The sequence below is a fragment of the Bradyrhizobium zhengyangense genome (genome assembly GCF_022012555.1).
GTDB classification, from domain to species: Bacteria; Pseudomonadota; Alphaproteobacteria; order Rhizobiales; family Xanthobacteraceae; genus Bradyrhizobium; species Bradyrhizobium zhengyangense.
In genome coordinates, this window is the sequence record NZ_JAKLTZ010000006.1 from 2501 (window position 1) to 114641 (window position 112141).

Genomic DNA, 112141 nt, shown 5'->3' on the forward strand with positions numbered 1-112141 from the left:
TTCCCTCTCCACGACGGACGTTAGCACCCGCCGTGTGACTCCCGGATAGTACTCTCAGGTATTCGGAGTTTGGTTGGGTTTGGTAAGACGGTAAGTCCCCCTAGCCCATCCAGTGCTCTACCCCCTGAGGTATTCATCCGAGGCGATACCTAAATATCTTTCGCGGAGAACCAGCTATTTCCCAGTTTGATTGGCCTTTCACCCCTAACCACAAGTCATCGGAGCCTTTTTCAACAGGCACCCGTTCGGTCCTCCAGTGAGTGTTACCTCACCTTCAACCTGCTCATGGCTAGATCACTAGGTTTCGGGTCTAATACAACGAACTTGGCGCCCTATTCAGACTCGCTTTCGCTACGCCTTCGCCTATCGGCTTAAGCTTGCTCGTTAAATTAAGTCGCTGGCCCATAATACAAAAGGTACGATGTCACCCAGAACGTATCTTGGGCTCCATCTGTTTGTAGGTGTCCGGTTTCAGGTCTATTTCACTCCCCTCGTCGGGGTGCTTTTCACCTTTCCCTCACGGTACTGGTTCACTATCGGTCGCTGAGGAGTACTTAGGCTTGGAGGGTGGTCCCCCCGTGTTCAGACAGGATTGCACGTGTCCCGCCTTACTCGTGGATACATCATCGCATTACTCGTACGGGGCTATCACCCTCTGAGGCCCAGCTTTCCTGACTGGTTCCGATTGTCTTTGATGTATCACTGGCCTGGTCCGCGTTCGCTCGCCACTACTAACGGAGTCTCTGTTGATGTCCTTTCCTCCAGGTACTTAGATGTTTCAGTTCCCTGGGTTTGCTTGAAACCTCCTATGTATTCAGAAGTCTCATACCTTCTCTTGATAACCGGAAATCCAAAACCTCGCGGTCATGGTCCCGATCATTTCTGGTCGAACACCAAGACACAAGGTCTTGGAGTTCCGGCTATCGAAGGTGGGTTTCCCCATTCGGAAATCCGTGGATCAAAGCTTCTTCGCAGCTCCCCACGGCTTATCGCAGCGTAGCACGTCCTTCATCGCCTCTCAGCGCCAAGGCATCCACCGAACACCCTTAAGGCACTTGATTGCTCTCATTATCAATGTCCACACACTCGGCAGAATGTTGTCTGCAGAATTGCCTTGCGGCACGCGCCCTCGATGAACGCTATCTGCAGCCGGACAATGATTAGAAAGACCAGCTTGCTTCGTAAGATCGTTCCGATAGCGAGGCGGTCAAGCTTCGCTAAAAGGATCATTTTACAACTCTCAGCCAACCTTGCGGTCAGCGTCGAGCGCCGAAAATGATCCGGAGATAATGGAGGATTCGCGCAACAATCTGCTGCACGACCCAACTCGGATCGATCTCCTCTTTACGATGTCAGAAAACACGCATCTTGCTGTCTATCCAGACTAGCAGGATGCGAAGTGATGTTTCGCGGACGACGGTGCACGATCAGTCGATGATCAAACCATCTGGTGGAGCCAGACGGGATCGAACCGACGACCTCATGCTTGCAAAGCACGCGCTCTCCCAGCTGAGCTATGGCCCCGTAACCAGAAGACGAATGCTCACTCGATGAGTGTGGTGGGCCTGGGAAGACTTGAACTTCCGACCTCACGCTTATCAAGCGCGCGCTCTAACCAACTGAGCTACAAGCCCCTAACGCATATCCAGTCAAGGACCAGGGATCTGCAAGGTTGCAGCCCCAGCGCGTGTTCGTCCGCGAAGAAAGAGAAACGTAGACGGCGAAATCCCGCCAATGGAGCTCAACGATCTGGCGATCTGTTGGCCCCTGATGTTTCTAAAACAGCTCGATAGAAGCAAGCTTCTGAAGAGCCATCCTTAGAAAGGAGGTGATCCAGCCGCAGGTTCCCCTACGGCTACCTTGTTACGACTTCACCCCAGTCGCTGACCCTACCGTGGCCGGCTGCCTCCTTGCGGTTAGCGCACCGTCTTCAGGTAAAACCAACTCCCATGGTGTGACGGGCGGTGTGTACAAGGCCCGGGAACGTATTCACCGTGGCGTGCTGATCCACGATTACTAGCGATTCCAACTTCATGGGCTCGAGTTGCAGAGCCCAATCCGAACTGAGACGGCTTTTTGAGATTTGCGAAGGGTCGCCCCTTAGCATCCCATTGTCACCGCCATTGTAGCACGTGTGTAGCCCAGCCCGTAAGGGCCATGAGGACTTGACGTCATCCCCACCTTCCTCGCGGCTTATCACCGGCAGTCTCCTTAGAGTGCTCAACTAAATGGTAGCAACTAAGGACGGGGGTTGCGCTCGTTGCGGGACTTAACCCAACATCTCACGACACGAGCTGACGACAGCCATGCAGCACCTGTGTTCCAGGCTCCGAAGAGAGGGTCACATCTCTGCGACCGGTCCTGGACATGTCAAGGGCTGGTAAGGTTCTGCGCGTTGCGTCGAATTAAACCACATGCTCCACCGCTTGTGCGGGCCCCCGTCAATTCCTTTGAGTTTTAATCTTGCGACCGTACTCCCCAGGCGGAATGCTTAAAGCGTTAGCTGCGCCACTAGTGAGTAAACCCACTAACGGCTGGCATTCATCGTTTACGGCGTGGACTACCAGGGTATCTAATCCTGTTTGCTCCCCACGCTTTCGTGCCTCAGCGTCAGTACCGGGCCAGTGAGCCGCCTTCGCCACTGGTGTTCTTGCGAATATCTACGAATTTCACCTCTACACTCGCAGTTCCACTCACCTCTCCCGGACTCAAGATCTTCAGTATCAAAGGCAGTTCTGGAGTTGAGCTCCAGGATTTCACCCCTGACTTAAAAACCCGCCTACGCACCCTTTACGCCCAGTGATTCCGAGCAACGCTAGCCCCCTTCGTATTACCGCGGCTGCTGGCACGAAGTTAGCCGGGGCTTATTCTTGCGGTACCGTCATTATCTTCCCGCACAAAAGAGCTTTACAACCCTAGGGCCTTCATCACTCACGCGGCATGGCTGGATCAGGGTTGCCCCCATTGTCCAATATTCCCCACTGCTGCCTCCCGTAGGAGTTTGGGCCGTGTCTCAGTCCCAATGTGGCTGATCATCCTCTCAGACCAGCTACTGATCGTCGCCTTGGTAGGCCATTACCCTACCAACTAGCTAATCAGACGCGGGCCGATCTTTCGGCGATAAATCTTTCCCCGTAAGGGCTTATCCGGTATTAGCACAAGTTTCCCTGTGTTGTTCCGAACCAAAAGGTACGTTCCCACGCGTTACTCACCCGTCTGCCGCTGACGTATTGCTACGCCCGCTCGACTTGCATGTGTTAAGCCTGCCGCCAGCGTTCGCTCTGAGCCAGGATCAAACTCTCAAGTTGGACTTGAACTTTGAACCGGCTGATCACAACGTTTGACGAGGTCCCACCATTGTCGACCGAGATCGACTTGCTGTCTGCGATTCACATCGCGGACAACGATGGTGTTTCCTTTGAAACGTGTACCGCCGAAGTCTTTCGTCCTCTCTCAGTACTCAAAAGCCGAAGCTCTTAAGTGGTCCGAGAGGCGCAAGGACTCCGCCGTCCACGTTTCTCTTTCTTCATCTTCACTTGTCAAACAGCCCGGGACCGTGGAGGCCCCAACCTTCCAGAGTGGAAGGGTTCCGACACCCTTACCGACGTCGAATGACTCCAACCGATTGTGTCGGCTGTTGTGTCACTCAACAAGGTGAGGAGCATCAGTGGCGCGTTCGCTCGCCTTGGTCAGTGACCCGGCGGCGCCGCGCTCAGTGGTTGGGGTTATAGGCCCCACCTTCCGGGCTGTCAACGCCAATCGTCAACAAATCGTCGCACAGTGGATTAGCGTAAAAAATCCAATGATCACAGCCAATTAGAGAGACGGAGAGCGAGCGGAGGCGCGCGGCTCGGTAAAAAATCTGAAAAAAAGTTTGGGCCCCGGCGGGCTCCTGAGGGGCCCTGAAGGGGGCGCCTGAGGGGGCGAAAGCGGCCTCGCCCCGTCCCCGGGTCCGGGGGGCCTGCGACGGGTCGTTGAGGAAACTTTTTCCATATTGGGCGCCGTACTAGAGCCACAATCCCGCGGCGTTCTGGTATGAGACAAGCTTGAATCGCGGAGTGCCAGTGGGGGCTGCCAGCGATTTTCATGGGGTTCAGAGAAGGCGATCTGACGATGACGCGGCCTTCTTCGGACATTCGAAAGACATCGAGAGACCTTCACCTGCCCAGCTGTTCGTAACTTCGGCCGGGCCTCATCCGAGGCCTTCTGAGCGCGAGCATTTGTGCGATAAGGCTTTTTCCGAGATGCCCCTGCAAGAGGGCGACCGGAATGAGGCGCTGAAAGCGAAGGTTTCGGGTCGTTGATTGGGGGACTTGGGTTGAACCAGAGGACGTCACGCGGCGCTTACGGGCGTGAGACCGGGATCATCGATCTCGGCCACGAGCCGCCGCTGTCCGTCGATGGTTCGGAAGCCGCCGTCATCGATCGCCGTCGCGTCTCGGTGCAATGGTTCAGCGGCACAATTCTAACCGGACTCTGCGGCGCAGCCCTGATCGGCGGCGCCGTTTTCGCATCTCTCGACGGCGAAATGACCTTCGCCAAGGTGCCGGAGCGGGTCGAGGGCGCGCTGCGCGGAGCCTTTGGCGCGGCCGATCGCACCGTGACGCTGCACAAGAGCGATCGCCTGCCGCCGCCCAGTGACTCGACCGCCTCGCGCAACATCGTCCGCGTCTCGACAGTCGCCCGCGTCGGCAACCGCGACGTGATGCGGGTGCGCCCCTTCATCCGGATCGCCGGCAACCTGTCGATGACGACGAGCGATTTGTCGGCGAAGATTCCGCCGTTCAACGCGCAGCGCATGCTCACCGACGTCGGCTCCGATCCGAAGACCGCGACCGACGATCCGAACAATCCCGAGGCCGTCGAGCCCGACGCGGAGGTCTCCTTCGTCACCAAGGATCTTTCGCCGGTGCTGCCGAAGGCCAAGATTTCCGCGGTGGTGGCGCTCGACGACATCCTGATGCGGGTGCGCGATGCCGCCAATTGGCGCGGCAATGGCGGGGTGCGCTACGCCTCGCTCGCCAATGCCACCGCCGACGTCTCCGGCGCGACCGGCGCATCCGACATGAAGATGGCCTACGCCACCGAAGCGTCGTCATCCGATCCCTATGCCGGTTTCGAGACCCGCGTGGTGCCGGAAAACGTGACGCTGCTGCCGAAGACAAAGGAGCAGATCACCGGCGGCAATCCCAACGGCGAGCGCGTCCATGTCGTCAAGAAGGGCGACAGCGTCGGCTCCGTGCTGCGCGATCTCGGCGCCACGGCCGAGGAGATCAAGGCGATTGCCGCAACGCTCGGCCCCCGCGGCCGCGACGGCGGCCTGAAGGAAGGCGAAAAGCTTCGCATCCTGATGGCGCCCGCAAGCCCCGGCGCAAGGCTGCAGCCCTATCGCGTCGTCGTCGCCAACGACACCGTGGTCGAGGCGATCGCGGCGCTGTCCGATCTCGGCAAATACGTCGCGGTCGACGTGTCCAGCATGAACACCGTCGCCGACGCTACGGCCAACGCCAGCAGCGAAGACGATGACGACGATGACGGCAGCGGCGTGCGGCTCTATCAGAGCATCTACGAAACCGCGATGCGCAACAAAGTGCCGATGCCCGTCATCGACGACATGATCAAGATCTACTCCTACGACGTCGATTTCCAGCGCAAGGTCGCGCCGGGCGACTCGTTCGATGTGTTCTACGCCGGCGAAGACGAGGGCTCGGCGGCGGTCGACAAGAGCGAAGTGCTGTTCGCCTCGCTCACGGTCGGCGGCGAAACCAAGAAATACTACCGCTACCAGAGCCCCGACGACGGCGTCGTCGACTACTACGACGAGACCGGCAAGAGCGCGAAGAAGTTCCTGGTCCGCAAGCCCGTCAACAGCGCCATCATGCGCTCCGGCTTCGGCGGCCGCCGCCATCCGATCCTCGGCTACGTGAAAATGCACACCGGCGTCGACTGGGCCACTGCCTATGGCACGCCGATCTTCGCCGCCGGCAACGGCGTGATCGAGAAGGCGCAGCTCGAAGGCGGCTACGGCAAATACGTCCGCATCAAGCACAACAACGGCTACGAGACGGCCTACGGCCACATGTCAGCCTTCGCCAAGGGCATGGAGCCAGGCAAGAAGGTGCGGCAGGGCCAGGTCATCGGCTTCGTCGGCTCGACGGGCCAGTCAACCGGCCCCCACGTCCACTACGAAATCCTCGTCAACGGCCGCTTCGTCGACCCGATGCGCGTGAAACTGCCGCGCGGCCGTTCGCTGGAAGGCCCGATGCTGTCAGGCTTCGAGAAGGAGCGCGACCGGCTCGATGCGATGATGAGCGGCCGCAACGGCGCCATCGCACGCATGTCGGATGCGACGGGTGGGCCGTTGCAGGTCACGAATCGGTAATTCTCCGGATCAGACGACGACGAAAAAATGCCCCGGAAAGGCGTCGCCTTCCGGGGCATTTTTCACGTCGCAGTGAGCGCTACCGTCAGTTCAGCTTCCGCTTCGACACCGGTGCCTCGAACTGGGCGATCTCCGCGGTCTGCGGCGCCTTGCCGTTGAAGGTCAGCACGTTGCCTTCGGACGAGATCGCGACGCTGTCGCCGTCCTTGACGTCGCCGGCCAGGATCATCTCCGCGAGCGGGTCCTGCAGGTAGCGCTGGATCACCCGCTTGAGCGGCCTTGCGCCATAGGCGGGATCCCAGCCCTTGGCGGCGAGCCAGTCGCGGGCCGCAGCATCGAGCGTCAGCACGATCTTGCGATCGGTCAGCAGCTTCTGGAGCCGGGTGAACTGGATCTCGACGATCCGGCCCATCTCGCTCTTCTGCAAGCGGTGGAACAGGATGATCTCGTCGACGCGGTTGAGGAACTCGGGGCGGAAATGTCCGCGCACCATTCCCATCACCTGATCACGCACGGCAGAGGTATCTTCGCCCTCGGGTTGATTCACCAGATACTCCGAACCGAGGTTCGAGGTCATGATGATCAGCGTATTGCGGAAATCGACCGTACGGCCCTGGCCATCGGTCAGACGGCCGTCGTCGAGCACCTGCAACAGGACGTTGAAGACGTCAGGATGCGCCTTCTCGATCTCGTCGAACAGCACCACCTGATAAGGCCGGCGCCGCACCGCTTCGGTGAGGGCGCCGCCCTCGTCATAACCGACATAGCCCGGAGGCGCGCCGATCAACCGCGAGACCGAGTGCTTCTCCATGTACTCGGACATGTCGAGGCGGACCATCGCGGTCTCGTCGTTGAAGAGATACTCGGCAAGCGCCTTGGTCAGCTCGGTCTTGCCGACGCCGGTGGGGCCCAAGAACATGAACGAGCCGGTCGGCCGGTGCGGGTCCTGCAGGCCTGCGCGCGAACGACGCACGGCGGTCGCGACCGCACGCACGGCCTCAGCCTGGCCGACGACGCGCTGCCCGAGCTGCTCCTCCATCTTCAGGAGCTTCTCCTTCTCGCCCTCCAGCATCTTGTCGACGGGCACGCCGGTCCAGCGCGAGACCACCTGCGCGACGTGGTTGGCGGTGACCGCCTCCTCCATCATCTCGCCGGAACCGTCGCGCGCCTCGATATCGGCGAGCTGCTTCTCGAGCTGCGGGATCCGGCCATAGGCCAGCTCGCCCGCCTTCTGGAATTCGCCGCGCCGCTGCGCATCGGCCAGATCGACGCGCAGGGCGTCGAGCTCCGACTTCAGCTTCTGGGCGTCGGAGAGCTTGTTCTTCTCCGCGCTCCAGCGCGCCGTCAGCGCCGCAGACTTTTCCTCGAGCTCGGCGAGCTCCTTCTGAAGCGACTCAAGACGCGACTTGGAGCCGAGATCGCTTTCCTTCTTGAGCGCTTCCTGCTCGATCTTGAGCCGGATGATTTCCCGATCCATCGAATCCAGCTCTTCCGGCTTGGAATCGACCTGCATCTTCAGCCGCGCCGCGGCCTCGTCCATGAGGTCGATCGCCTTGTCCGGCAGGAAGCGGTCGGTGATGTAGCGGTTGGACAGCGTCGTGGCGGCAACAAGCGCGGAATCCGTGATCCGCACGCCATGGTGCTGCTCGTACTTGTCCTTCAATCCGCGCAGGATCGAGATCGTATCCTCGACCGAGGGCTCGCTGACGAAGATCGGCTGGAAGCGACGCGCCAGCGCCGCATCCTTCTCGACGTGCTTCTGATACTCGTCGAGCGTGGTCGCACCGATACAGTGCAGCTCGCCGCGCGCGAGCGCCGGCTTGAGCAAATTGGAGGCGTCCATCGCGCCGTCGCCCTTGCCGGCGCCGATCAGCGTGTGCATCTCGTCGATGAACAGGATGAAGGTCCCCTCGCTGCCAGTAACCTCCTGGAGCACGGCCTTCAGCCGCTCCTCGAACTCGCCGCGATACTTTGCGCCGGCGATCAATGCGCCGAGGTCAAGCGACAGCAGCTTCTTGTCCTTGAGGCTCTCGGGCACATCGCCGTTGACGATGCGCAGCGCCAAGCCTTCGGCGATGGCGGTCTTGCCGACGCCGGGCTCACCGATCAGGACGGGATTGTTCTTGGTCCGGCGCGAGAGCACTTGAATCGTACGGCGGATCTCCTCGTCGCGGCCGATGACCGGGTCGAGCTTGCCGTCGCGCGCAGCCTGGGTCAGGTCGCGGGCATATTTCTTCAGCGCGTCATAGGCGTTCTCGGCCGTCGCGGAGTCAGCCGTGCGGCCCTTGCGCAGCGCCTCGATCGCGGCGTTGAGATTTTGCGGGGTAACGCCGCCCTTGTTCAGGATGGTGCCGGCTTCGCTGTTCTTTTCGAGCGTCAGCCCGAGCAGCAACCGCTCGACGGTGACAAAGCTGTCGCCCGCCTTCTCGCCGGCCTTTTCGGCCGCGTCGAAGGTGCGCGCGAGCTCGGGCGCCAAATAGATCTGCCCGGCGCCGCCGCCGCTGACCTTCGGCACCTTGCCCAGGGCGTCCTCGGTCGCCTTCAGGATTGCGCGGGAATTGCCGCCGGCGCGGTCGATGAGGCCGGCAGCCAGGCCTTCATTGTCATCCAGCAGCACCTTCAGCATGTGCAGAGTGGAAAACTGCTGATGCCCTTCGCGCACCGCAAGCGACTGCGCGGACTGGATGAAGCCCCTGGAGCGTTCGGTATATTTGTCGATATTCATGGTCTTTTCTGTCCCTCGGCCTGCCCTCGGGGCCCTCTAAGGCACCCCAAACGGCATCTTCATTGGGTTTCCGGTACCCGCGTTGACTTTCCTCAACCGGCAACGGTCGTTATCAGCCGGCGCTGGCGCCGGCCTGACCCAGATGTGGGAAGCGGGCCCGCAGACCGAAAGAGGCGACTTCACAATTTCGTGCGCAGATCGGCCGGCTTGGCGGGTGCGGGTCGAATCCCCTAAGTAGCGGCATGACAGCCAGCCAGACTGCCGAAATCAACGGCCTTTACCGCTACCCGATCAAGGGCCTGACGCCGGAATCCCTGCTCCGGGTCGTCGTGCGGTCGGGCCAGACCCTTCCCGCCGACCGCCGCTATGCCATCGAGAACGGCCCCAGCGGTTTCGACCCTGAAGCCCCCGAGTGGAGGCCGAAAATCCAGTTCCTGATGCTGGCGCGCAACGAGCGCCTGGCCTCTCTCGACAGCCGGTTCGAGGACGCGACCAATCGCCTGACCATCCGCAAGGACGGCCAGATCGTCGTCAGCGGCGATCTCGAGACCGCCGCCGGGCGTGCGGCGATCGAGGCCTACTTCACGGAGAACTTTCGGCCGGAGCTGAAGGGCCCGCCCAAGGTTCTGTCAGGTCGCGATCACAGTTTTTCGGACGTCGCCCGCAAGGTCGTCTCGATCATCAATCTCAACAGCGTCCGCGCCATAGAGACCATGCTTGGTGGCGTTGCCGTCAATCCCCTGCGCTTCCGCGCCAATCTTTACGTGGATGGCTGGCCGGCCTGGTCCGAGCTCGACCTCGTCGGCCAGACGCTCGCAATCGGACAGGCGCGGCTGAAGGTGATCAAGCGCATCGTCCGCTGCCCGGCCACGAACGTGGACCCGGTGACGGCGAAGCGCGATCTCGAGATACCACCGACGCTCTCGCGCCATCTCGGCCACATGGATTGCGGCATCTATGCCGAGGTGGTCGCCGACGGCGAGATTGGCGTGGGGGATGCGGTCGCGGTGGAGCAGCCGCAGCTCGTGTGAGCTTCGTAGGGTGGGTTAGCCCCGCGATTGCGCCCAGCGCAATTCGCACGGCGTAACCCACCACTTCTATCACCGCGGCGACCAAAGAGGTGGGTTACGCCAGCGGATCGCGCTTCGCGCGACCGTTAGCTAACCCACCCTACGGCACCGTCGTCAATTCGGCATCACATACGCATAGATCCGGCCGCGCGAAATCGGGGCTTCGCGAACGCGGTTGCCGTTGTTGCCGGAAATCATGATCGGATTGCCCTGCGCATCGATGCCGGTGATGATGCCGACATGACCGCCGCGGCGACCGCGCGACATCACTGCGATGGCGCCGACCTGCGGGCCGGAGACGCGCGTGCCGTAATGCGCAAACGAGTTCGCCATGTCCGATCCGGTGCCTTGGTGGCCGGTTTTCTCGAGCACCATGTTCATGAAACGCGCGCACCACAGGCTGCCGCGGCCCGTCGGGTTGCCGCCGAGATAGCGGCGTGCCTCGGACACGAGGCCCGAACCACCACCGAAGCCACTGCTCGCGCCGACACTGGCGCTCGGATCATAGCTGGCCTGCGTGTTGCCGAATCCACCCGCCTGCAACGCAGCCGCGCTGCGCTCGAAGCGCGAGCCGCGGGCCGAGTGCCTGACGTGATGATGTCTGCTGGCGTGATGCACGTAAGCGTGCCGCTCTGCGCTATGACGATGATGCGGCCGCGCCGAGGCCGGAGAAACGAACGCGGCAAGAGCCGCGAAGAACATCGCCAGCGCGACAACACGACGCGACAGGCGAGACGCAAACAACTCAAACATTCTTCATCCTTCGTTGACACCCCCACTTCCCAAAGTCGGCCCGTGCGATGGCCAACATCGATAGGGCCGTTAAGCCATCCGATGTGGCGAGAAAAAGACGCTGCGGCAGCGAATAGCTGCGATGATTTTGCGGCAATGCTCTGATGGAGCTGCCTTATTGCGGACATCTGCATTAACTGCGATCCTGAAGGTGCGGCTTGAAGAGAGGGAAACGGTTAATGCCCCACGCCACGACCAGGGACGACGTCCGCATCTATTTCGAAGAGGCAGGTCAGGGAACGCCGATCATTTTTCTGCACGAGTTCGCGGCCGACTACACCAATTGGGAGCCGCAGATGCGCTACTTCTCGCGCGGCCACCGCTGCATCACCTATTCCGCACGCGGCTACACGCCATCTGACGTGCCCAATGGCGAGGTCTACACCTACACTCACTTCTACACCGATGCGCTGGCTGTGCTCGATCATCTCGGAATCGAGCGCGCGCATCTCGTCGGCCTGTCGATGGGCGCGTACTCGTCGCTCCAGATCGGATTGAACGCGCCGCAGCGCGCGATGTCGATGACACTCGCAGGTGTCGGCTCAGGCTCGGAGCTCGAGACTCTCGACGCCTGGCGCAAGCAGTGCCGCGCCAATGCCGAGCAATTCGAGACGCTGGGCTCGGCTGAAGTCGCAAAGATCACGCGCGAGGCGCCGAGCCGTATTCCCTTCCTGGTGAAAGACCCGCGCGGTCATGCGGATTTCTATGCCGCACTGGCGCGGCACGATTCCAGGGGATCGGCCAACACGATGCGCGGCTTTCAGGGCGGGCGGCCGTCGATCTACACGCTGACGGATGCGATCAGGAAGATAGCAACGCCGGCATTGATCATCTGCGGCGATGAGGACGATCCCTGCATCGGGGCGAGCCTGTTCTTGAAGAAACATCTGCCGGCCGCGGGCCTCGCGATGTTTCCGAAGTCCGGTCATGTGCTCAATCTGGAAGAGCCGGCGTTGTTCAACGAGAGCGTGGCGCGGTTCGTGACATTGGTGGAAGCGGGACGGTGGCCCGCGCGCGATCCTCGGTCGCTGACCGCGCACTAGGGTGACGGCGCCGCCGCGCACTCCGTCATTGCGAGCGCAGCGAGGCAATCCAGAGACCCTCCGCAGAGACAGTCTGGATTGCTTCGTCGCAGCGGCGCAAAATTGCTACGCAATATTGTCGCGAGCTCCTCGCAATGACGAGAAGCTATTTCCCCTGGCCGCGGCTCAACAGAAACACGCCCTGCTCGCCGAACAGATTCCACACCCACCATGGCAATCGCAGCCGCAGCGGACGGCCGTAGAGATCGAGCGCTTCGGCGCGTTCCATCTTGACGTGGATCTCGTCGCAGAGCTCGACGAAGTCCTTGATGGTGCAGAAATGGATGTTGGCGGTGTCGTACCAGCTCGCCGGCAGATTCTCCGTGCGGGGCATGTGGCCGCCGACCAGGAGCTGGAGGCGCATCCGCCAGAAGCCGAAATTGGGGAACGAGACGATGGCGCGGCGGCCGATGCGCAGCAGGTTTTCCAGCACGACCTTGGGCTGACGCGTCGCTTGCAGCGTCTGCGACAGGATCACGTAGTCGAAGGCATCATCGGGATAGTTGACGAGGTCGGTGTCGGCATCGCCTTGCACCACGGCGAGGCCCTTTGCGACGCAGCGATTGACGCCCTCGCGCGATAATTCGATGCCGCGGCCGTCGATGCCGCGGGTCTCCAGCAGTTGAAGCAGATCGCCATCGCCGCAGCCGACGTCGAGCACCTTCGAGCCCGGCTTGACCATTTCGGCCACCAGCAGATGGTCGGCGCGAAATGGGCCGGACTGCTCGGAGGCAAGGCCGTTCAGCGGCAGCACTTGCTGTACAGACATCGCTAGCCGTCCTTGTTCGTGAGCCCGCGCGCCTTGCCCGCCGATTGCAGGAAGGCACGGGAGATATCGAAGAACTCGGGCACGTCGAGCAGGAAGGCGTCATGGCCGCGATCGGTCTCGATCTCGGCAAACGACACCCGCGCGCTCGACGCGTTCAGCGCGTGCACCAGCGCGCGCGATTCAGAGGTCGGGAACAGCCAGTCGCTGGTAAAGGAGACCACGCAGAACCGCGTCTCGATCCCCGCGAACGCCTTCGCCAGCGCTCCGCCATGATCGGCGGCGATGTCGAAATAATCCATCGCGCGCGTCAGATAGAGATAGGAGTTGGCGTCGAAGCGCTCGACGAAGGACGAGCCCTGGTAGCGCAGATAGGACTCCACCTGGAAATCGGCGTCGAACGAGAAGGTCGGCAGCTCGCGGTCCTGCATGCGGCGGCCGAACTTGCGATGCAGCGCCGCGTCCGAGAGATAGGTGATGTGCGCGGCCATGCGCGCGACCGCGAGGCCGCGATGCGGATGGATGCCCTGATCGGCATAGGCGCCGTTGTGCCAGTCGGGATCGGCCATCACGGCCTGGCGGCCGAGCTCGTGGAAGGCGATGTTCTGCGCCGAGTGCCGGGTCGAACAGGCGATCGCCAGCGCGGAGTAGACGCGGCTCGGATAGGCCGCGGTCCATTGCAACACCTGCATGCCGCCCATCGAGCCGCCGACGACGGCAAACAGCGTATCGATGCCGAGCCGGTCGATCAGCATAGCCTGCGCGCGCACCATGTCGGGGATGGTGATGACAGGGAAATCCAGGCCCCACACCTTGCCGGTGGCGGGATTGATCGAGGCGGGCCCGGTCGAGCCCATGCAGCCGCCGATCACATTGGAGCAGATGATGAAGTACTTGCCGGGATCGAGCGGCCGGCCGGGACCGACCAGCGTCTCCCACCAGCCGGGCTTGCCGGTGACCGGATGCACATTGGCGACGTGTTGATCGCCGGTCAGTGCATGGCAGATCAGCACCGCGTTGGAGCGATCGGCGTTGAGCTCGCCATAGGTCTTGTAGGCGATCTGGAACGGGGTGAGATCGATGCCGCAGTCGAGCCGCAACGGCTGCTCGGCGCCAAACAGCGCGACCTCCGAACTCGGATGATCGACCTCATGCGACCGATCGTCGGCACTGATCGTGGGACTTGGGACCGTAGGACTTGGGACAGACTTGACGCCAACCATCTCTGACCATCGACCTTGTTTGCGATCGGACTTCAGATCGCGACTGACATCAGGCCATGAAAAACCCGGCCTGAACGATAGGTTCGGCCGGGATCGGAAGCGTCCCCGGCCTGTTTAGCGAGTTTTTTAACGTGGCTGCAAGCCGGCCGGCTCAAATGACCACGGAACAGGGAAAAACCTACTGGCTTGGGCTGATTTCGTCAAGTCGCGGTCCGGATTGGGCAAAACAGCCTCTCACCTGGCAGCCTTACAGGCCGTCATTTCTCTTTGCTTTCGCCGCCCTGACTGCCTAATCAGGACATTGACCGCAGTGGATCCGAGCTACCCAACGGGCTTGGCCGATCCGCATTGGAACGCCTCTCAACAGCTTTAGTCAGATATGTCCCAACGTCCGCCCGCGCCACCATCGCTCCAGGAATTGCGCAAGGAGATCGACGCGATCGACGAGGCCATGCATCGCCTGTTGATGCAGCGCGGCGACATTATCGACCGCCTGATCCAGGTGAAGCAGACCCAGGAGGTCGGCTCGGCGTTCCGGCCCGCGCGCGAGGCCTCGATGATGCGCGAGATCGTGCAGCGCCATCGCGGCATCCTGCCGCTCGACACGGTCGAGAGCATCTGGCGCGTCATCATCTCGACCTTCACCTATGTCCAGGCGCCGTTCTCCGTGCATGCCGACATCTCGGCGAGCGAGCCCGCGATGCGCGATTCCGTGCGCTTCCATTTCGGCTTCACGGTGCCTTACGTCGCGCATTTCAGTGCGCAGGCCGCGGTCGAGGCGGTGGCGAAATCCAAGGGTGACCTGGCACTCGTCTCGGCGACGTCTAGCCGCACGCCGTGGTGGCTGGAGCTGGAAGCGGTGGGCGCACCGAAGATCATCGCGCGCATGCCCTTCGTCGAGCGCGCCGACCATCCGGCCTCACTGCCCGTGTTCGCGATCTCGCGCGTGGCCGACAGCGCCGTTGTGACGGAGGTCGAGACCTTCAGCGTGCGCGTGTCGGGGTGGAACGCCGAGGTCGCGCGGGCGCTGTCGCCGCTCGCCGACATCGTAGCGGTGCCGGATACCGCCTTCGACGGCGCGGCGCTGCTGGTCTCGGTCACATCAGACACCAACATCGACAAGATCAGGGCTGCCTTGATCGAAGCGGGGGCCTCGGTGCGCTCCACGGCCCTCGTCGGCAGCCACGCAACGCGCTATACGGTGCCCCCGACCGGGCCGAAATCGTAAATCGCGTACCGCCTGAAGCCTATCCGGAGTTGAAGATGTCCCGCCCCGTGCCGAATCCCGGCATTCTCGATATTGCCCCCTACACGCCCGGCAAGACTCCGGTCGCCGAGCCGGGCCGCAAGGTGTTCAAGCTCTCGGCCAACGAGACGCCGTTCGGACCCTCGCCCAAGGCAATCGAGGCCTTCAGGCACGTCGCGGATCATCTGGAGGACTACCCGGAAGGAACCTCGCGTGTGCTCCGGGAGGCGATCGGCCGCCACTACGGGCTCGATCCCAACCGCATCATCTGCGGCGCCGGCTCGGACGAGATCCTCAATCTGCTTGCTCACACCTATCTCAGCCACGGCGACGAGGCGATCTCGACCACGCACGGCTTCCTGGTCTACCCGATCGCCACCATGGCGGTCGGCGCCAAGAATGTCGTTGCGACCGAGAAAAACCTCACCTGCGACGTCGACGCGATCCTGAATGCCGTGACGCCGAAGACAAAGCTGGTCTGGCTCGCGAACCCCAATAACCCGACCGGCACCTATATCCCGTTCGACGAGGTCAAGCGCCTGCGCGCCGGCCTGCCCTCGCATGTGCTGCTGGTGCTTGACGCCGCCTATTGTGACTACGTCTCGCGCAACGATTACGAGATGGGGATCGAGCTGGTCGCCACCACCGAGAACACGGTGGTGACGCACACCTTCTCCAAGATCCACGGCCTTGCGGCGCTGCGCGTCGGCTGGATGTTCGGCCCCGAGCACATCATCGACGCCGTCAACCGCATCCGCGGCCCCTTCAACGTGTCGACGCCGGCAATGTATGCCGCGGTCGCCGCGATCGAGGACACCGCGCATCAGGCGATGTCGAAGCAGTTCACTGAGACCTGGCGCAACTGGCTTACGGAGGAGATCACCAAGCTCGGGCTGAAGGTGACGCCCGGCGTCGCCAATTTCGTGCTGATCCACTTCCCGCAAGAAGGCAAGACGTCGGATGCGGCAGACGCCTATCTCACCAAGCGTGGCCTCGTGCTGCGCGCGCTGAAGAACTATGGCCTGCACCATCAGCTGCGCATGACCATCGGTACCGAGGAGGCCAACCGCCTCGTCGTCGAAGCCTTGCGCGACTTCATGGCCGGCAAATGAGCGTGGACCCGCACTTCCAGCGCGTCGCCCTGATCGGCTTCGGCCTGATCGGCGGCTCGATCGCGCGCGCTGCGAAGCTTCAAGGCCTGGCCGGCGAGATCGTCACCACCGCGCGCTCGGAGAAGACGCGCGCGCGCGTGCTCGAGCTCGGCATCGTCGACAAAGTCGTGGCGACCAATGCGGAAGCGGTGAAGGATGCCGATCTCGTCATCCTCTGCATTCCCGTCGGCGCCTGCGGGCCGGTGGCGCAGGAGATTGCTGCGCATCTGAAGCCCGGCGCCGTCATCTCCGACGTCGGCTCGGTCAAGGGCGCTGTCGTCAAGGACATGGCGCCGCATCTGCCGAAGAACGTTCATTTCGTGCCGGCGCACCCCGTCGCCGGCACCGAGCATTCGGGTCCTGATTCCGGCTTTGCCGAGCTGTTCATCAATCGCTGGTGCATCCTGACACCGCCTGAAGGTACCGACGCCGAGGCGACCGCGCATCTGCGCGCATTCTGGGCGGCGATGGGCGCCAAGGTCGAGGTGATGACGCCGGATCATCATGATCTCGTGCTCGCGATCACCAGCCATCTGCCGCATCTGATCGCCTATACCATCGTCGGCACGGCCGACGAGCTGGCGCAGGTGACCGAGTCCGAAGTCATCAAATTCTCCGCGGGCGGCTTCCGCGACTTCACCCGCATCGCGGCGTCAGATCCGACGATGTGGCGCGACGTCTTCCTCGCCAACAAGGATGCGGTGCTGGAGATGCTCGGCACCTTCACCGAGGATCTGGCAAAACTCACCCGCGCGATCCGTCGCGGCGACGGCGAGGCGCTGTTCGACCATTTCACCCGCACCCGCGCCATCCGTCGCGGCATCGTCGAGATCGGCCAGGATTCGGCCGCAGCAGACTTCGGCCGCCAGCATGGGCAGCTCGACAAGAAGCAGAGCTAGCGGCGATCCCTCACCCGCGCGATGCGGCGCCGCCCGGCAAGACCGGCGCCAATCTGCAGGCACACGCCCAGCATCCAGGTGGCGCCGAACAACAGATTGTCCGCGGCATCGGACGTCTCGTCGAACACGAAGGCGTAAAGCGCGAGCAGGCCGGCTCCCGCCGCGAGGAACGTGCCGGTCGCGCTGGCAAGACCGATCAAGGGAGCGCGCGGAATGTCGATCCCGAGATATGCGCCGATCATCCCGAGCACGATCAGAAGAAGCGTGAACTCGACGGTGTCGAACCAGGGCAGCTCGGCCCGCATCAACAAGGCCGCGACAAAGGTCGCACCAACCGCGCCCGACATCGCCAGGCCAAGCCGGGCGACGATTTGCGCGAGCCGAAGGATCAGAAGACCGTCGGACAATTGCCACTCACGATGGTCTAGAACGGGTAGTAGCGGATCTGCGTCATGACGATGTTGTCGTCGGTCTTGGGTGCTCCGCCGACACCGGCGAAGGCGAAGCGCTGCGTGTAGGAATACTGCACGCCGGCTTTGAGCGTGCCGTAATTGCCCTGGTAGACGGTGTCGTAGATGCCCGCGGTGATTTGCCGGACCTCCCGGGTGTTGCCGTTACAGGTCGCGGCCAGCGTGTTCTCGGTGAAGCAGCCGGTGTTATTGTAGAGCGGATTGCCGTAACCGAACGGCACCGTTCCCACATTGGCGAAATTCGCCTTGGCCTTTTCGAGACCGGCGTAGCTGTAGACGTCGAGTTCAGGCGTTGCGTGCCAGATCAGGCCGACCGCGGCGGCGGTGATCGTCAGCGGCAGCACCGTGCCATCCTGCGCCACAGCCGCATCGGGGAACGGCGTCGCCGTGAAGCGGCCGAGCACGCCATGTGCACCATAGAGCTGGAGGTCGAGGGTCTTGGGAATCAGCTCCGCGAAGACGTGACCGCCGAAGCTGCCGGTGTCGTAGGTGTGGTTGGCGCCGTTGAAGCGATCGAACAATTGGCGATAGAGCGCCCAGGCTTCGACATGCAGCTTGTAGGGCCCGAGCCGCGGATCCCACGCCGCCTTGGCGGTGACGTCAGGCACCTGGTTCAAGCTGACATTGTTGAGGTTGTTGAAGAAGCTGCCGCCCGGTCCGGTCAGATTGACCTGGACGTTCGGGTTGATCACGCCCTGCGGGCCGACCGCGGGCGTACCAACCGTCGGCGTGTTGCCGCCAAAAAACGCGGTCTGCGCATTTTCGACTGAAGCCGCGATCTTGAACTCGGGCCCGATATCCCGCCAGACGCGCAAGCCCGGTTGCCGTGCTGCCAGGAATCCCGGAACGGATTCGAAATCGATCACGCCGGGCGCATCGACGCCGCGGGGATCGATGCCCGACTTTGTCGGCGCGTTCAGCGACCAGGACTGGCCGGCCAGGAAGTGCAGGCCGAGATCGGTGCGGTCGAGCTCGAGGCTGAGCTGCCGCATGCGCGGGTTGAAGGAGTTGGTCGCAACCGAGCTCGCCGTCTGCGCAGCGCCCTCGAAGTCGATTTCACCGTAGCCGGCGAGATGCGTATCGGGATTGGCGTTGCCTTCGGCGAGCACCGAGAACCTGCTCTGGCGCGCCGAGAAGCGCGTCTCCGGCACGAAGAAATTGTGGGCTTGCTGATAGGGAATGAAATTGTAGACCGAGCCGGTGTCGGAGGCGATGTTGCGGGAGCGGTAGATCCCGGTGAGATCGACCCAGCCGCCGAATGTCAGCGTGATGCCCTTGTAGCAGATCTTGCCGGACGCGCAGGGATCGGCGGGCAGCGCCTTGTAGGTTGCCGCCATCGGTGCGGCCTTCGACTGAGCCGCTTCGACCTGGCGCGTCTTACGTGCCTCCGAATCCACCTTCTGCTGCAGCTCTTTCAGCTTCGCCTTCAGCGCCTGGATTTCGGACGCGACATTGTCGTCGGCACGCGCCTGTCCCGAACAGGCAGCGAGTAGTCCCAGCATCAGTCCGCGTGTGATGATCCGCACGTAAGCCTCCCTCCGCTTGGGAAGCAGATTCTGGCCGTCGCGCCCCCGGCGCGTGCGTGCTTCCCTGGTGTGGAGTGATGGGATTGGGACTGCTGTTATTCGCTGGCTCGTGCATCTTCTGCATCACGTTTTCCTGACGATCATGTTCGGAATATTTTGGTGGCGTCCCCGATCCGCATGCGCGCGATGACTGCGGGACTCACGCAACGCGCATTGGGCCCGGCCGGGACATGGCCGGGCCCAACTCCACGACGCGCAAAATCTCAAGGGGGATGGCGGCTATTGGCCCTTGGTCGCGCGGATCACCGTGGGGCGCGGTGATGTCGAAGGCAAATTGGCCATGGTGTTGCGTGCTGCCCGACTCGCGACAGCGCGATCGAAGGCGGTTGGCCCGCGCGACTCCCACTGTGAAAACGCAGGCGTCGCAAGCGCGGCAGTGACGGCGATGGCGGTCACGAACAATCTGGACATCGTCATGGTGTTCTCTCCTGCCTGCTCGGCCCGCTGCATTCGGCGGGCGACATGGAGAGAGACCGGACTTTCCGGCTCCGCATTCCCGATGCGAGGCCGCCGCGTCATCACATCGGCGCGAAGGCGCCGTGACCGCGAATCAGTACAGCGGCGGAATCTGGCCGACCTTGAACGGGCCGAGCAGGACGGCGCCATCGACGAATTTCAGCGGGAAACTGCGCGCCTTCTTGCCCTCGAGCGTGCTCTCGGTGCCGATCGAGTTGATGCCTGCGGCAACGCCGGCATTGGCGTTCTGCTTGATGACCTTGCCGAGGCCGGGAACGGCACGATCGAGCGCACCGAAGAGATTGTTGAGGTCCTGCGACTTCACGCCGGGCGCAACACGATCGAGCGTGGCCTGGGGCACGCCCTCTTCCAGCATCTTCTCGATGCCGAGCGCCGGGATAACGCGCTCGAGGCCGGTCACCGTCATCTGCAATTCGCCGTCCAGTCGGCCATTGGCCGAGAGGCCGAGCGTGCCGGCTGCGACTGCGATCATCTCGCCCTGCTGGATGCGCGACTGCACGATCTCAATATGACCGCCGGCGGCCTGGATCTCGCGGAAGCGCTGCGGCCATGGCTTTGGCGTGAGATCGGAGAGGCCGCTGATCTTGGCGCGCGTGTCCGCTTCGAACGGCTCGGCGAGCAAGGGATGCACGCCCTGAATGCTGCCTTGCGAGACCTGAAGCACGGTCTCGATCACAGGATGAGCCGACGTCGATCCATCGGCGAGGCGACCATGCAGCTCGATCTGCTTGGCGCGCGCGAGCGGCACCTGCACCGAGCCATCGAGCCTGTTGATGCTGGGATCGTCGAACACGATGGAGGCGCGCTCCGGCACCGCCGGCAAGCCGATCACGCTGCTGCGGCCCTTGCTCCAGTTCACCACGAAAGTGTTTTGCGTCACGCCGTCGACCAGCGTGGCCGGCGCCGTGAATTCCGCAATGACGTGTTTGGGATCGTAGACCTGCCCGACGACCAGGATGTTGTCGAGCTTGGCCGTGAACGGCGTCTTGCTCGCATTCTGCGAGACCAGGGCGACGCTGGCGCCGGAGCACTGGACCTCGAAGCGGAACGGGAAGCCCGCGATCGAGCGCTTGGCGCAGTCATAGATGCGGCCGGCCTTGGCCTCCTGCACGCGCCAGGCATCTGCGGCGATCCCGGCCTGCGAGGCCGCATAGAACCAGAAACCGCTCCAGGCGACCGCGAGGATCAGGAGGATGACGGGAGCAATGAAGAGCCCCCAACGGGAGCGCCGGCCTGCGGCAACGGTCATATCGGACATGCGGCGACCCTTTGGCCCCAGATTTTGTCAAATGTAAGCGAGGCTGGCCTCCAACGAAAGACGGAGAATTCGCTTCGCTTGGGCCCCCGCTTCTGGTAGCCGTGCCCGAAATGTCGGAAATCACCCTCCCCACCGTCACATCAGCCAAGGGCGACCTCTGGGTGTTCGGCTATGGCTCGCTGATGTGGCGGCCGGGCTTCGAATTCGACGAGCGCGTCCCGGCGCGGCTGGTCGGCGAGCACCGCGCGCTTTGCGTCTATTCCTTCGTGCATCGCGGCACGCCGGAGCAGCCGGGTCTCGTGCTCGGGCTCGACCGCGGCGGCGCCTGCCGCGGCATCGCCTTCCGCGTCGCTGAAAAGAACCGCGCCGACGTCGTCGCCTATTTGCGCGCGCGCGAACAGGTGACCTCGGTCTATCGCGAGGTGATGCGCTCGGTATGGCTGGAGAATGAAGCGCGTGAGCGTGTCTCGGCGCTCGCCTATGTCGTCGACCGCGGCCATGTGCAATATGCCGGCCGGCTGTCGCTCGCCGATCAGCATCGCCATGTGCTCCAGGGCCACGGACAGTCCGGCGCCAACCGCGATTATGTGACGGCGACCGTGAAGGCGATCGAGGCCGAAGGTTTTCGCGACACGCAATTGCATCAGCTCGCCATGATGCTGCATGGCGAGGTGCATTCGTCGCACGCGCCGGCTCCCGACGAAACCCGGGACAGCCGCTAGCTGTCCGTCGGAGCATAGCTCGGCGCGCTGCCGATCAACTGCTCCTGCTCTTTCCGTCCTGCTTCGACAATGCGACCGGTCGCATCCTCGATCACGGCTTGCACGCGCGCGAGAAACTCATCCTTCGGCAGGCCCGGCGGCAGCGGATCGAGGAACTCCACGACCAGCGTGCCGGGATAGCGCATGAAGGTGCGGCGCGGCCAGAACAGGCCGGAATTGAGCGCGATCGGCAGGCACTGCACGCCGCAGGATGAATAGATCTGAGCAAAGCCGGTCTTGTAATCAGGCGGCGCCCCCGGCGCGCGGCGGGTGCCTTCCGGAAAGATGACGAGCTGACCGCCGCCGCGCACCGCCTCGCGTGCGCGCCGCGTCATGTCGAGCAGCGCCTTCACGCCGGCTTTGCGGTCGATGGCAATCATGCCGGTCTTGACCAGGAACTGACCGAACACCGGGATCTGCATGAGCTGGCGCTTGAGGATGAAGATCGGGCGATAGAAAAAGCCCGGCAGCACGAAGGTTTCCCAAAACGACTGGTGCTTCGCGACGATCACGAGCGGCCCTTCCGGAATCTTCTCGACGCCGCGGAATTCGACCTTGATGTTGCAGACCACGCGCATCAGGAACAGCGTCGCCTTCGCCCACCATTGGGCAACCGTCAGCATGGCGCGCGGCGGCAACGCGAAGGTCGGCAGCGCCACGATCGCAAGGCACACCAGCACTGTATAGAACAGAACGTTGAACAGCAGCGAGCGCAGGAAAATCAGGAACATCAACAATCCGATCAATTGGCCTGTGCGGTGGCGGGCCGCCTGGATTGCAGGCCAAAAGGCTGCTCCGACATCTCGGGCGAAAGGTCAATCCCGAAATCTTCCAGCCGCACCCTCACCTCGGCCGCGATGTACTTGACATATTCGGACATGAGCAGCCGCAGCGTCGAGGCCGAGGTCCACCACGGCTCCTCGCGCCATTTGTCACCGACCACCGCGAAAGGAACGAGTGTCGTCTCCGGCATCGCATGCGAGAATTCCACGAGCGCGCGGGGCATGTGGTAATTCGAAGTGACAACGATCAGCGATTTGAAGCCGCGCCCCTCGGCCCAGCGCCGCGCCTCCGCCGCGTTGCCGCGGGTCGTGAGCGCGGTGCGGTCGAGGTCGACACAGCAGGTCATGAAGGACTGGTTCTCCGGCAGCGTGCGCGAAATATCGTTCGCCGTCGAGGTCGGGTGCACGCCCGAGATCAGGAGCCTCTCGCCGTAGCCCGCCGCGAGCAGCTCCATCGCGTCCGAAACCCGCGAGGAGCCGCCGGTGAGGACCACGATGCCGTCAGCCTTGCGGCTGGGGGCGATCTCCACGCCGCGCAATTGCGACAGGAAGGCGATGAAGCCCGCCGCCGCGCCGACAAAGGTGAACGCGATCGTCGACACGACGGTCGCGCGGAGCCAGCCGCGCGGCATTTTCGGCGATCGATCGTCGGTCGGCGAGGTCATGTGATGTCGGTGATCCCTTCCCCGGATGATTTTAAGACGTTTTGAGGCGAAGTGGAGTCCGGTTTATCGCACTCAATCCACGTCATTCAGCGTCGCGAACAGGGTTTGGCGCGAGGCGACCGCGGTGATTGCGCCGATCAGGACGGCCTGCACCGCGAGCACGACGTAGCCTGATGGCCGCAGCGAGAAAGTGCCGAGCAAAGCTGCGAACTGGTCGCCGACAGGGGTGCCGGAAAACCAGCCGGCGATCGACTCGGAGAAACCAAACAGTAACATGGCGACGCCGCCGCCGATGACGCCGCCTTCGAGGCCGAGCCGGAGGAAATGCCGCAGGAAATGATTGGCGATGTAGCGATCGCCGGCACCGACGAAATGCAGCACTTCGACGATCGGGCGGTTCGCCGCCATCGCGCCGCGGGTTGCGAAGGAGACCGAGATGATGGTCGCGACGATGACGAGTGCGAGAATGCCGATGCCGGCGAACACGGTGGCGTTGGTCATCGAACGCATCCGTTCGATCCAGGCGCGGTGATCGTCGACGCTGGCGCTCGGCGCGACCTGCGTCACGCGGGCACGCAACGCGGCGAGGTCGAGTGCCGTGCCGGGCTGCACGCGCGCGATGATCATGCGCGGGACCGGCAGATCGTCCATCGAGAGGCCAGTGCCGAGCCAGGGCTCGAGCAGCTTGCCGCTCTCCTCTTTGGTAAAGGGCTTGACCTCGACAATGCCGGCTTGCGCGCGCATTGCTTCAGTGACGGCAACCGTGTCGCGCTCGATGTCGCGTCCGGATTGCGGGCGAACCTGGATGGTGATCTCGCTGGCGACATCCGATTGCCATTCCGCAGCCGAAGCGCTCACCAAGAGGACAGTGCCCGTCGTCATCGAGGCAAGGAACGTCATGATAGCAACGACGGCGACCAGTGCGCGGCCATGGATCGAGGCGCGCGGCACGATCGGGGACAAATTGCGCGCCCTGGCCGGCAGCGGCGGACGCTCCTGTCCGAGGTCGACCAACACGCCGCGCTCGTCGGTCCTACTCATAGACGTGCAGCCGTCCCTGATGCAGCACGAAGCGGCGCGCTTCGTACTGGTCCATCAGCGCGATATCGTGGGTGGCGATGATGACGGCGGTGCCTGATTTGTTGAGCTCGATGAACAGCCGCAGCAAGCGTCGCCCCAGCGTCGGATCGACGCTGCCGGTCGGCTCGTCCGCGAGCAGAAGTTGGGGCCGCGAGATGACCGCGCGCGCGATCGCCGCGCGCTGCTTCTCGCCGCCGGACAGGATCGGCGGCAGCGCATCCATGCGGTCACCGAGACCGACCCAGCGCAGCAGGTCGATGACCTCCTTGCGATAGCTGGATTCGCTGCGGCCCATGACGCGGAACGGCAGCGCCACGTTTTCATAGGTCGTCATGTGATCGAGCAGGCGGAAATCCTGCAGCACGATACCGATGCGCTTGCGCAAATCGGCGATCTCGTCCTTGCCGAGCTGCGAGATGTCATGGCCGAACAGATTGATGAGGCCTCGCGTCGGCCGGTGCGACAGGAACAACAGGCGCAGCAGCGACGTCTTGCCGGCGCCGGACGGGCCGGTGAGGAACTGGAAGGAATGCGCCGGAATCTGGAAACTGAGGTCGCGCAGGATCTCCGGCCCCAGACCGTAACGCAATCCGACATTTTCGAACCGAACCAAAGCTCAGCTCCGTTCGAGGGGGACTCAAGGCCGCATCGCCAGCGAGGCTTCGCCGCATGCGATCAAGGGGTTGTGCGACCGTTATGGTTTCCGGTTCGTTAACGGTCGCCCTGTAGCATCCCCGGCAGCATTCTTAGAAGTCCCTTCTCAGGAGAAGCTTGGCGCAGGAGAAGCTTGGCGCCAGGTTCCCTGCGACAAGGTCATCGTCGAGGCCGTCCATGCATATCGTCTGCCCCCATTGTATGACATCCTACGCCATCAAGCTTGCGAGCCTTGGGGCCAATGGGCGGACTGTCCGCTGCTCCCGCTGCAAGAAAACCTGGATCGCCCATCCCGAGGACGCCATCGAGGAGGCCGTCGTGCCGGCCATGGCCGCAGCCAGCCAGGCCGACGACCAGTCCGACCTCGCCGAGCAGTGGAACACCTACGCCAAGGACGATAACGCCACCGAGACGCCGGTGGTCGACAGTCCCTCGATCGCCAGCGACTGGCCGACCGAAGATGCCGCGGAGGCTGAGGACGAGTGGTCGGCGGCGGCCCGGGCCGCGGAAGAAGAAGTCGTCGGGATCCAGCACCAATCCTGGTTCAGCGGCCTGTTCAGCCGTCGCGGGGCCAAGGTGAGCCGGCCGACACCCGCCGTCGCCCCGCGCAGAACCTATTACGGCCTGCCGATCGCCTGCGCCGCCATGGGCGCGCTGGTGCTGGCGCTGGTGATCTGGCGCGGCGACATGGTCCGCCTGCTGCCGCAGACCGCGGCCTTCTACAAGCTGGTCGGGCTGGAGGTGAACCTGCGCGGGCTGGCCTTCAAGGACGTCAAGCTCTCGACCGAGACGGTGGACGGTAAGCAGGTGCTGGTGATCGAGGGCGTGATCGTCGGCCAGGGCAAGAAGCCGCTCGATATTCCGCGCCTGCGTTTTGCGGTGCGCGACGCGCAGGGTGCCGAGATCTACGCCTGGAATTCGGTGCTGGAGCAGACCGTGCTGCAACCCGGCGAACGCGCCTTCTTCCGCTCGCGCCTGGCCTCGCCGCCGCCGGAAGGCCGCAATATCGACGTCCGCTTCTTTAACCGGCGCGACATCGCCGGTGGCAGCGTATAATCAGCTTGCAAACGTCCCGCGCGGGAAGGTTCGTCCCAAGGATCGCCCCAAGGATCGTCTCATGCCAAAAGTGTTGATCGCCGACGACGAGGATTCGATGCGCCAGCTGGTGGCGCGCGCCATCGCCATGGACGGCCACGAGACCGTCACCGCGCAGGACGGCGCCGAGGCGCTGGAGATACTGACCCGCGAGGACGGCGCGTTCGATCTGTTGCTCACCGACATCCAGATGCCCGTCATGGACGGCATCGCTCTGGCGCTCTCCGCCGCGCGCGACTTTCCCGATTTGACTATTCTCTTGATGACGGGTTTTGCCGACCAGCGCGAGCGCGCGTCGAATTTGAATGCGCTGGTGCATGACGTCGTGACCAAACCGTTCTCGGTTGCGGATATCCGCACGGCGGTGGCCGATGCGCTCGCGGCGAAAAAGGGCTAGCAGCGATAGTGTCGCCACACATTCCGCCGTCATGCCCCGCGAAGGCGGGGCATCCGGTACGCCGCAGCCTCTCGATTGAATCACAACCGTCTCTGGAATACTGGATCGCCCGCCTTCGCGGGCGATGACAGCCGGTTTGTGGTGGCTTCGCCCCTCAAAAATCCTTCAGCAGCCGCTCGATATAATCGAGCTCGATCTGCGGACGCGAGGGGTCGCCGAGGCGGCGGCGGAGTTCTTCGAGAATGCGGCGGACGCGCTGGACGTCGATCTCGCCGGGGATCCTGACCGTGTAATCGTCGCCGAATTCGTGGCCGCGCAACGGACGGCCGAGCGGGTCGGTCTGGTTGCCGCCGCTCTGCTGGCGACCGGCACGATTGCCGGGACCGTCGCCCTGGCCGTCGCCGTCGCCCTGCTGCATCGCCTCGGCCATCTTCTGCGCACCCTTGCGCATCGCCTCCAGCGCCTTGCCCTGGGAATCCACCGCACCGTCAGCATTGCCTTCGCCGAGCTTCGAGCCCGCATCGCCCATGGCGTTGTCGGCGGAATCGAGCCCGCCATCATCATCACCCTGATCGGCATCCTGATCGCCGTCCTGGCCGGACTGCGCCTGGTCGCCTTGCTGACCTTCCTGGCCCTTCTGTCCCTGTTGGCCTTTCTGGCCCTTCTGCGAGAGGCCGCGCTTGGCCATTTCGTCCTGGAGCTTCTTCAGGCGATCGCGCAGCGCCTGCTGGTCCTGCTGCAGGTCCGACATCGACTGGTCGCCCTGCTGCTGCTTGCCGCGCATCCGATCGCGCCGGGAATCCTGGCCCTGCTTGTAGGTCTTGTCCCGCAATTGCTGCTGCTTGCGGATCATGTCGCCAAGCTCGTTGAGCGCCTGCTCCATGTCGCTCTCGCCGGACTGTCCCGGCTGGGCCATCTGGAGGCCCTCCAGCATCTGCTGAAGCTGGTCGAGCAGCTGCTTGGCCGCATCCTTGTCGCCCGAGCGTGACAGGCGCTCCATGCGGTCGATCATGTTCTGCAGGTCCTGCTGACGCAGGATCTTGGTATTGGGATCGAGCGGACGCGCGAGATTTTGCGCATCCTTGTTGTTGCGGAACTGCTCGGCAAGCTGGCGCATGAAATTGTCCAGCGCCGCCCGCAGATCCTGGGTGAGCTTCTTGATCTCCTCGTCGCTGGCGCCGCGGTCCAGCGCCTGCTTCAGCGCGTCCTGTGCCGCTCGGAGCGCCTTCTCGACATCGGAGATGTTGCCGTCCTCGATCGTCACTGCGAGCGCCCACAGGCTCGCCACCACCTCGCGCAGTGCATCATCGGTGCGCGCCGCCTCGAGCTGGCGGGTGACGCTGTAGAGGCCGAGATATTGCCCGGTCTCCTGCGTGAACAGTTCGGGCGCGATCATCAGCGCGTCGAGCGCGGTGTAGACGTCGGAATTCTTGTTGGCGTCGAGCGCGAGGATGCGGCGCTGCTCGATCAAGGCGCGTGCGAGCGGCTTGGTGAACAGCCGCTCGGGCAAGCGCATGTTGAACGGATCGCTTCGCGCCTCGTTGCCGGCCTCGTCCTTGGCGGTGAGTGTCAGCGTGACATCGGCACCGGCATAAGGATCCTCGCTGAGATCCTTCACCGTCTGGCCGACGCCGTTGCGGGTGCGCGCGTTCGGCAGCACCAGCGGAAACTGCGGCGGCTGGAATAGCGGGCGCGCCGCGGTCTTGTTGTCGCCTTCCTTGCCGGCATCGGCGGTCCGTGGCGCGACCTGGGCTTCAGCGCCGGTGACGCCGTAATCATCCTCGATCTTGTAGACGAGCTGGAGCGCGCCGCGCGCCTGACGCTCCGGATCCTTGGCGAGCGCGATCGTCGGCGGACGGTCCGGCGTCGCAGCAAAGGCCCATTGCGGCTGCCCCGAGGGCGCGCGGACATGCGCGGTGCCATCACTCGTGATGGTGAAATGCTTTTCGTTGGTGCCCTTGGGCGCGGCTTCCTTAGGCTCGGCTTCCTTGAGGCCGCCGGAGACCACGACATCCAGGCTGCCGCCGGAAGAGCGCACGATCAGGGTCGAACCGGCGGGAACGGCGAGCGGGCCGGAGGCCGGAAGCGCTGCAGCCTCCTTGTTGGCGGCCGACAGGATCACCGGCGGCTTGCCGGTGTAGAGCGGTGGCGTGACCCAGGCGTCGACGCGGATATTGGTCGGCGCCAGCACGCCGTTCCAGTCGAAGGCTGCGCCGAGCCGCATCGCACGCTCGTCGCCAGCCGCAAAGAAGGTCGCGACCAGCATCACCATCACCAACGCGCGCAGCGCCCAGGGATCGTGGATAGCGAGGCGCGGGTGCGGCAAGCCGGCGCGGATGCGCTTGAGCGAAGCCAGCGTGCGCTCGCGCTGCGCCTGCCAGAGTGCCAGTGCAACCGGATCTTGCGAGGTCAGCGTGTCCGTGAGCGTCGTGGCGGGGCGATGGCGAATGCCCGAACCGCGGTCGAGCCGGGCGAGCGCCTCTTCGCGGCTCGGCCAGCGAAACCGAATCAGCGGGAACAGGGCGGCAACCGCCAACCCTGCAAAAATCACGAGGCCGATGGCGCGGGCGACGGAGGGCAGCGCCAGCCAAAGACCGGCCCAGGACACCACCAGAAACAGGCCGACAACGGTGAGAACACGCGCCAAACCCGGCCAGGCACGCTCCCACGCGATGGCATAGGTGGACCGCACAAGGGCCTGCGCCAGCTTCAGCCGCGACAGAGCATCACCATCACGGTTCGGGGCTGACGGGTCGGGGGTGACGCCGTTCAATCAACTCTCCAAGTTACCCGGCGGAGTGGAGCGTACCACAACGGCAGCACTGAGGCATCCGTTCCTGTACGGGAGACACCCCTTTTCCCGCATAACACGAGGACGTGACTGGCCCGGCGCAACCCCGTAATTTCCGCGGCGCCATCCCAAGAGGAATACCCAAGGGGAATAAAGGAAACACCATGGACAAGAAGATGCATGACAAGGGCCTGGAAGTCCGCAAAGCGGTGCTGGGCGAGGCCTATGTCAACAACGCGCTCAAGAACGTCGACGACTTCAACCGTCCGTTCCAGGAGATGCTCAACGAATATTGCTGGGGCACGGTGTGGGGCCGCGAGGAGCTGCCGCGCAAGACCCGCAGCATGCTCAACATCGCGATGATCGCGATTCTCAACCGCCAGCACGAATTCCGCGCGCACTTGAAAGGCGCGCTCACCAACGGCGTCACCCGCGACGAGATCCGCGAGATCCTGATGCAGGTCGCGATCTATGGCGGCATGCCGGCCGCCGTCGACAGCTTCCGCATCGCGCGCGAGGTGTTCGCGGAGATCGATGGGAAGGCGTGAGGGGGTACGCCGATCTCCGCTGTCGTCCCGGACAAGCGAAGCCTCGGCAACGCGTAGCGTTGTCTGGGGCGTAGCGCCGATCCGGGACGACACCGAGGATGAAATGGGCACTCTCACAACAACGAAAAGAAACAAAGGAAACACCATGGACATCGGATTCATCGGCCTCGGCAACATGGGCTTCCCGATGGCGCGGCGGCTGATCGAGGCCGGGCACAAGCTCGTCGTGTTCGACACCCGCAGAGAAGCCGTCGACCAGCTTGTCGCACGCGGCGCGACTGCTGCGACGTCGCCGAAGGATGTCGCCGACAAGGTCGAGACCGTGATGGCGAGCCTGCCATCGCTCAAGGCTTCGCTCGAGGTCGCCACCGGCGCGAACGGCGTGATCGAAGGGAGCCGTGCCAAACGCTTCATCGACCTCTCGACGGTCGGCTCGCAAATGGCTGTGAAGATTCACGGCCTGCTCGCACAACGCAACATCGTGCAGATCGACTGCCCGGTGTCGGGCGGCGTCGGCGGCGCCGAGAAGGGCACGCTGGCGGTGATGGTGTCGGGGCCAAAGGCTGAGTTCGAGCTGCTCAGGCCGGCACTCGACGTGATCGGAAAGGTGTTCTTCATCGGCGAGAAGCCGGGCGCGGCGCAGACCATGAAGCTCGCCAACAATTTCCTCTCGGCCACCGCCATCGTGGCGACGTCGGAAGCCGTGGTGATGGGCGTGAAGGCCGGACTCGATCCCGCCGTGATGATCGACGTCATCAATGCGGGCTCAGGCATGAACACTGCGAGCCGCGACAAGTTTCCGCGCTCGGTGCTGCCGCGCAGCTTCGACTTCGGCTTCGCGACCGGGCTGATGGTGAAGGACGTGCGGCTGGCGCTGGAGGAGATGAAGCAGCTGGGCCTGTCGATGGAGGTCGCGGACGCGGTCGGACGCCTCTGGGAGACCGTGATATCAGCGGAAGGTGCCGAGTCCGATTTCACCGCGGCGATCAAGCCGATCGAGAAGAAGGCGGGCGTGGTGGTCGGTGGGAAGGGCGGCGGCCTGGCTGGGAAATAACTCACTCCCAGCCTGCATCTCCGCAACCGGTACGCGAGAGCGTCGATCAACTCGCGACACGATGCTTCATCCTTGAGTTGCAATCTTTGTGCGCTATCCTGTCCTCACTAGAAGCCTGCAAAAAATCAGGGAGGACGGAATGAAGCGTCATCGACACTTACTTGTCGGTGCGACCACGGCCCTGTTTGCCTGTGTCGCACTCGGCACCTCGCCCGCCATGGCGACGGCGTGCACCAATCTTCGATCCCTACAATTCCAGCACACGGTGATCAATTCGGCTGACGACAACGCGACGGGCACCTTTGTCCCCCCGGGCGGGAGCCCGATCACCGGCCTTCCCGCGTTCTGCCGCGTCACCGCAACCTTGATCCCCAGCTCGGACTCCGCGATCAAGATCGAGGTCTGGCTGCCCGAGACCAATTGGAACGGCAGGTTCCTTGGCACCGGCGGCGGCGGTTTCCAGGGCGTGATCACCTACAACGAGCTCGCCATCGGCATCCAGGCCGGATTTGCATCGACCAACAGCGATCTCGGCACGGGATCGTCAGGTTGCAATCCGCTGTTCTGCGGCTCGGCCGGCAACATGGGCAACCAGCTTGCCACGGAGTTCGGCGATCCAGCGGTGCCGTCGACGGGTCTGTTCGGGCATCCCGAGCGGATCAAGGATTTCGGCTACCGTGCGATCCATTTAATGACCGAGCGCGGCAAGGAGATCGCCAGCGCGTTCTACGGCCATCGATCGCAGCGGGCTTATTTCGCCGGCTGCTCCACCGGCGGCCAGAACGCCTTGATGGAGGCGCAGCGCTTCCCCAACGATTATGACGGCATCCTTGCCGGCGCTCCCGCCTTCAATCGCACGCATCTGCACATGGCAGGCCTCTATGGCTGGCAGAACGCGCATGCGAGCCCCGGCCGGCTCATCCAGCCCGGCCAGATGACGCTGGTCAACCAGGCCGTGCTGAAGCAATGCGTCGGGCAGGACGGCGGCGCCAAGACCGATCAGTTCCTGACCGATCCGCGCGATTGTCACTTCGATCCGAAGGTCCTGCTCTGCACGGGCGGCAACGCGCCGCCGGCCTGCCTGACCTCGGATCAGGTCACGACTATGCAGCGCTATTACGCCGGCACGATCGATCCGGTGAACGGACAGCTCGTCAATCCTGGCTCCGAGCGCGGCAACGAGACCGACGACATCCTCGCGCTTGGCCTTGCGTTCCAGGAGCAACTGCCCGAGCCAGCCTTCGACGGCCTGTTCTACTGGGTGTTCGGCCCGAGCTTCGGCTATCCGGGAAGCGCGACCAACTTTGCCAATTTCGATTTCCACCGCGACATCGACAAGGTCGACGATCAGCTCGCCGCGGTACTGAACGCGACCAGCACCGATCTCGGCGACTTCCGTGCACATGGCGGCAAGCTCTTGATGTACCACGGCTGGGCCGACCCCCTGATCCCGTCACAGAGTAGCATCAACTACTTCCTGACCCTGGTCGGAAATGAGGGTCAGGGGGCGCAGCCGGTCGGCTTTTTCGGTGGCAATCCGGCGCTGCAGCGGACGCAGAGCTATGCGCGTCTGTTCATGGTGCCCGGCATGTATCACTGCTCCGGCGGCCCCGGTCCCAACTCGTTCGATGCGCTGTTGCCGCTGGTCAAATGGGTCGAGGGTGGCACGGCGCCGGATACGATCCTCGCCACGAAATACGTGGCCGATACGCCGCCGACGGTGCAAATGACCCGGCCGCTTTGCGTCTTCCCGAAGGTCGCGAAGTACAACGGCAGCGGCGACACCAACAACGCTGCGAACTTCACCTGTGTCGCCGACGAGAACGACTTCAATCAGAAGCCGGCTCCGAAATACGGGCCGTGACGCATACGCGACGTCGGCGAGCTTGAGCTCGCCGGCGTCCTCACAGCCACGGCGCTGGCGTGTCCATCGCAATCAGCTGCTCGACCTCGATGCGCGGGCGCACGACCGCGTATTGATCGCCCTTGACCAGCACCTCCGGTACCAGCGGCCGCGTGTTGTAGGTGCCCGCCTGCACGGCGCCATAGGCGCCTGCGGTCATGATGGCGATGAGGTCGCCGGGCTTCGGCGTCGGCAGCGTGCGATCGAGCGCGAGATAGTCACCGGTCTCGCAGACCGGACCGACGACGTCGGCCATGATGGTCGCCGCGCCCTTGGCCGGCTGCATCACCGGCAGGATGTCGTGATACGCCTCGTACAGCGTCGGGCGGATGAGGTCGTTCATGGCGGCGTCGATGATGACGAAATTCTTGCCGTCGCCGTGCTTCACATAGATCACCTTGGCGACGAGGATGCCGGCATTGCCGACGATCATGCGGCCCGGCTCGAACATCAGCGTGCAGCCGAGATTGTGGCTGACGCGCTTGACCATGGCGGCATAGGCATCGGGCGCCGGCGGCGCTTCGCGGTCCATGTAGTAGGGAATGCCGAGCCCGCCGCCGAAATCGACGTGGCTGATATTGTGGCCGTCGGCGCGCAATGTCTGCACGAATTCGGAGAGAATGCGGAACGCGGTCTCCATCTTGGAAAGGTCGGTGATCTGGCTGCCGATATGCACGTCGGTGCCCGCGACCGCGATGCCGGGCAGCTTGGCGGCGCGCGCGTAGACCTCGCGGGCGTGAACGATCGGAATGCCGAACTTGTTCTCGGACTTGCCGGTCGAGATCTTGGCATGCGTGCCGGCATCGACATCGGGATTGACGCGCACGGAGATGCGCGCGGTCTTGCCCATCTCGGTTGCGAGGCGCGAGAGCAATTCGAGCTCGGGCTCGGATTCAACGTTGAGGCAGAGGATGTCCGCGGCGAGCGCTGCGCGCAGCTCGGTCTCCGTCTTGCCGACGCCGGAAAACACGATCTTGTTGGCGGGGATACCGGCCGCGAGCGCGCGCTTCAGCTCGCCGCCGGAGACGACGTCGGCGCCGGCGCCAAGCTTGGCCAGCGTGCGCAGCACCGACTGGTTGGAGTTCGCCTTCATGGCGTAGCAGACCAGCACCTTCTCGCCAGCAAAGGCTTCAGTGAAGACGCGGTAGTGCCGCTCCAGCGTCGCGGTCGAATAGCAATAGAACGGCGTGCCGACGGTCGCGGCCAGCTCGGACAGGTTCACGGCCTCGGCGTGCAGCACGCCGTTGCGGTAGTCGAAATGGTTCATGGCGTTGGCTCAGTTGCCCCAGCCTATCGGCTGGGCTTTTCGTCCAGGAGCGGGTCGAGGATAAACGGTTTCTTCCTGCCCTTGGTCGCCACCGGCGGCGCGTCCGCGCCATAGGTCGGATTGAACACGCTCGGCGTCTTCTGGGCTTCGGTCTCGGTGTCACCAGGCGCGGCGACGTTGGCCGTGGACGCGCTGGAGGCGGTGGGCGGCAGGTCGAGCGGGCCTCTGCGGCCACAGCCGGCGAGCGCAAGCGCCGTCAGGCTAAGGACAATGATGGCCCACCCCGAGCCGGCCGGGCGAAACTTTGACGTCACGACGAAATCCCCACGATGCGGCCGCACCATACAGAGGTTGGCCCCCGCTGGCGAGTGCCGGAAGGCCACGGAAGATCGGCGAAATTTCGGCCCTCAGCCCAATTTTCGCTCTTTTTCCAGCCGCTTGGCCCAGGCCTTGGCCTGCGCCGTCACGTTCTTCGGCGCGGTGCCACCGTAGCTGGTGCGGCTCTTGACCGACGATTCGACCGAGAGCACGCCGAGCACGTCCTTGGTGATCCTGGGCTCGATCGCCTGCATCTCCTTCAGCGGCAGCTCATGCAGCGCCGCGCCGCCCTCGGCCGCCTTGGCGACGATGCGGCCGGTGACGTGATGGGCCTCGCGGAACGGCATTTTCAGCGTTCGCACCAGCCAGTCGGCGAGATCGGTGGCCGTGGCATAGCCCTCCCCTGCAGCAAGCCTCATCTTGGCCTCGTCAGGCACGAGGTCGCGGACCATGCCGGTCATGGCGCGGATCGCCAGCGACAGCGCGGCAAAGCCTTCCATGGCGCCCTGTTTGTCCTCCTGCATGTCCTTTTGATAGGCGAGCGGCAGGCCCTTCATCACAATCAGGAGGCCGTTGAGCGCCCCGATGACGCGGCCGGTCTTGGCCCGCACGAGTTCCGCGGCATCAGGGTTGCGCTTCTGCGGCATGATCGAGGAGCCGGTGGTGAACTTGTCGCTGAGGCGGATCATGCCGACCAGCGGCGAAGTCCAGATCACGATTTCCTCGGCAAAGCGCGACATGTGCACGGCGCAGATCGAGGCCGCCGACAAGGTCTCCAGCACGAAGTCGCGGTCGGAGACAGCGTCGAGCGAGTTCGCCATCGGACGATCGAAGGCCAGCGCCTTTGCGGTGGCGTGCCGGTCGATCGGGAACGAAGTGCCGGCGAGCGCCGCCGCACCGAGCGGGGATTCATTGAGCCGCTTGCGCGCATCCTGGAAACGGCCGCGATCACGCGCGGCCATCTCGACATAAGCAAGCAGGTGATGGCCGAAAGTGACGGGCTGCGCGGTCTGCAGATGGGTGAAGCCGGGCATCACGGTTCCGGCGTGCTCCAGCGCGCGCTCCACCAGCGCCTGCTGGAACGCGGCAAGCGCCGCATCGGTCTCGTCGACGATGTCGCGGACATAGAGACGGAAGTCGGTCGCGACCTGGTCGTTGCGGGAGCGCGCGGTGTGCAGTCGGCCGGCGGCGGGCCCGATCAGCTCCGACAGACGGCTCTCGACATTCATATGAATGTCCTCGAGCGCGCGCTTGAACTCGAAGCCGCCTTTGCCGATCTCTGACAAAATCGTGTCTAGACCCTTGCCGATATTTTTCGCATCAGAGGCCGTGATGATGCCGTTCGCGGCCAACATCGCGGCGTGGGCCTTGGACGCGGCAATGTCCTGGGCGTAGAGGTGACGATCGACGTCGATGGAGACGTTGATCTCTTCCATGATCTCATCGGGACGCTCCGAGAACCGGCCGCCCCACATCTTGTTGCTCATGATCCCCTGCTCACGCCTTGCTTTGCCGCATGTTTGCTGGCCGAGGCCAGCCGTATTAAGAGGCCCCTGATAGCCATATCTGCGACCGGATGACAAACGATATGCTCGACCAGAAGCCCTCCGCCACGCGCCGGATCCCCATCGTCATCGCCACCGTGGTGGTCGGTGGGCTTGCCGGCTTCGCCGCGCTGTATGGGCTCGGCCTGAACCGGGCTCCGTCAGGCGATCCGGCCTGCAGGGCCGCTGTCGCCACAGCCCAGAAGATCGCCCCGCTCGCCCATGGCGAGGTGGCCGCGCTGACCATGGCGAGCGCCCCCCTGAAGCTGCCGGACCTCACCTTCGAGGACGCCGACGGCAAGCCGAGGAAGCTATCGGATTTCCGCGGCAAGACCCTGCTGGTGAACCTCTGGGCTACCTGGTGCGTGCCCTGCCGGAAAGAGATGCCAGCACTGGACCAGCTCCAGGCCAAGCTGTCGGGCCCTGACTTTGAGGTGGTGGCGATCAATATCGACACCCGCGACCCCGAGAAGCCGAAGAATTTCCTGAAAGACGCCAATCTGACCAGGCTCGGCTATTTCACCGACCAGAAAGCCAAGGTTTTCCAAGATCTTAAGGCGATAGGCCGGGCCTTGGGCATGCCGACCTCGGTGCTGGTCGATCCGCAAGGCTGCGAGATCGCGACGATCGCGGGTCCGGCGGAATGGGCGAGCGACGACGCGCTCAAGCTGCTTCGGGCCGCGTTAGGTCCGGCTGCCGCGTCGCTTTAGGCGCTGACGTTGAGGTTGCCGCCGACGCCGGGGCCGACATTGGCAAGGGATGGCTGACCGGCACCCAGCAGCGTCAGGACGGTGGATTTCTCCATGTCCATGTTCTGCTTCGTCAGCGTCGCCGCGATATTCGACTGCAGCGCGCCCTGCTGAGAGGCCAGCATGGTGCTGACCATCGCCATCATGTCCATTACGCGAACCCTTGTACCGGCCGCAGCCTAGGCGCGAGGGGTTAACGCAACATGAATTGTCACAAGATGGATTAGCGGGTCGGAACCGGCTTGGCCCCGCGGTAGTCGTAGAAGCCGCGCTGGGTCTTGCGACCGAGCCAGCCGGCTTCGACGTATTTCACCAGCAGCGGGCACGGCCGGTACTTCGAGTCGGCGAGGCCCTCGTGCAGCACCTGCATGATCGAAAGGCAGGTATCGAGACCGATGAAATCGGCGAGCTCGAGCGGGCCCATTGGATGGTGGGCGCCGAGTTTCATCGCCGCGTCGATCGCCTCGACATTGCCGACGCCTTCATACAGCGTGTAGATCGCCTCGTTGATCATCGGCAGCAGGATGCGGTTGACGATGAAGGCCGGGAAATCCTCGGAGACCGCGACCTGCTTGCCGAGCTTGGCGACGAATTCCTTGGAGGCCTCGAAGGTGGAATCATCGGTGGCGATGCCGCGGATCAGCTCCACCAGCTCCATCAGCGGCACCGGATTCATGAAGTGAATGCCGATGAAGCGCTCGGGCCGGTCGGTCGCGGCGGCAAGGCGGGTGATCGAGATCGAGGACGTGTCGGAGGCGACGATCGCCTCCGGCTTCAGAATCGCGCAAAGTTCGTGGAAGATCTTGCGCTTGACCTCTTCCTTCTCGACCGCGGTCTCGATCACAAGATCGCAGTCGGCGAGGTCGTCCAGCTTCTCGGCCAGCGAGATGCGCGCCATCGCCTTGGTCTTGTCGTCCTCGGTGACCCCCTTCTTGGAGACCTGGCGCGCCAGATTGCCATTGATGGTGGCCATGCCTGATTTCAGGCGGTCGGCCGAGACATCGTTGAGCACCACATCGAAACCGGCCAGGGCCGCGACATGCGCGATGCCGTTGCCCATCTGACCCGCGCCGATCACGCCGACCTTCTTGATCACTGCCGCCATAATGTCATCCACCGGAACGGCGCGCATATCGCGCCCTGCCTAATCCCCTGAGCCGGGAGGATCGATTTAATCAGAACCTTGGCCCGAAACCTAGATTGGATCGCTTCGAAGGCGTGCCCCACGCCAAAGAAAACGGCTCAGAAATGAAACACCGGCCGGAGTTTATACCTCCGGCCGGTGTTTTTATCGCGTTTTACTTGCCGAGCTTGCCGAGTTCGTCGGTCAGCTCCGGAACCGCTTGGTAGAGGTCGGCGACCAGACCGTAATCGGCCACCTGGAAGATCGGCGCGTCCTCGTCCTTGTTGATCGCGACGATCACCTTGGAGTCCTTCATGCCGGCCAGATGCTGGATGGCACCGGAAATGCCCACCGCGACGTAGAGCTCGGGGGCCACGACCTTGCCGGTCTGGCCGACCTGCCAGTCGTTCGGCGCATAGCCGGCATCGACCGCCGCACGGGAGGCACCGACACCGGCCCCTAACTTGTCGGCGAGCGGCTCGATGTACTTGGCGAAGTTCTCGCGGCTCTGCATGGCCCGACCGCCGGAAACGATGATCTTGGCCGAGGTCAGCTCCGGACGGTCGCTCTTGGCGACTTCCTCGCCGACAAAGGTCGACAGGCCCGGATCCGCCGCCGCCGCAACGCTCTCGACCGGCGCGCTGCCGCCGCTGGCTGCCGCCGCGAAGGTCGAGGTACGGACCGTGATGACCTTCTTGGCGTCCTTCGACTTCACCGTCTGGATGGCGTTGCCGGCATAGATCGGACGCTCATAGGTATCGGGGGCGACCACCTTGGTGATCTCCGAGACCTGCATGACGTCGAGCAGGGCTGCGACGCGCGGCATCACGTTCTTGAATCGCGAGGTCGCGGGCGCGACGATCGCGTCATAGGACGGGGCCAGCGAGACGATCAGTGCCGCCAGCGGCTCGGCGAGATCGTGCGCGTAGGCTTCGCCTTCGGCGACCAGCACCTTGGCGACACCAGCGAGCTTCGAGGCGGCCTCGGCCGCAGCCTTGGTGCCCTGCCCGCCACCGGCGACCAGCACGTGGACGTCGCCGCCGAGTTGGGAAGCCGCGGTCAGCGCCTTGTTGGTGGAGTCCTTGAGGACCTCGTGTTCGTGTTCAGCAATCAACAGCGCAGTCATCAGAGCACCCCGGCTTCGTTCTTGAGCTTCGACACCAGCTCGGCGACGTCCTTCACCTTGACGCCGGCCTTGCGGCCCGCGGGCTCGGCCGTCTTCAGAACTTCGAGGCGCGCAGTGACGTCGACGCCGTAATCGGCGACGGTCTTCTCCGCGATCGGCTTCTTCTTGGCCTTCATGATGTTGGGCAGCGAAGCGTAACGCGGCTCGTTGAGACGCAGATCGGTGGTGACGATCGCCGGCCCCTTGAGCTTGACGGTCTGCAAGCCGCCGTCGACCTCGCGGGTGACCTTGAAGTCGGAGCCTTCGACCTCGAGCTTCGAGGCGAAGGTTGCCTGCGACCAGCCCAGCAGCGCGGCCAGCATCTGACCGGTCTGGTTGCTGTCGTCGTCGATCGCCTGCTTGCCGAGGATGATCAGGCCGGGCTGCTCTTCGTCAGCAACCTTCTTGAGGATCTTTGCGACAGCGAGCGGCTCAACGATGCCTTCGGCCTTCACCAGGATGCCGCGGTCGGCGCCCATGGCGAGGCCCGTGCGGATCGTCTCCGACGCCTGCGCAGGTCCTATGGAGACCACCACGACTTCGGTCGCCTTGCCGGCTTCCTTCAGGCGCAGCGCTTCCTCGACCGCGATTTCGTCGAAGGGGTTCATCGACATCTTGACGTTGGCGAGTTCAACGCCCGATCCATCGCCCTTGACGCGGACCTTGACGTTGTAATCGACCACCCGCTTTACCGGCACTAAGACCTTCATCGATCCTCTTTCACTCAATTTGGGAGGGGGATTATTCAACTGGCGCGGAACCTAAAGGCCTGATCCGGCCCGGTCAACGCGCGAAGGGGCCTAATTTTAGCCCCCTGAAATGCTGATCTCAATGGGTCAGCGATTCTGGCCCGGAACCCAGAGCACGTCGCCGGCACCATCATGGTTAGCGGCGCGGCTGGCCACGAACAAGAAGTCCGACAGGCGATTCATATACTGGATGCCAGCCGTGCCGACGGGTTCGCCGGGCTGGGCGGCCAGTTCCACCATCACGCGTTCCGCCCTGCGGCAAATCGTGCGCGCGACATGGAGGTAGGCGGCGGCCGGCGTGCCGCCCGGGAGCACGAAAGAAGTGAGCGGCGCAAGCTTGTCGTTGATCGCGTCGATGTCATGCTCGAGCCGCTCGACCTGGCTCGCCACTACCCGCAGTCGCTCCGCCTTGCCTTCACGCTCGGGTACCGCGAGATCGGCGCCGAGATCGAACAAATCATTCTGGATGCGGCCGAGCATGGCATCGAGCTCCGGCGCATCCCTGGTGTGAAGGCGTACCACGCCGATCGCGGCATTGGTCTCATCGACCGTGCCATAGGCTGCGATGCGCAGATCATATTTCGGACGGCGCTCGCCGGTTCCGAGCGCTGTCGTGCCGTCGTCACCAGTCTTCGTATAGATGCGGTTGAGCACGACCATGAAAGTGTCCTTGTTCTTAGGGCAAGATCCAGCCGGAAAACCGCTTCACACTTTTCGCAAACGCGGCCCTTCGGGTCCGGATCATGCCCTATCGCCCCATCGCCCAGACCGCGACCATGGCGATAACGATCGCGATGAACTGCAGCAGCACGCGCCAACGCATCAATTTCTGCGAGGTGTTGGGCGAGCCGCCACGCATCATGTTGACGAGGCCGAGCAGCAGCACCACCGCCACGGCGGCCACGGCGATCGGCAGAATGAAAGTACTCAGGAGAGATGCCATTTGGGGGTGATAACACCGTGTGCGGCGCTCCGCCATGGCGTTCCAAATCTGGCTTTTGATCCCATAATGTCAGAAGCTGGCCGAATGATTTCCGATTTGCTCGCATGGTCCGTCCTCCTCGCGTCTCCCCGCTTGCGGGGAGAGGCGCGAATCCGGGCCGCTCGCGAAGTGAGAGCAAACTTGCTCTGGGGCACACCGTGAAAGTCATCCGCACGATCTATGTCATCGTGGAAGACGCCTTCTACACGTTCCTGGCCGACGACGGCTGGGCGATCTCGAGCCATATCGCACTGTCGACGCTGATGGCGCTATTCCCGTTCCTGATCGTGCTGACTTCGCTCGCCGGCTTCTTCGGCTCCAAGGAGCTTGCCGACCAGGCAGCCGGGCTGATGCTCGAAGTCTGGCCGAAGCAAGTGGCCGATTCCCTGTCGGGAGAGATCCACGACGTGCTGACCACGACCCGCACGGGGGTGCTGACCATCGGCGCGGTGCTGTCGGTCTATTTCGCCTCCAACGGCGTCGAGGCGCTCAGGGTCGCGCTCAACCGCGCCTATGCGGTGGTGGAGATGCGGCGCTGGTATTGGCTGCGGCTGGAATCGATCGGCTACACGCTGGTTGCGGCCTTCACGGCGCTCGCGATGGCGTTCCTGATCGTGCTTGGCCCGCTCTTCATCGAGGCGGCGCGGCGACACATTCCACTGTTCGTCGAGTCAAACGAAAGTATTCTCACCTGGCTGCGTTACGGCATCACCATAGGCGCGCTGGTGGTGGCACTGGTCATCCTGCATGCCTGGCTGCCGGCGGGCCGACGCAGCTTTTTCCAGATCCTGCCCGGCATCGTCTTCACCATCGTTGCCTCGCTGATCTCGGGCATCGTGTTCGGCCAATATCTGGCGCGCTTCGCCAATAATTACGTCACGATGTATGCGGGGCTCGCCTCGGTAATCATCGCGCTGGTGTTTCTGTATTTCATTGCCGCGATCTTCGTCTTCGGCGGCGAGCTCAACGCCGCGATCATCAAGTCGCGACTTCCTCACGGCGTGTCGCTTCAAGCAGCGCAGTCGCTAAAGCCCGCGGGGACACAGGCTTGACCAGGAAGGCGTCGGCGCCGGCCTCGCGCGAGGCCGCCTCGTCCTCGCCACGACCGGACACGCCGATGATCGGGATCCGAGCCAGCGGCGCCTGCATTGTGCGGATACGCCTGATGGCCTCGACGCCGTCGATGCCCGGCAACACCATGTCCATCAGCACCGCATCGAAGCCACCCTGCGCGAGCCGGCTCACTGCATCCTCACCGCGCCCGATGAACTCGGCATGATGGCCGAGCTCGGTCAGGATCGTGTTGAGCACGACGCGGCCGAATGGATTGTCCTCGACGCTGAGCACGCGCAGCGCCGCCAGCGGCTCCGCTTCGCCGCCTTCCGTCTTGCGTGCCTTGGCCGGCCCCGCCGCATCGAGCGTGACGGTCAGGGTGAAGGTGGCGCCGCCGCTGCGCCGCGGTGCCACCGTGATGTCGCCGCCCATCGCACGCGCCAGCTGCTTGACCGAAGACAGACCGAGCCCGGCGCCGCCGAAGCGGGAGGCGATGGTGACATTGGCCTGGGTGAACGGGCGGAACAGCCGTTTGATCTCGGCCATGGTCAGGCCGATGCCGCTGTCGGAGACCGAGAAGGCGACGCCGACCCGGCGCTTGTCCTTGGCTTTGCCGCTCGCTTTGCCCTTGACGGGCCGCCAAGGCGCGGCCGAGATGGCCACAGCGCCCTGCTCGGTGAATTTGACTGCATTGTCGATCAGGTTCTCGAGTGCGGCGCGGAGGCGAACGGAATCGCCGACCACGAGGCCCGGGAGCTTGTCCGAGATGTCGACCTCGGCCTGAAGACCCTTGGCGGCGGCGCGACCAGCGAGCGAATCGCCGGTGCTGCGCGCGAGCGCGCGCAAATCAAACAGATCCTGCCGTAGCGTGCCGCTCTTGCCGGCGCCCTTGCCGGTCTTGGCGGCATCGACGAACAGCGTAGCGAGGTTAGCCAGATGCTCGGCACCGGCCTTGATGGTGTCGGCCCAACGCCGCTCCCGCTCGCCAAGATCGGAGGTCGAAAGCAAATCGCTGATCGCCAGAATGCCGGTCAGGGGCGTGCGGACCTCGTGGGCAAAGGCTGCAAGCGCCGCCTGAATCACGTCGGGCGCAACGGTGCTGCGCTCGCGCACTTTGCCGACCGCCCCGGCCCGCTTCCGAGGCGGCTGCCTGGACTTTCGCGTGGTGCGCGCTGCGCGCGTTTTCGCCGCCATAAATCCCCTTCGAAGTATCCTCTTCGAACCCCCGGGCTCAAGAGCGACCATGGCACGGCGGCCACCCCGGAGTCACGGCGCTGCTGTGCTAACCCCCAGAGAAACTTAGCCTAATCCCACGGTCGTGCGGATGGCGGCGGGCGAGATACCGGCCGCACGCAACTCCCGGAGGCCGGTCGAGCGGTCCGATTTCGACAGCTTCCGGCCATCCGTGCCGCGAATCAGGCCGTGATGCCGATAGATGGGTTCGGTCAGGCCGAGCAGAGCCTGAAGCAGTCGGTGAACCGAGGTGGCGTGAAACAGGTCCTGGCCACGCACGATCTCGGTCACGTCCTGGAGCGCGTCGTCGACCACCACAGACAGATGATAGCTGGTCGGCGTCTCCTTACGGGCCAGGATGACGTCGCCCCATGCCTCAGGTCGCGCGGCGACCAGGCCACGCTCGCCGTCGGGCCCCTCACCCAACTCGTTCCAGGTCAGACCGGAGACCTGCCGGCAGGCCGCCGCCATGTCGAGGCGCAAGGCGTAAGGCGCGCCAGAGGCAATCAGGCGCGATCGCTCGCTGGCCGGCAGCGAATTCGCCTCGCCAGGATAGAGCGGCGCGCCGTCGGGATCGCGCGGCCACGGCCCATCCGCCTCACGGGCGGCGACCAGCTTTGCGATCTCGGCGCGGCTCTCAAAAGCTGGATAGACGAGACCGAGTGCGGAGAGTTTTTCCAGCGCGGCGCGATAGTCGGCGAGACGCTCCGATTGCCGCCGCACCGGCGTTTCCCATGCGATCCCGAGCCAGGCGAGGTCTTCGTAGATCGCAGCCTCGAATTCCGGCCGGCAGCGCGTCGCGTCGATGTCTTCGATCCGCAGCAACAGCCGCCCGCCGGTTTCGCGCACGCGGTCGAAATTGAGCAGCGCAGAATAAGCGTGGCCGAGATGCAAGAGGCCGTTCGGGCTGGGGGCAAATCGGAAAACGGGTGGCGGCATCTGGCAAGATCTCGTCATGGCCAAGACTCTGTTACGATAGGAGATGGATGCGCGGGTCAAGCCCGTGCGTGACAAGTAGAGCGCCAATGACCATCCACCTCGAAACCCAGTCCGACCTCGAAGAAGCCGTTCACACGCTGGTCAAGCGCGATCCACGCCTCAAGCCTGTGCTAGAAATCGCAGGCATGCCGGCGTTGCGGCGGCGCGAGCCGGGCTTTGCGGGGCTTGCGCATATCGTTTGCGGGCAGCAGCTCTCGACCGCGAGCGCCGCCGCGATCTGGGGACGGCTGTCTGCGGCCTTCGATCCGTTCGACCATGAGGCGGTGCGCCGCGCCCGCACCGACCGGCTGGGACGGCTCGGACTATCAGCGGCCAAGATCAAGACGCTGAAACATCTGGCGCGCGAGATCGTCGCCGAGCGGCTGAACCTCGACGTGCTCACCGAGGAAGACGCCGATGCCGCGCATCACACGCTGGTCTCGCTGCCGGGCATCGGACCGTGGACTGCCGACGTCTATCTCTTGTTTTGCCTCGGCCATGGCGATGCCTGGCCCGCCGGCGACCTCGCCGTGCAGGAGGGAATCAGGATCGGCCTCGGCCTGAAGGCGCGGCCGACGGAAAAGCAGATGGCGCCGCTCGCCGAACCCTGGCGTCCGCTGCGTGGCGCCGCCGCACATCTGTGGTGGAGCTACTACCGCGCGATGAAGAACCGCGAGGGCGTCATCGCCGGCGGAGCGAACGCCGTTTCAAACAATGTTGCTGTTGCAAAGCGCGCAGCCGTAAAGGAGAAGATGCCGGCACGGAAAAAGCCGGGACCTTCACCATGACATCGACCGACTTCGTCGTCGCACGCAACGATCTCGCGCAATACAAGCTGATCGAGACCACCCTTCCCGATGCAGCACTCCTGCCCGCAGATGCGCTCCTGGTGAAGGTCGAGCGCTTCGCGTTCACCGCCAACAACATCACCTATGCCGTGATGGGCGACGAGCTGAAATATTGGCAGATCTTTCCGGCGCCGCAGGGATTTGGCAACATCCCGGTGTGGGGGTTCGGCGAGGTTATCGGCTCGCGACATCCGGATGTCGCCGTGGGCGAACGGCTGTTCGGCTATTTCCCGATGGCGACGCATCTCGTTATCGAAGCCGCAGATGTCAGCAAGCGCGCACTTCGTGACGGCACCGCGCACCGCAGCCAAGTCGCGCCGGTCTATAATCTCTATTCCCGTGTCACCGGCGATCCCGCTTTCGCCGGACATCAGGGTGATCTTCAGGCACTGCTGCGGCCGCTGTTCATGCTGTCGTTCCTGGTCGACGACTTCCTCGCCGAGAACGACGATTTCGGTGCACGCAGCGTGCTGCTGTCGAGCGCGTCGAGCAAGACCGCGTTTGGGCTCGCTCATCTCCTGCACAGCCGTGGCCGCAACGTGATCGGGCTGACCTCAGCGAACAATGTCGGTTTCGTCCGCTCGCTGCCCTGCTACGACGCGGTGGTGACCTACGATCGAATCCATTCGTTGCCACCGGAAAATCCGGTCGCTTTCGTCGACATGGCCGGCAGCAGTGCGTTGCGGGCCGGACTGCACAGGCATTTCGGCCATCAGATGGCTTGCTCGGTGCGTGTCGGTCTGACGCATCGCGCGACCGACGCCGACGAAGGCGTCTTGCCCGGCGCAAAGCCGCGCTGGTTCTTCGCGCCCGACCACATCCGCAAGCGCGCTAAGGATTGGGGTCCTGGCGGAATCGAGCAACGGTTTGGCGTGGCGTGGTCGGGGTTCACCCCGATGTTGGAGAGCAGCCTCCGCGTGGTCGAGAGCCGCGGCCCCGAAGCAGTGCAGCGCATTTATCTCGACACGCTCAAGGGGAGCATTCCGCCTGAGCAGGGGCATATGCTTTCCCTGCTCGGGTAAAGCGCTTTTGACACCGGTCGAACCAGTATAGCGTCCACCTCAGAGGAAACGCCGCGAAGACGGCCACGAGGTCGCGCATGCTGGATCGCACGAAGGATATGGCCGTGTCCGCGCAAGCCTGGCTCGATGAATTCGAGCGCGCGCTGGGCCAGCCCGATCGCGCCGCGCTCGACCGTCTCTTCCTCGCTGACTGCTTTTGGCGCGACGCGCTGGCGCTAAGCTGGAACCTGCAAACGCTCGCCGGTCGCGATGGGATCGTACGGGCGCTGGCCGCACTTTCACTCAACGCGGCGCCGCGCAGTTTCAAGATCGCGCCAAACCGCGCAGCGCCGCGCTGGGTGACGCGCGCCGGCACCAACACTATCGAGACCATCTTCAGTTTCGAGACCGCGCTCGGCCGCGGCAGCGGCATCCTGCGGCTCGTGCCCGATATCGCCGACGGCGACCGGCTGAAGGCGTGGACACTGCTCACCGCGCTCGAGGAGCTCAAAGGATTCGAGGAACAGCTCGGCACCTCGCGGCCGCGAGGACAAGCCTATTCGCGCGATTTCCGCGGACCGAACTGGCTCGATCAGCGCAACGCCTCGCGCGACTATGCCGATCGCGAGCCAGTCGCGCTGGTGGTCGGCGGCGGCCAGGCCGGGCTTGCGATCGCCGCGCGGCTGAAGCAGTTGCAGATCGACACGCTGATCGTCGATCGCGGGGCGCGGATCGGCGATACCTGGAGGAAGCGCTATCACGCGCTGACCCTGCACAATCAGGTGCAGGTCAATCACATGCCCTATATGCCGTTTCCGCCGAGCTGGCCGACCTACATCCCCAAGGACAAGCTCGCGAACTGGTTCGAGGCTTATGTCGATGCCATGGAGCTCAACTTCTGGACCGGCGCTGAGTTCGAGGGCGGCGCCTATGATGAGGCCGGGGATCACTGGACGGTGACGCTGCGCCGCGCCGACGGCAGCGAGCGCACCATGCACCCGCGCCACGTGATCATGGCGACCGGCGTCAGCGGCATCGCCAACATCCCTGACATTCCGACGCTCGATCGTTTCAAGGGCACGCTACTGCATTCGAGCCGCTATGAAGACGGCGAGAACTGGACAGGCAAGCGCGCCATCGTCATCGGCACCGGCAACAGCGGCCATGACATCGCGCAGGATCTCTATTCCAGCGGCGCTGAGGTGACGCTGGTGCAGCGATCGCCGACGCTGGTCACCAATATCGAGCCGTCGGCGCAACTGGCCTACGCGACCTACAATGACGGCACGCTGGAGGACAACGATCTGATCGCCGCGTCAATGCCGACGCCGCTGGCGAAAAAGACCCATGTGATGCTGACCGAGCAGTCGAAGGAGCTCGACAAGGACCTGCTCGACGGCCTTCGCCGCGTCGGCTTCAAGCTCGACTTCGGCGAGGGCGGCACCGGCTGGCAGTTCAAGTACCTGACCCGCGGCGGCGGCTATTATTTCAACGTCGGCTGCTCCAACCTGATCGTCGAAGGCGCGATCAAGCTGAAGCAGTTCGAGGACATCGAGAGCTTCACGGAAGGCGGCGCGCAGATGAAGGACGGCTCGGCCGTCGCAGCCGATCTGATCGTGCTCTCCACCGGCTACAAGCCGCAGGAATACCTGGTGCGAAAGCTGTTCGGCGATGGCGTCGCCGACCGCATCGGCCCGGTCTGGGGCTTTGGCGACGGCTTTGAGCTGCGCAACATGTATGCGCGCACGAAGCAGCCCGGCCTGTGGTTCATCGCCGGTAGCCTGGCGCAATGCCGGATCAACTCGAAATTCCTCGCGCTCCAGATCAAGGCGATCGAGGAAGGGATTTTGGGACGTGAGGTGGGGACAGCTTAAGCCCATTCGTCATTGCGAGCGCAGCGAGGCGATCCAGCATCTTTCCGCGGAGACAGTCTGGATCTCTTCGCTGCGCTCGCAATGACGATGTGGATACAGACAAGCGCAACAGAGACAACTGAAGGAAGGGCCACCCATGCCAGCCATTCTCGGCACCGGCGAGCACCGCTACCGCGTCGTCGAAAACTTTGCGAAACTTCCCGATGGCTGGCAGCTGAGTGACGTCGCTTCGGTCGCGGTCGACAGCAAGGACCACGTCTACGTCTTCAACCGCGGCGAACATCCGATGGTGGTGCTCGACCGCGAAGGCAATTTCTTGCGCAGCTTTGGCGAAGGCCTGTTCTCGCGCGCGCATGGCCTGCATATCGATGCCGACGACAATCTCTACTGCACCGACGACGGCGACCACACCGTGCGCAAATGCACCACCGACGGCAAGGTGCTGCTGACGATCGGTATCCCCAAAAAGCCGGCGCCCTTCATGAGCGGCGAGCCGTTCCACCGCTGCACCCACACCGCGCTGTCGCCGAAGGGCGAGATCTACGTCTCCGACGGCTACGGCAATGCGCGGGTGCACAAATATACGCCGGACGGCAAGCTGATGAAGAGCTGGGGTGAGCCCGGCACCGACCCCGGCCAGTTCAACATCGTGCACAATATTGCGACCGACGCCGACGGCTGGGTCTATGTCGCCGACCGCGAGAACCATCGCGTGCAGGTGTTCGATGGCGAGGGCAAATACGAGACGCAATGGAACAATCTGCATCGACCCTGTGCGCTGTGCTGTTGCGGCGGGCGCAAGAGCCCGACCTTCGTGATCGGCGAGCTCGGCCCCGGCCTCGACGTCAACCGCCATGTTCCCAATCTCGGCCCGCGGCTCTCGATCGTCGACGCCAAGGGAAGGCGCATCGCGCGGCTCGGCGGCGAGAAAGGCCCGGGCGTTTCCAGCGGGAAGTTCTTGGCGCCGCACGGCCTCGCACTTGATTCGAGAGGCGACATCTACCTCGGCGAAGTCGGCGTCACCAATTGGAAGGCCAGCTTTGGAGACCAAGACATGCCCGCAGAGGTGCGCGCGACGCGGTGCTTGCAGAAGCTGGAAAGGGTGTCGGAGTAACTGCTGCCGCAAAGCCCAACAGAAGGCCTGTTCCGCGCCGGCTCCCTGCCGCCCCCCGTGCCAAAATCGCGGCGTTTCTGGGCGTTTGCCACCCTGCCGCCGCATTGCATGCGCCTGAATAAGTCGCTCAACGGGCTTCACAATCCCGTCACGCTGCATGTAGTATGTCAGTACATGCTGCTTCGCAGCGTATATTGGAGGCCGGGAGCGTTACTTGAACGCACATGTCTCGCAAGGCAGTTGGCCGGTGCTGGTCCTGAACGCGGACTTCCGGCCGCTGAGTTACTACCCACTGTCTCTGTGGTCGTGGCAGGACGCGATCAAGGCGGTGTTCCTCGACCGCGTCAATATCGTAGCGCATTACGACCAGGCGGTTCACAGTCCCACGCTGCAAATGCAGCTGCCGAGCGTGGTTTCGCTCAAATCCTTCGTCAAGCCGACCACGCATCCCGCCTTCACCCGGTTCAACGTCTTCTTGCGCGATCGTTTCGCCTGCCAATATTGCGGTTCGCCGGAAGACCTCACCTTCGATCACATCATCCCGCGCAGCAAAGGCGGCCAGACCACCTGGGAGAACGTGGTCGCGGCGTGCTCGCCCTGTAATTTGCGCAAGGGCAATCTCACGCCGGCTCAGGCAAAGATGTTTCCGCGCCAGAACGCGTTCGCACCGACCGTGCACCAGCTCCACCGCAACGGTCGCCTGTTCCCGCCGAACTATCTGCACGACAGCTGGCTGGACTACCTCTACTGGGATACGGAGCTGGATCCGTAGGGCTTGCGCCGCCTCACGCCCCGATCGCGTTGCTCGCCACCACGTCCCGATAGAAGGCCGCGCTCAGCTTCGGCACCCTCGCCTGCGTCTCGAAGTCGACCCGGTAAAGGCCGAAGCGCTTGCCGTAGCCGAAAATCCACTCGAAATTGTCCATCAGGCTCCACAGGAAATAGCCGCGGATCGGAACGCCTTCGGCGATGGCGCGCTGCATCTGGGTCAGATAGTTGCGCAGGAACATGATGCGGTCGAGGTCGTAGATCTGGCCGTCGGCGGAAATCCTGTCCTCGGACGAGGTACCGTTCTCGCTGATGTAGATGTTCTCGATGTTCCAAATCTTCGCGGCGAGGCGCGGGGCCCAGTAGATTACTTCGGGGCCGACCCGCAGCCATTCCGAATTCATGTGGGGGAACGAGGTCGGGAACGGCAGCACATGGAAGCCCGGCGCGCGATCGGAGGCGGTGACGTAGAATTGCGGCGCGTAGATATTGAGTCCGACGAAATCATTCGGCGTTCCGATGATCTTCAATTCCTCCGCCGTGAACTTCGGCGCGTCGGCACCGGCATAAGCGAGGAAACCGTCAGTGTACTTGCCCTCCAGCACCACGCCGAGGAAGCCGGCGTTGAGCTCGCGTGTTGCGATCTCGGCGGCGCGGATGTTTTCCGGTGTCGCGATCGCCGGCACGCATGCCGCGATGTTCTCGGCTGCGCCCACGCGGGTGCCGGCGCGTCCGGAGGCGCGGATCGCCTGCACGGCAAGCCCATGCGCCAGCGCGACGTGATGGCGCGCCTGGTTGAGCTGCGCGGTCGGCAGCTTGAGGCCGGGCGCGTCGATGCCCCAGCCATAGCCGAAGTTCACGAAGCGTCCGACCTCGTTTACAGTAAAAATGTTCTTGACGCGATCGGTCAGGCGCGCAGCGACGTAGCCGGCGAAATCGGCAAACGCTTTTGACGTATCACGCGACGACCATCCGCCGACACGATCCTGCAGCGCTTGTGGCAGGTCCCAGTGGTAAAGCGTCGCATAGGGCTCGATGCCACTTGCAAGCAGCTCGTCGACGAGACGGTTGTAGAAGTCGAGTCCTTTTGGATTGGGCTGCCCCGATCCATCGGGAAACACGCGCGACCATGCAATCGAGAAGCGGTAAGCCTTGACACCTAGCGCCTTGATCAGCGCGACGTCTTCCTTGTAGCGGCGATAGTGCTCATTGGCGCGGTCACCGGTGGAACCATCCTCGATCTTGCCCGGCGTGTGGCTGAAAGTGTCCCAGATCGACTTGCCGCGGCCATCTTCGTCGACCGCACCTTCGATCTGGTAGGACGAGGTCGCCGTGCCCCACAAGAAGCCCTTCGGGAAAGGCCCGCCGCGCTCAACCGAAGCGGATGTTTCATTCCCTGCAGCCTTTTCCTGCTCCGCAGTTCTGGCGCCCGTCGCTGTGCCAAGCGCGGCCAGGCCCGCAAGTTTTGCAAAATCGCGCCGTGAGACGTCGATCGGCATCGCTATCTCCGCGCCTGCTCCACATCGATCTGATAGGCGGAAATCCGGTCGATCTCGAACGCGACGCTCTCGGGCGATTCCGCATCGACCGGGCTGACCCCGGGAAAGAATTTTGATCCGATCGCGAGATTGACAATCATGTACATGGGATCGTCGAAGCCGATCGGCACCTTGATATCGGAGACCGGCCTGCGGTCTATGAAATAGACCAGGCGATCCTCCTCCCACAGTACACCGTAATTGTGGAATGCGCGCGAAGCATCGCCGACCGCAAAATCGAAGCCGCAAGACTGGATCTTCTGGGTCGACGGAATCCGCCAATGCGTGGTCATGACGAGATCGCCAGGCCTCTCGCCACGGCCTTCCAGCACGTCGACCTCCGGCGGCCAGCCGCCGTCATCCGCCAGCATCCAGAACGCCGGCCACACCGCGTGGCCGACCGGCACCTTGGCACGGATTTCGAAATAGCCGTGCTTCTGCGCGAACGTGCCCTGCGTCGTCAGGACTCCCGAGATGTACTCGTTGTTGAAAAGAACTGGCTTCAGTTCCGGTGGCGTGCGGCTGGCGACGATCGACAGCACGCCGTTCGTGACCTTGAACGGATCGAGCCCGAGCGGCACCCCCGCACGCCCGGCGTAGCGCGGATCGACATAGATCTGCTGTTCGCCATTGGCGCTGGTCTTGCGCTTGAAGTCGGAGCCATCGCCGCCCCAATAGCGGGCGTCCGGCCAAGCGGCGCCGCCAGCATAATGCGGCACCCAGCGTCCGTGCGAGAGCGGATGCTCATCGAAATCGTCGTTGAAGGTCCGATGCAGCGGCAGGAACTCGAGCGAAGAGGTATTGACTGCTTCCAGCTTGCGGCACTCGATCGTGGAAGGATCGGTGGTGACCTGCAGCGACAGGCCGCGCGGCGCGTCACCAAGCTCGTCCTGCGCGGCACTCAACGCCGGCAAGGTCAACAAACCGATCGCAGCCAGAGCGCCTTTCGTCCCACGGTCGATCATCGCCGTACATCGAATATATGAGGAACTTCGCAGAAATTAGCTCGCCACTAACTGAACCGGCAAGCGCACCCATCCGACGCGCGCGGGCGATTTCGAAAAGACATCGCGCCCCCTCACAGAAACCGGCCGAAAATCGTTTCACCTCGGCACAAAATCAGCGAACGAGCGGCCTCGATCCTCGCGCCTCCATTCCGCCATTTGGGCGCCCCCCGCCAAAATCCTTCCCTATTCGTTACTGTCCCTTAAGCCTCCAATGGCAGTTTGGCAGAAATCTGCGGACCCCGCCCACGCCGCCACCAATCCGACAGGTTCGAGGTCGCCGCCACCATGCTCGCCGAAACACTGGAACAGGTTCGGTTCTCGCCGTCGAAGCGGACGACTTATGTGCGCTTCGTGCTGGCCGCACTGGCGGCGATCGTGGCGTTCAAGACGTTCTGGTTCGCGCGCTGGGGCGGCTGGGCGGATCGCGAGCTCGCCGATTTCGACGCCTTCCACATTGTCGCGCAGCGCGTCTGGCGTGGCGATCTCGATCAGGCCTATCATTTCGACGCGCTGCTGAAGATGCAGATGGAAGCCGCCGGCGGCGTGACCGGCTTCATGCCCTGGACCTATCCGCCGCAATACGGTCTCCTGCTCGCGCCGTTCGCGTTCCTTCCGGTCGGCGTCGGCTATCTCCTGTTCACGACCGCGACACTGGCGCTCTATCTTCTGGCGCTGCGCGCGATCTCGGGCACGAATTTCGCGCTAGCGCTGGTGATCCTGTTTCCAGCACTCGCGATCACCATCGGCTGCGGACAGAACGGCTTTCTCACCGGCGCGCTGATCGCGCTGGTCTGCCTCAACGTCGACCGGCGGCAATGGCTCGCCGGCCTCGCACTCGGCGCCATGGTCATCAAGCCGCACCTTGCCATTGCGCTAGGCGTCTACCTGCTGGCGACGCGGCGATGGCTCGCGCTCGCGACCGCTGCAGTCGTGGTGGTGACGAGCTCGCTTATCTGCACGTTACTGTTCGGCTGGCAGATCTGGATCGCGTGGCTAGGGGCGATCAGGGAATCGGCGAGCTTTCTCGAGCAGGGATTCTACCCGTTGTTTCGCATGATCTCGACCTATGCTGCACTCTACAAGGCCGGCCTTCCGGCGAGCGCCGCCTTCTGGGGACAGGTCGTCGTCGGGGGCCTGGCCTTGCTCGCCGTCCTCGTCGGCGCGGCCCGCGGCCTATCGTTGAAATTCGCACTCGGCATCACCGTGATGGTGTCGGTGATGATCAGCCCCTATGCCTATGATTACGACCTGCCGATCCTCGGGATCGGGCTGGCGCTGGCGCTGCCCGATCTCGCGGGGATGGCGAGTTCGCGCGAGCGCGATGTGGCGTACGGGCTGATCCTGTTCGCAGGCGCCTATGGGCTGTTGCAGTCGGGACGGCTCGCCGTTCAGTTCGGACAAAAGGCCGACCCCAGCCAGCATTTCGCACCCGCCCTCGGCGGCTTCGCGTTGATGGCGCTGCTGGTTCTGCTGTTGCGGGTGCTGTGGCGCGGGACACAGCCTGCATCGGTCCTGCCGCAGGCCGCACCCGTCGCAAAATAATTCTTCTCGATCCGACACGCGGATCATCGAACCTGACGGAACCGGAAAGGGTGGTCCCCGTTCAATTGGGAGCGATGCGGCGGCGCGCGCAGGCACGCGCCTGCGCCCGCCGCACCGCAACCAAGGGAGGCGCACCCATGCCCACAGCCGAGAAGGATCATGTCTACAAGATCCTGGAGCTGGTCGGATCGTCCGAGTCCTCGATCGAGGACGCCATCAAGAACGCAGTCAGCCGCGCGTCCAAGACCATCCGCGAGATGAAATGGTTCGAGGTGGTGCAGACCCGCGGCCACATCGAGAACGGTGCGGTGCGTCACTACCAGGTGACGCTGCGCGTCGGGTTTACGCTGGAAGGCTAACCCCGCTCCTCCTTCGCCGGATGCGGTGGCAATAGGACCTTCGCGTCTGCGTCCATCCGATGACGACGGACTTGCGCTCGGTGGCGTGTTGGATATCACTCTGCTCGCGGCCGGATGTACCGGCCGGGTCCAGAGTGTCGCCGTGACTGATCAAATCAAGCTCGTCCTCTTCGACATGGACAATGTCCTCTGCGACTATGACAGGGGAAAGCGCATCGCGCGCCTGGCGGAGCTTGCGGGATCGACAGACGAATATGTTCATCGAGCCATATGGGACAGTGGCTTCGAGCTGCTCGGCGATTCCGGCACGCTCGATGGCGCTGCCTATCTGCGCGGCTTCGGCGAGCGTATCGGCTATCCGCTGTCGCTCGACGAATGGGTGGAGGCGCGACGCCGCTCGATGCAGGCCGATTGCGCCATGCTGGAGATTGTCGAAGACTCGCGCCGAACCGTCGATATCGCCATCCTGACCAACAATACCACGCTGGTTGCCGATCACATCGATACGCTGCTGCCGGAATTGCGGCCGCTGTTCGGCTCCAGGATCTACACCTCGGCGCAGTTCAAGACGGCGAAGCCCGATCCGCTCTGCTACCGCCTCTGCGTTTCAGAGCTCGAGGTCGAACCGGAGAATGTGCTCTTTGTCGACGACCTTGCGGCCAATGTCGCGGGAGCGCGGCAGGCGGGTCTCCTCGCGCATCACTACACGTCCGTGGAGACGTTCAAGCAAACTCTTTCGGCTCACGGCCTGCTTCGCAGGCAGTGAACGACGTCAGGCGAGATCGACGCCGCGCCGCTCCGGGATCAGCACGAGCAACGCCACGATGTCGATGAGATATAGCAGCGCAAGACCTGCGATCGCGGTTGGAAAGCCGTAGGCGGCACTGACGATGCCGACCACCAGCGGGCCGAAGCCGGCGACCGCTCGACCGATGTTGAAGAACACGTTCTGCGCAGTGGCGCGCGCCGCGGTCGGATAAAGCTCGCTCATCAGCGCACCGTAGCCACCGAGCATGCCGTTGACGAAGAAGCCCATCACCGCTCCGCCGATCAGCAGCGCACCGGCGGATGTCAACTGCGAATAGACCACCACCATGATGGCCGCGCCCAGCATGTAGGTCAGGAACGCGGGACGACGGCCGAAACGGTCGGCCGCATGACCGAACAGGAAGATGCCGAGCGCCATCCCGGCAATCGTCACCGCGGTCCAGAGCGCCGATTGCGTCAGGCCATAGCCGAACCGCGTCGAGAGATAGTTCGGCAGCCAGATCATGATGCCGTAATAGCCGAAATTCTGCACGGAGCAGAGGATGATCATGCCGATGCCGATCCGGGTCGTCTCCGCATCGACCACGAGCGCACGAAGTGACGAACCGGCATCTGCAGCCTTTGCCTGATGCGCGATGAAGACGTCAGGCTCGTGCAGCTTGCGCCGGATCACGTATGCGATCACCGCCGGAAACACGCCGAGCGCGAACATCCCGCGCCAGCCGATGACCGGTAACAGGACCGGCGTCACCAGCGCCGCCATGAGCACGCCGAACTGCCAGCCAAGCCCCACGTAAGACGTTGCCCGCGCGCGCTTGCTCGCAGGCCAGGCCTCCGCCACCAGCGCCATGCCGATGCCGAACTCGCCGCCGAGGCCGATGCCGGCGACGGCCCGATAAGCCAGGAGGTCCCAATAGCCCTGCGCCAGCGCGCAGAGGCCGGTGAAGATCGCGAACAGGACGATACTCCAGGTCAGAACCCGAACGCGGCCAAGCCGGTCCGACAGCATGCCGAAGCCGACGCCGCCGACGACCGCGCCGACCAGCGTTCCTGTCACCAGCGAGGCCGCTTGCGGCTGCGTGAGATGAAGGTCCTTCGAAATCGCCGTCAGCATGAAGCCGAGGATGAGGAGGTCGAACCCATCCATGGCGTAGCCGAGCGCCGATCCCCACAGCGCCCGGCGCGCTTCCGCATCGCGATCGGTCGGGGCCGTATCAATCGCGCCGAGAGTGACGTCCTGTACCTGGCTCATACGTCCCCCTACGCCAGTCCATCCCTCGCGATCAAGGCCTCCAAGGACCTATGCACCGCGCAACTTCAGGCCAGATGACATGCCACGAAATGCCCACCTGTGCCTTCCTTCAGCTCCGGCGCGGCTTCGGCGCAGCGGGGCTGGGCAATCGGGCAGCGGGTGTGGAAGTGGCAGCCCGACGGCGGTTTCATCGGGCTCGGCACGTCTCCCTTGAGGCGGATGCGGTTGCGCTTGAGCTTGGGATCCGGCACCGGCACGGCAGAGAGCAGCGCCTTGGTATAGGGATGCTGCGGATTGCGATAGAGATCGCTGGCCTTCGCCAGCTCGACGATACGGCCGAGATACATCACCGCGACGCGGTCGGAGATGTGCTCGACCACCGACAGGTCGTGCGCCACGAAGAGATAAGTGAGGTTCAGCTCGGCCTGGAGATCTTCCAGCAGATTGATGACTTGCGCCTGGATCGAGACGTCGAGCGCGGATACCGGCTCGTCGCAGACGATCAGCTTCGGCTCGACCGCGAGCGCCCGCGCGATCACGATGCGCTGACGCTGGCCGCCGGAGAATTCGTGAGGATAACGTCGCATGTGCTCGGCCTTGAGGCCGACCTTGACCAGCAAGCCCGCGACGCGTTCCTCCCGCTCCCTGGCATTGGCTGCCAGATTGTGGATGGTGAAGGCCTCGCCGAGGATGGAGCCGACCGTCATGCGCGGATTGAGCGAGGCGAACGGATCCTGGAACACCAGCTGCATGTTTCGCCGCATCGCGCGCAAATCGTTGCCGCCGAGTTGGCGCACGTCCTGGCCGTCGAAGGTGACTTCGCCGTCAGTCGGCTCGATCAGGCGCAGCACGCAGCGCCCCGTCGTCGACTTGCCGCAGCCGGATTCGCCGACGAGACCAAGAGTCTCGCCGCGATTGACGGAGAACGACACGCCATCGACCGCATAGACAGTGCCGACCTGGCGCGACAACAGGCCGCCGAGCACGGGGAAATATTTCTTCAGGCCGCTGACGCGGAGCAAGGGCTCGCTCATGCCGCGCCTCCCGATTGCGGATCGCCGAGATGACAGGCCATGCGGTGGCCCGGCGCAATCACGCGCAGCAGCGGCTCCTTCTCGGTGCAGACGTTCATGGCGAACTTGCAGCGCGGCGCAAAGCGGCAGCCGACCGGCGGATTGATCAGGATCGGCACCGAACCGCCGATTGCCTCGAGCCGCGTCTTGTGCTCGCTATCGAGATCGATGCGCGGGATCGACCGGATCAGGCCTTGCGTATAGGGATGGCGCGGATCGGCGAAAAGAGCGTCGACGCCGGCCTCCTCCACCACCTTGCCGGCATACATCACGACGACGCGCTGAGCCGTTTCGGCGACGACGCCCATGGCATGGGTGATCAGCATCACCGCCATGCCGAAGCGCTCCTTCATGTCCTGGAGCAGGTCGAGGATCTGCGCCTGGATGGTGACGTCGAGCGCGGTGGTCGGCTCGTCGGCGATGATCAGCTTGGGCTTGCAGGCCAGCGCCATCGCGATCATCACGCGCTGGCGCATGCCGCCGGAGAACTGGTGCGGATAGTTGTGCACACGGCCTTCGGCGTTCGGAATCTGCACCAGCTTCAGCATCTCGATGGTGCGCTCGAGCGCCTGCCTCCGGGTGACGTTCTCGTGGCGGCGCAGGCTCTCGGCGATCTGTTCGCCGACCGTGAGCACCGGATTGAGCGAGGTCATCGGCTCCTGGAAAATGAAGCCGATCTCCTTGGCTCTGATGTCATCGAGCTGTTTGCTCGTCAACGGCACCAGATCACGGCCCTCAAAGATGATCTCGCCGGCCGCGATGCGGCCCGGCGGCATGGCGATCAGCTTCAGGATCGACATTGCAGTCACGGTCTTGCCGCAGCCGGACTCGCCGACGACGCAGAGCGTCTCGCCCTTGTTGATGGTGATGTCGACACCGTCGACGGCCTGGAGGATGCCATCGTCGGTGGAGAAGTGGGTCTTGAGACCTTTGATCTCGAGCAACGGCACCATCAGATCACCCGTCGCGCATCGAGTGCATCGCGCAGACCGTCGCCGATGAAGTTGATGGCGACCACCGCGATGAAGATCGCGCCGCCCGGAAACAGGGCCCAGTGCGGGCCGATGTCGAGGAAGTCCTTGGCGTCGAACAGCAGCCGGCCCCAGGTCGGGGTATCGGGCGGGAAGCCGAGACCAAGAAAGGACAGCGTCGATTCCGCGATGATCGCGGCGGCAACGTCGATGGTGCCGGCGATGATGACCGGGCCGAGCGCATTGGGCAGGATGTGCTTCACCACCTGCCGCACCGGGCTCGCGCCGAGCGCACGCGCGGCCTCGACAAACTCCTTCTCACGGATCGACAGGAACTGTGCACGGACGAGGCGCGCCACCGGCATCCAGCGCAGGCCGCCGATCACGAGCACGATCAGGATGAAGATGCCACCCTCGGGACCGAACATCGCTTTCAGCCCGTCGCGAAACAGATAGATCAGCATCAGCAGCAGCGGCAGCTGCGGCAGCGACAGAAAGAGGTCGGTGAGCCACATCAGACCGTGCCCGAGCGCGCCGCGCGACATGCCGGCCAGCGCGCCAACCAGCGTGCCGATGACCACCGACACCAGCATCGCGGCAAGCCCGACGGCAAGCGAGATGCGGCCGCCATAGATCATGCGCGCCAGGATGTCCTGGCCGAGATCGTCGGTGCCGAAGGGATGGGCGAGCGACGGCCCCTGCAGGCCGGCGACGATGTCGATGTCGTTGATCTTGACGCGCCAGATCAAAGGGCCGACGACGACGGCCAAAATCAGAACGAGAAGCAGGAAGGCGCTGACCACGGCGAGCTTGTGGCGGCTATAGCGCCGCCACGTCTCGCGCCAGGGCGAGTAGACGCCCCGCTTAGCGGAGGGAGATGCGAGGATCAAGCCAGCCATACAGGACGTCCGCGATGAGATTGAACAGCACGACAAGGCAGGCGAAGACGAAAGTGACGGCCATCACCACCGGCGTGTCGTTGGAAAGGATGGAGGAGATCAGCAGCGATCCGATGCCAGGAATACGGAAGATCTGCTCGGTGACGATGGCGCCGCCGAACACGGCGGGCATCTGCAGCGCAATCAGCGTGACGACCGGGATCATGGCGTTGCGCATCACGTGCTTGACGATGACCTTGGCCTGGCCGAGACCCTTGGCGCGCGCCGTGGTGACGTAGTCAAGCCTGATGACGTCGAGCATCGCCGAACGGACGAAGCGCGTCATCGATGCCGCCTGGAACAGGCCGAGCACCGCCACGGGCATGATGGCCTGACGGATCATCTCCAGCACCCAGCGGATGCCGGTGGCCTTGATGTCGGTGGTGTAGACAAAGGGCAGCCAGTCCAGCGTCACCGAGAAGATTAGGATGAACAGGAGACCGGTGAAGAAGGTCGGCAGCGAGAAGCCGATGAAGGCGAGCGTATTCGCGATCTGGTCGAACAGCGAATAGGGCTTTGTGGCGGCGTAGACCCCGACGGGGATTGCGATCAGGAGCGCCAGGACCTGCGCGGAGCCGATCACGTAGAGCGTGGCCGGCAGGCGCTGGAGGATCAGCCTGTCGACGTCCATCCTGCTGACGAAGGAGAAGCCCCAATCCCCATGCGCCATGGCAGAGAGCCAGTGCAGGTAGCGGAGATAGATCGGATCGTCGAGGCCGAACCTGGCCCGAAGTGCAGCCTGCACTTCGGGTGGCACGTTCGGATTGGTCGCCAACTCCGAAAACGGATCGCCGGGCGCAAGAGCCAGCACGAAGAACAGGACCGCCGAAATGCCGAGCAGGCTCGGAATAGCGATCAGAAGGCGGCGCAGGACATACTGGCTCATGGGGAAGAATCCCGTCTATGCCCGCGCGATCATGCTCCCCTGTACCAGTCCTGGATGTTGTCGGTCCGGTTGGCCCAGCCCGAGACGACCGGCTGCAGCGTGGTGGCGCAGGCATCCACCGTCAGGCGGTGCATCACCGGGATGAATACGGTTTCCTGCCACAGCATGTCATTGCACTTGATGTAGAGCGCGGCCCGCTTGACCGGGTCGGTCTCGGTCTCCGCAGCCTCAATCGCGGCGTCGTAATCCTTGTTGACCCAGCGCGGGAAGTTCTGCCCTTGCCATTTGTTGTCTTTGCTGGCGATCTGGCTCGAGGTGTAGCGCTTCATGTGCAGCGCAGGATCCGGCTGCGTCATCGGGATCTGGAACTCCTCGATGTCGGTGTAGAACTTCGAGTAGGTGTCGGGATTGGCGACGTCGGAGGAGAAGAACACCGAGGCGACGACCGATTTCAGCTCGACGTCGATGCCCGCCTTCTGGCAGGCCTGCTTGACGATCGCCTGAGTCTTCTGGCGCGGACCGTTGATCGAGGTCTGGTAGACGAACTTCAGCTTCTTGCCGTCCTTCTCCCGGATGCCGTCGGCACCGGCCTTCCATCCGGCCTTCTCCAGCAGCGCGATCGCCTTGTCGACGCTGAACTCCCATTTGGTGTTCTTGGACACGAAGTCGTCGGGACCATTGAGGTAGTTCGCGGTGGTGCGACCGGCGCGGCCGTAAATCGCCTTCTTGACGGACTCGCGGTCGACCAGCAACGCGAGCGCCTGACGGACCGCGAGGTCCGACAGAATCGGGTGCTTGGTCTTCATCGAGGACCGCTCACCATCGACCTCGGTATTCGGATCGGTGAAGTTGATCGCAATGAACTCGATGTCGCCGCCCACGGCATAGGTGGTCTTGCCCTTGCCACCCTTCTCGAGACGCAGCAGCACTTCGTCCTCGACCTGCATGTTCCAGGCGAAATCGAACTCGCCGGTCTGGATCACCGCTCGCGCCGCGGAGACGGCATCGCCGCCCCCCTTCATCTCAATGGTGTCGAAATGTGGACGGTTGGGCATGTGGTAGTCGGGATTGAGCTCACCGCGGATCAGGTCGCCCGGCTTGAACTCGACGAACTTGTAGGGGCCGGTGCCGACCGGAGCCAGGTTGGCCGGCGCTTCGCGGGACTTCGATCCCTTGTAGTCCGCAAACAGATGTTTCGGGATAACGCATCCATAGGCGCCGACGAACGCATTCGCCCAGAACGGAGTCGGATTCTTGAACAGGATACGGATGGTCAAGTCATCCACCTTTTCGACCGTCATGTCGGCATAGGTGCTGATGGAGACGGCCGCCGTGGCAGGGTCGCTGACATAAGCCCAGGTAAAGACGAAATCGTCGGCCGTCAGGGGTTTGCCGTCGTGCCATTTGACACCGGGCTTGATCTTCCAGGTCACCGACTTGCCGTCAGCGGTAAGGCCGCCATTCTTGATTGACGGGATCTCGGCGGCGAGGATCGGATTGAGGTGGCCGTCGACATCCCAGCTGGCGAGCGGCTCATAGAACAGACGCGAGCCATCCTGATCCTTGGTGCCGGTGGCGAAATGCGGATTGAGCAAGGTCGGTCCTTGCCACCACAACAGCTTGAGCGGGCCACCGCCGCCGCGCTTGGTCGGGGGATATGGCGACGGGCTCTGGGCCATGGCGACGCCGCCGATGGCGAGAATCTGATTCGCCAGGGGGGCGGTGAGGCCGACCGCGGCCAAGCGCTGAATGAAGGCGCGGCGATCCATCCGCCCGTCCTTCACCTTACCGATCATCGAACGCAGTTCTTTGTCCAGCATGGTTGTCCCCCGTCTGGTTCCCATATGCTTGTAGGCGGCCGCGCGGAACGGCCACCGGGTTTTGGCTGGCGGTAGATGGCACACCGAATAGGCCGCACGTCAACTGCAGCCGTGTGTGTGCAAACGATGTTCTGGCTGTCTGTTGGGCAAAACTTCATTCCGCAGCCCAACGGTTCGGCATACCAGCGCCAAAATCCGCTGGAAACCTAGTTGCACTGCGAAAAATTTGTTCGCGAGATCAGACGAAGTATCGAGATGGAATTCTACGCTACGGACATATTGAGCGGCGGCGCGACGTGGTCCGGCAGCGGGCAGACATAAGGCGTCTTGGCCGTCCGCTTCGTCAAATCGGCCTTCGCAGCCTTGATCAGTTCCGGTTCAGTCAACGCCTTGATGCCGAGGCCGGCCATAGCCTTGGCCGCCTGCACCATCGCCTTGTGGGCGTGAGCGCTCTTGCCCTGCGCCACCACCTGCCAAGTGTGGAACGGCGTGCCGATTGCAACCGTCGGTGCGTGTACCTGCACGGTCGGCACGACCCAGCTGACATCACCCACATCGGTCGAACCGACTAACGGGTTGCGCTTGGCATCCAGCGGCACCAGGAAGTCAGCCAGCGGCCGCTCCGTCGGCTCCATGCCGATCGCGTAATAGACCGACGCGATGTCCTTGTCGGTCAGCGTCGCGCGGATCTCGCTGGCAAAGCCCTTGTCGGTGTCGTCGAAATGCGGCGGTCCGAGTTCTTCCATGACCCGATGCAGCGCCTGCTCCAGCGGCGTGTTCGGCAGGATGTTGGAAACCGCGGAGATGATCTTCATCTCGACCTTGGTCTCGGTCATCAAGGCCGCGCCCTCCGCGATCTTGCTGACGCGCCCGACGAGCTCGTTCATGCCGGGAAGGTCCCGGGCGCGAATGGAATAGCGCACGCGGGCATGGGCCTGCACCACGTTGGGCGCAATGCCGCCGGTGTCCAGCAGCGCGTAATGCACGCGCGCATCGCTCGGCATGTGCTCGCGCATGTAGTTCACGCCGACATTCATCAGCTCGACCGCGTCGAGCGCGGAGCGGCCGAGATGGGGCGAAGCCGCCGCATGCGAAGTGCGGCCGGTGAAGGTGAAGTCGGCGCGGGTATTGGCGAGCGACGGCGTCACCGCGACTTCCCAGAAACTGTGCGGATGCCAGGTAATGGCGATATCGGCGTCCTCGAACGCGCCCGAGCGCACCATGAAGGCTTTGGCCGCGCCGCCTTCTTCCGCCGGGCAGCCGTAATAGCGCACGCGGCCGGGCACCTTGTTTTCGGCGAGCCAGTCCTTGACCGCGGTCGCAGCGAGCAGCGCCGCCGAGCCGAGCAGATTGTGACCGCAACCATGACCGTGACCGCCGGTCTCGACCGGACGGTGTTCGGCAACACCCGCCTCCTGGCTGAGGCCTGGCAGCGCATCGTATTCGCCCATGAAGGCGATGACCGGGCCGCCCTCGCCCCATTCGCCCATCACCGCCGTCGGAATACCCGCCACCTTCTCGGTGATGCGGAAACCCTGGTGGCGCAGCTCAGCGAGATGCTCGGCGGACGAGCGCGCTTCGGTGTAGCAGACCTCGGGCATGCCCCAGACCTTGTCGCTGAGGTCGATGAAACGCCCCTTGATCGTGTCGATGCCACGCCAGATGTCGCTGCGATTGTCCATGGTTGCCGTCCGTGATCTCTTGGTCAAGCGAAGCGGCAACCGTTAGCAGCTTCATTGAAGCCCGCCTAGCACCTCGCGGGACAGCAGCCATGCGGTTCGTGCCGAATGGCCAACCGCCACCGACTTTGGGCGAACAATTTGTGTCATCTTCGGAAATTCGCGTCACGACATCTGGAATAGTTGCGGTCAAGTCTTTCAAGATGGCCTCCTCCGGCCTAAATTATGCTTGCTTCGCGCGTTGTTCCGCAGCCACAGCGGAGCGATGCTCTCAGCCAGGAGAACTCCATGACCGTTCTGACCGAATGGAGAGTGCCGCCGGCAAATCAGCCGCGAGCGAGCGACTACGGTTTCGACCTCGACCGTGCGCTCGCTTCCATCGTCGGCCTCCACGCTATCATCCCTCCGGACGCCTTCAGTGCGGAAACGCTCGGCACCGAGCGCGCCGGCAACGGCGTCGTGATCGATGACGGGCTGGTGCTCACGATCGGCTATCTCATCACCGAGGCGGAATCCGTCTGGCTTCATCGCGGCGACGGACACGTCGTGGAGGGACATGTGCTCGGCTTCGATGCCGTCACCGGCTTCGGCCTGGTGCAGGCGCTCGGACGGCTCGACGTCGAGCCGCTGCCGCTCGGCTCCTCGGCGGGCGTCAGGCTCGGCGACCGCGTCGTGGTCGGCGGCGCCGGTGGTCGGACGCGTTCGGTCGCAAGCCAGATCGTCGCCAAGCAGGAATTCGCCGGATACTGGGAGTATCTGCTCGACGAGGCCTTGTTCACTTATCCCGCCCATCCGAATTGGGGCGGCACGGGACTGATCAACGAGCGCGGCGAATTGATCGGCATCGGCTCGCTCCAACTCGATCGTGAACGCGACGGCAAGGCCGAACACGTCAACATGGTCGTGCCGATCGACCTGTTGAAGCCAATCCTCGACGACCTGCGCAAATTCGGTCGCGTCAACAAGCCGGCGCGGCCATGGCTCGGGCTCTATTCGACCGAAATCGACAACCGCGTGGTGGTGATCGGCATCTCCGCCAACGGTCCGGCTGCCCGCGCCGAGCTCAAGACCGGCGACGTGATCCTTGCCGTTGACGGCGAGAAGGTCACGAGCCAGACGAGCTTTTACAAGAAGATGTGGTCGCTCGGCGCTGCCGGCGTCGACGTGCCTCTCACCGTGCATCATCAGGGCAGCGCGCATCATGAAGGCGTCACCTTCGACGTCACGGTGACGTCGACCGATCGCTTCAAGCTTCTGAAGGCGCCGAAGCTGCATTGATCCAGCCAAAGGAAGCAGCCATGACCGAGGCCGTCGTTGACGACATCGTGGCCGTGCTGCCGCCATTGCTCAATGCGCTGGAAGCGCTCGGCTACTTCGCCCGGCACTTGCATCCGCCGGCCTTCGGCTCGGTGATGAACGCAATCGGCGCGCCTGACGATGCGTTGCAAAGTGCGCACGCGGCGATCGGAGAATGGCCGGAGCAGTTCACCGGGCTTCGCGAGCGGCTCGATCTCGCCTGCAAAGAGACGCTTACTGCATTTGCCGGCATCCGCGATGTCGAGCGCGGCAATGGCGATCTCGTCTCTGTCTTCCGCGCGATGCGCCATCTGCCGCGCGCGCAAGAGGCGCTTTATCCGCTGTCGGTGCAATTCCCGCCAGTGAGCAATTTCTTCCTCAACATCTCCAATCGCGGGAATGAGGAGCTGCTATCACGACTAGAGGCCGGGGCCAGCGAGCACACCGGCATCTTCCACGATCACAATGAGCCCAGCAGCCGTGGCGGCTTCTCGGTCTACGTGCCCGAATACTACACGCCGGATCGCGCCTGGCCGCTGGTGATGGCGCTGCATGGCGGCAGCGGCAATGGCCGCGGCTTCCTGTGGAGCTGGCTGCGCGATGCCCGCAGCGTAGGCGCAATCCTGGTGGCGCCGACGGCGACGGGGCAGACCTGGGCGCTGATGGGTGATGACACCGACACGCCCAATTTGATGCGCATCCTCGAAGCCGTCCGCGGTCGCTGGACCGTCGACGCCTCACGCATGCTGCTATCAGGCATGAGCGACGGCGGCACCTTCTGCTATGTCAGCGGACTCGATGGCGCCTCGCCCTTCACCCATCTCGCGCCGGTGTCGGCGACATTCCATCCGTTGATGGCGGAGATGGCCGATGCTACGCGGCTTCAGAGCCTGCCTGTTTTCATCACCCACGGCAAGCTCGACTGGATGTTTCCGGTGCAGACCGCGCGACAAACGCAGGCGGCACTCACTGCCGCGGGCGCCGATGTCTTCTATCGCGAAATCGACGATCTCAGTCACACCTATCCGCGCGAGATCAACGCGGAGCTGTTGGAGTGGCTGAACGGGGCGTGAACGAAGTGTCCTTACCCGCGCCGCACTGTCGCGGAACCATCACTCCGGGCCGACGTTATCCGCCCGACACACCGGAGGGTTCGCTATGCAGACTTTTCTCGGAATGATCCTGGGCGCGCTGCTGCTTGCTTGCGGCGTCTATGTCTATGATTCCATGCAGACGTCGTCAGTCGCCAATGGCGAGGTCGCGATCACCAATCGCACCATCGTGAACTGGGACGTTGCGAAGGCCGATTGGGACCTGCTGCGCGATCGCGCGCACAAGGACTGGGTCCGCATTTCATCGAAGTGATTCGATCGACCGGACATGAACAAGGCGCCGTCGCGGATCCGCGGCGGCGCCTTTGTCTCGGCCGCGATCAGCGCGGCAACAGATCAGTTCATCTTGGCCTTGCGGGCGTCGGCGATGACCTGCTCGAACTCGTTCATGCTGAGCACGCCGGGGACGCGGTACTTGCCGACGATAAAGGACGGCGTGCCGTTGAAGCCGAAAGCTTCGGCCTGCTCGTTGTTGCGCTTGAGGATCGCGTCGATGTCCTTGGCGTGCGCGGTGAGGTCGCCCTTGAGGCGGTCCATGTCGACGCCGACGGAGGCGAGCAACTCGCTGATGCGCGATTCGGTCAGGCGAGAGCTGACGCCCATCATGGCGTCATGGGCCTTGTGATACTTGTCCTGGTATTTCGCGGCGAGCGCGATACGGGCGGCCGTCACCGAGACCGGCCCGAGGATCGGCCAGTCCTTCAAGACGAGCCTGACCTTGCCGTCGTCCTGGATGACCTGGCGCAGCTCCGGCTCGAGCTTGCGGCAATAGGGGCAATTGTAGTCGGACCATTCGATGATGCTGATGTTGCCATCGGGATTGCCGGCAACGGGAACGTCGGGATCGCGCAGCACCTTGGCTTCGGTCAGCACCTCGTCACCACCGGTGGCCGCGCGCGCCAACGTCATCCTGCCGGCCGCAAGGGCGCCCGCGCCCATCAACGTCAGCGCCGTTCGGCGCGTCGGCGAAAGTCCCTTATTCCTGTATCCAGCCATATCTTGTCCCCTTTCGGTCCCATCTTTCGCAAATACGCGTCGGGACCGGGAGTTGCTACAGACCATATAGAGTGTCACGGGGACGATGTCATCGCACCGGTAGGGTCACCACCAGGGGGACTAGGAACGCGGTCACCAAAGCGTTCAGACTCATGGCGATGCTGGTGAGCATGGCGCATCAAGGGATGCGCCGCGGGGCTTGTCAATTGCCGCTAGGCGCGGTCTGCGCGCGGTTCATGCGAAGCGGTTGCACGAGGCAACATCGCCATCAGCGTGCCGGTCATCGTGGCGATCAGCGTGGTCTTGCCCTCGTGTTCGGCAAAAGCTCTGGCTTCGCAGAAGGTCAGCGTACGGCCGGGCTTGATCACCTCGGCTTTGAAGACAAAGCGTTCGCCACGGGCGGGCGCAAGCAGCGTGGTCTTGAACTCGACCGTGAGGATATCAGCCTCTGACGGCATCAGCGTGAAGGCGGCGACGCCGCAGGCGTTGTCGAGCCCCGCGGTGATGATGCCGGCATGGACAAAACCGTTCTGCTGCGTGAGGGCGGCCGAATGTAGCATGGCGAGCTCGACCTCGCCTGGCGCGAGGCGGACGATCACGATGCCGAGCGTGTGCATCGCCGACTGTCCCTCGAACATCGCGATGGCCGCTGCACGATAGCCTGGGTTCTTCGGCTCGAACGCAGCCATGGCTCAGGCCTCGACCGGTTCGACAAGATATCGCAGCGCTGTCTCGCGGACGGTTTCCGCGAACGGTGCGGATTTGCGCAGGCTGCGGTCCATATGCACGGCCGTGATCTCGCAGAGCGCGGCGATCTCGCTTGTTTCGGCGTTCGTCATCTCGTGCCGGAAGCGGATCGACTTTTCGCGCAGCTCGAGCAGGTGACTGCGGACCTGAATGATGTCGCCGGCGAGCAGCTCGCGCTTGTAGGTGATGTTCTGCTGCACCGCGGCCATGCCACGGCCGGAGATGCGCAGATAGCTGGGCGTCAGCCCAAGCCGGGCGAACAGATTCCAATTGGCTTCGTCGAATTTGCCGACATACCACATGATGTTCATGTGGCCGACATGATCGCACTGCCAGGGATAGACCGTGCCGCGATAGGTCGCCTCCTGCTCCACCATCATTCCCCGCCCTGCCCGTGTCTAGATTTTTGATACGGTAGCGTATCAAGCGTGGGACGCGTTAGCAATACGGCAGCGTATCAAGAACCGGTGAGGCTTCTTTCATGAACGACGGCAAAGGCGACGTCTGGGTCGAGGCAGGGTTCAAGGAGCTTGCCCGTGCAGGTGTCGAGGGTGTCAGGGTCGAGGTGCTCGCCAAGAATCTCGGCGTCACCAAAGGCGGCTTCTACCGCCGCTTCGCCGACCGCGCTGCGCTGCTCGAGGCCATGCTGGTGCACTGGCGCGAGGGCCGTTCGGCCTCGATCGCGCAACAGACCAGCCTCGACGGCGAAGCCCCCCGCGAGCGGCTGAAGGCGGTGATCCAGCTCTACTCCGAGCGACTCAATCCGGAAGGCATGGCGATCGAGCTCGCGATCAGGCAGTGGGCGCGTTCAGACGATAGCGCTGCGGCGGCGGTCGCCAGTGTCGATGCGGCGCGGCTCAAGCACGTCGCCGAACTCTATCGCGCGACCGGCCTAGAAGCCGAGGAGGCCGAGGCGCAGGCCTTCCTGTTCTACTGCTTTATCTTCGGCCAGAGCCTGTTGTTCGTCGAGCGCGGCCCACGCAAGCGGTCACAGCTCGTGGCGAAATCGGCCGAGAAACTGCTGAACTAGAGCATGATCCGGAAAAGTGTGCAGCGGCTTTCCGAAAAGATCATGCTCAAACAATAATCTGCAAGAGGCCGGAGCCTGGCTCCGGCCTCGACGTCATCGTGAAGCCTCAGGCCGCGCCCTTCAGCTTCTTGTTGCATTCGCTGTAATAGCCGCCGCCCTTTTCGATCCACTTCATGCCGCCATTGCCGTTGGTGGTCTTGTTGGCATTGTACTGGTCGACACAGGTGTGCAGGCGGGCCTTGCCGGCGGTCTCCTTGGCGTATTTCGGGTCGACGGCGTTCGGGAAGATCGCGGGACCGGCCGGCATGGTCGGCGCCGGAGCAGCAGCGGGCGCGGCCTCCTTCTTCGCCGTCGTGGTCGGCGCTGGGGCAGGCGGAGGTGCGGCGGGGGCAGCTGCGGTCGGCGCAGCAGCAGGCATGGCGTCGGCGCCGCACTGGGCCTTGCGGAAATCATTCCACTTCATGGTGCCGAGCGAGCCGTCCTTCTTGGCGGCCTGATATTTCGCGCTGCACTCCTGCGAGGTCAACGCCTGGGCCGGTGCGCTCGCCACCAGCGCGGCAACGCCCGTTACCGCAATTGCACACAACAATTTCGCTTGAATGGTCATCCTTGGTCTCCCTCAGGGAAGCAAAACGAGGATTGCTATCCTAGCGTGTCGGCGACCTCGGACAAGAAAGCGATGGTGGTCGGGGCCAAAATATAGTGGCCGCTGCGTTCGGGTTATTCATGTGGCGTTCAGCAAAGCGGGCCGACGTTCGCGGCCCTCCGCAACTCTCGCAAGAAGAGCCACATCATGACCCTCGCCTCCCGCCTTGCCGTCGTCGCGATCGCCTCCCTGTTCGCCACCGGCACCGCCTTCGCCCAGACAGCGGCGCCGGCTGCCAAGACCGATGCTGCTACCACCGCTGACAAGAAGGCGCCGAAGGAGCACTCGGCCGAGTCGCTGGAATGCTCCAAGCAGGCGGATGCCAAGGGCCTGCATGGCAAGGAGCGCAAGAAATTCCGCTCCGAATGCATCAAGTCCGCGAAGGCCGGCGGCGCTGCCGCGCCTGCGCCCGCCGCCGACAAGAAGTAGATCCGTCACAATCCTCTCCTCGCGTTTGTCGAGAGGCACACGCATTGCGGCATGACGAGCCTGCAATTGTGTGCCTCTCGCCGATTTGCGATAAGGCGGCGTGAAGCAAATCACCGCCTCCCTTCCGTTCGAATGGCCGAGCCGTGCCAAGGTTTTAGGCACCGCGGAGACGCTCATCATCGGCGCCGCCGGCGGCCTGGTCTTCCTGGTCGCGGGACTTCCAGGCGGGTTGATCTCGGGATCGATGATCGCGGTCGGGATCGCCGCGATTGCCGGACGTCAGCTCTCGGTACCACCGCTCCTGACCCAGACCGTGCTGGTGCTGCTCGGAATTTCGCTAGGCTCGGTCGTATCGCGCCACCTAATACAGCAGGTCAGCGCCTATCCGCTGACCATCGGGCTGTTGGCACTCGCCACCTTCTGCTCGACCTTCGGCTCCAGCTATTACCTCCAGCGCGTCCATGGCTGGGACCGAACCTCGGCCTTCCTGGCCGGCAGCCCCGGCGCGCTCTCGCAGATCACCATCCTGGCGGTTGAGCGCGGCGCCGATTTGCCGGGAATCGCGGTGGTCCAGACCATGCGCGTGATCATCCTGACCGCGGCGCTGCCGATGGTGCTGGCGATCGCAGGCGTCGCGCCATCCGTCTCGCCGTCTCTGACGACCACGATCGCCTCGCCGCTCGATCTTCTGGAGCTGGTTGCCGCCTCGCTGGCAGCGTCGCTCATCCTGCGGCTGATCAAGTTTCCGGCGAGCTGGATGTTCGGGGCAATGATCGCCTCCAGCGTTCTACACGGCGCCGGCTGGGTCGACGGCGGCCTGCCGAATTGGGTGCGCGGCGTGTCGCTGGTCGGCATCGGCGCCCTGATCGGCAGCCGCTTTGCCCGGATGCGGATCAAGACGCTGGCCGGCCACATCAATGCCGCGCTCGGCTCGTTTGCCGTAGCCATCGCCGTCTCCGCCGTCTTCGTCGGCATCGTCGCGCTCACCACGCAGGTGAAGTTCTCGGACGTCGTCGTTGCCTTCGCGCCTGGCGCGATGGACGCGATGCTGGCACTGGCGCTGACACTACACATCGATCCGATCTTCGTCGGCGCCCACCATCTGTCGCGCTTCGTGTTCGTGACGATTGCGACGCCCGGCATCGTGCACCTGTTCGGCCGCACGCAGGACGACGTGGACGACTAGCCGCCCTCTGCGGCCGCTTGTCCCTTCAGCGCGGCAATTTGCGCCTCGAGCTCCGCAATCCGCTGATCTCTTGCGGCTAGCGCCGCCGCCACATCCGGAGCATCGAACTTTTGCGGAATGTGCTGCGGGCAGTTGGTGTCCCAGGCCGTGATCTTGAACAGGATGACCTGCTCGGGCCGGGCGCGATAGCCCTTCGGCATCAGCGCCTCCGTCAGCGCATTGTCATCCTCGACAACGCGCGCCTCGCCCCAGATCTTCACCCGGCGCCGATGAGCATAGTCCATCACGAAAATGTAGGCCTTGGGGTTCTCGGAGAGATTTCCCTGAGTCAGATATTGCTGATTGCCGGCATAGTCAGTGAAGGCGAGGGTCTGCTTGTCCAGCACATTCAGAAATCCCTTCGGGCCGCCGCGATGCTGGATGTAGGGCTGTCCGTCCGCCGAAGCCGTGGCGAAATAGAAGCTGTTGGCCTCACTGAGGAAGGCTTCGAGGTTCTCGTCGACCTCGGTGCGCCAGCCGCGCTGCTCGACACGCCCATAGGCCTCGCGCGAGCCCTTGCGCGCCTGGATCGCCTTCACCGCGGGTGTGAAGGCGACGTCGCTGGCATAGGTGAGAACTGCGGTCATCGGAACATCTCCTGAAAATTCCGGCGCATGTCTGCGTCTTTTCGAACGATAAAATGGATCTTCCGGTGCTCAAAACAATCAGTTCACTTGACACTTCATCGTTGCGATATATGCAATAATGCTCATGGACCGCCTCGAGGCCATGCATGTCTTCGTCACCGTCGCTGATCTGCGCGGCTTCGCGCCGGCGGCGCGTAAGCTGCGGCTGTCGCCCTCGGCGGTGACGCGGCTGATCGCGGCGCTGGAGGAGCATCTGGGCGCGCGACTTCTGCAACGGACCACCCGGCAGGTGCGATTGACTGACGTTGGCACACGCTATTTGGAGCGCGCCCGGCGGATTCTTGCTGACGTCGAGGAAGCCGACGGCTCGGCGCAGGAGGAGCGCAACCGGCCGAGCGGGCGCCTGGTGGTCTCGGCCCCGGTCGGCTTCGGCCGGCTCCATGTCGGGCCTGTCATGACCGACTATCTCAAGCGCTATCCCGAGGTGGCCTGCGAACTCAGGCTCTCAGACAACCTCGTCAACCTCGTGGAAGACGCCGTCGATGCCGCGGTGCGGATCGGTCATCTCGCCGATTCCTCGCTGGTCGCGCGCCAGGTCGGCGAGATGCGACGGATTACGGTGGCAACGCCGGGCTATCTCAAGCGTCATGGCGAGCCGAGGACGCCGGAGGCGCTGGCCGAGCACCAGACCATTCTGTTCGGCCCCGCAACGGCGTGGCGCTTCACGCAGGACGGACACGACATCGAGGTAACGCCATCACCGCGCTTTACCAGCAACAGCGCCGACGCTGCCTTGCAATATGCCGAGGCCGGCGGCGGTATCACGCGCGTGCTGGCCTATCAGGCCGCCGAGGGCCTGAAGCGCGGACGGCTGAAAATCCTGCTGGCAAAATACGAGCAGCCGGCGCTGCCGATCCACATCGTCTACCCGACCTCGCGCCTGCTCTCCGCCAAGGTGCGTGCCTTCATCGATCTCGTGGTGGAGACGACGCAGTGGAGGTTTGGCTAGGCTCAGCTTTTCTTGGGCACCACGCGGAACGTGCCACTGGCCCGCGCGATCACGGCGTCATCGGCCTTCGCCAAGCACTGTGCGAAGCAGATCGTCTTGCCTGTCTTGATCACGTCGCTCTCGATGGAAAGCCACTGGCCGATCCCCGCTTGGCCGACGAAATCAACCGTGAGCGTGACCGTCACGAACGAGGTGGTCCAGCCCGTCGCCTGCGCGCAGCTGTAGCCCATCGCATTATCCGCAAGTGCTGCGATGAGGCCCCCGTGGATCATGCCACGACCGTTGGTGTGCGGCCGGGCCAGCCGTAGACCGAGGATGAAAGCATTCTCGGTCTTCTTTGCGTAGATCGGCTTCCAGGGCTCCGTGAGCGGACCGCTGCGCAGATGCGGTTCGAAGCCTGCTGGGATGTCGATGCTGGTCATGCGTGTCTCACGTCCGTTGCAATGTTTGCCGGCATTGAACGCGATGGACATGACGGACGCATCAATTACAAAGTTTTAAACGGGAATTGCGCGGGTGTTTGAAACGCGCGGTGACGCAATGACGGACCCGTAGGGTGGGTTACGCTGCGCTAACCCAACCTACGGCACCTCCCTAGAACGGCAGCCCCACATAATTCTCAGACAACGACGTCATCGCGGCCTGCGACTGCGTGACGTAGTCGAGCTCGGCGACCTGGATGCGCGCGCCAATGCTGCCATTGTCAGGGAATTTGTGCAGCATCGAAGTCATCCACCAGGAGAAGCGCACCGCCTTCCAGACGCGCGCCAACGCCTTGGCGGAATAGGCATCGATGCCGGCGTTCGATTTCTCGTCGTAAAACTCGCGGAGCGCGCCCGACAGATAATGCGCATCGCTTGCGGCAAGGTTCAACCCCTTGGCGCCGGTCGGCGGCACGATGTGGGCGGCGTCGCCGCACAGGAACATCTTGCCGAAACGCATCGGCTCGGCGACGAAGCTGCGCAAGGGCGCAATGCTCTTCTCGATCGAGGGGCCGGTGATGAGACTGTCGGCCGCCTCCTGGTCGAGCCGGCGCTTCAGCTCGTCCCAGAAGCGATCGTCCGGCCACCGATCGACATCGTCGTCGAGCGAGCACTGCACGTAATGCCGGCTGCGCTTCATCGAGCGCATGGTGCAGAGCGCAAAGCCGCGGGCATGGTTGGAATAGATCAGCTCGTGGCTGACCGGCGGCGTCTCGGAGAGGATACCGAGCCAGCCGAACGGATAGATCCGCTCAAACTCCTCGATCGCCGAAGCCGGCACGCTGGCGCGGCTGACGCCGTGGAAGCCGTCGCAACCGGCAATGAAATCGCAATCGAGCGTGTGGGTGACGCCGTCCTTGACCCAGGTTACGCGCGGGTGACTGCCGTCGAAATCCTGCGGCTGCACATCCTTGGCCTCATAGACGGTGGTGAGACCGGCGGCCTTGCGCGTATTCATGAGGTCGAGCGTAACCTCGGTCTGGCCGTAGATCATCACTGTCTTGCCGGTGGCGGCCTTCATGTCGATGCGGTGACGACGGCCGGCGAAGGCGAGCTCGATGCCTTCATGCAACAGGCCTTCCGCATGCGCTCGTGCGCCGGCACCGACCTGGTCCAGCAGTGCGACAGTACCCTCCTCGAGAAGGCCCGCGCGAATGCGCCCAAGCACGTAATCCGGGCTCTGCCGCTCGAGAATGACGTTGTCGATGCCGTGACGGTGCAGCAGTTGCCCAAGCAACAATCCCGCCGGCCCGGCCCCGATGATTGCGACTTTTGTCCGCAATACTTGCTACTCCCGATCCTGTAGGCTTTCGTCGCGGTCGCTTGTCGCAATGATCCGCGCAGGATAATTATAACATATAACGGTTGGGCAAAAGGGGAGGCTGGTCGCCCGGGCGGCGACAAATCCATGCAACATCGCTGACGTAGATGACGCAGCAGTTCCGGCTTGAACGTGCCGGCCAATTAGATAACATGTTAACTAACGAGACCGGGCCATCGAAGCCCGCCGTCACAAAAAGGGAGAGACACGAGATGAGGAAGGCCTGTCTGGCTTTGCTGCTGGCAGCAAGCGTGACGCCTGCGTTCGCGCAGGACAAAACTGTTGACCTGAAGGTCTCGCACTGGGTGCCGGCGTCGCATCCGCTGCAAAAGTCTCTCGAGGACTGGGTGGCCGCAGTGAACAAGGATTCCGGCGGCACCATCACCGGCAAGGTGTTCCCGGCTCAGCAGCTCGGCAAGGCGTTCGATCATTACGACATGGCGCGCGACGGCATTGCCGACGTCACTTACGTCAATCCCGGCTACCAGCCCGGCCGCTTCCCGATCATCGGCGCCGGCGAATTGCCGTTCCTGATCTCGGACGCAAAGGGTGGTTCGGAAGGTCTGGACGCCTGGTACCGCAAATATGCCGAGAAGGAGATGAAGGACGTCAAATATTGCCTCGCCTTCGTCCATTCGCCGTCGTCCTTCCACTCCCGCACCAAGAAGATCGTGATGCCTGAGGACGTGAAGGGCATGAAGATCCGCCCTGCGCACGCCACCATGGCGAACTTCGTCACTGCGCTTGGTGGCACCAATGTGCAGTCCTCCGCCCCCGAAGTGCGCGACATCATCGAGCGCGGGGTCGCCGACGCGGTGACCTTCCCCTGGGGCTCGCTGGTGCTGTTCGGCATCGACAAGGTAACCAAGTACGACATGGACGCGCCGCTCTACACCACGACCTTCGTGTTCGTGATCAACAAGGACAAGTACAATGCGATGTCCGACAAGCAGAAGGCCGCGATCGACAAAAACTGCTCGACCGAGATGGCCGGCGTGGTCGGCGAGTACTGGGGCAAATTCGAGGACGGCGGCATCGACAAGGTGAAGGCGGAAGAAGGTCACGAGGTCTACAAGCTGACTCCGGACCAGACCGCCGCCTGGAAGAAGGCCGCCGAGCCGCTGGTCAAGACCTGGAGTGAGGGCGCCAAGAAGGCCGGCATCGATCCCGACGCGGCGCTTAGCGAGCTGAAGGCCTCGCTGAAGAAGTACAACGCGCTGGCAGAATAGTTCCCATCGAAACAGAGGCGGCGGCGGGAATTGTTCCGCCGCCGTTTTCCTGCAAACTTGAGGACCCTTCACCCATGAAGCGCTCCTGGATGGACCGCGTGATCGATTCGATCGAATGGATCGCCGCCGCGTTCGTCGGCATCGTCGCGCTCGACATCTTTCTATCGGTGCTGCTGCGCAACACGCTGAACTATTCGATCCCCGACAGTTTCGACATCGGTCGCATGCTGCTCGGCATCCTGATCTTCTGGGGCATCGCGGCAACCTCCTATCGCGGCACGCACATCACGGTCGACCTCGTCTGGGGCAATGTCGGGCCGCGCTACCAGCGCTGGATCGACGTGTTCGCGACGCTGGTGTTGCTGTTCGTGGTCACGGTGCAGACCTGGACGTTGTTCGACAAGGTGCGCGGCACCTACAACGACAACGTTCAGACGTTCGACATGCACATGCCGACCTGGCCGTTCTTCGCGATCGCCTGGATCGGAGATGTCTCGGCCGTTCTGCTGATCGCGATCCGCACGTACCGACTGATCTTCCATCCTGAAGAGATGCACGACCCCAAGCTGAAGGCGACGGAATAGTCATGAGCACAGATGCCGTCGCCGTAATCGGCTTCATCTCTTTGTTCGCCCTGATGCTGCTGCGCGTGCCCGTCGGCATGGCCATGGGTCTCGTCGGCGTCTCCGGCTTCTCCTATCTGGTCGGCGCAACGCCGGCGCTGAAACTGGTCGGCCAGACCTCGATGCGCACGGTCACCGACTACACGTTCGGCGTCATCCCGATGTTCCTGCTGATGGGTTCGTTCGTCAGCAATTCCGGCATGAGCCGGGAGTTGTTCCGCGCCGCCAACGGTTTTGTCGGACATTTGCGCGGCGGGCTCGGCATCGCGACCGTCGGCGCCTGCGGCGGCTTTGCCGCGATCTGCGGTTCGTCGGTTGCGACTGCAGCGACCTTCTCCGCCGTCGCATACCCAGAGATGCGCCGCTTCGGCTATCCGCAATCCTTTGCCACCGGCGTGATCGCGGCCGGCGGCACACTGGGTGCGATGCTGCCGCCCTCCACCGTGCTCGCCGTCTACGGCATCATCACCGAGCAGGACATTGGCAAGCTCTTCATCGCCGGTATTATCCCGGGCCTCTTGGCGATGACCATGTACATGATCACGATCTTTCTGATCGGCTATTTCCGCCCCGACTTCCTGCCCAAGGGCAAGGTGCTGCCCTGGCGCGAGCGTTTCGCCGGACTGAAAGACATCTGGGCGCCTGTGCTGCTGTTCGTATTCGTGATTGGCGGCCTCTACGGCCTGCCCTTCCTGCCGCGTTTCACCCCGACCGAGGCGGGCGGCGTCGGCGCGACCGGCGCGTTCATCATCGGCGTCGTTACGGGCCGGCTCGATCGCGAGAAGATCCTGGCATCGCTGCTCCAGGCGACGCGCACCGCGGCCGCTGTCTTCACCGTGCTGATCGGCGCACTGATCTTCGGCTACTTCCTGACCGTGACGCAGACCCCGCAGAAGGTGACCGAATTCCTCACTGGCCTTGGCCTTGGCCCCTACGGCGTGCTGGCGCTGATCATGGTGATGTATCTCGTGCTCGGCTGCCTGATGGACGCCATGGCAATGATCATCCTGACCGTGCCGATCATCTTCCCCGTCGTCACGCATCTCGGCTTCGACCCGATCTGGTTCGGTGTCATCATCGTCATGACCGTCGAGCTCGGCCTGATCCATCCGCCCGTCGGCATGAACGTCTTTGTCATCAAAAGCGTGGTGAAGGATGTCTCCTTCTCCACTATCTTCAAGGGCGTGATCCCGTTCGTGGCAACGGATCTCGTACGCCTCGTGATCCTGATCGCCTTCCCGCTGCTGGCGACATGGCTACCGATGCGGATGATGGCGCACTAGCGAGGCGAAGTGATGATCACACCGACGCTCGAGACAAGATACGTCTTCACCATCACCGCTAAAATCGGTGACGTCATCACCGTCGGCGAGACCGGCATCGGCGTCCGCCGCATCATCCCGATCATCGGCGGCGAGGTGAAGGGCGCGATATCAGGCAAGGTGCTTCCCTTTGGCGCCGACTTCCAGACCATCCGACCCAACGAGCTGATCGATCTCGAGGCCAAATACGCCTTTGAGACCGACGACGGCGCCACCGTCTATGTCGAGAACAAGGGCATGCGCTTTGGCCCGGTCGAGCTGCTGCAAAAGCTCAAACGCGGCGAGCCGGTCGATCCCAAGCTGATCTATTTCCGCACGGTGCCGAAGTTCGAGACCGGGCACCAAGACTATCGCTGGCTGATGGAGCACATCTTTGTTGGCTCAGCAGCGCGGCACGCAGATCGCGTGGTAATCGACGTGCATCAGGTGGTGTGAGCACACAGTTCGCTGTCGTCCCTGCCAAAGCAGGGACCATACCGCGCGATCTGTCGATTTTGTACGGTCTGAGTGCCGGACCGCGAGTCTTCGCCAAATCACTCCCTAGGGCTCTGGGTCCCTGCTTTCGCAGGGACGACACCGAATTTGAGGACGGATTTTGCCCTCCTGACCAGCGGTTTCCGGAACGACGAAGGCGCCTCCGCCTTGACTCCTCCCAAATTCGTTATACAACATAACTATTCTGACAAGGACGCAAATGACACAGGGAAACGCCGAGACCGCTGGCGCGGGCGCCTCCGGGCTGCTTCAAATCGGGAGGGTGGACCGGGTTCTGACCGTGGGTCTGAACCGGCCGGCCAAGCGCAATGCGCTCAATGACGGCATCATCCTCGAAATCGGCGAATGCTTTGCGTCCCTGCCCGAGGATATCGGCGCGGTGGTCATTCACGGCATCGGCGATCATTTTTCCAGCGGCCTCGACCTCTCCGAACTTCAGGACCACGACGCCACCGGCGGCCTTCTCCATTCCCAAATGTGGCACCGGGTGTTCGATCGTATCCAGTATAGCCGCGTCCCCGTCATCGCCGCGCTGAAGGGCGCCGTGATCGGCGGCGGGCTGGAGCTTGCCTGCGCGGCGCACATCCGTGTCGCCGAACCCTCGACCTATTTCGCCCTGCCCGAGGGGCAACGCGGCATCTTCGTTGGCGGTGGCGGCTCAGTGCGTCTGCCGCGGCTGATCGGCGTTGCCAGGATGATGGACATGATGCTGACCGGGCGCGTCTATAGCGCGACCGAGGGCGCGTCCTACGGCTTTGCGCAATATGTCACCGAGGCTGGCAACGGGCTTTCCAAGGCGTTGGAGCTTGCGACCAAGATCGCGTCCAACGCGCCGCTGACGAATTTCGCCGTGCTCCAGGCGCTGCCGATGATCGCGGAAGCCAATCCGCAGACGGGCCTTCTGATGGAATCGTTGATGGCCACCGTTGCGCAGAGCGACAAGGAAGCAAAACGCAGGATCCGTGAATTCCTCGAGCACAAGACCGCCAAGGTAAAGCCGAAGTCATGAGCGCACAGCCGTCCTCTTCCAGCACAGAGCGCGGCGTGAGCCATTCTCCGCTGCGGCCGATCTCGTTCGGAGACCCCGTCGTCGACGTCGAGCGTCGCGCCGATGGCACGATCTATCTGCGGCCGAAGCAACCGCTCGGCGACTATCCCGTCCGCATCACCGATCGTCTGCATCATTGGGCGACGACGACGCCGGACCGCATCTTCATGGCCGAGCGCGAAGGCGGCCGCGGCTGGCGAAAGATCACCTATGCCGAGCTGCTCATCGCGAGCCAACATATCGCTTCAGGCCTGATCCAGCGCGGCTTGTCGGCGGAGCGGCCGGTCGTCATCCTCTCCGGCAATTCGATCGACCACGCCTTGCTCGCCTTCGGTGCCTTCTATGCCGGCATTCCGTTCTGCCCGGTGTCGCCGGCCTATTCGCTGGTGTCGAAGGATTACGGCAAGCTGTCCTATCTGATGAAGCTGCTGACGCCCGGCCTCGTTTTCGCTGAGGATGCCGACAAGTTCGCGGATGCGCTCGCCGCCAATGTTTCGCTCGGCACCGAGATCGCCGCGTCCTATGGCCATGTGCCGGGTCGCGACGTCACCCTGCTCGCCGACCTCATGGCGACGCCGATCCGTAGCGATCTTGACGAGGTCCATGAGAAGATCGGTGCCGACACGATCGCAAAATTCCTGCTGACCTCGGGCTCAACAGGCAATCCCAAGGCCGTCATCAACACCCAGCGCATGATCTGCGCCAACCAGGTGATGTTGCGCGAGACGCTTGCCTTCCTCAAGGATGAGCCGCCCGTCATTATCGACTGGCTGCCCTGGAATCACACCTTTGGCGGCAACCACAATATCGGGCTGACGCTGTATAATGGCGGCTCTATGTATCTCGATGCCGGCAAGCCGGTGCCCGGCGGCATCGAGGAGACCGTGCGCAATCTCCAGGAGATTTCGCCGACGGTCTATTTCAACGTGCCCAAGGGCTATGAATCGCTGCTGCCGTACTTGCGCGACGACCAGGGCCTGCGCGCGAAATTCTTCGACCGGCTACATGCGATGTTCTTCTCCGGCGCCGCCCTGTCGCCGTTCGTCTGGAACAGTCTCGACGAGCTCGCGGTGAAGGAAAAAGGCTACCGCGTGCCGATGCTCACGGGCCTTGGCGCGACCGAGACGGCGCCGTTCTTCATGTCGGTCAATCCGCGCACCAGCCGCTCCGGCCATGTCGGCCTCCCGGTCTCGGGCAATGACGCCAAGCTCGTGCCCAACAACGGCAAGATGGAAGTGCGCGCCAAGGGACCGAACGTGATGCCCGGCTACTGGCGCCAGCCCGACATCACCGCAAAATCCTTCGACGAGGAAGGATTTTACAAGATGGGCGATGCGCTGAAGCCGTCCGACCCTGACGATCTCAACGCCGGCTTCGATTTCGACGGCCGCGTCAGCGAGGATTTCAAGCTCGCGAGCGGCACCTGGGTCAGCGTCGGGCCTTTGCGTGCGCGCCTCACCGCGGCCTGCGCGCCGCTGGTGCGCGACGTCGTCATCGCCGGCATCAACCGCGACGAGATCTCCGCCCTCGTCGTCCTCGACCTCGACGGCTGCCGCCTTGTCAACCCGACGCTGCCGGCTGACGATCTCACCGTCACTGCGCGCGACCGCCTGGTACGGGAGGCTTTTCGCGAGCGGCTGACGCGCTTCCTCGGCCAGGCCACCGGCTCCTCGACACGGGTCACGCGCGCGATCCTGATGGACACCCCGCTCTCGATCGACAAGGGCGAAGTCACAGACAAGGGCTCGATCAACCAGCGCGCCGTGCTCGAGCAGCGCACCGCGTTGATCGAAGAGCTCTACGCTGCCAATCCGTCCGACCGTGTGATATCGGTCGGCTAAAGAAGCTCATCGAAGGAGAACGCCATGTTGTTGAAGGATCAGGCAGCCATCGTCACCGGCGGCGCATCGGGACTGGGCGCTGCCACCGCACGAAAACTGGCCGCGCAGGGCGCCAAGGTCGCGGTGTTCGATCTCAATGCCAAGCTCGCGGAAACCGTTGCCGCCGAGATCAAGGGCGTCGCTGTCACCTGCGACGTCTCCGACGCGGCCTCTGCTGAAGCTGCGATCGCACAGGCTACCAAGGCCCACGGCCCGGCCCGCGTGCTGGTCAATTGCGCCGGCATCGGCGTTGCCAAGCGTGTCGTCGGCCGCGACGGCCCGATGGCGCTCGCCGATTTCGACAAGGTGATCAAGGTCAATTTGATCGGCACCTTCAACATGCTGCGCCTTGCCGCGACCGAGATGTCCAAGCTCGAGCCGCAGGCGAGCGGCGAGCGCGGCGTCATCATCAACACGGCCTCTGTCGCCGCCTATGACGGCCAGATCGGCCAGTCGGCCTACTCAGCCTCGAAGGGCGGCATCGTCGGCATGACCTTGCCGATCGCGCGCGAACTCGCCCAGTTCGGCGTCCGCGTGCTGACGATTGCGCCCGGCCTGTTCCTGACGCCTCTGCTCGCCAATCTGCCGCAGGAAGCGCAGGACTCGCTCGCTGCCGCGATCCCGTTCCCGCGCCGCCTCGGCAACGCCGACGAGTTCGCTGCGCTCGCGCTGCACATGGTCGAGAACTCCTACCTCAACGGCGAAGTGGTGCGCCTCGACGGCTCGCTGCGCATGGCGCCGAAATAAGGCGCTCAACGCATGTTCGTGAACCGGCGTGACGTTCAGATCCAGTGGGGCGACTGCGACCCCGCTAACATCGTCTACTATCCGCGCTATTTCGCGATGTTCGACGATTCGACGTCGACCCTGTTCGAGGTCGCCGGCTTCTCCAAGCAGGACCTGGTCCGCAAATACGGCCTGGTGGGTATCCCCATGGTCGATACGCGGTCCAAGTTCTACATCCCCTCGACCTATGGCGACTGGATCACCATCGAAACGAAGATCGAGAGCATCAAGCGCTCGAGCTTCGAGGTGAAGCACAACGTCTACAAGGGCGAGGCGCTCGCCATCGAAGGTTTTGAGACGCGCGTTCTGGTCGGCCGCGACCCCGTTAACCCCGACAAACTGAAATCGGCACCATTCCCTCCGGAAATGGTAGCCAAATTCACAGGGAGATAATCCGGAGCTAAATCGCCGCATCGCCAAAAGACGGGGCTGAATTCATCCCCGATTTCTGCTTTCAAAGAAAAACGTCAAGGGAGGAATTGATGAAACGCTTTTACCTGACTGCCGCCATCGCGGCTGCAACGCTGGCGTTGCCGGCCTTGCCCGCGCTCGCTCAGACCGCCGAAATCACCATCGGCATCACCACCACCACGACCGGCCCGGGCGCCGCCCTCGGAATCCCCGAGCGCAACGCGCTGGAATTCGTGCCGAAGGAAATCGCTGGCGTTCCGCTGAAAGTGATCGTGCTCGACGACGGCGGCGATCCCACCACCGCGACCACCAATGCCCGCCGCTTTGTGACGGAATCCAAGGCCGACATCATCATGGGCTCGGCGCTGACGCCGCCGACGATCGCGGTCTCCAACGTCGCCAATGAAGCCGGCATTCCGCACTTTGGTCTGGCCCCCTTCCCGATCACGCCCGAACGCATGAAGTGGTCGGTGGCGATGCCGCAGCCGATCCCGATCGTCGGCAAGGTGCTGTACGAGCACATGAAGTCGAAGGGCATCAAGACCCTCGGCTATATCGGCTATTCCGACTCCTATGGCGACCTCTGGTTCAACGACCTGAAGGCGCAGGCCGTGCCGATGGGCATGACCATCGTCGACGAGGAGCGCTTCGCCCGTCCGGATACCTCGGTGACTGGCCAGGTGCTGAAGCTCGTGGCCGCCAATCCCGATGCGATCCTGGTTGGCGCCTCCGGCACCGCGGCCGCACTGCCACAGACCGAACTGCGCGAGCGCGGCTATCAGGGCCTGATCTACCAGACCCACGGCGCAGCCAGCATGGACTTCATCCGCATCGCCGGCAAGGCGGCCGAAGGCGTGCTGATGGCGTCGGGCCCGGTCATGGACCCCGAGGACCAGCCGGACGAAGCCGCCACCAAGAAGCCGGGCCTCGCGCTGAACTCGGCCTATGAAGCCAAGTACGGCCCGAACAGCCGCAGCCAGTTCGCCGGTCATTCCTACGATGCCTTCGAGATCCTCAAGCGCATCATCCCGACGGCGCTGAAGACCGCAAAACCCGGCACGCCGGAATTCCGCGAAGCGATCCGCCAGGCCCTGTTGTCCGAGAAGGAGCTGGCCGCGAGCCAGGGCGTCTACAACTTCACCGAAAAGGATCGCTATGGCCTCGACGAGCGCTCGCGCATCTTGCTGACGGTGAAGAATGGCAAGTACGCGCTGGTGAGGTAAGGCGGCTACGGTTTCCAAAATGACGAGAGCCGGCCCATCAGGCCGGCTCTTTTCTTTTGTGCGTTCCGCGCGCTTACGTCAGGCCGCTTGCCGCAGCGGCGTCCAGGCGAACTCGGGATAGTAGGTATCCATCATCCGGTCGACATAGGCGGTGAGGTTCGGAAATCCCTCGGCGCGGTCGCGCAGGCTGGACTCGAAGAATGGCGTCAAAATGCCGGCGAGCGCGCCGAACGCGGTCGCATCGACACCGCTGGGCTTGTTGCCCATCAGATAGGATTTGTCGCCAAGCTGCACCGACAGTGCGAACAGCGAGCGGACCGCGAGATCGACATCATCGTCTGGTCCATGGCGGCCAAGACCGGAGAGCAGATAGTTCTCGGCGACGCGGAACTGCGCATCCTCGCGCAGCTTCTCGCGATTGTGCTCCGGCGCTCCGTCGAAGAAATGCGCAGGCCCTTTGGCAAAATTGACCGGATCGACCCAGCGGGCGCCGACCAGTGCCCAATAGACGTGATGCTCGATCATGCGCTCGAACGCCCAGGCCTGCGCACGCTCCGCCAATGACAGGCCGGCATCGAAGTCGAATCCATAGCGGCGCTCGATATGGGCGCGGATGAAGGTCGAATCGGCCACCGCCTCGCCGCCATCGTCGATGAATGGCAGCTGCCCCTTGGGTGACGCCGGCGGCATGGCCCGCTCCTTCCGGTAGGGCAGTCCCGCCATCTTGAGCTGCACCTCGGTCTTGGTGACGAAGGGGCTGATTTCCGGCAGGCCGAAGCCGGTGCCAAAGCCGTAAAGCGTGATCATGCGAGCTCTCCTGAACCTGCCGAAAGAGTTGACGGAACCTAGTGCCGCGCTGCTGCCACCATGGTGGCAGCAGCCGTGATATCTTCTGCGAAACGGGCCCCCCGCCAGGCGCGGCCCATCACGTGGCGGACCAGCGCGTCCGCAGCCTGGATCAGCGAACGTGCCAATACGGTCGCGAGCGCGAGGCGGAGGTCGACGGCAGTGAGTTCGAGAAACGTGAAGCGGCCGTAGACCCTGGCATGCAACGAGGCCTGCGCTCGCCACAGCGGACCAACCAGGCCAAGATGGATTGGAGTGATCATGGACAAACCCTCTTCAGTCGATGTGTTGTCCCGGTATAGAACTCCCCTGCTGCCAACATCCTGTCAGCAGCCGCGCGCCGATTTCTGATCCGCCGTTTGATGAGAGAATTGTCATGAGACGCGCCGACCGGCTGTTTCAGATCATCCAGGTGCTGAGGCGCACCCGTAAGCCGCTGACGGCGGACGCGATTGCGGCCGAGCTCGAGACCTCGAAGCGCACCATCTATCGCGACATCGCAACGTTGATGGGCCAGCGCGTGCCGATCCGTGGCGAAGCCGGCATGGGCTACATCCTTGAAAAAGGATTCGACCTGCCGCCCTTGATGCTGACACCCGACGAGATCGAGGCGGCGGTGCTGGGCGCGCAATGGGTCGCGGGCCACGCCGATTCCACGCTGGCGCGCGCGGCCGAAGATTTGATGGCCAAGATCGCCGACACCGTGCCTGAGCGGCTGCGACCCTTCGTGCTGGAGCCGGCGAGCCGCGCGCGGCCAAGCTGGAACAGGGAGCCTGACCGCCTGGACATGGCGCGCACGCGAACGCAGATCCATGAAGGCAAGAAGATCATGCTGCGCTATCGCGACGAACAAGGGCGCCCCAGCGAGCGCATGATCTGGCCGATCTCGGTCGGTTATCTCGAAGCCGTGCGCCTGCTCGCAGCCTGGTGCGAGCTACGCAGCGATTTCCGAAGCTTCCGCACCGACCGCGTCGTCGAGGCGACCTATCTCGACGAAAGATATCCGGAAAGGCGCGACGTGCTGCGCGCGAAATGGCGGCAGAGCCTGGTCTGGGGCCCGCCGAAAGACACATGATGCCAACGGAGGAGATTGATCAGTCGAGCTACTGCCAGAGCTGCGGCGCCTGCTGCGGTTATTCGCAGAATTGGCCGCGCTTCTCGATCGAGAGCGACGAGGAGCTTGCGTTGATCCCGGAAGGGCTCGTCAACGCGCGCCAGTCCGGCATGCGCTGCGAGGGCGATCGCTGTTCCGCGTTGCAGGGAGAAATCGGCAAGTCGACCAAGTGCGGCATCTATGCTGTGCGGCCGGAGGTGTGCCGCACCTGCATGCCCGGCGACGCCGAATGCGCGATGGCGCGGCGGAAGTTCGGGCTACCTGTTATCGAGAGCGCTTAAGCGGGAATGGCTTCGCTGATCTCGTCGTCGATTTCGTCGTCCAGCGGTGCGAGCACCGAGAGCGGCTTGGTCGACAGTGTGATCGGCTTGCGGCCCCCCGACAGCGACGGCGACGATTTGGCCGAGCCTTCGCGCGAGAGCGCGTAGAGCGTCGAGCCGACACGACCACCGTGCTCGATCAGGTCGCGCTCGCTGCAGCTGCTCGCGATCGCGACGGCCAATGAGTGCAGATGGCTACGGCGATAGCAAAACAGCGCCAGCCTGGCGCGGACGTCAGGGGAAACACTCTCAACCAGCCTCGGCAGGCCGCCTTCATTGGCGCGGTACATCTCGCCAAGAAGCTCGTCACGAACCGGGCAGAAATCGCTTTCAAAAGCGTCGCGGCTTGAAAACATTGCAGTTCTCCCTCGTGTCAGGAAGATGCCGCGCAATTCTCTAATGAAAGGTTAACCACCCTGGGCGGTAGTCACCCGGTGTCCTTGCCCTTATGCCGCGAATCGGAGCGCAGCCCTACCGGGTTGAATACGGGGGTGGGGGCGTCCTTGCGGCCGTCCTTCACGATCCCCGCCACTGGCGGGCGCCTCAGGATAGAGGCCTGAGCCTCAGTTCGCCGCCATGAAGATGGAGAGGCCGAAGCCAGTCAGGTGATGCAGCGCCTGGTCCACGCCGATCAGCGTCCAGAACCAGGGGTGCTCCTGGTTGACGCCGAAATTGGCCGACACAAATCCTTTGGCGCGGTCGATCGTGATGTGGATGACGAAATCGATCAGCGCCACGAACCAGAACTTTGGCGCCACGATCAGGATCAGCGGCAACGCAACCGCAAAGTGAATCAGGCAATGCACGAGGAGCGGCAAAGCCCAGCCGTGCTTCTGGTCCTTGCCGTGCGCCATCCAGGCCGTTTGCAGGACGAAGTCGGCGATGATGTGCTTGAAGGTAAGCAGCAGCATCCAGCCAATGAGCGCTTCGACCGGAACCGCCGATGACAGGGGTGGAAACGACAAAGCTGACGCCCTCGTTGACTCGAAAAGAAAAAAATGGAGCGTTCAGCGCAACTTCTTCTTGGACCCGTCAAAACCGTCGGGACCGACGATTTATGACATTTCCCGCGCCGGAATGCAGCCGGGGGAACCGGAAAATCGCCAAGTGTGGCTAAACGGTGATAGGATCGACAACGCCCGGCTTCGCCCCGAGTAAGGTTACCTCCGGCGCGGAATTTGCTTTCCGGAACTGGAGCGCTATCATCCTAGGGTAGAGGATTATCGTTCTTTTTTAAACGCTTACCGAAATTTTCGCGTGGGCCGCCGGCAATGGTCGCCTCGCCCGCCATTCAAGGAATAAGGCCAGGTGCCGCCATGAGTGCTGAAGGCCCGACCTCGTCGACCGAACCCCCGCCGCCACGGCGTCCCAAAGTAATCAAGACCAATCAGCAGCAGGTCCTGCTGTATGTCGTGCTGACCCTGCTACTGTCGCTGGCGACCGTCTGGGCGGGGCGCGCCTGGTTGCACAACTCGGAGACGCTGACCTTTGCTGTTGGCGGCCCCAACGGAGACGAGGCCCTGTTCGCGAACAAGCTCGCCACGCTGCTGAAGAACAACGGCTCGCGTTTCCGGATCAAGATCGTCAACAACCCCGACAACGCCAAGGCAATCGCGCAATTCGACCGCAGGCAGGCCGATCTCGCCATCCTGCGCACCGACGCCAGGGTGCCGGTGCGGGCACGCGCGCTGGCACTGCTGGAGCACGATTTCGTGCTTCTGCTCGGTCCCGGCAACAAAAAGATCAAGTCGCTGTCCGAGTTGAAGAAGAAGAAGGTTGCGGTTCTCGCCGACGGCGAATCATCGCTCGCCTTCGTTCGCAACCTCCTCGATATCGCCCCCGACAGTCCCGACGCCGCCAAGATCCAAATGGCGCCGCAGGGCGCGACCCTCGACAAGCTATTCGCGCCGGCCAGTGGCTTCAGCGCAGTGATCGCCATCGTCCACGCCTCCAGGGCCGTGCGCGACAAGGCCTATGAGCAGGTCGCCAAGCGCGGCGGCTTCACGCTGAATGCGATCGATGAAGCCAAGGCGCTGGCGCGCAAATTCCCGGGCATTTCCGACGAGACTCTGACGGCCGGCACGCTGTCTGCGTCGCCCGAAATTCCCGACGACGATCTCGACACCATCGGACTCGAATGGCTCCTGGTCGCGCAATCCAAAATGTCGGGGAGCACCGCCGGCGACATTGCGCGCATCGTCTACGAGAACAAATCCGCGCTCGGGCTCGACAACGGCTTTGCGACCCACATTGAACCGGCCTCCGTCGAGAAGGACGCCTACGTGATGGCGCATCAGGGTGCGGCCGACTACATCAACGACGACACCAAGTCGTTCATGGATAAATACAGCGACATGATGTATCTGGGCGCCGCCGCGCTCAGCGTCATCGGCTCGATCTTCGCTGCGATCTACGCCAAGATCACCCGCATCGCGCCGGAGAAGGCGAGCGAGCTCTCCACTGCCATCCTCTGCATCGGCGAGCGCATCGAGCACGCCCATTCGCTGGATCAGCTCGAATGCCTCCAGGACGAGCTTGAGAGCATCTTGCGCGGCGCGGTCATCGGCTTGCGCGACGGCACGATCAGTACCGACGGGCTCGATACCTTCAAGCTCGGTTACGAATTTGTCCGCGACGAGATCGGCATGCGTCGCGACTACCTGAAGCGCCACGCCAGCGAGCTCGAGAAGGCCACCCGTCAGGCCCTCCCTCCCCCGAATGACGACACCAACGTCGTGACCGTGAAGACAGCTCAGAGTGCCTGACCTATCGATCCGCGCCCCTCGCGCTGGTGTTTTCTGGCTGATCGCGGCCGGCCTCCTGCGGAACTGTGCCCCTACGCAACCGTTGGTTAGGAGTACAACCGGAGAACGCACCATGCGTATGCTCCTCCTCATCCTCTTGCTGGGAATGCTGGCCGCGGTTGGATACTTCGCTTACTCGGCCATGTCAGTCGGAGGCGACCCGATCCCGACGGAAGGTTATGTGGCACTGGCGCTCGGAGCGGGGTTCTCCGTGGTGGTCGGCATCGGCTTGATGATGCTGCTATTCTTAAGCAGCCGCCGCGGCTATGACGAGCCACCCCATTTCAAGTAACGGCTTGACCTGCCCGGATTAGCCACTTGCATCGAAGGCCGGCGCCTGTCGTTGACGGCCTCCGTGCGGACGGGCACTTTGGCGCCGAAGTTCCAGGCCCTGCAAGAGCCAAGACCGAGCCGCCATCCCGCATGCCGAAGCCGATGTTTCCCGCCCTGGCCCAGTTCGTGGCCGCGACCGCCGGCCGCAATATGACCAAGGCGGCCTATGTGGCCGTGACCGTCGGCGTGCTCAGCATGGTGCTGCTGACGCTCGACCCGGCCTATGAGACGGCGCACCGCTGGGTCGATTTTCTGTTGTGGGCCAGCCTCGTCTATTTCGTGTTCGAATGGTTGGTCCGGCTGCGCCATATGAAGCGTCAAGGGCGGCTGGGACTCTATATGTCCTCCTCCGCCGGGCTGGTCGACACCGTCGGGGCGCTGGCCGTCCCGATCGCGCTGGTCCTCGGCGCCGAGCCCAAGACGGCCTGGCTGCTGAGCGTGCTGTGGGTGTTGAAGGTCGTGCCGGGCATTCCCGGCCTGCGCCAGCTTCGCCGCGTGCTGGTGCTGGAATCGGGGCCGCTGCTCAGCGTGCTCGTGATCTTCCTGATGGTGGTCTTTCTTGCCTCCGTCGCCGAGTATTTCCTGGAGCGGGACGTGCAGCCGCAAACGTTCGGCAGCGTCCCCGCCGCACTGTGGTGGGCGGTCGTCACGCTGACCACGACAGGCTATGGCGACGTCGTGCCGGTCACGCCGCTCGGCCGCGTGGTGGCGGCGCTGGTGATGATCTCCGGCCTCGGCGTGTTCGGCCTCTGGACCGGTATTCTGGCGACCGGGTTTGCGGCAGAGACCCGCCGTGACAATTTCCTCAAGACTTGGGAATCCGTCAGCAAAGTGCCGTTCTTCGCGGCGCTGGGGCCAGCAGCCATCGCCGACGTCACACACATGCTGCGCACCATGGAGCTGCCGGCGCGCACCATGATCATTCGCAAGGGTGCGCAGGGCGACTGCATGTATTTCATTGCCGCCGGCGAGGTCGAGGTCGACCTGCCCGGCAAGAAAGTCCAACTCGGGGAAGGCGCCTTCTTCGGCGAGATGGCGCTGCTCGGCAACAACATGCGCGGCGCCAACGTTTCGACCACGAAAGTGTCACGGCTCCTCGTGCTCGACCTCGTCGACTTCCGCGTGCTGATGGCACGGCATCCCGATCTCGCCGAGACCATCGACGCCGAAGCCAAACGGCGCACGCTCGAAAACAGGTAATGGAGACAAGAATGTCGGATGCAGCCGACGCAGCCTCTGGCCCCGTGCTCGAAATCGACGGTGCCCGCGCGACCATTCGCCTCAACCGGCCGAAGCATCTCAACCGGCTCCAGGCTGAAGATCTCGGCGAGCTGCTAAAACTGTTCGACCGCGTCGAGGCCGATCCCGATATCCGCGTCCTCGTGCTGACCGGCACGGGACGCGCCTTCTCGGCCGGCTATGACCTCAATTCGGTCGCCGAGCGCGCAGTCAGCGCCAACGAGCAGCAGAGCGCGGGCTCGGCCTTCGAGGTCGTCGTTAACAGACTCGAAGATCTCGGCGTACCGACGATCTGCCGGCTCAATGGCGGCGTCTATGGCGGCTCGACCGACCTCGCGCTCGCCTGTGATTTTCGTATCGGCGTCGACACCGCGGAGATGTTCATGCCGGCGGCCCGGCTCGGGCTGCACTATTACAGGAGCGGTATCAAACGCTACGTAACCCGGCTTGGCGTCGACAATGCCAAGAAGCTGTTCCTCACCGCTCAAAAGATAACCGCGCCGGAGATGCTGCGGATCGGTTACCTCACCGCCATGGTGGCGGTCGAGTTTCTGGACGAGGAAGTCGAAAAGCTCGCCAACATCCTCGCCGGCAATGCACCGAACGCGATGCGCGGCATGAAGCGCGCCATCAATGAATTCGCCCGCGGCGAACTGGACGAAGCTGCCGCCGACCAGCGTCACCGCGACAGCATGCGCGGCCACGAGATCAAGGAAGGCATCAAGGCGTTCGCGGAGAAGCGGGCACCTCGGTTTTGAGGCTCATCTCCGCTTCGACCGCATCGCGCGCGTTTGTGTGAGCTTTTTATCGTGCGACAGCGCTTGATAGCGGTTGCTTTCGACAGCGTAGATCGCGATACGGCCTTCCTTGTCGGCATGCACACCCCAGCCGTAGCGCTTGCCGAGGCCTGAGGCCCGCATGCAGGCCTGTCCGCGCGAGAAGAACGCGGCGCGTGCGGCGTTCCTTTCCGACTTGGTCGCCTTGGCGCCAAGCTCGCGTCCCGGCGCTGAGGTCGCGAAGATCACGTCGTCGGACGTGTACCTATATGGTGCGTTCGCGATCATCGCATATTGCAGTCCGGCCACCGTCGGCCGTCCCGCGCGCGGCGGCGGCTCCTCACCGGAGCGCGCCGGACAGTCCTCGGCAACCTGGATGAACGTGTCGACACAGTTGGTCGTATGGATCGGCTTGGTCATGCGAGGTTCAGGCCCCTTCATCCTCCAGCGGCCACAGCATGCTGCGCGGCCATCTCATCGTCCGCCGCGCTGATGCGCTGGAACGCCGGTCGCGAGGTGATGCGCTCGCAATAGCGAACGAAGACGTCCTTTTTGGGCACGATGCCGAACATCATGGTCCAGCTGAATGCGACACCCCACAGGATATCCGCGGCGGTCATCCGCTCGCCGAGAAGATAGGGCCCGTTCGAGAGCTGCGCCTCGAGGGCTCCCAGCATGGTGTCGTAATCGGCATAGGGCGACTGGGTGATCGGGGCGGGCTCACGTTGCATGAACTTGTCGATCAAGGCGGGCTCAAAGGAGGAGCCGTAATAGGCGATCCAGCGCAGATAAGGACCGCGCAACGGGTTATTCAGCGCGGGCGTGAGGCCCGCCTGAGGAAAAAGGTCTGCGAGATAGACGTAGATCGCGACTTGCTCGGTCACGAGCGCCTCGCCGTGCCTGACAGCCGGCACCTTACCGAGCGGATTGATGGCGAGGTAGGGAGGTCTTCGCTGCTCGCCTGCCTTCATGTTGAGGACATGAAGATCGTAGGGTGCTCCCAGCTCCTCCAGCAGCACCCGTGTGCCAGTGGCCCGGCTCTGCGGCGAATAATACAGCGTGACGCGGTTCTGATCGGTCATGGCGGGTCTCCCTCGGATCGGCTTTCGATAGGCACCTTGTAGCGAACCATACCTGACATCCTGTGTCAGGTATGGTTTAAGGGATCATGCGCGCGAGCCGAATGTTGTCGATCCTCACCACCCTCCAGGCCAAGGGACAGGTCACTGCACCCGAGCTTGCAGAAGCCTGCGAGGTCTCGGTGCGCACGATCTATCGCGATATCGACGCACTCGCGGCATCCGGCGTCCCTGTCTATGCCGACCGTGGTGCGGAGGGAGGCTATCGCCTGCTCGACGGCTATCGCGTGCGGCTGAACGGGCTGTCGCAGAGCGAAGCGGGCGCACTCTTCCTCGCCGGGCTCCCGGGGCCGGCAGCAGCGCTGGGGCTGGACGCAGCGATGATCGCCGCACAGAACAAGTTGATGGCCGCACTGCCCGCAAATTTGCGCGAAGACGCCGGCCGGATGCAGGAACGCTTTCATCTGGACGCGCCGGGCTGGTTTGGCGAAACGGAGGAACCAAAGCATCTGCGCGTCATTGCTGGTGCCGCTTTGCGCGGAACATTGATCAGGATTCGCTACCAGAGTTGGCGCGCCGAGAAGCAGCGCCACGTCGCTCCGCTCGGCCTCGTGCTCAAGGGCGGCAGCTGGTATCTCGCAGGCCAAGTCGATGGCAGCGTGCGCACCTATCGTGTCGCGCGCGTGCTCGACTGCACGGCGCTCGACGACCGCTTCGATCGCCCCGCCGATTTCGATCTCGCAGCCTACTGGCGGGATGCGACGCTGCGATTAGAGACCGAGATGCACCCGAATGTCGCGGTCGTGCGACTCTCGCCGTTCGGCGTAAAACTGCTCGATGCGCTGAGCCAACCTTACGTCAGGGCGCGCATGCAGATTGAAGAGGCCGCTGATGCGGACGGCTGGCGTATCGCCAGAGTCCCGACGGGCAAGACGTCATGGCATGCCGCCTCGGAATTGTTGCGGCTCGGCGCGGAAGCCGAAGTGCTGGAGCCCGCCGATCTCCGCGAGAAGATGGCCGAGATGGCGCAGGCAATGGCGGCACGCTATCGCGCGGCGCGCAAAGCCTAACGGCGGCGCATTTCGCCGCGACTGACGAAACAATTCTGAAACACGATTCTCACCTCGCCGCGTGAACGCAATCGCGCTTCGGTTCGACCGAGAAGCAGGGACACAACAACGGCCTCGCGCCACACTGGAGAATGAGAATGTTTCGTAAGCTTGCAATTGGTCTGATCGCCGCCGGTTCGCTCGGCGCTGCCGCTCTCGTGCCCACCGCCGCTTCGGCTCACGGCTTCCACCACTATTGGGGTCCCGGTTGGGGTTTTGGCGGCGTCTACGTCAACACCGGCATCAACAACTGCTATCAAGAGCGCGTCGTCCAGACCCGTCACGGCATGCGTGTCCGCGTCGTGAATGTCTGCGGCTACACCGTCTACTGAGCGCGACTGCTTCGATTGGCGTAACCCCGGCTGCTTCGCGGCCGGGGTTCGTCGTCTCAGCTCGCAAGCGCGGTCTCCGCTGGCGACGCGATCAGCCCGTTCGCACTGGAATTGCGCTGCGATATCCATCGCTCCGCGCGCGAGCGCCGCAGCGAAGGCGCAAAGAAGAAACCCTGGGCGACGTCACAACCGACGCGGCGTATGATCTCGAGGGCCTCGGGGCTTTCGACCCCCTCGGCCACCACCTTCATGTTGAACGCCTTCCCCAGGGCGACCGAGGCATCGACGATCTTCATCATGTCCTCGTCGGATACACAGCCTTTGATGAACGATTGATCGATCTTGAGTTCGCTGAACGGCAGCCGCGCCAGCGCCGCAAGCGACGAATAGCCGGTGCCGAAATCATCGATGGCCGTGCCGATCTTCTTGATCCGCAGCCGCACCAGAATATCGTTGGCGCGATCGACGTCGGCCATCGCAATTGTCTCGGTAATCTCCACCGTCAGCGCAGATGGAGGGATGTTCTCGCGGCGCAGGATTTCCTCGATCCGCTCGGGCAGCGCCAGATCCGACATCAGCGAGCCCGAGATATTGACGGCGATGGTGAAGCCCGGATTGCGCTCGATCAGCTTACGGCCCTGCGACATCGCCGATGACAGGATGCAGTCGGTCAGCTCGCTCATGAGACCGGCCTCTTCGGCAATCGGAATGAAGACGAGCGGCGACACCATGCCGAAATCAGCGCTGCGCCAGCGCGCCAACGCCTCGGCGCCGATGACCCTCCCGGTCTGGAGTGCGATCTTCGGCTGGAATTCGACGAAAAACTCGCCGGCGGCGAGACCTTGCGCGATACGGTCCGGCGTGATCGGGAGCAACGGTGAAGCAGTTGTTGCAGCCAACGGCGAGCGCTGAGGCAATTCGAGCGCGCTCCGCAGACGATTGAGATCGAGTGGCTTGGTTAGGCAGCCGCCGACCGACAGCTTCAGGCCGTTTGCGACCCGGCGCGTCGCCTTCATGATGCGATCATCGCAACCGCTGATGATCACGATCGACATCGCCTTGAGGTTTCGCTCGGCAACGAAGCGCAGCAGCTCTACCCCGTCCCGCTCTCCGAGTGACAGGTCGAGCACCATGGTCTGGAAGGCTTCTCGGTCCAGGAGTTCGGTTGCAGCCTCGAAGGACGGAGCCACAACAGTGTCGTAGCTGAGCTTCGCGCCGATCTTGCTGATCAGGACCCGTTGCACCAGGTCGTCGTCAACCACCAGAAGGCGGCTTCCCATCGCGCTCATTGCCCATCTCTCCCGCTACCGGATGCTTCGATGGACACAACGTTAGGCCGGCGGGCTCACCTCGCGGTGAATACAAGACTGCTAAAACTTTCTCGATCTGGAAGGACTCGTTAGTCATGTTTTAGCGGCGGCCAAATGATTGATTTCAATCGGCATTTTTGCTTCGCTCGACCTGGTGTGGCCGCGCGGTAAGGGAGTGATCCACGCCATCGGCACATGCGATGAACACGCAGTAAAGCCCTCTATCGAAAGCCGGCAAACGCACGACAGGCCTCGAAAGAGCCGCTACTGGAGCACCTTTTGCGAGTCACCGTTCCGCTGCCGGCGAAACCAGGCCCATGTCTCAAGTGTCGTCCTGATATAGCCGTTACCGCGATGGACGATCTCGCCATCGACGATCTCGTTCAACTTCGGCAACGCGTGAAATGGAATCGAGGGGTAGGCGTGGTGCTCGACATGATAGGGCATGTTCCACGCAATCCATTTGACGATCGCGCCGGTGTAGGTGGTGCGGGTGTTCTGGAAGGCGCTGCGGGTGCGCTCGCAGCCGGTGTGCTCGGCCAGGAGATAGGGCCGCAGGAAGAATTGCCCGATGACCAGAGGGGCGATCCAAACCTTGAGCAGCAACGTCGAGGAGAACCACAGGGAGAGCGCTAACAGCAGGACATAGAGAGCGGCATAGACGCGCGCTTCGGTCACGATGATGGCGCGCTTGTTCTCGGGGATCCAGGGCACCGTGACCCTGCCAGTGACGGCGTGTCCAAGCATCAGCCGGAGGCGGCCCGCAACCTGGAGCAGACCGCTATAGGCAAGCGCGATCTGGGTGTCGGTTTTCGGCTTCACGCCGACGATCAGCTCCGGGTCCTTCTCTGGATCCTGGGTGTAGCGATGATGGTCCCAATGGAACAGGCAGTAATATTCATAGGGCTGCCCGATGATGAAGGCCGAGAGATAGCCGACCGCGAGGTTGAGGCCGCGACTCCTGAACGCAGTCTTGTGCGCGGTCTCGTGCAACGCCATGAACAGGAACGCGAGAAAATAGCCCTGTATCACCATCAGCGGCAACGCCCAAAGCACGCCATAGCTCGAGCTCACCTTCCAGATCAACGCCCCGACCAGAACGACCACGGCGTAGTGGCAGAGGCTGCGCACCGCGCCCTTGTGATCGGAGCGTTCAGACAATTCGCGCAGCATCGCCGGTGTCAACGGCTTCAGACGATGGCCAGGCTCTGAAACGGAAACGGTCGCGTCAGTCATGATCAGGGACCTGCATTACTTGTTGAAAAGTTCTGCGATCTCGGCCTTCAGGAAGGCCTGGTCGCGCGGATTGTTGACAGGATTGCCGGCGCGATGACCGTGCAGCGACGGGATCGGATGCAGCACGGCTGATTTTGCATTGACGAGGCGACCGAGCTCATCCTCGTTGTCGCGCACGTCGAAGTAACGATCGGTGGCACCCGGCATCAGCAGCATGTGCGCCTTGATCGCCCCTAGCGCGCGATCGAAATCGCCGCTGAAGGCAGCGCACCGGCTGATATCGCCAGCCTGCCAGATACTGATCTGCGCCAGCAGATCGTTGGCGTCGCGCCGGGCAAAGGTCGTATCCCAGCCACGCGTGAGATAGTCCTCGAGCGAGGTGAAGCCGGCCTCGCGCCAGATCTCGTCGCGATAGAAGCCGTGGGACATGGCCCAGCCGGCATAGACACGCCCCATGGCGCGATAACCGGCAACGGGCCTTTCGACAAAGCGGCCGTCACGGAAGGCAGGATCGCCTGATAGCGCAGCCTTCACGGCTTCCAGAAACACGTAATTGTAGGCGGCGCATCGCGCGCTGCCGCAGACGACCGCTGCCCGCTCGACCAAATCGGGGTGAAGCGCGGCCCAGTGATACGCCTGCATGCCGCCCATCGACCAGCCGTAAACCAGCGCGAGCTTTGTAATGCCGAAGCGTTCGGTCAGCAGGCGATGCTGGACCGCAACGGCGTCGTGATAGGTGAGCTGCGGGAATGGACCGTTGCCGGAGTTCGATGGCGACGACGACAGACCGTTGCCGAACAGGTTCGGGATGATGATGAAATAGCGGGTGGGATCGAGCACACCATCGGGCCCGATCAGCCACTCGGTGTCGAAATGCTGCGCGCTGAACGATGTCGGATAGAGAATGACGTTGTCTTTGGCCGAATTTAGTGCGCCATAAGTCTTGTAGGCGAGTTTCATCGCGGGGAAGACAGCGCCGGACTGAAGCACGACGTTGCCGGCCTCAAAGATTTCGTAGTCGCGCTGTCCGGTCATGCGTCCGGCTCCCTCTCACACGGCCACACAACGCGGCCGCCGAAACCACGATGCATTGATCGTGCCGGACCAGCAAACGCATCGTTGCGTCGCGCCTAATATCTGTACTAGTAGTACATTTATTAGCGAAAGGCAACAGTATTCCGGCCGCCGGCCAGCTCAGGCAATGGCGGCAATGTATCGCTCGACCGATGTCGCGAAGGCGGCCTTGGCACCGCTGGCGATGTTGCGCCCCCACCAGGCGCCGTAGATGCGGTCGAAGGCGAGAGGCTCGACCGCAGCCGCAATCCGCCGTACCGCGGCGGCGTTGAGCGGCATGTAGTTCGGATAAGAGTACATGAAGCTGACGAAGCGGCGATCCATCGTGACCTGCGCGATGTCGCCGGTCAGAAGTGCGCCCTTGCCGTCGGCACCGCGCGCGTCGTGCAACATGGTGGCGCCGGCAAAATGGCCACCGGTCCGCAACAGCAGCACATCGTCCGAAATGCGATGCTGATCGCCGGTCCAATGCACGATGGACTGATGCGGACGTGTCACCCATCGGCGGTCGTCAGCGTGCAGATAGACTGGCACTCCGTCGAACGCTTCACTCCAGTCCGCAAGCGCACCATAGTAATGCGGATGCGAGATTGCGATCGCCGTCAGGCCGCCGAGCGATTTGACATGGGCGATCGCCTCCGGCGTTGCCAGCGGAATGCAGTCCCACATCACGTAGCCCGCGCCATCCGGGACCAGCAGCGCGCGCTGGCCGATCGCAAAGCTCGGCTCGAGCGCGATGCCGGTCAGGCCGAGATCGTCGCGCCAGAGGAGACGGTGACGCTCTGCCAGCGCATCCCGCGTGAGGAAGGCCTGACCTTTCCAGTTCACATATTGCCGCTCATCTTCGCAAATCGGGCAGGATATGGGCGTCCCGCTATCCGGGAATTGCGCGCCACAGGTTTCGCACGTCCAGAGAGGCATGGCCATAATCCAGAATTGAGAGCGGGACACCCGTGAGGTGACATCGCAGCCCTCCGGTCGCAAGTCCGGAGGAACCAACGCTGACAGCACATGTTAGTTTTCAGTCCGTTCCGGCACAATGACCGGCCATTTCCACCTGCACGAGACAATTTTCGATCGGCAGCATCCCGTCCAGCGTCTAGATGACATCGCGCCCATCCTCACCCGGTCTCTGGCCTCTCTACGCCGTCAACTTCTTCATGGCCGACATGCAGTCGGGCATCGGGCCATTCGTCGGCGTTTTCCTGCAAGAACGCGGATGGGCCACCGGCTTGATCGGCACAGCACTGACGATCGGCAATGTCGCGGGCATGTTGGTCACGACGCCGATCGGCGGCTTCATCGATTCCAGCCGCAACAAGCGGCTGTGGGTGGTCATTCCCGGAATCTTTGTAGTCCTTGCCTCCGCCATCATCCTGATCTCGCAAAATTTCTGGGCGGTGACGTTTTCGCAAGTCGCGCAATCGCTGGCGAGCGCTGCGATCGTGCCGGCGGTGACCGGCATCACGCTCGGCATCGCCAAGCAAAAGGGCTTCAATGCGCTGAACGGGCGCAACCAGGCCTTCAACCACGCCGGCAACATGGTCGGCGCAGCGCTGTCGGGCTATCTCGGTTACAAATTCGGCTATGTCGCGGTGTTCGTGCTGGCGGCCGTGTTCGGCACCATCGCGATCGCCTGCGTGCTGATGATCCCCGCCAAGGCCATCGATGATCGTCAGGCGCGCGGCAGCAAGGAGGACGAGAGCAAGAATCCACCGGACGCCATGTCCGTCCTCCTCAAGCACAAGCCGCTCCTCGTACTGGCGCTTGCGCTTGCCATCTTCCATCTCGGCAATGCAGCCATCGTCCCGCTCTATGGCCTTGCAGCGGTGGCCAAAGGACAGGCCAACGGCCCGAGCTTCGTTGCGACCACCGTGGTCATTGCGCAGGGCGTCATGGTGGTGACGTCGCTGGTTGCCATGCAAGTCGCGGGAAAGCGCAACTACTGGCCGGTGATCCTGGTCTCCTTCATGTTCTTACCCGTACGCGGCGTGCTTGCGTTCTTCGTGACGGGATGGTGGGGCGTGGTCCCCATGCAGGTATTGGACGGGATGGGCACCGGACTACAGACGGTCGCCGTCCCCGGCATGGTCGCGCGCTCGCTGGACGGCACTGGTCGCATCAACCTCGGTCAAGGTGCCGTCATCACCGTGCAAGGCGTCGGCGCGAGCTTGAGCCCCGCGCTCGGCGGCTGGATCGCGCAATGGATCGGCTACGGCCCGACGTTTTTGCTGCTCGGGAGCTTTGGCCTCGCCTCGATGGCATTGTGGCTAGCGTTCGGCGCGCACGTGAAGAAGTATTGAGGCGATAGGCCTTACGGACACTCCACCACGATCTTGCCGAAGTGTCCGCCCTGCTGCATCAGCCGCAGCGCTTCGGGCACGGCATCAAAGCCGAACACGCGACCGATCGCCGGCTTCATCGCATTGCGTCCGATGGCAGCAGCCATGCCCTCGAACATTCGGCGGCTGCCGACGGACAGGCCGATGACGTGCAAATTCTTGGAGAACAAGCTTGGGATCGCGATCTGTTGCGAGAAGCCCGAGAGTACGCCGATCACGAGAATGGTGCCGCCGACGCGCGCCGCTTCGAGCGATTGCCCGAACGTATCCCTGCCGCCGACTTCGACGACATGATCGACACCGCCGCCGGTCCATTCCGCCGCCGCTTTGCCCCACTCCGGCACCGACCGATAATTGATGGTGTGATCGGCGCCGAGCGCCTTGGCGCGTTCGAGCTTCGCATCACTCGACGAGGTCACAATCACGCTCGCGCCGGCGAGCTTTGCGAATTGCAGCGCGAAGATCGAGACGCCGCCGGTGCCTTGCACCAGCACCGTATCGCCGGGCTGCACTCCTGCCTCTTCGAACAGTGCGCGCCAGGCAGTAAGCCCGGCGCAGGGCAACGTTGCGGCTTCCTGGAAGGAGAGATGCGCTGGAATGCGGCTGACGCCCTCGGCATCGAGCACCATCACCTCTTGCAACACCCCCGGCCGCGTGCCGCCGAGTGCATAGCGGCGGCTGCTCGTCGAGACCTTTCCATCGATCCAGGACTGGAAGAACATTGGACAAACACGATCACCGACTGCGACGCGGCTGACGCCGTGACCAATCGCGATCACCTCACCCGCGCCGTCAGAGAACGGGATCAGCGGCAATCGGGTGACGCCGCCGTTACCCTGGATCGTGAGCAGATCGCGATAGTTCAGTGACGCCGCCTTCATCCGAACTGCAACTTGGCCCGGGCCGGGTACCGGCTCAGGCAGGTCGGCCAGCTCCATCCCCTCGATCGACCAGTCACGCGCGACTTGCCAGGCTTTCATGGCGATCACTCCAACTCAGGTGCCGAAATTCTTCTGGATGGCCTTGTCGAGTGTCTCGCCGCCGACGAAGCGCTGGCGCAGCTCGCGCTTGAGCAACTTGCCGCTGGGGTTCTTCGGCAGGCTATCCACGAAGATCACGCGCTTCGGCACCTTGAAATGCGCCATCTGGCCGGCGCAATGCTCGATGACGGTGTCCTCATCCAGCTTCTCGCCGCTCTTGACCACAACGATAGCCGTGACCGCCTCGATCCAACGCGGATCAGGCAGGCCGACGACGGCAACCTCGGAGACCGCGGGAATACGATAGACCATCTCCTCGACCTCGCGGCTGGCGACGTTCTCGCCGCCGGTCTTGATCATGTCCTTGACACGATCGACCACGGTGATGTGGCCCTCTTCGTCGACGGTGGCCAGATCGCCGGAATGAAACCAGCCGCCCGAAAAAGCCGCTGCGGTCTTCGTGGGATCGTTGTAATAGCCCGACAGCAGATGCGGCGAGCGGTGCACGATCTCGCCGACCTCGCCAACCCTAACGTCCTCCATCGACGTATTGACCACCCGCGTCTCGACATTGAGCACGGGCTTGCCGGCCGAGCCGGCCTTGCGCAACTGGTCCTCCGGCCGCAGCACGGTCGCGAGCGGCGCGATCTCGGTCTGGCCGTAGAAATTCCAGAATTTTACATTTGGCAGACGGCGCTGGAGCTCAAGCAGCACCTCCACCGGCATGATCGAGGCGCCATAATAGCCCTTCTGCAGCGTCGACAGATCGGTCTTGTCGAAGTTCGGCGAGCGCAGCATCGCGATCCAGATGGTCGGCGGCGCGAAGAACGACGTGATCTTGTGCGCCTGGATCAGCGCCAGGATGTTGTCGGCAGTCGGCTTGCCCGTGATGACGCCGGAGGCCCCGAGATAGATTTGCGGCCCGAGGAACACGTCGAGTTGCGCGCAGTGATAGAGCGGCAGCGCGTGCAGAAACTTGTCGTCCACGCTCATGCCGCCGTCGATGACACAGCTGACATATTGCCACATTACCGCTTCATGGGTCAGCATCGCGCCCTTGGGCAGGGATTCCGTGCCGCTGGTGTAGACGATCTGCGCGAGACCGCGGCTATCGACGGAAGCCTCGAGGTACGATCCATCGGCGTGGAGGAGATCGTCGAAGGTGGTGAGTCCCGCGGGCGCCATGGCGGGCTCCTCGCCCGGCAGCCAGATCATCTTCTCGACGGCGCAATCCTTCGCGCTTGCGGCCTTCGCAGGCTCCACGAAGTCAGGGCCGGCCGCAAGCAGCTTGGCGCCGGAACTCTTCAGGATGAAATTGATCTCGTCCGGATTGAGCATGAAGTTGATCGGCACCAGCACCGCGCCGATCCGCGCCACGGCGAAGCGCAGCGCGGCAAAGGCGTGGGAATTACGCGAGAGCACGGCGAGGCGGTCGCCCTTTTTCACGCCGAGCCCGAGCAGGCCGCGGCCGAGCCGGTTGCAGACCGCGTCCATCTCCGCGAAGGTCCAGCTCACGCTGCCGCAGCTCACCGCGAGCTTGGCCGGCTCGCGGGCCGCCGAACGGCGCAGAAGATCGCCGATGGAATGCTCGCGCGCTTTCGAGATGGTGGCTGCGATGTCGCCGGTCATGTGTCCCTCCGTGTGATGTCTTGATTTGTTCGATTTCTTGTTTGAAATCTTGCGTCTTGTGGGTTTGCGGCATCTGTGCCGAGCTGCGTGGGCGTACCCGCCGCCAACGCCGAACCTGGCACGGCCTCGCGTGTTGCTAGCGGCGCCGCAGGTCCGACGGGCTGTGGCCGAACTTCCTGCGAAACACCGTGCTGAAATAGGACGATGAGCTGAAGCCCAGCTGATAGGCAACCTCGGTGATCGACAGGGACCGTAACTCGGGACGCGTCAAGACGTCGTAACAACGCTGAAGCCGGCGATCCAAAATCCATTCGGACACCGAGACATCGGTGAGCCGGAAAAGATAGTGCAGATGCCTGAGCGAGACGCCGTTGCTCTTCGCGATCCTCTCCAGCGACAGATCGGCGTCGGTGAGATGCGCTTCGATCCAGGTCTTGACCGAGCGCAGGCGTGCCTGCTGGGCGCTTGCATCCTCGGAGAATTCGTCCCGGTCGCCCATGTCGAGCGTCAACGCCAGCACATCCATCAGTTCAGCGCCAAGGCGCGTCCTGGCGATCTCATCCAGGGAAGCACCTTCCGCGGCGAGCGTCGCGCAGAACTCGGCAGCGATGCGCCCGAGACCGCGGCCCGTCGCCATCGTGGTCACGACCGGCAGGCGCCCCTCGCTGAAGCGGGCCGAAAACTCCGTGCGTGGGATCTCGAGATAGAGCGACCGGACCTTGCCGACGCATTCGAGATCATAGGCTTCAGACGCCGAAAAAATTGCGCCGACGCCCGGATTCGACAGCAAAGTCTGGCCGGCCTGCAGCACGTTGACCCGGCCCTGTTGGACGAATTCAACGTAGTAGCAATCCTTGTCGAGTTTTGCGATGTGCCGCTCGCGCCGCGAGATGCGCTGCTCCGACAGCAGCACGTCCGTCATCGTGACGGCGCCGAAATGCGCCTCGCGGATGAAGCCCTGGTAGTCGGATCGCTCGTCGGCATTGACGTCGACATGAACGTAGACATCGCAGATCGCGCCTTGCCAGGCGGCATATCGCTTCGACGGCTCCAGATCGTCTGTCGAGAATACCAGGTTCATCGTCCGCCCACCCGTCGCACAGCCATGATGAACGCCGTTTGTGCATCGCACAAGCTGGCCCGCCGGCGGGATTCTAGATGGCCGCCGCCTACACGCAAGACCGGTTTGCGCGGACAAGCAAAAGCTTTGCGCTCCGGAGCAAGCAGGCTGCGGGCATGTGGCCTATGAAGAACAAAAATCGGTCAACGAGCCAGGCAGGAAACGTTCGCTTGCGTCAGGACAGATCAGCTGCTGCGCAATTCACCGTGCCGCTTGAATGGCGGCGTCCGTGAGCACGACATCGCCCCCACCGATCACGACGCGCTTCACGCAGCCGATCGAAACCATCGCCGATATCGAGGCGCTGGAACGGTTGCCCTACGATTCCCTCATCCCTGCCCACAATCTGCATGATCTGTTCGAGGCCACCGCGCGCCTGCATCCCGACCGGCCCGCACTGACGGTCCTGACCAAGGGCTCGCGCGAGCCCGGCGATGTCACGCTGACGCATCGGCAATTGCGTACGGAGATCATGCGGGCGGCAAACCTCTTCCGGTCGCTCGGCATCAACCTGAACGGAGGTACGGTCGCGTTTCTCTGCCCGATCCTGCCGCAGCTCTTCCCGGCTCTGCTGGGCGCCCAGATCGCGGGCGTCGCCAGCTCGATCAACTATCTCCTGAACGAAGATGCCATTGCCGACCTGCTCGAAGCACAGAACGCGACCGTTCTCGTGGTTGCTTCCGAACCGGCCGATCGCGCGATCTGGACCAAGGCGGCCAATGTCGCGAGCCGCGTCGCCTCGCTCAAGACGATTGTCGTGATCGGCGCGAAAGGTCGCCTGACCGGGCGTGCCCTCAGCTTCGACGAGGCGGTCGCGACGATGCGCGGCACCATGGACTTCGCGCCATCGCGGGATCGTGACACGGTCTGTGCGCTTTTCCACACCGGCGGCACGACCGGACGACCCAAACTCGTCCGCCTGACACATGGCAACCAGATCCACGCAGCCTGGAGCTTCGCGCAGGTTCATGGACTTGATGAGCTGGATGCCGCCATCAACGGCTTCCCGCTGTTTCACGTCGGCGGCACCATGACCATCGGCCTATCGATCCTGGCGGCCGGGGGCCATGTGATCATTCCCTCGCCCTACAGCCTCAGAAGCCCGGATGCGATCCGCGACTATTGGCACACCGTCGAACGGTTTGGCGCGACCATCGTCAGTGGCGTGCCGACCTCGATCGCGGCGCTGGCCGAAGTGCCGATCGGCTCATCCGATGTCAGCTCCCTTCGCATGGCCCTTACCGGTGGGGCAGTGGCGCCGAAAGCCGTCAGCGAGAGGTTTCAGGCCCGGACTGGCATCACGCTGTTCGAGACCTATGGCATGACGGAGACCGCGGCCGCGATTGCATTCAATCCCGGCCGCGGCACACCCATGCAAGGCAGCGTCGGCTTCAGGGCGCCGTTTGCACAGACGAAAATCGTCGCGCTTGATGATATCGACCTCAGGACGGAGTGTCCGCCGCTTACCAGCGGCCTCGTCCTCGTCAGGGGACCGCAGGTGTTTCCAGGCTATCTCGATCCCCGGCACAACAAGGGCGTGCTCACCGACGACCATTGGATTGTCACAGGCGACGTCGGCTATCTCACGGCCGATCAGCGGCTGGTGCTCACTGGCCGCGAGAAGGATCTGATCGTCCGCAGCGGCCACAACATCGATCCCGCCGCTATCGAGGACGTCGCGAATGTTTTCCCCGGTGTCCAGATGAGCTCGGCCGTCGGCATGCCGGATGCCTACGCCGGCGAGGTGCCTATTCTGTTCGTCGTTCCGTCTCCCGGAAAAATCATCAACCTTCCGCAGCTATGCGAGCATCTCGAACGCAACGTCAATGAGCCTCCTGCTCGGCCCAAGCGCGTCGTCCTGCTCGAGGCCCTTCCCGTGACCGCGGTCGGCAAGATATTCAAGCCCACGCTTCGCGACCTCGCTATCCAGGAGAAAGTCAGGACCGAGATCGATCGTATCTTCGGTCCAGCCACCAGGGCAGACATTGTCGTCGACAAAGACGTCAGGTTGACTACGCTGGTCACCGTTTCGATCGTCTCCAACGACCAGGACCGGGTGAAGGCGCTCACTGAGAGCCTGACACTGCTTCCACAGACCTACCGCATCGAGACCCGATCGTCATAACGGACCCGCAGAGCCCGAGGTCGAAGAAAGGCAACGAAGGGATGAAGCGCTTTCGGTTCAATCAACAAGAGATCGTCTTTGCCGTCTTCGCCTTGCTGTTCCTGGTATTCTCGATCTTCCTGAATGGCTTCCTGACGGCCGAGAACATGCTGACGCTGCTCCAGAACGTGGCAGTGCTCGGCATCCTGGGCCTCGCCATGGCGATCGTCGTGATCGGCCGCGGTATCGACATCTCGCTGATCGCAGCGCTCGCGGTGCCGCCCGGGCTCGTGCTGCAAATGGTGCAGAACGGCCATTCGCTGCCGTTCTCGCTGCTGATCGCCGTGCTGATCACGATCGCGTTCGGCCTTATCAATGGCTGGCTGATCGCCTATGCCGAGGTGCCCTCGCTGTTTGCGACGCTGGCAACCGGCTTGCTGCTCGCCGGTCTCGGGCAGGCCGCGCTGTTCCAGCTCGATGTCGTGCAGTGGAGCCAGGGCATGAACGGCTTCGAGCGGCTCGGACAAGGCACCATTCTCGGCATTCCCACCTCGATCGTGATGTTCGCGGTCGCCTGCATCGTGGTGGCTTTCCTGCTGCGCCAGACGCGCTGGGGTGCCTACATCTACGCGATCGGCGACAACCCTTACGCCGCGCGTGTCACCGGCATTCCCTCCCGCCCGATCATCGTGCTGCAGTACGTGATCGCGGCCCTGATCGGCTGCTTCGCCGGTCTGGTGATGGCCGCATCAGTCAATTCGATGCCGACGCGCGTTTTCAACTCGACGCTGATTTACGACGTGATCCTGGTGGTCGTGCTGGGCGGCATCGGACTCTCCGGCGGCCGTGGCGGCGTGTTGAACGTCATCATCGGCACATTGCTGATCGGTACCATGCTCAACGGGATGACCATCATGGACATCTCCTACGCCGGGCAAAATCTCATCAAGGGCGTGGTCCTGCTGCTCGCCGTCATCACGGATTCCTTCCTGAATCCGCGCAACGAAGAAACGGCACAGCAGGGCGACATCTGAACGACCGACAAGAACCATAACGGCAACTACAACCAAGGAGGAAGCAATGAACAACCCGACAAAGGCAACGCTCGCCGCACTGGCACTCGCGGCGCTGACTGGACCCGCTCTCGCTCAGCAGGGCCTGGACGAGCCGTTTCAGAAACCGTTCAAGGAAGCGCTCGCCGGAAAGACCGTGGCCTATGTGCCGGTCGCGATGAACTTCGACCTCACCGAGGGCTGGTATGCCGGCCTGAAGAAGGAGCTCGAGCCCTACGGCGTCAAGTTCGTGATCCGCGACGCCAACTGGAACACCAATGCCGGCGCGCAGGCCGTGACCTCGCTGATTACCGAGAAGCCGGCGGTGATGGTCGTCCATAATCCTGACGTACAGACCTACGCCAAACTGCTCCAGCGCGCCGAGAACGAAGGCATCTACGTCATCCAGATCAACATGGGCTCAGCCTATCGCAGCTCCGCCTTCGTCGGCGCCAACTGGGTCGAGATCGGCGAGCGCCAGACCGAAGGCGTGGTCAAGGCCTGCGAAGGCAAGTCGAACAAGATCGCGATCATCCAGGGTGCGCTGTCGGCGGCGGCGAGCGCCTATACGCTCAAGGGGGTCGAGAACGTCCTCGCCAAGCATCCGGAGATCAAGGTGGTATCGAGCCAGGCCGCCGATTGGGATGCCGCCAAGGCCAAGGCGATCACGCAAACGGTGCTGAAGCAGAATCCCGATCTTTGCGGCATCGTCGGCTTCTGGGACGGCATGGATATCGGCACGGCCGCCGCGGTGAAGGAAGCCGGCCTCACCGGCAAGGTGTTCCTCGCCACATCGGGCGGCGGCGAGCGCAAGGGTGCCTGCGAGCTGGTGAAGTCAGGCGCATTCGATCTCAACATGAGCTACGACGTGCCGACCCAGGCTGCGCAGATGGCCGGTACGATCAAGTGGCTGCTGTCCTCGGGTGCCAAGCCTGGCTCGATCAAAGGTTCGGAATACACCACGCTGATTCCGATCACCAAGGAGAACGCCGATAGTCCGACGGCCTGCTGGAATCTCAGCGATCTCAAAAAATAGTCCGCGCTGACGCTCGTGATCCCCGGGATCAATGTCCGGGGATCACGCTCTCAACAGTTTCCATGTCCTGCTGGAATGCCGATGCGCGACACAATCACAAGCCTGCGTTACCGCTACTGGCCTGATCATCTTCTCGGTGAGATCCTGTCCAAGCGATGGACCGAGACGGCCATCCCGGTCATCCTTCTCCTGATTGTCGGCTTCGCTTTCAGCCGGTCCATCGACAACTTCCTGTCGCCGGCAAGCCTCGCCGACACCGCGCGCCAGGCCGGCGAGATCGGCTTCATTGCGCTCGGGCTTGCGCTGGTCGTCATCGTCGGCGGCATCGATCTCTCGGTCGGGTCGATCTTCGCGTTGACCGATTTCTGTGCGCTCTATCTGCTCGACGTCGCCGGCTGGCCGGTTCCGGCCGTTGTGGTCGCCACGCTGCTGTGTGGCGCACTGCTCGGGGCCGTCAACGGCATCCTGGTCGGATATCTGCGACTGCGCGCCTTCATCACCACGCTGATCACGCTGATCATTTACCGCTCGGCCTACGATCTTCTGATCCAGCGCTACTCCAACGCGATCGCTTCGGCCTTCCCCGACATCCCGTCCTGGGACTTCATCGGCGCCGGCTCTGTCCTTGGCATTCCGACCGTGGCGCTGGCCTATATCGTCATCGCGATCTTCGGCCACATCTTCATGACGCGGCTGCGCCCAGGTTGGCACATCACCGCAATAGGCGGCTCGCGCCGCTCGGCCTACAATTCGGGCATTCCCGTTCGCCGCACCATCGCGCTCTGCTACGTCGCAAGCGGCGTGCTGACCAGCATCGGCGCGCTGTTCTTCGCCTCCCGGCTCGGCACCGTCGGCGGCGACATCGGCGTTGGCCTCGAGGTGATCGTGCTGACCGCGACCGTACTCGGCGGCATCACGCTCGGCGGTGGCAAAGGCTCTGTCGCCAAATCGGCAGTGGGCGTGCTGATCGTACTCCTGATCACCAACGGCCTCACCACCATGAACGCGCGCGGGGGCGTCAACCGCATGGCGCTGGCCGGCATTCTGCTTGTCGCGGCCATGGTCGACATCCGCTGGCAGAAGAACCGGACTCGCATCATCAGCAAGGTCTATGTCGCGCCGACTTATCACGAATTGCCGCCGCCGCCGCCAACCGAGATCGGACAGGGCGGGCCATTCGAGCAGAACGACAAGCTGCGTGACGTCGAGGCGATCGGCCTTGGCCGCATCGAGGCGCCGGAAGACGTCATCCTCGATCGCCATGACAATCTCTATGCCGGCTCGCGCCACGGCGACATCATGCGCTTCCTCGCGCCCGACTATCAGAAGATGGAGGTGTTCGCCCATATCGGCGGCCAGCCGCTCGGCATGGCCTTCGATCGCGAGGACAATCTCTACGTCTGCATCGGCGGCATGGGGCTTTATCGCATCAAGCCCGACGGCACCGTGGAAAAGGCGACCGACGAGACCAACCGCAGCCTGCGCTCGGTCAACGACGACAGCCGCCTGCGGCTTGCCGACGACCTCGATATCACCGACGATGGCCTGATCTTCTTCTCCGAAGCGACGGTCCGTTACGAGATGGACGAATGGCCCATCGATGGCTTAGAGGCACGCGGCAACGGCCGCATCATCTCCTACGATACCAAGACCGGCACGACACGCACCGAGCTGCGCGGACTCAAATTCCCCAACGGCATCTGCGTCGCCAGTGACGGCCAGTCGATCCTGTTCGCCGAAACCTTTGGCTGCTCGATCAAGCGCTATTGGTTTGCTGGGCCGAAGAAAGGCGCGGTCGAGGTCGTCATGGACAATCTGCCTGGATACCCCGACAACATCAATCTCGCCTCCGACGGCAATTACTGGCTGGCACTGGTCGGTATGCGCAGTCCCTCGCTCGACCTCGCCTGGAAGATGCCGGGCTTCCGCCGCCGCATGGCCAAGCGCGTGCCGGTCGACGAATGGCTGTTCCCCAACATCAACACTGGCTGCGTGGTCAAGTTCAACGAACAGGGCAAGATCGTCGAATCGTTCTGGGACCTGCACGGCGAGAACCATCCGATGATCACCTCGATGCGCGAGCATCGCGGCTATCTCTATCTCGGCGGCATTCTCAACAACCGGATCGGCCGCTACAAGCTCGACAATGCCGATCCGAACTTCGTCCAGTATGACAAGAGGTGGGGGAAGCAGTCGTGATCGCGGCCGTCAAAGACTTCGCCAACCGATTTCTCGGGCGCGGCGACGCCACCATCACCGTGCCGTCCTTCGACGGCGCGCTGAAGCCGAACCAGAAGCTGGAAGCCGCCGAGACCTTGCTGACCTGCGATTCGCCCGCGGATCTTGCAACTGACGGCAGCAAGCTCTTTATTGCAGACGGGCGAAGACTGCTGTTGCTGAACAACGGCTCGGCCTCGGAATTGCGCAGCTTCGAGCAACCGATCTCGGCACTCTGTGCCCTGCCCGGCGGCGGCCTTGCTGTCGCACTCGGTGGGCGCGAGGTGCGTGTTTACGAAGGCCCCTCGGCCGAGCAGCCGAGCGCAACCTTTGCCGATGCGGCGTTCAATGCGATCAATGCGCTCGCGCTGGCGGGTGACAACTCGCTGATTGCGACGGACGGCTCGGCGACGTCAGGCGTCGACGATTGGGCGCGTGACCTGCTGGAGCTCAACCGGAGCGGCCGCGTGTACCGGCTCGATCCCGGCAGCAGGACCGTGACGCGATTGGCCCAGGGCCTCGGCTATGCCTTCGGTGCCTGCGCGCATGGTAGCGCCATGCTGGTCAGCGAGAGCTGGCGCCATCGCCTCGTTCTTGTCTCGCCCGGCGCAACGCCGAAGATCGTGCTCGCTCACCTGCCGGTCTATCCATCACGGCTGTCGAAGGCTTCAGGCGGGGGCTACTGGCTCACCGCATTCACCGCTCGGACGCAGCTGGTCGAGTTCGTGCTGCGCGAGCCCGGCTATCGCCGCCGCATGATGGCCGAGATCGCGCCCGAACACTGGGTTGCACCGCGGCTGCGCTCCGGGCGCTCGTTCAAGGAGCCGATGCAGGGCGCGCATATCAAGACCATGGGCGTCATCAAGCCCTGGGCGCCGCCGCGCTCCTACGGCCTCGTCATCCGTCTCGACGCTGACGGCCAACCGCTTTATTCGCTGCATAGCCGGGTCGACGGCATCAATCACGGCGTCGTCGCGGCGGTCGAGATGGGTGGCGATCTCGTGCTGATCGCGAAGGGACCGGGCCGAGTCCTGAAGCTGGCCCTCGCCGGCCTTGCCGAGGAGTTTCGGGCATGAGCGACATCGCACTCTCGCTGCGCAAGGCGACAAAGCTCTATGCCGGCGTCCCCGCCATCGACGGGGTCGACTTCGATCTGCGCCGCGGCGAAATTCACGCGCTGGTCGGCGAGAACGGTGCCGGCAAATCGACCCTCACCAAGGTGATGGCGGGCGTGGTGACGCTGACCTCGGGCACCATGACGGTCGACGGCGCCGAGGTCGCGCCGAAGACTCCGCTCGAGGCGCGTAATCTCGGTATCGCCATGGTGTTCCAGGAGAACAGCCTGGTGCCGACCATGACGGTCGCGCAAAACCTGTTTCTGGGGCAGGAAAGGTTTTACAACCGCCTGCGCGGCATCTACATCGCCGCGCAGCAATTTCTGCAATCGCTCAATTTCGATGTGACGCCGACGGCGACCGTCAGCGGTCTTGGCGCAGCCAAGAAGCAGATGGTCGAGATCGCGCGCGCGGTCCTGCACCGTGCCAAGGTCATCATCTTCGACGAGCCGACCGCATCGCTGACGCCTGAGGAGAAGAAGTATTTCTTCGACCTTGTCCGCGATCTCAAGAAGCGCGGCGTTTCGATCGTCTTCATCTCGCACGCTCTGGAAGAAGCGCTGCTGCTCGCCGACCGCATCACGGTGCTGCGCGACGGCAAGCATGTCGTCACCGACGATGTCGCCAGGTTCGACCGCGCCGCGATCGTGCAGGCCATGGTCGGGCGCGACCTCTCCAACACGCTCTACGGCGCACGCAAGAGCAGCGCGCGGCCGGCCGGCGCGCGGGTGCTCACGGTGCAAAACTTGAAGATGGCGCCGATGGTGAAGAACAATTCGCTATCGGTGTTTTCAGGGCAGATCACCGGCGTGTTCGGTCTCGTCGGCGCGGGCCGCACCGAAACCTTCAAGATCGTTGCCGGCGTGCTCAAGCGCGACTTCTTCCACGGCGGCGAGATCCTGCTGCACGACCAGCCGGTGCGCTACCGTGTGCCGGCGCCGGCGGTGAAGGCCGGCATCGCCTATGTCACGGAGGACCGCAAGGTCGAGGGCTTCTTCGAGACCTCTTCCATTGCGCGCAATATCTATCTTGGCCTGCTCTCGAAGTTTCCGCGGGGGCGCATGATGCTGTCCCGGCGGGAGACCGATGCGGTCGGCAAGACCTGGATCGAGCGGCTGAAGGTTCGTGCCATCAGCGACGAGGGCAAGGTGGTCGAGCTGTCCGGCGGCAATCAGCAGAAGGTCGTGATCGCGAAATCGCTGGTGCAGGAGCCTGACCTGATCATCTTCGACGAGCCGACCCGCGGCGTCGATGTCGGCGCCATCGTCGAGATCCACGAGCTGATCAACCGGCTCGCCGATGAGGGCAAGGCGGTCGTGGTGATCTCGTCCTATCTGCCCGAGATCATGGCGCTGTCAGACCGCATCCTGGTCTCGCGCCAGGGCAAGGTGGTGGAAGAGTTCTCCGCGCTGGAAGCGACGGAGGAGAAGATCATGTACGCCGCGATCCACTGAAGGCGCCTACGGCTTGTGCCCCTTCTGGCGCAGCGCCTCGGTGAGGCGCTGCTTCAGTTCATCGACAGCCTTCTGGTTCGCGTCCTGGCCGATCTGCGCACTCGCTTGCGCCAGCGCATCCGATTTCTCCAAAAGCTTCCGGCCGGCCGGCTGGACGTAGAACGCTT

Annotated in this window: 107 protein-coding genes, 2 tRNA genes, 2 rRNA genes and 1 riboswitch (2 of these 112 cut by a window edge); of the genes, 53 read left to right on the forward strand and 58 right to left on the reverse strand. The window is 63.4% G+C overall.

The window, feature by feature from the left end; all coding sequences use genetic code 11:
• The 4 genes from L6639_RS22850 to L6639_RS22865 all read right to left on the reverse strand — a co-directional run.
• Nucleotides 1–1061, reverse strand: a 23S ribosomal RNA gene (locus L6639_RS22850); it reaches 1785 nt to the left of the window's first position.
• Nucleotides 1062–1448: 387 nt separating this feature from the next.
• Nucleotides 1449–1524 (reverse strand) — tRNA-Ala (locus L6639_RS22855).
• A gap of 33 nt (nucleotides 1525–1557) precedes the next feature.
• Nucleotides 1558–1634 (reverse strand) — tRNA-Ile (locus L6639_RS22860).
• Between the two features lie 187 nt (nucleotides 1635–1821).
• A 16S ribosomal RNA gene (locus L6639_RS22865) occupies nucleotides 1822–3308 on the reverse strand.
• Together the 16S and 23S rRNA genes with 2 tRNA genes alongside form the textbook arrangement of a ribosomal RNA operon.
• A gap of 1010 nt (nucleotides 3309–4318) precedes the next feature.
• On the opposite strand from L6639_RS22865, the gene L6639_RS22870 reads away from it, so the two are divergent.
• Complete coding sequence (locus L6639_RS22870; RefSeq protein WP_237863895.1) at nucleotides 4319–6382, forward strand: M23 family metallopeptidase; 2064 nt, start codon at nucleotides 4319–4321, stop codon at nucleotides 6380–6382.
• 85 nt (nucleotides 6383–6467) lie between these two features.
• On the opposite strand, the gene clpB is transcribed toward L6639_RS22870, so the two are convergent.
• Entirely contained in the window at nucleotides 6468–9107 is a 2640-nt protein-coding gene (clpB, locus tag L6639_RS22875; RefSeq protein WP_237863896.1) for an ATP-dependent chaperone ClpB, read from the reverse strand.
• Between the two features lie 242 nt (nucleotides 9108–9349).
• Here clpB and L6639_RS22880 point away from each other — a divergent pair, with 242 nt between their 5' ends.
• On the forward strand, nucleotides 9350–10138 hold the full coding sequence (locus L6639_RS22880) for an MOSC domain-containing protein (protein WP_237863897.1): 789 nt from the start codon (nucleotides 9350–9352) through the stop codon (nucleotides 10136–10138).
• Between the two features lie 153 nt (nucleotides 10139–10291).
• Here the strand turns inward: L6639_RS22880 and L6639_RS22885 are convergent, their stop codons facing one another.
• Nucleotides 10292–10930 (reverse strand): TIGR02594 family protein, encoded by a 639-nt coding sequence (locus tag L6639_RS22885; protein ID WP_237863898.1) that lies wholly within the window; start codon nucleotides 10928–10930, stop codon nucleotides 10292–10294.
• A 218-nt stretch (nucleotides 10931–11148) separates the two neighbouring features.
• Between L6639_RS22885 and L6639_RS22890 the strand changes: the two genes are divergently transcribed.
• A complete protein-coding gene (locus L6639_RS22890; RefSeq protein ID WP_237863899.1) occupies nucleotides 11149–12012 on the forward strand; it encodes an alpha/beta fold hydrolase in 864 nt (287 codons plus the stop codon).
• Nucleotides 12013–12157: 145 nt separating this feature from the next.
• Here the strand turns inward: L6639_RS22890 and metW are convergent, their stop codons facing one another.
• Nucleotides 12158–12820, reverse strand: coding sequence for a methionine biosynthesis protein MetW (gene metW, locus L6639_RS22895; RefSeq protein WP_237863900.1), 663 nt, complete (start codon nucleotides 12818–12820; stop codon nucleotides 12158–12160).
• Between the two features lie 2 nt (nucleotides 12821–12822).
• Nucleotides 12823–14040, reverse strand: coding sequence for a homoserine O-acetyltransferase MetX (gene metX, locus L6639_RS22900; RefSeq protein WP_237863901.1), 1218 nt, complete (start codon nucleotides 14038–14040; stop codon nucleotides 12823–12825).
• A gap of 93 nt (nucleotides 14041–14133) precedes the next feature.
• A riboswitch (SAM riboswitch) is annotated at nucleotides 14134–14213 on the reverse strand.
• 206 nt (nucleotides 14214–14419) lie between these two features.
• Here metX and L6639_RS22905 point away from each other — a divergent pair.
• From L6639_RS22905 to L6639_RS22915, 3 genes are read left to right on the forward strand one after another with little or no spacing between them, the layout of a single operon-like run.
• Entirely contained in the window at nucleotides 14420–15268 is an 849-nt protein-coding gene (locus L6639_RS22905; RefSeq protein ID WP_237863902.1) for a chorismate mutase, read from the forward strand.
• 35 nt (nucleotides 15269–15303) lie between these two features.
• Nucleotides 15304–16398 (forward strand): histidinol-phosphate transaminase, encoded by a 1095-nt coding sequence (hisC, locus tag L6639_RS22910; RefSeq protein WP_237863903.1) that lies wholly within the window; start codon nucleotides 15304–15306, stop codon nucleotides 16396–16398.
• The gene (locus L6639_RS22915) at nucleotides 16395–17336 is read left to right on the forward strand and encodes a prephenate/arogenate dehydrogenase family protein (protein WP_237863904.1); all 942 of its coding nucleotides are present in this window, start codon (nucleotides 16395–16397) and stop codon (nucleotides 17334–17336) included. Before hisC ends, L6639_RS22915 begins: the two co-directional genes overlap by 4 nt.
• On the opposite strand, the gene L6639_RS22920 is transcribed toward L6639_RS22915, so the two are convergent.
• The 4 genes from L6639_RS22920 to L6639_RS22935 form a co-directional block, all read right to left on the reverse strand.
• Nucleotides 17333–17743, reverse strand: a complete 411-nt coding sequence (locus L6639_RS22920; RefSeq protein WP_237863905.1) for a hypothetical protein — start codon at nucleotides 17741–17743, stop codon at nucleotides 17333–17335. The two genes, L6639_RS22915 and L6639_RS22920, sit on opposite strands and share 4 nt — an antisense overlap.
• A 17-nt stretch (nucleotides 17744–17760) precedes the next feature.
• A complete protein-coding gene (locus tag L6639_RS22925) occupies nucleotides 17761–19332 on the reverse strand; it encodes a hypothetical protein (RefSeq protein WP_237863906.1) in 1572 nt (523 codons plus the stop codon).
• 279 nt (nucleotides 19333–19611) lie between these two features.
• Nucleotides 19612–19809 carry a hypothetical protein gene (locus tag L6639_RS22930; protein WP_237863907.1) on the reverse strand — a complete coding sequence of 66 codons (198 nt, stop codon included), beginning with the start codon at nucleotides 19807–19809 and terminating at the stop codon, nucleotides 19612–19614.
• A 133-nt stretch (nucleotides 19810–19942) separates the two neighbouring features.
• On the reverse strand, nucleotides 19943–21127 hold the full coding sequence (locus tag L6639_RS22935; protein ID WP_237863908.1) for a DUF2125 domain-containing protein: 1185 nt from the start codon (nucleotides 21125–21127) through the stop codon (nucleotides 19943–19945).
• Nucleotides 21128–21237: 110 nt separating this feature from the next.
• On the opposite strand from L6639_RS22935, the gene L6639_RS22940 reads away from it, so the two are divergent.
• The gene (locus L6639_RS22940) at nucleotides 21238–21849 is read left to right on the forward strand and encodes a gamma-glutamylcyclotransferase (protein ID WP_237863909.1); all 612 of its coding nucleotides are present in this window, start codon (nucleotides 21238–21240) and stop codon (nucleotides 21847–21849) included.
• On the opposite strand, the gene L6639_RS22945 is transcribed toward L6639_RS22940, so the two are convergent.
• From L6639_RS22945 to ftsE, 4 genes are all read right to left on the reverse strand, one after another.
• Nucleotides 21846–22619 (reverse strand): lysophospholipid acyltransferase family protein, encoded by a 774-nt coding sequence (locus L6639_RS22945; RefSeq protein WP_237863910.1) that lies wholly within the window; start codon nucleotides 22617–22619, stop codon nucleotides 21846–21848. The two genes, L6639_RS22940 and L6639_RS22945, sit on opposite strands and share 4 nt — an antisense overlap.
• Nucleotides 22620–22630: 11 nt before the next feature.
• Entirely contained in the window at nucleotides 22631–23335 is a 705-nt protein-coding gene (locus tag L6639_RS22950) for a YdcF family protein (RefSeq protein WP_237863911.1), read from the reverse strand.
• A gap of 72 nt (nucleotides 23336–23407) precedes the next feature.
• Nucleotides 23408–24376, reverse strand: a complete 969-nt coding sequence (locus L6639_RS22955) for a cell division protein FtsX (RefSeq protein WP_237863912.1) — start codon at nucleotides 24374–24376, stop codon at nucleotides 23408–23410.
• The gene (gene ftsE, locus L6639_RS22960) at nucleotides 24369–25028 is read right to left on the reverse strand and encodes a cell division ATP-binding protein FtsE (RefSeq protein WP_237863913.1); all 660 of its coding nucleotides are present in this window, start codon (nucleotides 25026–25028) and stop codon (nucleotides 24369–24371) included. Before ftsE ends, L6639_RS22955 begins: the two co-directional genes overlap by 8 nt.
• A 218-nt stretch (nucleotides 25029–25246) precedes the next feature.
• On the opposite strand from ftsE, the gene L6639_RS22965 reads away from it, so the two are divergent.
• Nucleotides 25247–26125 (forward strand): MJ0042-type zinc finger domain-containing protein, encoded by an 879-nt coding sequence (locus tag L6639_RS22965; protein WP_237863914.1) that lies wholly within the window; start codon nucleotides 25247–25249, stop codon nucleotides 26123–26125.
• A gap of 61 nt (nucleotides 26126–26186) precedes the next feature.
• Complete coding sequence (locus L6639_RS22970; protein ID WP_128954176.1) at nucleotides 26187–26561, forward strand: response regulator; 375 nt, start codon at nucleotides 26187–26189, stop codon at nucleotides 26559–26561.
• Between the two features lie 154 nt (nucleotides 26562–26715).
• On the opposite strand, the gene L6639_RS22975 is transcribed toward L6639_RS22970, so the two are convergent.
• Nucleotides 26716–29334: a TIGR02302 family protein gene (locus L6639_RS22975; RefSeq protein WP_237863915.1), complete on the reverse strand. Its 2619-nt coding sequence runs from the start codon at nucleotides 29332–29334 to the stop codon at nucleotides 26716–26718.
• Between the two features lie 182 nt (nucleotides 29335–29516).
• On the opposite strand from L6639_RS22975, the gene L6639_RS22980 reads away from it, so the two are divergent.
• The 3 genes from L6639_RS22980 (at nucleotide 29517) to L6639_RS22990 (ending at nucleotide 32818) form a co-directional block, all read left to right on the forward strand.
• Nucleotides 29517–29900 (forward strand): carboxymuconolactone decarboxylase family protein, encoded by a 384-nt coding sequence (locus L6639_RS22980; RefSeq protein ID WP_008567285.1) that lies wholly within the window; start codon nucleotides 29517–29519, stop codon nucleotides 29898–29900.
• Between the two features lie 145 nt (nucleotides 29901–30045).
• Nucleotides 30046–30954 (forward strand): NAD(P)-dependent oxidoreductase, encoded by a 909-nt coding sequence (locus L6639_RS22985; protein WP_237863916.1) that lies wholly within the window; start codon nucleotides 30046–30048, stop codon nucleotides 30952–30954.
• A gap of 139 nt (nucleotides 30955–31093) precedes the next feature.
• A complete protein-coding gene (locus tag L6639_RS22990; protein WP_237863917.1) occupies nucleotides 31094–32818 on the forward strand; it encodes a tannase/feruloyl esterase family alpha/beta hydrolase in 1725 nt (574 codons plus the stop codon).
• Nucleotides 32819–32858: 40 nt separating this feature from the next.
• Here the strand turns inward: L6639_RS22990 and lysA are convergent, their stop codons facing one another.
• The 3 genes from lysA to argH form a co-directional block, all read right to left on the reverse strand.
• A complete protein-coding gene (lysA, locus tag L6639_RS22995) occupies nucleotides 32859–34124 on the reverse strand; it encodes a diaminopimelate decarboxylase (protein ID WP_237863918.1) in 1266 nt (421 codons plus the stop codon).
• A 23-nt stretch (nucleotides 34125–34147) separates the two neighbouring features.
• Nucleotides 34148–34438, reverse strand: coding sequence for an LPS translocon maturation chaperone LptM (gene lptM / locus L6639_RS23000; RefSeq protein WP_237863919.1), 291 nt, complete (start codon nucleotides 34436–34438; stop codon nucleotides 34148–34150).
• 93 nt (nucleotides 34439–34531) lie between these two features.
• Nucleotides 34532–35929: an argininosuccinate lyase gene (gene argH, locus L6639_RS23005; protein ID WP_237863920.1), complete on the reverse strand. Its 1398-nt coding sequence runs from the start codon at nucleotides 35927–35929 to the stop codon at nucleotides 34532–34534.
• 101 nt (nucleotides 35930–36030) lie between these two features.
• Here argH and tlpA point away from each other — a divergent pair, with 101 nt between their 5' ends.
• Nucleotides 36031–36696 (forward strand): thiol:disulfide interchange protein TlpA, encoded by a 666-nt coding sequence (gene tlpA / locus L6639_RS23010; RefSeq protein WP_237864357.1) that lies wholly within the window; start codon nucleotides 36031–36033, stop codon nucleotides 36694–36696.
• Here the strand turns inward: tlpA and L6639_RS23015 are convergent.
• The 6 genes from L6639_RS23015 to L6639_RS23040 form a co-directional block, all read right to left on the reverse strand.
• A complete protein-coding gene (locus L6639_RS23015; protein ID WP_237863921.1) occupies nucleotides 36693–36887 on the reverse strand; it encodes a putative motility protein in 195 nt (64 codons plus the stop codon). The genes tlpA and L6639_RS23015 overlap by 4 nt on opposite strands.
• Before the next feature lie 71 nt (nucleotides 36888–36958).
• On the reverse strand, nucleotides 36959–37840 hold the full coding sequence (locus L6639_RS23020; RefSeq protein ID WP_237863922.1) for a 3-hydroxybutyryl-CoA dehydrogenase: 882 nt from the start codon (nucleotides 37838–37840) through the stop codon (nucleotides 36959–36961).
• Nucleotides 37841–38033: 193 nt separating this feature from the next.
• The gene (locus L6639_RS23025; protein ID WP_237863923.1) at nucleotides 38034–38984 is read right to left on the reverse strand and encodes an electron transfer flavoprotein subunit alpha/FixB family protein; all 951 of its coding nucleotides are present in this window, start codon (nucleotides 38982–38984) and stop codon (nucleotides 38034–38036) included.
• Entirely contained in the window at nucleotides 38984–39733 is a 750-nt protein-coding gene (locus L6639_RS23030) for an electron transfer flavoprotein subunit beta/FixA family protein (RefSeq protein WP_237863924.1), read from the reverse strand. Before L6639_RS23030 ends, L6639_RS23025 begins: the two co-directional genes overlap by 1 nt.
• 126 nt (nucleotides 39734–39859) lie before the next feature.
• Nucleotides 39860–40432, reverse strand: coding sequence for a cob(I)yrinic acid a,c-diamide adenosyltransferase (locus L6639_RS23035; protein WP_237863925.1), 573 nt, complete (start codon nucleotides 40430–40432; stop codon nucleotides 39860–39862).
• 88 nt (nucleotides 40433–40520) lie between these two features.
• On the reverse strand, nucleotides 40521–40715 hold the full coding sequence (locus L6639_RS23040) for a twin transmembrane helix small protein (RefSeq protein WP_057746671.1): 195 nt from the start codon (nucleotides 40713–40715) through the stop codon (nucleotides 40521–40523).
• Nucleotides 40716–40912: 197 nt separating this feature from the next.
• Between L6639_RS23040 and L6639_RS23045 the strand changes: the two genes are divergently transcribed.
• Complete coding sequence (locus L6639_RS23045) at nucleotides 40913–41806, forward strand: YihY/virulence factor BrkB family protein (protein ID WP_237863926.1); 894 nt, start codon at nucleotides 40913–40915, stop codon at nucleotides 41804–41806.
• Here the strand turns inward: L6639_RS23045 and L6639_RS23050 are convergent.
• Nucleotides 41733–43001 (reverse strand): ATP-binding protein, encoded by a 1269-nt coding sequence (locus L6639_RS23050; protein WP_237863927.1) that lies wholly within the window; start codon nucleotides 42999–43001, stop codon nucleotides 41733–41735. The two genes, L6639_RS23045 and L6639_RS23050, sit on opposite strands and share 74 nt — an antisense overlap.
• A 105-nt stretch (nucleotides 43002–43106) precedes the next feature.
• On the reverse strand, nucleotides 43107–43979 hold the full coding sequence (gene gluQRS / locus L6639_RS23055; RefSeq protein ID WP_237863928.1) for a tRNA glutamyl-Q(34) synthetase GluQRS: 873 nt from the start codon (nucleotides 43977–43979) through the stop codon (nucleotides 43107–43109).
• 86 nt (nucleotides 43980–44065) lie between these two features.
• On the opposite strand from gluQRS, the gene L6639_RS23060 reads away from it, so the two are divergent.
• From L6639_RS23060 to L6639_RS23080, 5 genes are all read left to right on the forward strand, one after another.
• Complete coding sequence (locus L6639_RS23060; protein ID WP_237863929.1) at nucleotides 44066–44806, forward strand: DNA-3-methyladenine glycosylase family protein; 741 nt, start codon at nucleotides 44066–44068, stop codon at nucleotides 44804–44806.
• Complete coding sequence (locus L6639_RS23065) at nucleotides 44803–45888, forward strand: DUF2855 family protein (RefSeq protein ID WP_237863930.1); 1086 nt, start codon at nucleotides 44803–44805, stop codon at nucleotides 45886–45888. The genes L6639_RS23060 and L6639_RS23065 overlap by 4 nt, the downstream gene beginning before the upstream one ends.
• A 77-nt stretch (nucleotides 45889–45965) precedes the next feature.
• The gene (locus L6639_RS23070) at nucleotides 45966–47741 is read left to right on the forward strand and encodes a flavin-containing monooxygenase (protein WP_237863931.1); all 1776 of its coding nucleotides are present in this window, start codon (nucleotides 45966–45968) and stop codon (nucleotides 47739–47741) included.
• 136 nt (nucleotides 47742–47877) lie between these two features.
• Nucleotides 47878–48855 (forward strand): peptidyl-alpha-hydroxyglycine alpha-amidating lyase family protein, encoded by a 978-nt coding sequence (locus L6639_RS23075; RefSeq protein WP_237863932.1) that lies wholly within the window; start codon nucleotides 47878–47880, stop codon nucleotides 48853–48855.
• 214 nt (nucleotides 48856–49069) lie between these two features.
• A complete protein-coding gene (locus tag L6639_RS23080) occupies nucleotides 49070–49627 on the forward strand; it encodes an HNH endonuclease (protein ID WP_028134115.1) in 558 nt (185 codons plus the stop codon).
• A 13-nt stretch (nucleotides 49628–49640) separates the two neighbouring features.
• Here L6639_RS23080 and L6639_RS23085 read toward each other — a convergent pair whose 3' ends face one another.
• Nucleotides 49641–51122 (reverse strand): GH1 family beta-glucosidase, encoded by a 1482-nt coding sequence (locus tag L6639_RS23085; protein WP_237863933.1) that lies wholly within the window; start codon nucleotides 51120–51122, stop codon nucleotides 49641–49643.
• 2 nt (nucleotides 51123–51124) lie between these two features.
• Nucleotides 51125–52126: a glycoside hydrolase family 16 protein gene (locus L6639_RS23090; RefSeq protein ID WP_237863934.1), complete on the reverse strand. Its 1002-nt coding sequence runs from the start codon at nucleotides 52124–52126 to the stop codon at nucleotides 51125–51127.
• A gap of 327 nt (nucleotides 52127–52453) precedes the next feature.
• Here L6639_RS23090 and L6639_RS23095 point away from each other — a divergent pair, with 327 nt between their 5' ends.
• From L6639_RS23095 to L6639_RS23105, 3 genes are all read left to right on the forward strand, one after another.
• Complete coding sequence (locus L6639_RS23095; RefSeq protein WP_237863935.1) at nucleotides 52454–53710, forward strand: glycosyltransferase family 87 protein; 1257 nt, start codon at nucleotides 52454–52456, stop codon at nucleotides 53708–53710.
• 137 nt (nucleotides 53711–53847) lie between these two features.
• The gene (locus L6639_RS23100) at nucleotides 53848–54069 is read left to right on the forward strand and encodes a dodecin (RefSeq protein WP_237863936.1); all 222 of its coding nucleotides are present in this window, start codon (nucleotides 53848–53850) and stop codon (nucleotides 54067–54069) included.
• 142 nt (nucleotides 54070–54211) lie between these two features.
• Nucleotides 54212–54835 carry an HAD family hydrolase gene (locus L6639_RS23105; RefSeq protein ID WP_377802850.1) on the forward strand — a complete coding sequence of 208 codons (624 nt, stop codon included), beginning with the start codon at nucleotides 54212–54214 and terminating at the stop codon, nucleotides 54833–54835.
• A gap of 6 nt (nucleotides 54836–54841) precedes the next feature.
• On the opposite strand, the gene L6639_RS23110 is transcribed toward L6639_RS23105, so the two are convergent.
• From L6639_RS23110 to L6639_RS23140, 7 genes are all read right to left on the reverse strand, one after another.
• Nucleotides 54842–56089, reverse strand: a complete 1248-nt coding sequence (locus L6639_RS23110; RefSeq protein WP_237863937.1) for an MFS transporter — start codon at nucleotides 56087–56089, stop codon at nucleotides 54842–54844.
• A 65-nt stretch (nucleotides 56090–56154) separates the two neighbouring features.
• Nucleotides 56155–57123, reverse strand: coding sequence for an ABC transporter ATP-binding protein (locus tag L6639_RS23115; protein WP_237863938.1), 969 nt, complete (start codon nucleotides 57121–57123; stop codon nucleotides 56155–56157).
• Entirely contained in the window at nucleotides 57120–58115 is a 996-nt protein-coding gene (locus tag L6639_RS23120) for an ABC transporter ATP-binding protein (RefSeq protein ID WP_237863939.1), read from the reverse strand. Before L6639_RS23120 ends, L6639_RS23115 begins: the two co-directional genes overlap by 4 nt.
• Nucleotides 58115–59032, reverse strand: a complete 918-nt coding sequence (locus L6639_RS23125; RefSeq protein WP_237863940.1) for an ABC transporter permease — start codon at nucleotides 59030–59032, stop codon at nucleotides 58115–58117. Before L6639_RS23125 ends, L6639_RS23120 begins: the two co-directional genes overlap by 1 nt.
• Nucleotides 58998–59957 carry an ABC transporter permease gene (locus L6639_RS23130; protein ID WP_237863941.1) on the reverse strand — a complete coding sequence of 320 codons (960 nt, stop codon included), beginning with the start codon at nucleotides 59955–59957 and terminating at the stop codon, nucleotides 58998–59000. Before L6639_RS23130 ends, L6639_RS23125 begins: the two co-directional genes overlap by 35 nt.
• Nucleotides 59958–59986: 29 nt before the next feature.
• Nucleotides 59987–61777 (reverse strand): peptide ABC transporter substrate-binding protein, encoded by a 1791-nt coding sequence (locus L6639_RS23135; RefSeq protein ID WP_237863942.1) that lies wholly within the window; start codon nucleotides 61775–61777, stop codon nucleotides 59987–59989.
• 263 nt (nucleotides 61778–62040) lie between these two features.
• Nucleotides 62041–63459, reverse strand: a complete 1419-nt coding sequence (locus L6639_RS23140; RefSeq protein WP_237863943.1) for a M20 family metallopeptidase — start codon at nucleotides 63457–63459, stop codon at nucleotides 62041–62043.
• A 285-nt stretch (nucleotides 63460–63744) separates the two neighbouring features.
• On the opposite strand from L6639_RS23140, the gene L6639_RS23145 reads away from it, so the two are divergent.
• The 3 genes from L6639_RS23145 (at nucleotide 63745) to L6639_RS23155 (ending at nucleotide 66117) form a co-directional block, all read left to right on the forward strand.
• Nucleotides 63745–64734, forward strand: a complete 990-nt coding sequence (locus L6639_RS23145; RefSeq protein WP_237863944.1) for a S1C family serine protease — start codon at nucleotides 63745–63747, stop codon at nucleotides 64732–64734.
• A gap of 20 nt (nucleotides 64735–64754) precedes the next feature.
• The gene (locus L6639_RS23150) at nucleotides 64755–65825 is read left to right on the forward strand and encodes a carboxylesterase family protein (RefSeq protein WP_237863945.1); all 1071 of its coding nucleotides are present in this window, start codon (nucleotides 64755–64757) and stop codon (nucleotides 65823–65825) included.
• A gap of 85 nt (nucleotides 65826–65910) precedes the next feature.
• Nucleotides 65911–66117 (forward strand): hypothetical protein, encoded by a 207-nt coding sequence (locus L6639_RS23155; RefSeq protein ID WP_237863946.1) that lies wholly within the window; start codon nucleotides 65911–65913, stop codon nucleotides 66115–66117.
• Nucleotides 66118–66200: 83 nt separating this feature from the next.
• On the opposite strand, the gene L6639_RS23160 is transcribed toward L6639_RS23155, so the two are convergent.
• The 3 genes from L6639_RS23160 to L6639_RS23170 all read right to left on the reverse strand — a co-directional run bounded on the left by L6639_RS23160 (nucleotide 66201) and on the right by L6639_RS23170 (nucleotide 67981).
• Nucleotides 66201–66860 (reverse strand): DsbA family protein, encoded by a 660-nt coding sequence (locus L6639_RS23160; RefSeq protein WP_237863947.1) that lies wholly within the window; start codon nucleotides 66858–66860, stop codon nucleotides 66201–66203.
• Between the two features lie 212 nt (nucleotides 66861–67072).
• The gene (locus tag L6639_RS23165; RefSeq protein WP_237863948.1) at nucleotides 67073–67549 is read right to left on the reverse strand and encodes a PaaI family thioesterase; all 477 of its coding nucleotides are present in this window, start codon (nucleotides 67547–67549) and stop codon (nucleotides 67073–67075) included.
• Between the two features lie 3 nt (nucleotides 67550–67552).
• Complete coding sequence (locus L6639_RS23170) at nucleotides 67553–67981, reverse strand: acyl-CoA thioesterase (RefSeq protein WP_237864359.1); 429 nt, start codon at nucleotides 67979–67981, stop codon at nucleotides 67553–67555.
• A 107-nt stretch (nucleotides 67982–68088) separates the two neighbouring features.
• Here L6639_RS23170 and L6639_RS23175 point away from each other — a divergent pair, with 107 nt between their 5' ends.
• Nucleotides 68089–68637 carry a TetR/AcrR family transcriptional regulator gene (locus L6639_RS23175; RefSeq protein ID WP_237863949.1) on the forward strand — a complete coding sequence of 183 codons (549 nt, stop codon included), beginning with the start codon at nucleotides 68089–68091 and terminating at the stop codon, nucleotides 68635–68637.
• A 106-nt stretch (nucleotides 68638–68743) separates the two neighbouring features.
• Here L6639_RS23175 and L6639_RS23180 read toward each other — a convergent pair whose 3' ends face one another.
• Nucleotides 68744–69244, reverse strand: coding sequence for a hypothetical protein (locus L6639_RS23180; protein WP_237863950.1), 501 nt, complete (start codon nucleotides 69242–69244; stop codon nucleotides 68744–68746).
• A 186-nt stretch (nucleotides 69245–69430) separates the two neighbouring features.
• Between L6639_RS23180 and L6639_RS23185 the strand changes: the two genes are divergently transcribed.
• Entirely contained in the window at nucleotides 69431–69712 is a 282-nt protein-coding gene (locus L6639_RS23185) for a PsiF family protein (RefSeq protein WP_237863951.1), read from the forward strand.
• Between the two features lie 100 nt (nucleotides 69713–69812).
• Nucleotides 69813–70898 carry an AbrB family transcriptional regulator gene (locus tag L6639_RS23190; RefSeq protein ID WP_237863952.1) on the forward strand — a complete coding sequence of 362 codons (1086 nt, stop codon included), beginning with the start codon at nucleotides 69813–69815 and terminating at the stop codon, nucleotides 70896–70898.
• On the opposite strand, the gene L6639_RS23195 is transcribed toward L6639_RS23190, so the two are convergent.
• Nucleotides 70895–71524 carry a pyridoxamine 5'-phosphate oxidase family protein gene (locus tag L6639_RS23195; RefSeq protein ID WP_237863953.1) on the reverse strand — a complete coding sequence of 210 codons (630 nt, stop codon included), beginning with the start codon at nucleotides 71522–71524 and terminating at the stop codon, nucleotides 70895–70897. The genes L6639_RS23190 and L6639_RS23195 overlap by 4 nt on opposite strands.
• A gap of 124 nt (nucleotides 71525–71648) precedes the next feature.
• On the opposite strand from L6639_RS23195, the gene L6639_RS23200 reads away from it, so the two are divergent.
• Nucleotides 71649–72533, forward strand: a complete 885-nt coding sequence (locus L6639_RS23200) for a LysR family transcriptional regulator (protein WP_237863954.1) — start codon at nucleotides 71649–71651, stop codon at nucleotides 72531–72533.
• A gap of 2 nt (nucleotides 72534–72535) precedes the next feature.
• Here L6639_RS23200 and L6639_RS23205 read toward each other — a convergent pair whose 3' ends face one another.
• Together L6639_RS23205 and pobA are read right to left on the reverse strand one after the other, a co-directional pair.
• On the reverse strand, nucleotides 72536–72955 hold the full coding sequence (locus L6639_RS23205) for a PaaI family thioesterase (protein ID WP_237863955.1): 420 nt from the start codon (nucleotides 72953–72955) through the stop codon (nucleotides 72536–72538).
• Between the two features lie 172 nt (nucleotides 72956–73127).
• On the reverse strand, nucleotides 73128–74297 hold the full coding sequence (gene pobA, locus L6639_RS23210) for a 4-hydroxybenzoate 3-monooxygenase (RefSeq protein WP_237863956.1): 1170 nt from the start codon (nucleotides 74295–74297) through the stop codon (nucleotides 73128–73130).
• A gap of 251 nt (nucleotides 74298–74548) precedes the next feature.
• Here pobA and L6639_RS23215 point away from each other — a divergent pair, with 251 nt between their 5' ends.
• From L6639_RS23215 to L6639_RS23255, 9 genes are all read left to right on the forward strand, one after another.
• Complete coding sequence (locus tag L6639_RS23215; RefSeq protein ID WP_237863957.1) at nucleotides 74549–75565, forward strand: TRAP transporter substrate-binding protein; 1017 nt, start codon at nucleotides 74549–74551, stop codon at nucleotides 75563–75565.
• Nucleotides 75566–75639: 74 nt separating this feature from the next.
• On the forward strand, nucleotides 75640–76149 hold the full coding sequence (locus L6639_RS23220) for a TRAP transporter small permease (RefSeq protein ID WP_007605289.1): 510 nt from the start codon (nucleotides 75640–75642) through the stop codon (nucleotides 76147–76149).
• 2 nt (nucleotides 76150–76151) lie between these two features.
• Nucleotides 76152–77471, forward strand: coding sequence for a TRAP transporter large permease (locus L6639_RS23225; RefSeq protein ID WP_237863958.1), 1320 nt, complete (start codon nucleotides 76152–76154; stop codon nucleotides 77469–77471).
• A gap of 12 nt (nucleotides 77472–77483) precedes the next feature.
• Nucleotides 77484–77945: a DUF3237 domain-containing protein gene (locus L6639_RS23230; protein WP_237863959.1), complete on the forward strand. Its 462-nt coding sequence runs from the start codon at nucleotides 77484–77486 to the stop codon at nucleotides 77943–77945.
• Nucleotides 77946–78204: 259 nt separating this feature from the next.
• Nucleotides 78205–79014, forward strand: a complete 810-nt coding sequence (locus L6639_RS23235; protein WP_237863960.1) for a crotonase/enoyl-CoA hydratase family protein — start codon at nucleotides 78205–78207, stop codon at nucleotides 79012–79014.
• Nucleotides 79011–80894 carry a feruloyl-CoA synthase gene (locus tag L6639_RS23240; RefSeq protein WP_237863961.1) on the forward strand — a complete coding sequence of 628 codons (1884 nt, stop codon included), beginning with the start codon at nucleotides 79011–79013 and terminating at the stop codon, nucleotides 80892–80894. Before L6639_RS23235 ends, L6639_RS23240 begins: the two co-directional genes overlap by 4 nt.
• 24 nt (nucleotides 80895–80918) lie before the next feature.
• Entirely contained in the window at nucleotides 80919–81680 is a 762-nt protein-coding gene (locus tag L6639_RS23245; RefSeq protein WP_237863962.1) for an SDR family NAD(P)-dependent oxidoreductase, read from the forward strand.
• Between the two features lie 12 nt (nucleotides 81681–81692).
• The gene (locus L6639_RS23250; protein WP_237863963.1) at nucleotides 81693–82112 is read left to right on the forward strand and encodes an acyl-CoA thioesterase; all 420 of its coding nucleotides are present in this window, start codon (nucleotides 81693–81695) and stop codon (nucleotides 82110–82112) included.
• 89 nt (nucleotides 82113–82201) lie between these two features.
• Nucleotides 82202–83353 carry an ABC transporter substrate-binding protein gene (locus tag L6639_RS23255; RefSeq protein WP_237863964.1) on the forward strand — a complete coding sequence of 384 codons (1152 nt, stop codon included), beginning with the start codon at nucleotides 82202–82204 and terminating at the stop codon, nucleotides 83351–83353.
• 78 nt (nucleotides 83354–83431) lie between these two features.
• Here L6639_RS23255 and L6639_RS23260 read toward each other — a convergent pair whose 3' ends face one another.
• Nucleotides 83432–84160: a glutathione S-transferase family protein gene (locus L6639_RS23260; RefSeq protein ID WP_237863965.1), complete on the reverse strand. Its 729-nt coding sequence runs from the start codon at nucleotides 84158–84160 to the stop codon at nucleotides 83432–83434.
• 38 nt (nucleotides 84161–84198) lie between these two features.
• Complete coding sequence (locus L6639_RS23265) at nucleotides 84199–84462, reverse strand: hypothetical protein (protein WP_237863966.1); 264 nt, start codon at nucleotides 84460–84462, stop codon at nucleotides 84199–84201.
• Between the two features lie 113 nt (nucleotides 84463–84575).
• On the opposite strand from L6639_RS23265, the gene L6639_RS23270 reads away from it, so the two are divergent.
• The gene (locus L6639_RS23270) at nucleotides 84576–85274 is read left to right on the forward strand and encodes a helix-turn-helix transcriptional regulator (RefSeq protein ID WP_237863967.1); all 699 of its coding nucleotides are present in this window, start codon (nucleotides 84576–84578) and stop codon (nucleotides 85272–85274) included.
• On the forward strand, nucleotides 85271–85594 hold the full coding sequence (locus L6639_RS23275) for a YkgJ family cysteine cluster protein (protein WP_237863968.1): 324 nt from the start codon (nucleotides 85271–85273) through the stop codon (nucleotides 85592–85594). The genes L6639_RS23270 and L6639_RS23275 overlap by 4 nt, the downstream gene beginning before the upstream one ends.
• Here L6639_RS23275 and L6639_RS23280 read toward each other — a convergent pair.
• Complete coding sequence (locus tag L6639_RS23280) at nucleotides 85591–85989, reverse strand: hypothetical protein (RefSeq protein WP_237863969.1); 399 nt, start codon at nucleotides 85987–85989, stop codon at nucleotides 85591–85593. The genes L6639_RS23275 and L6639_RS23280 overlap by 4 nt on opposite strands.
• Nucleotides 85990–86196: 207 nt before the next feature.
• Nucleotides 86197–86544: a DUF3307 domain-containing protein gene (locus L6639_RS23285; RefSeq protein ID WP_057746865.1), complete on the reverse strand. Its 348-nt coding sequence runs from the start codon at nucleotides 86542–86544 to the stop codon at nucleotides 86197–86199.
• Between the two features lie 405 nt (nucleotides 86545–86949).
• On the opposite strand from L6639_RS23285, the gene L6639_RS23290 reads away from it, so the two are divergent.
• The 4 genes from L6639_RS23290 to L6639_RS23305 all read left to right on the forward strand — a co-directional run bounded on the left by L6639_RS23290 (nucleotide 86950) and on the right by L6639_RS23305 (nucleotide 90767).
• Entirely contained in the window at nucleotides 86950–88398 is a 1449-nt protein-coding gene (locus L6639_RS23290) for a TAXI family TRAP transporter solute-binding subunit (RefSeq protein ID WP_237863970.1), read from the forward strand.
• 112 nt (nucleotides 88399–88510) lie between these two features.
• Nucleotides 88511–88729 carry a hypothetical protein gene (locus tag L6639_RS23295; RefSeq protein WP_237863971.1) on the forward strand — a complete coding sequence of 73 codons (219 nt, stop codon included), beginning with the start codon at nucleotides 88511–88513 and terminating at the stop codon, nucleotides 88727–88729.
• A gap of 131 nt (nucleotides 88730–88860) precedes the next feature.
• Nucleotides 88861–89970: a cyclic nucleotide-gated ion channel gene (locus tag L6639_RS23300; protein WP_237863972.1), complete on the forward strand. Its 1110-nt coding sequence runs from the start codon at nucleotides 88861–88863 to the stop codon at nucleotides 89968–89970.
• 11 nt (nucleotides 89971–89981) lie between these two features.
• Nucleotides 89982–90767, forward strand: coding sequence for an enoyl-CoA hydratase/isomerase family protein (locus L6639_RS23305; protein ID WP_237863973.1), 786 nt, complete (start codon nucleotides 89982–89984; stop codon nucleotides 90765–90767).
• 3 nt (nucleotides 90768–90770) lie between these two features.
• Here the strand turns inward: L6639_RS23305 and L6639_RS23310 are convergent, their stop codons facing one another.
• Both L6639_RS23310 and L6639_RS23315 read right to left on the reverse strand, forming a co-directional pair.
• A complete protein-coding gene (locus L6639_RS23310) occupies nucleotides 90771–91205 on the reverse strand; it encodes a DUF6157 family protein (RefSeq protein ID WP_237863974.1) in 435 nt (144 codons plus the stop codon).
• Between the two features lie 17 nt (nucleotides 91206–91222).
• Nucleotides 91223–91867, reverse strand: a complete 645-nt coding sequence (locus L6639_RS23315; RefSeq protein WP_237863975.1) for a glutathione S-transferase family protein — start codon at nucleotides 91865–91867, stop codon at nucleotides 91223–91225.
• Between the two features lie 86 nt (nucleotides 91868–91953).
• Here L6639_RS23315 and L6639_RS23320 point away from each other — a divergent pair, with 86 nt between their 5' ends.
• On the forward strand, nucleotides 91954–92934 hold the full coding sequence (locus L6639_RS23320; protein ID WP_237863976.1) for a helix-turn-helix transcriptional regulator: 981 nt from the start codon (nucleotides 91954–91956) through the stop codon (nucleotides 92932–92934).
• A gap of 137 nt (nucleotides 92935–93071) precedes the next feature.
• Nucleotides 93072–93305, forward strand: a complete 234-nt coding sequence (locus L6639_RS23325) for a hypothetical protein (RefSeq protein WP_237863977.1) — start codon at nucleotides 93072–93074, stop codon at nucleotides 93303–93305.
• Between the two features lie 56 nt (nucleotides 93306–93361).
• Here the strand turns inward: L6639_RS23325 and L6639_RS23330 are convergent, their stop codons facing one another.
• The 4 genes from L6639_RS23330 to L6639_RS23345 all read right to left on the reverse strand — a co-directional run bounded on the left by L6639_RS23330 (nucleotide 93362) and on the right by L6639_RS23345 (nucleotide 97846).
• On the reverse strand, nucleotides 93362–94594 hold the full coding sequence (locus tag L6639_RS23330) for an EAL domain-containing response regulator (RefSeq protein WP_237863978.1): 1233 nt from the start codon (nucleotides 94592–94594) through the stop codon (nucleotides 93362–93364).
• A gap of 285 nt (nucleotides 94595–94879) precedes the next feature.
• Nucleotides 94880–95851: a fatty acid desaturase gene (locus L6639_RS23335; RefSeq protein ID WP_237863979.1), complete on the reverse strand. Its 972-nt coding sequence runs from the start codon at nucleotides 95849–95851 to the stop codon at nucleotides 94880–94882.
• Nucleotides 95852–95866: 15 nt separating this feature from the next.
• The gene (locus L6639_RS23340) at nucleotides 95867–96886 is read right to left on the reverse strand and encodes an alpha/beta fold hydrolase (RefSeq protein ID WP_237863980.1); all 1020 of its coding nucleotides are present in this window, start codon (nucleotides 96884–96886) and stop codon (nucleotides 95867–95869) included.
• A gap of 159 nt (nucleotides 96887–97045) precedes the next feature.
• Entirely contained in the window at nucleotides 97046–97846 is an 801-nt protein-coding gene (locus tag L6639_RS23345; RefSeq protein ID WP_237863981.1) for an MBL fold metallo-hydrolase, read from the reverse strand.
• A gap of 182 nt (nucleotides 97847–98028) precedes the next feature.
• On the opposite strand from L6639_RS23345, the gene L6639_RS23350 reads away from it, so the two are divergent.
• Nucleotides 98029–99228 (forward strand): MFS transporter, encoded by a 1200-nt coding sequence (locus L6639_RS23350; protein WP_237863982.1) that lies wholly within the window; start codon nucleotides 98029–98031, stop codon nucleotides 99226–99228.
• Between the two features lie 11 nt (nucleotides 99229–99239).
• On the opposite strand, the gene L6639_RS23355 is transcribed toward L6639_RS23350, so the two are convergent.
• From L6639_RS23355 to L6639_RS23365, 3 genes are all read right to left on the reverse strand, one after another.
• Complete coding sequence (locus tag L6639_RS23355; RefSeq protein ID WP_237863983.1) at nucleotides 99240–100247, reverse strand: zinc-dependent alcohol dehydrogenase family protein; 1008 nt, start codon at nucleotides 100245–100247, stop codon at nucleotides 99240–99242.
• Between the two features lie 15 nt (nucleotides 100248–100262).
• Nucleotides 100263–101876, reverse strand: coding sequence for an acyl-CoA synthetase (locus tag L6639_RS23360; protein WP_237863984.1), 1614 nt, complete (start codon nucleotides 101874–101876; stop codon nucleotides 100263–100265).
• 136 nt (nucleotides 101877–102012) lie between these two features.
• Nucleotides 102013–102957, reverse strand: coding sequence for a helix-turn-helix domain-containing protein (locus L6639_RS23365; RefSeq protein ID WP_237863985.1), 945 nt, complete (start codon nucleotides 102955–102957; stop codon nucleotides 102013–102015).
• A 268-nt stretch (nucleotides 102958–103225) separates the two neighbouring features.
• Between L6639_RS23365 and L6639_RS23370 the strand changes: the two genes are divergently transcribed.
• From L6639_RS23370 to L6639_RS23395, 6 genes are all read left to right on the forward strand, one after another.
• Nucleotides 103226–105121, forward strand: coding sequence for an AMP-binding protein (locus tag L6639_RS23370; RefSeq protein ID WP_237863986.1), 1896 nt, complete (start codon nucleotides 103226–103228; stop codon nucleotides 105119–105121).
• 41 nt (nucleotides 105122–105162) lie between these two features.
• Nucleotides 105163–106134 (forward strand): ABC transporter permease, encoded by a 972-nt coding sequence (locus L6639_RS23375; RefSeq protein ID WP_237863987.1) that lies wholly within the window; start codon nucleotides 105163–105165, stop codon nucleotides 106132–106134.
• 46 nt (nucleotides 106135–106180) lie between these two features.
• Nucleotides 106181–107188 (forward strand): sugar ABC transporter substrate-binding protein, encoded by a 1008-nt coding sequence (locus L6639_RS23380; RefSeq protein WP_237863988.1) that lies wholly within the window; start codon nucleotides 106181–106183, stop codon nucleotides 107186–107188.
• A 75-nt stretch (nucleotides 107189–107263) separates the two neighbouring features.
• Nucleotides 107264–109387, forward strand: a complete 2124-nt coding sequence (locus L6639_RS23385; protein WP_237863989.1) for an ABC transporter permease — start codon at nucleotides 107264–107266, stop codon at nucleotides 109385–109387.
• A complete protein-coding gene (locus L6639_RS23390; RefSeq protein ID WP_237863990.1) occupies nucleotides 109384–110481 on the forward strand; it encodes an SMP-30/gluconolactonase/LRE family protein in 1098 nt (365 codons plus the stop codon). The genes L6639_RS23385 and L6639_RS23390 overlap by 4 nt, the downstream gene beginning before the upstream one ends.
• Nucleotides 110478–111974 (forward strand): sugar ABC transporter ATP-binding protein, encoded by a 1497-nt coding sequence (locus L6639_RS23395; RefSeq protein WP_237863991.1) that lies wholly within the window; start codon nucleotides 110478–110480, stop codon nucleotides 111972–111974. Before L6639_RS23390 ends, L6639_RS23395 begins: the two co-directional genes overlap by 4 nt.
• Before the next feature lie 6 nt (nucleotides 111975–111980).
• On the opposite strand, the gene L6639_RS23400 is transcribed toward L6639_RS23395, so the two are convergent.
• Nucleotides 111981–112141, reverse strand: the end of a protein-coding gene (locus L6639_RS23400; protein ID WP_237863992.1) for a DUF2059 domain-containing protein. It continues 328 nt past the right edge of the window; the window shows 161 of its 489 coding nt (coding positions 329–489); its start codon lies off the right edge, out of view; its stop codon occupies nucleotides 111981–111983.

Excerpts from the sequence above, each read along its gene's own strand:
- clpB (WP_237863896.1), bottom strand. The coding sequence starts at position 9,107 with ATGAATATCGACAAATATACCGAACGCTCCAGGGGCTTCATCCAGTCC.
- L6639_RS22880 (WP_237863897.1), top strand. The coding sequence starts at position 9,350 with ATGACAGCCAGCCAGACTGCCGAAATCAACGGCCTTTACCGCTACCCG.
- L6639_RS22885 (WP_237863898.1), bottom strand. The coding sequence starts at position 10,930 with ATGTTTGAGTTGTTTGCGTCTCGCCTGTCGCGTCGTGTTGTCGCGCTG.
- L6639_RS22890 (WP_237863899.1), top strand. The coding sequence starts at position 11,149 with ATGCCCCACGCCACGACCAGGGACGACGTCCGCATCTATTTCGAAGAG.
- metW (WP_237863900.1), bottom strand. The coding sequence starts at position 12,820 with ATGTCTGTACAGCAAGTGCTGCCGCTGAACGGCCTTGCCTCCGAGCAG.
- metX (WP_237863901.1), bottom strand. The coding sequence starts at position 14,040 with ATGGTTGGCGTCAAGTCTGTCCCAAGTCCTACGGTCCCAAGTCCCACG.
- L6639_RS22905 (WP_237863902.1), top strand. The coding sequence starts at position 14,420 with ATGTCCCAACGTCCGCCCGCGCCACCATCGCTCCAGGAATTGCGCAAG.
- hisC (WP_237863903.1), top strand. The coding sequence starts at position 15,304 with ATGTCCCGCCCCGTGCCGAATCCCGGCATTCTCGATATTGCCCCCTAC.
- L6639_RS22915 (WP_237863904.1), top strand. The coding sequence starts at position 16,395 with ATGAGCGTGGACCCGCACTTCCAGCGCGTCGCCCTGATCGGCTTCGGC.
- L6639_RS22930 (WP_237863907.1), bottom strand. The coding sequence starts at position 19,809 with ATGACGATGTCCAGATTGTTCGTGACCGCCATCGCCGTCACTGCCGCG.
- L6639_RS22935 (WP_237863908.1), bottom strand. The coding sequence starts at position 21,127 with ATGTCCGATATGACCGTTGCCGCAGGCCGGCGCTCCCGTTGGGGGCTC.
- L6639_RS22940 (WP_237863909.1), top strand. The coding sequence starts at position 21,238 with ATGTCGGAAATCACCCTCCCCACCGTCACATCAGCCAAGGGCGACCTC.
- L6639_RS22945 (WP_237863910.1), bottom strand. The coding sequence starts at position 22,619 with ATGTTCCTGATTTTCCTGCGCTCGCTGCTGTTCAACGTTCTGTTCTAT.
- L6639_RS22950 (WP_237863911.1), bottom strand. The coding sequence starts at position 23,335 with ATGACCTCGCCGACCGACGATCGATCGCCGAAAATGCCGCGCGGCTGG.
- L6639_RS22955 (WP_237863912.1), bottom strand. The coding sequence starts at position 24,376 with ATGAGTAGGACCGACGAGCGCGGCGTGTTGGTCGACCTCGGACAGGAG.
- L6639_RS22965 (WP_237863914.1), top strand. The coding sequence starts at position 25,247 with ATGCATATCGTCTGCCCCCATTGTATGACATCCTACGCCATCAAGCTT.
- L6639_RS22970 (WP_128954176.1), top strand. The coding sequence starts at position 26,187 with ATGCCAAAAGTGTTGATCGCCGACGACGAGGATTCGATGCGCCAGCTG.
- L6639_RS22980 (WP_008567285.1), top strand. The coding sequence starts at position 29,517 with ATGGACAAGAAGATGCATGACAAGGGCCTGGAAGTCCGCAAAGCGGTG.
- L6639_RS22985 (WP_237863916.1), top strand. The coding sequence starts at position 30,046 with ATGGACATCGGATTCATCGGCCTCGGCAACATGGGCTTCCCGATGGCG.
- L6639_RS22990 (WP_237863917.1), top strand. The coding sequence starts at position 31,094 with ATGAAGCGTCATCGACACTTACTTGTCGGTGCGACCACGGCCCTGTTT.
- lysA (WP_237863918.1), bottom strand. The coding sequence starts at position 34,124 with ATGAACCATTTCGACTACCGCAACGGCGTGCTGCACGCCGAGGCCGTG.
- argH (WP_237863920.1), bottom strand. The coding sequence starts at position 35,929 with ATGAGCAACAAGATGTGGGGCGGCCGGTTCTCGGAGCGTCCCGATGAG.
- tlpA (WP_237864357.1), top strand. The coding sequence starts at position 36,031 with ATGCTCGACCAGAAGCCCTCCGCCACGCGCCGGATCCCCATCGTCATC.
- L6639_RS23015 (WP_237863921.1), bottom strand. The coding sequence starts at position 36,887 with ATGGACATGATGGCGATGGTCAGCACCATGCTGGCCTCTCAGCAGGGC.
- L6639_RS23020 (WP_237863922.1), bottom strand. The coding sequence starts at position 37,840 with ATGGCGGCAGTGATCAAGAAGGTCGGCGTGATCGGCGCGGGTCAGATG.
- L6639_RS23025 (WP_237863923.1), bottom strand. The coding sequence starts at position 38,984 with ATGACTGCGCTGTTGATTGCTGAACACGAACACGAGGTCCTCAAGGAC.
- L6639_RS23030 (WP_237863924.1), bottom strand. The coding sequence starts at position 39,733 with ATGAAGGTCTTAGTGCCGGTAAAGCGGGTGGTCGATTACAACGTCAAG.
- L6639_RS23035 (WP_237863925.1), bottom strand. The coding sequence starts at position 40,432 with ATGGTCGTGCTCAACCGCATCTATACGAAGACTGGTGACGACGGCACG.
- L6639_RS23040 (WP_057746671.1), bottom strand. The coding sequence starts at position 40,715 with ATGGCATCTCTCCTGAGTACTTTCATTCTGCCGATCGCCGTGGCCGCC.
- L6639_RS23050 (WP_237863927.1), bottom strand. The coding sequence starts at position 43,001 with ATGGCGGCGAAAACGCGCGCAGCGCGCACCACGCGAAAGTCCAGGCAG.
- gluQRS (WP_237863928.1), bottom strand. The coding sequence starts at position 43,979 with ATGCCGCCACCCGTTTTCCGATTTGCCCCCAGCCCGAACGGCCTCTTG.
- L6639_RS23060 (WP_237863929.1), top strand. The coding sequence starts at position 44,066 with ATGACCATCCACCTCGAAACCCAGTCCGACCTCGAAGAAGCCGTTCAC.
- L6639_RS23065 (WP_237863930.1), top strand. The coding sequence starts at position 44,803 with ATGACATCGACCGACTTCGTCGTCGCACGCAACGATCTCGCGCAATAC.
- L6639_RS23070 (WP_237863931.1), top strand. The coding sequence starts at position 45,966 with ATGCTGGATCGCACGAAGGATATGGCCGTGTCCGCGCAAGCCTGGCTC.
- L6639_RS23075 (WP_237863932.1), top strand. The coding sequence starts at position 47,878 with ATGCCAGCCATTCTCGGCACCGGCGAGCACCGCTACCGCGTCGTCGAA.
- L6639_RS23085 (WP_237863933.1), bottom strand. The coding sequence starts at position 51,122 with ATGCCGATCGACGTCTCACGGCGCGATTTTGCAAAACTTGCGGGCCTG.
- L6639_RS23090 (WP_237863934.1), bottom strand. The coding sequence starts at position 52,126 with ATGATCGACCGTGGGACGAAAGGCGCTCTGGCTGCGATCGGTTTGTTG.
- L6639_RS23095 (WP_237863935.1), top strand. The coding sequence starts at position 52,454 with ATGCTCGCCGAAACACTGGAACAGGTTCGGTTCTCGCCGTCGAAGCGG.
- L6639_RS23100 (WP_237863936.1), top strand. The coding sequence starts at position 53,848 with ATGCCCACAGCCGAGAAGGATCATGTCTACAAGATCCTGGAGCTGGTC.
- L6639_RS23110 (WP_237863937.1), bottom strand. The coding sequence starts at position 56,089 with ATGAGCCAGGTACAGGACGTCACTCTCGGCGCGATTGATACGGCCCCG.
- L6639_RS23115 (WP_237863938.1), bottom strand. The coding sequence starts at position 57,123 with ATGAGCGAGCCCTTGCTCCGCGTCAGCGGCCTGAAGAAATATTTCCCC.
- L6639_RS23120 (WP_237863939.1), bottom strand. The coding sequence starts at position 58,115 with ATGGTGCCGTTGCTCGAGATCAAAGGTCTCAAGACCCACTTCTCCACC.
- L6639_RS23125 (WP_237863940.1), bottom strand. The coding sequence starts at position 59,032 with ATGGCTGGCTTGATCCTCGCATCTCCCTCCGCTAAGCGGGGCGTCTAC.
- L6639_RS23130 (WP_237863941.1), bottom strand. The coding sequence starts at position 59,957 with ATGAGCCAGTATGTCCTGCGCCGCCTTCTGATCGCTATTCCGAGCCTG.
- L6639_RS23135 (WP_237863942.1), bottom strand. The coding sequence starts at position 61,777 with ATGCTGGACAAAGAACTGCGTTCGATGATCGGTAAGGTGAAGGACGGG.
- L6639_RS23140 (WP_237863943.1), bottom strand. The coding sequence starts at position 63,459 with ATGGACAATCGCAGCGACATCTGGCGTGGCATCGACACGATCAAGGGG.
- L6639_RS23145 (WP_237863944.1), top strand. The coding sequence starts at position 63,745 with ATGACCGTTCTGACCGAATGGAGAGTGCCGCCGGCAAATCAGCCGCGA.
- L6639_RS23150 (WP_237863945.1), top strand. The coding sequence starts at position 64,755 with ATGACCGAGGCCGTCGTTGACGACATCGTGGCCGTGCTGCCGCCATTG.
- L6639_RS23155 (WP_237863946.1), top strand. The coding sequence starts at position 65,911 with ATGCAGACTTTTCTCGGAATGATCCTGGGCGCGCTGCTGCTTGCTTGC.
- L6639_RS23160 (WP_237863947.1), bottom strand. The coding sequence starts at position 66,860 with ATGGCTGGATACAGGAATAAGGGACTTTCGCCGACGCGCCGAACGGCG.
- L6639_RS23165 (WP_237863948.1), bottom strand. The coding sequence starts at position 67,549 with ATGGCTGCGTTCGAGCCGAAGAACCCAGGCTATCGTGCAGCGGCCATC.
- L6639_RS23175 (WP_237863949.1), top strand. The coding sequence starts at position 68,089 with ATGAACGACGGCAAAGGCGACGTCTGGGTCGAGGCAGGGTTCAAGGAG.
- L6639_RS23180 (WP_237863950.1), bottom strand. The coding sequence starts at position 69,244 with ATGACCATTCAAGCGAAATTGTTGTGTGCAATTGCGGTAACGGGCGTT.
- L6639_RS23185 (WP_237863951.1), top strand. The coding sequence starts at position 69,431 with ATGACCCTCGCCTCCCGCCTTGCCGTCGTCGCGATCGCCTCCCTGTTC.
- L6639_RS23195 (WP_237863953.1), bottom strand. The coding sequence starts at position 71,524 with ATGACCGCAGTTCTCACCTATGCCAGCGACGTCGCCTTCACACCCGCG.
- L6639_RS23200 (WP_237863954.1), top strand. The coding sequence starts at position 71,649 with ATGGACCGCCTCGAGGCCATGCATGTCTTCGTCACCGTCGCTGATCTG.
- L6639_RS23205 (WP_237863955.1), bottom strand. The coding sequence starts at position 72,955 with ATGACCAGCATCGACATCCCAGCAGGCTTCGAACCGCATCTGCGCAGC.
- L6639_RS23215 (WP_237863957.1), top strand. The coding sequence starts at position 74,549 with ATGAGGAAGGCCTGTCTGGCTTTGCTGCTGGCAGCAAGCGTGACGCCT.
- L6639_RS23220 (WP_007605289.1), top strand. The coding sequence starts at position 75,640 with ATGAAGCGCTCCTGGATGGACCGCGTGATCGATTCGATCGAATGGATC.
- L6639_RS23225 (WP_237863958.1), top strand. The coding sequence starts at position 76,152 with ATGAGCACAGATGCCGTCGCCGTAATCGGCTTCATCTCTTTGTTCGCC.
- L6639_RS23230 (WP_237863959.1), top strand. The coding sequence starts at position 77,484 with ATGATCACACCGACGCTCGAGACAAGATACGTCTTCACCATCACCGCT.
- L6639_RS23235 (WP_237863960.1), top strand. The coding sequence starts at position 78,205 with ATGACACAGGGAAACGCCGAGACCGCTGGCGCGGGCGCCTCCGGGCTG.
- L6639_RS23240 (WP_237863961.1), top strand. The coding sequence starts at position 79,011 with ATGAGCGCACAGCCGTCCTCTTCCAGCACAGAGCGCGGCGTGAGCCAT.
- L6639_RS23245 (WP_237863962.1), top strand. The coding sequence starts at position 80,919 with ATGTTGTTGAAGGATCAGGCAGCCATCGTCACCGGCGGCGCATCGGGA.
- L6639_RS23250 (WP_237863963.1), top strand. The coding sequence starts at position 81,693 with ATGTTCGTGAACCGGCGTGACGTTCAGATCCAGTGGGGCGACTGCGAC.
- L6639_RS23255 (WP_237863964.1), top strand. The coding sequence starts at position 82,202 with ATGAAACGCTTTTACCTGACTGCCGCCATCGCGGCTGCAACGCTGGCG.
- L6639_RS23260 (WP_237863965.1), bottom strand. The coding sequence starts at position 84,160 with ATGATCACGCTTTACGGCTTTGGCACCGGCTTCGGCCTGCCGGAAATC.
- L6639_RS23265 (WP_237863966.1), bottom strand. The coding sequence starts at position 84,462 with ATGATCACTCCAATCCATCTTGGCCTGGTTGGTCCGCTGTGGCGAGCG.
- L6639_RS23270 (WP_237863967.1), top strand. The coding sequence starts at position 84,576 with ATGAGACGCGCCGACCGGCTGTTTCAGATCATCCAGGTGCTGAGGCGC.
- L6639_RS23275 (WP_237863968.1), top strand. The coding sequence starts at position 85,271 with ATGATGCCAACGGAGGAGATTGATCAGTCGAGCTACTGCCAGAGCTGC.
- L6639_RS23280 (WP_237863969.1), bottom strand. The coding sequence starts at position 85,989 with ATGTTTTCAAGCCGCGACGCTTTTGAAAGCGATTTCTGCCCGGTTCGT.
- L6639_RS23285 (WP_057746865.1), bottom strand. The coding sequence starts at position 86,544 with ATGCTGCTGCTTACCTTCAAGCACATCATCGCCGACTTCGTCCTGCAA.
- L6639_RS23290 (WP_237863970.1), top strand. The coding sequence starts at position 86,950 with ATGAGTGCTGAAGGCCCGACCTCGTCGACCGAACCCCCGCCGCCACGG.
- L6639_RS23295 (WP_237863971.1), top strand. The coding sequence starts at position 88,511 with ATGCGTATGCTCCTCCTCATCCTCTTGCTGGGAATGCTGGCCGCGGTT.
- L6639_RS23300 (WP_237863972.1), top strand. The coding sequence starts at position 88,861 with ATGCCGAAGCCGATGTTTCCCGCCCTGGCCCAGTTCGTGGCCGCGACC.
- L6639_RS23305 (WP_237863973.1), top strand. The coding sequence starts at position 89,982 with ATGTCGGATGCAGCCGACGCAGCCTCTGGCCCCGTGCTCGAAATCGAC.
- L6639_RS23310 (WP_237863974.1), bottom strand. The coding sequence starts at position 91,205 with ATGACCAAGCCGATCCATACGACCAACTGTGTCGACACGTTCATCCAG.
- L6639_RS23315 (WP_237863975.1), bottom strand. The coding sequence starts at position 91,867 with ATGACCGATCAGAACCGCGTCACGCTGTATTATTCGCCGCAGAGCCGG.
- L6639_RS23320 (WP_237863976.1), top strand. The coding sequence starts at position 91,954 with ATGCGCGCGAGCCGAATGTTGTCGATCCTCACCACCCTCCAGGCCAAG.
- L6639_RS23325 (WP_237863977.1), top strand. The coding sequence starts at position 93,072 with ATGTTTCGTAAGCTTGCAATTGGTCTGATCGCCGCCGGTTCGCTCGGC.
- L6639_RS23330 (WP_237863978.1), bottom strand. The coding sequence starts at position 94,594 with ATGAGCGCGATGGGAAGCCGCCTTCTGGTGGTTGACGACGACCTGGTG.
- L6639_RS23335 (WP_237863979.1), bottom strand. The coding sequence starts at position 95,851 with ATGACTGACGCGACCGTTTCCGTTTCAGAGCCTGGCCATCGTCTGAAG.
- L6639_RS23340 (WP_237863980.1), bottom strand. The coding sequence starts at position 96,886 with ATGACCGGACAGCGCGACTACGAAATCTTTGAGGCCGGCAACGTCGTG.
- L6639_RS23345 (WP_237863981.1), bottom strand. The coding sequence starts at position 97,846 with ATGCCTCTCTGGACGTGCGAAACCTGTGGCGCGCAATTCCCGGATAGC.
- L6639_RS23350 (WP_237863982.1), top strand. The coding sequence starts at position 98,029 with ATGACATCGCGCCCATCCTCACCCGGTCTCTGGCCTCTCTACGCCGTC.
- L6639_RS23355 (WP_237863983.1), bottom strand. The coding sequence starts at position 100,247 with ATGAAAGCCTGGCAAGTCGCGCGTGACTGGTCGATCGAGGGGATGGAG.
- L6639_RS23360 (WP_237863984.1), bottom strand. The coding sequence starts at position 101,876 with ATGACCGGCGACATCGCAGCCACCATCTCGAAAGCGCGCGAGCATTCC.
- L6639_RS23365 (WP_237863985.1), bottom strand. The coding sequence starts at position 102,957 with ATGAACCTGGTATTCTCGACAGACGATCTGGAGCCGTCGAAGCGATAT.
- L6639_RS23375 (WP_237863987.1), top strand. The coding sequence starts at position 105,163 with ATGAAGCGCTTTCGGTTCAATCAACAAGAGATCGTCTTTGCCGTCTTC.
- L6639_RS23380 (WP_237863988.1), top strand. The coding sequence starts at position 106,181 with ATGAACAACCCGACAAAGGCAACGCTCGCCGCACTGGCACTCGCGGCG.
- L6639_RS23385 (WP_237863989.1), top strand. The coding sequence starts at position 107,264 with ATGCCGATGCGCGACACAATCACAAGCCTGCGTTACCGCTACTGGCCT.
- L6639_RS23395 (WP_237863991.1), top strand. The coding sequence starts at position 110,478 with ATGAGCGACATCGCACTCTCGCTGCGCAAGGCGACAAAGCTCTATGCC.